The sequence below is a fragment of the Rhizobium sp. Leaf306 genome, from assembly GCF_001423425.1.
Taxonomy (GTDB): domain Bacteria; phylum Pseudomonadota; class Alphaproteobacteria; order Rhizobiales; family Rhizobiaceae; genus Neorhizobium; species Neorhizobium soli.
Genome location: NZ_LMNX01000001.1, coordinates 853,157 through 968,499 on the forward strand (window position 1 = coordinate 853,157; position 115,343 = coordinate 968,499).

The following is a 115,343-nucleotide window of genomic DNA, read 5'->3' on the forward strand; positions in this document are numbered from 1 at the left end:
GCGGAGCCTGACATCGGCTCCACGATCACAGCTGCGATGGTTTCCGCCCCGTGCAGTCCGACGAGACGTTCGAGATCGTCGGCAAGTTCGATGCCATGCGCGGGCAAGCCCTTCGAGAAGGCGTTGCGCTCGATATCGAGCGTGTGACGCATATGGTCTGCCGGGATCTGCGGAAAGACACGGCGATTGTTGACGAGACCGCCGACCGAAATGCCGCCGAAGCCGACGCCGTGATAGCCCTTCTCGCGACCGATGAAACGGGTGCGGGTCCCCTGCCCGATCGACCGCTGATAGGCAATGGCGATCTTGAGCGCGGTATCGACAGATTCGGAACCGGAACCGGTAAAGAAGACACGATCCAGCCTGGCGGAGGCGCCGCCCGGCGCATGCTCCGCCAGTTTCGTGGCGAAATCGAACGCGATGGGATGACCCATCTGGAAGGTCGGGGCAAAATCCATGGTGGTGAGCTGACGTTCGACGGCCTGTGCGATCTTCTTGCGACCATGGCCGGCATTGCAGCACCACAGCCCCGCCGTGCCGTCGAGAACCTTGTTGCCGTCGACATCGGTGTAATACATGCCATCCGCCTGCGCGAGCAGACGCGGCGTCGCCTTGAACTGGCGGTTTGCCGTAAACGGCATCCAGAAATTGTCAAGATTGAGCGCGTTTGTCTTGCTCGCGTGGTCCATGAAAGCCTCCTGTTCGATAGGGTAGATGTCACGGATTTTTTGGTGGCGAACAAGTCTTTTTGTGGTGGGGGTGCATCTCGTGCGGGAAGGGCATCCGAAAGCGGATGTCAATCTGGGTGAAATGCCCCCCCCGCTCAGGGCTATGCGGCCGGATACCGAGGCGTAGATTGTCGCGACGAGGAAAACCGTGTGCTGTCATCTCGATAGCCTCAACCTCGGATCAAACGTTGTCGAATCGATCAGCGTAGAAATAGTCAAAACTGCATCTGCTGGTTGGCTTTACTTCCGTTGACAAGTGCTTACTCAGATCCGACAACATAACTTGGACGGCAGCCACCGGGGGGACTTTTGATGTCTAGGCGCGCGATCTTCGGACTTTCCGCATTGTTGTTTTCGTCTCTCGTTCTGGCGCTGCCTCTGACTGCGGCGGAGCGGCGGATAGAGACCACGGCGGATGGGGACTATTCGGGTTTTGATCTGCGGACCGTCAAGAATGTCAGCCAGGGTCAGTGCGAAACCGCCTGTATCGGCGACAACCAGTGCCGCGCCTTTACCTATAATGTCAAAGGCAAGTGGTGCTTTCTCAAGTCCGACCACGCTCAGCTCAATCCGTTTATAGGCGCGGTCGCCGGCAAGATCGTCGAAGTGGCGGCGGAACCGGATATCGGAGCGGCGCCGCGGCTCTCCTTTCTGACGGAAGAACTGCTTCAGCAGGCCCGCGAGCAGAAGGATGGCCTGACGCTTGGTGACAACCAGCAGGGCCGGGATGTCGAAAGACTGAAGACCGACGCGCAGGCCGAACTTCTGGCAGGCCGCTTCGATAATGCGATCTATAATTACAAAGGCGCCCTGTCGCTGACGCCGGATGATGGCGCACTCTGGATCGAATTTGCCCGCGCCGCCTCCACTGCCAACGGCAACAGCTCTGCAGACGGCGATGCAACGCTTGGCGCCATCAACGGCTATCTTCTGACCCGCACGACGCAGGCAAGAGCCGATGCGCTTGCCGTTCTTGGCGCAGCGCTTGCCAAGCAGCAGAATTACCGCCAGGCGCTTTCCGCCTACAAGCAGAGCCTTGCGCTGGTCAGCGCCCGCACGGTGCAGGCATCCTATAACGACCTTCGCGAGCGCCACGGTTTTCGCGTGACCGGCAACACGGTCGATGCAGACAGCGCCAATCCGCGCGCCTGCGTTCAGTTTTCCGATCCTCTGGTAAAGGCCGGCGTCGACTATGCACCCTTCGTGACGCTGGACGGCAAGGCGCCGAAAGCGATGGAGGCGAAGGACAGCCAGATCTGCGTCGAGGGTCTGACCCACGGCCAGCGTTACAAGCTGTCGCTGCGGCGTGGCCTTCCCTCCTCCGTCGATGAACCGCTGCCAGCACAGGTCGATCTCGACCTCTACGTCAAGGATCGCTCTCCGACAGTGCGGTTTACCGGCGACAGTTTCGTGCTGCCATCCACGGCCCGGCGCGGCATTCCGATCGTTTCGGTTAATACCGAAACGGCCGATCTCAAGCTTTACCGGATCGGTGACCGCAATATTGCGCCGCTTCTGACGGACTCGGAGTTTCTGACCCAGATGAGCGGCTACACCGCCGACCGCATCGAGCAGGAAAACGGCGAACTCGTCTGGCAGGGCAAGATCGATCTCGGCCCGGGTTCCAACCGCGAGCTCAACAAGGATGTCGCGACCAGTTTCCCGGTTGACGAGGCGCTGCCGAACCGCAAGCCCGGCGTCTATGTGCTGACCGCATCGGCCGCCAACGCCATTTCGCAGGAATGGGATAACAAGGCGACGCAGTGGTTCGTCGTTTCCGATATCGGGCTGACGACCTATGCCGGCACGGACGGACTCAGTGTGTTTGCCCGTTCGCTCGGTTCGGCCAAGCCGATTGCCGGCGTCGATCTGCAGCTTCTCGCCAAGAATAACGAAGTGCTCGGTACCGCAAAGACCGATGGCGATGGCCGTGCCACGTTTACGGCCGGCCTGATGCGCGGGACCGCGGCCATGGTGCCGGCGGTGCTGACGGCGCAAAACAGCGGCCAGGACTACGTGTTTCTCGACATGAGCCGCGCCGGCTTCGATCTCTCCGATCGCGGCGTCACCGGCCGGCCGGCACCCGGCGCGATCGATCTTCTGCCCTGGACCGAACGCGGCATATACCGGCCAGGCGAGACGGTGCATGCGAGCGCCCTTGCCCGCAATGTGGATGCGACCGCAATCGACAACCTGCCGCTCACCTTCGTCTTCCTGCGCCCTGATGGCGTCGAGGATCGCCGCATGGTGAAGTCAGGCGCGCTCGGTGGCTACACGCTCGATCTCGCCCTGCAGGACACGTCCATGCGCGGCACCTGGACGATGCAGGTGTTTACCGATCCGAAGGGCTCGGCGATCGGCGAAAAGACGTTTCTGGTCGATGATTTCGTGCCCGATCGCATCGAGTTCGACATGACCAGCGCGGCGAAGGAAATCGTGGTCGGCGAACCGGCTACGGTCGAGATCGACGGACGTTTCCTCTATGGCGCACCGGCAGCGGGACTTGGCCTGGAAGGCGAGATCGCCCTCAAGCCGACCCGCGACAATGCAGCCTTCCCGGGCTACCAGTTCGGCCTTGCAGATGAGGAACAGGCGGAAACCGTCCGCATTCCGCTCGAGGCACTCGACGATACCGATGAAGACGGCAAGGCATCGTTTCCAGCAGATGTCGCGGAGCTTCCCTCGACCACCAAGCTGATCAATGCCGATATCGTCGTGCGCATGAAAGAATCGGGCGGCCGCGCGATCGAGCGGACCCTGTCGCTGCCGGTCAAGGCGGACGGGCCGCGGATCGGCATCAAGCCCGAGTTCTCCGGCGACCTGCCCGAGGGCGCGGTTGGCAGTTTCAACGTCATTCTCGTGGACGAGACCGGAGCAAAGCAGGCCGCGAAAGGCCTGCCGTGGAAGCTGGTCAAGGTCGAGCAGGACTATCAGTGGTATCGTGAGGGCAGTTCCTGGCGCTACGAGCCGATCACCCGCACCAAGCAGGTATCCAATGGCAGCGTTGACGTAACTGCTGACGGCGGCCGGATTTCGGTTCCGGTCGCATGGGGCCGTTACCGCCTGGAAGTCGAGACGGTCGATGCCGGCGGCCCGGCCTCAAGCACCGAGTTCGATGCCGGCTGGTTCGTGACCGCTACGTCGACCGAGACGCCCGACGCGCTGGAGATTGCCCTCGACAAGCCGAGCTACAAGGTCGGCGATACTGCCAAGCTCAAGGTTTCCTCGCGTTATGCCGGCGAACTGATGATCATTGCAGGCTCCGAGCAGCTGACCGCGGTCAAGACGGCAAGCCTTGCGGAGACCGGCGGAGAGATCGAGATCCCCGTCACGGCGGAATGGGGAGCAGGTTCCTATGTGACTGCGACACTCTACCGCCCGGGTGCTGCGCGTGAAAACCGTATGCCGATGCGGGCAATCGGCGTGACCTGGCTGAAGGTCGATCCGGAAGCGCGCGATCTCGCGGTCGCGATCACGGCACCGGATAAAACCCTGCCGCGCCAGCCATTGGATATCTCAGTCGCCGTAACCGGTGCCGGCGCCGACGAAGACGCTTATGTGACGATTGCAGCCGTCGATGTCGGCATCCTCAATCTTACCCGCTATGTGCCACCGGCGCCGGACGACTGGTATTTCGGCCAGCGCCGTCTCGGGCTCGAAATCCGTGACATCTACGGCCGGCTGATCGATGGCTCGCTTGGTGCCACGGGACGGCTGCGAACCGGCGGCGATGGTGGCAGCATCGCGCTGCAGGCGAGCCCGCCGAAGGAAAAGCTGGTCGCTTTCTTCTCGGGCCCGGTGAAGCTGGATGCAGAAGGCAAGGCGAATGTCTCCTTCGACATTCCCCAGTTCAACGGCACGGCGCGCGTCATGGCCGTCGCCTGGTCGAAATCCGGGGTCGGTCACGGGGTGAAAGACGTCATCATCCGCGATCCGATCGTCGTGACCGCCAGCCTGCCGCGCTTTCTTGCGCCGGGAGACGACAGCAACCTCAGACTGGACATTGTCAACACCGACGGACCCGCCGGCACCTATGATCTAGGCATTACGACAAACGACCCGGTTGCGGTCGGCCAGAGCGCGATCAAGCCGGTCGAACTGGCGGCCGGCGGAAAAACGAGTGTGACGCTGCCGCTGGTGGGAATCGGTCCCGGCGACGGCACTGTTTCGATCCGGGTCTCGAATGCTTCCGGCCTGTCGGTCGATCAGGTTCTCAACATCCCGGTTCGCCCGGCGGCCATGCCGGTGACGGAGCGCCGGCTGGTGGATCTGAAGCCCGGCGCAAGCGTAACGGTGGATTCCAACCTTCTTGCCGACAGCGTGCTTCAGGGCGCCTCGGTTAGCGTCAATGTCAGCCGCTCCAACGCGTTCGATATTCCGGCGCTGCTGATGAGCCTCGACCGCTATCCCTATGGCTGCGCCGAGCAGACGACCAGCCGGGCACTTCCGCTTCTCTATCTGAGCCAGATGGCGGTTCAGAACGGGCTTGCCGATGATGCCGAGGTCAAGAAGCGCGTCCAGGATGCGATCTTCCGCGTGCTCTCCTTCCAGGCATCGGCTGGCAGTTTCGGGCTTTGGGGACCTGATGGTGCCGGCACCGATCTCTGGCTGGACGCCTATATCACCGACTTCCTGTCGCGGGCCCGCGAACAGGGTTTCGACGTGCCTGAAAAGCCTCTCGTCCAGGCGCTCGAAAATCTGCAGAACACGCTGGCCTACACGACCAATGTCGCCGACCAGGGCAATCAGATTGCCTATGCGCTCTACGTGCTTGCGCGCAACCGCAAGGCTGCGATCAGCGACCTGCGCTATTACGCCGATACGATGCTCGGCGACTTCCCGACACCGCTTGCCAAGGCGCATATCGCTGCAGCACTTTCGCTCTACGGCGATGCCCAGCGCTCACGCACCATCTTCAACGACGCGCTGCAGATGTCGGAAGATGCGCAGATCAAGAAAGTCAGCCTCAGCCGTTCGGATTACGGCTCCTCGCTGCGAGATGGTGCAGCGGTTCTGGCGCTGGCCGCCGAAAGTCGGCCGGTGCCGCCGATCGTGCCTGCACTTGCCAATGTCGTTGCCAAGGAATGGGTGGCGAAGAAACATACAAGCACGCAGGAACAGACCTGGATGCTGCTGGCGGCCCGGGCCTTGCAGAACGGCGACGAAGACCTGCGTCTCAGCGTCAACGGCGCGGCCCACATCGGGACGCTGATGTCGCAGATGCCAGGCGACGTGCTGCTCGACCATCCGCTGACGGTTCGCAACGACAGCAAGGATAAGCTGTCTGCCGCCATCACCACGGTTGCCGCCCCGGCGCAGCCGTTAGCTGCCGGCGGCGATGGTTTCGAGATCACGCGCACCTATTACACAATGGATGGCGAGGAGGCGAATGTCAGCACGGCGCAGCAGAACACGCGTTATGTCGTCGTTCTCAACGTCACGGAGACAAACGACTGGCCGTCGCGCATTGTCGTGACCGATCTCCTGCCGGCGGGTTTCGAGATCGATAACCCAAGCATCGTCAACAGCGCCAGCCTTGCCAATTTCGACTGGATCGAAGAGGTGCAGGCCGCCCATACGGAGTTCCGCAACGACCGTTTCGTTGCAGCCTTCAACCGCGCAGAAGGTGACAACCGCAAGATCACGCTCGCCTATGTGGTACGCGCCGTGACACCCGGCACCTACGATCATCCGGCGGCGCAGGTAGACGACATGTACCGCCCGCAGCTTTCCGCAAGGACGGCGATGGGCAAGATGGAGGTGGTGGCAGCGCCGTGAGAGACGACAGGCAGGTGGCTGCCGTCCGCCTCACCGGGGTGGCAGCTTGCAGCATGAGATTGCGACCGGGGAGCCTCGAATGACGATCGCCTTGCAGAGTGAAGTCGAGGCAGTCAGCGGCAGGACGACAAGAAGAATGCCATGAGACGCAGATGGACGTATTCGTTGGGTCTTGGTCTTTGCGTCGCGCTCGCGGCGGGGCTGGCGATTGGACTTGACGCTGCAGACCGCGCCTATCCGCCGCCGCTCGACAAGGCGCAAACCGTATCGGCAGAGGTGCTTGACGCGGACGGGCTGCTGCTCCGTGCATTTGCCACATCCGAAAGCCGCTGGCGTCTGAAGACCTCGATCCCGGATGTCGATCCGCGATTCCTGAAAATGCTTGTCGCCTATGAGGACCAGCGGTTTTACCAGCATGGCGGCATTGACCTGAAGGCGATGGGCCGCGCGGCGTTCCAGCTTCTCGTCAACGGGCGGATCGTTTCCGGCGCCTCGACGCTATCCATGCAGGTCGCGCGTCTGATCGAGCCCCGGGAAGCGCGATCCTTTTCGGCAAAGCTTCTGCAGATCGCCCGCGCCATCCAGATCGAACGCCGTCTCGACAAGCAGGAGATCCTCGAGCTCTATCTCACCTACGCACCCTATGGGGGAAATTTGGAAGGCGTGAGGGCTGCAAGCCTTGCCTATTTCGGCAAGGAGCCGGGGCGGCTGACAGTGGCGGAAGCCGCTCTGCTTGTCGCCCTGCCGCAATCGCCGGAAACGCGACGGCCGGACCGGCACCCGCAATCGGCCATGCGGGCCCGTCAAGGCGTTCTCTCAAGGCCGGCCGTGGCGTCGCTGACGGGTGAAGGGGAAGCGGAACGGGCATCCCATGACGGCCTCCCCCGGCGAAGACTGCAACTGCCAGCGCTTGCCGCGCATATGGCGGAAGCCGCAATCCGTAAACAGCCCGGGGTGCCGCGATACCAGAGCACGTTTAAACGCGGCATTCAGCAGAAGCTGGAAGACGTCGCGAGGGAAGCTTCGGCGAAGCTCGAACCGAAAGCATCGCTCGCCATGGTCATGGCGGATGCGATGACGGGCGAAATTGTCGCCCAGGTCGGTTCGGCCGACTATTTCGATGCCAGCCGCGCCGGCTGGATCGACATGACACGGGTGCTGCGGTCGCCGGGGTCGACCCTGAAGCCGTTCATCTACGGACTTGCATTTGAACAGGGGTTGGTGGCGCAAGAAACGATGATCGAGGATCGACCCGCCGATTTCTTCGGCTATCGGCCGAAGAATTTCGACATGAGCTATCAGGGCGATGTCACGGTGCGCCAGGCGTTGCAGCTGTCGCTCAACGTTCCGGCGATCCGACTGCTCGATGCCGTCGGCCCGTCGCGTCTGATGATCCGGTTCAGACGGGCCGCGGTACAACCGGTGCTTCCCCCGAACGAGGCGCCGGGCCTTGCGATCGGGCTTGGCGGGGTCGGCATCACGCTAAAGGATCTGGTTCAGGCCTATGCCGCTCTGGCCAACGGCGGCCAGCCCGTTCGGCTCGGCAACGGCATCGACACTGTCGCGGCGCGTCTGGACAGCGAGCCATTGCTGGAGCCTCAGGCGATCTGGAACGTCACCGACATCCTTTCGGATGTGCTGCCGCCAACCGGAAGCCGCCGCCTCGGCATCGCCTACAAGACCGGCACGAGTTACGGATACCGCGACGCCTGGTCGGTGGGTTATGACGGACGCCATGTCCTGGGTGTCTGGGTCGGGCGGCCGGACAATGGTGCGGTTCCCGGCATCGCCGGCTACCAGACAGCGGCGCCTATCCTGTTCGAGGCATTTGCCCGCTCCGGCGTCGCGATCACGCCGCATCCCTCGCCACCATCAGCCACGTCACGGCTGGCGCAATCCGACCTGCCGATCGGCCAGCGGCGCTTCTCGATGACGGCAAGCGGCCTGATCAGCGCCTCGACCCGCGAAGCCGCGCCGCAGATCGTCTATCCCCCCGAGGGTGCCAAGGTGGATCTCGGCGCCCAAACCGGCGAGATCTCGCCGCTGGTGCTGAAACTGCAGGGCGGCCGCCCGCCGTTCCGCTGGCTGGCCAACGGAAAACCCCTCACCGATCTTTCCCGCCGCCGCACCAACAACTGGTTACCCGAAGGCGCGGGCTTCTCGACACTGACGGTGATCGATTCCGCCGGCCGGGCTGCAACCGTGCGGGTGTTCGTGGAGTGAGGGCAGGTTAGGCCAGGAGTGAACCGGACCGAGATCGGAATGATCAGGCCCGTCAGCTTGTCAGCCGTACACGGCCCACGATCTTGCGAAACAAGACATCCATTGCCTCGCTTATGCCATCGGTCGGACTGACCTCGAAATAGTAGCCTTCCGTGGCGCAAGATTGCATCTGCGTTGGAATTTCCTTCTGAAAGGGTGCGATCCACTTCTTGTAGAAACCGTCTTTGGGCAGAGGCAAATAGGTCGTGTACAGGACTGCGACCTTTATTCCGCGCGCCTTCAGGGCGTTGCAATGACTGGCATTCAACGGCTCCATGCAGCGATCGCCGTTGGATGATGAGAGCTTCTTTGTACAATCGGAACGGTATGCGTCTCCAACGCCGTCCGCGACAAGGAAAACGATTGGCTGTCTATCCGCCGAACTGCTCCCGTCACCGACGGTTTTGATCTTTTGGCCGATCTTGGACAGTATTTCATTGTAGTCGGTCTGCCCGTTCGGCGACGAATGGCTCGGAACGCTCATCAGCTCAATCATCTTCGTGGCCTTTGCCACTGAGGTGAAATTGCTCGTCGGCTCGGAAACGGTGTATAACTGGGCATCGGCAGAGGTTTGTCCGAACGTATAGGCACCGATCTTGAATTGGCCTGAAACGGTCTGAGTCTCCTGCGCCGTTGTCATGAGCGCGGAGACCGCCTCCGCGACAACGTCGATGCGGATGGTCGCGCCAACTTCTTTGGCGAGATAGTAATAGCTGTTTTTGTCGGCGACACCGCTCGTCGAAACGATGTGGCATGCAAAAGCGCAGTTGGCGTCCTTGCCTTTCCCATCCGATCCATTCTTCGTTGCAGCTTCCAGTTTCGCCACGTCGTCGGCAGTCGCGCCGACCCCCATCGATGGCGTGTTGTCCAGCAGCATGTAGAAATCCAGAAAGCTCGGTATCAGGTAGGCTGCGGTCGCTTGCCCCGAAATCGCCATCTCGTCATTGCCGAGGATTCGCGTAAAGGTCGTGGGTAGAGTGGCGGCGTATTTCAGTCTCGATGTGACGACACCGTCGGACTTTACCAGCTCCAGCTTGACGTCGATCAGCAGGCTCGACAAACCTTCCATGTTGTCCCCATATCTGGCCGACAACTGAGATTTGAAGATTTTCTTGGCTTCGGTGTCCGCGATGGCGACAGTACCGTCCTCGGCCATTTTCATGGCTTTTGCGACCGCTGCGGATTTTTCGGAGACAGCAGCAAGTACCGCAGCATCCGCAGCGGCATCGAGATAGGATTTTGCCTCCAGGGCGCGTCCGAAATCGATTGCCAATCCGACACTACCGATCAAAGGAACCATGATAAGGCCGGTGAGCACGCCGAAATTGCCCCGGGTGCAGGAAAAAATAGACCTCAATTTTGCAAGCATAAACCGCAATCTGCCTTTTAGTTTTTATAGCGGCATCATGCTGCATTTCGATCAGAGCATTCGATCAGCTCCCACCGTTTCAAATGTTTGTTACTAAAGTAGCTAATTGAAATTGTTAACGAAACGTGTTTTTGCGGCGCCCGGTCTCGTGGCCAGTGGTGGGGAACGGGAGGCCGCTCACCAAAGAAGTCGGCCGATCCTTGTGGAGTAGCATTTTTGACGAACAGCAGGTGAGTGGTAGAGATGCCCGGATCTGCAAAGACGAGACAAATCGCCTTCAACTGGACTCGATCAACAGAGGCATTTTCTTGATAAAAAATGGTGCCCGGAGGCGGATTTGAACCACCGACACGCGGATTTTCAATCCGCTGCTCTACCAACTGAGCTATCCGGGCATCCGGGCTTTATGCAAGCCGTTCCGGTCCTTGGTTGACCGGCCAGGGTTTGTATCCCCGGGAAGCGAGCGGGGTTATAACATCTTGTTCGGCCATGTCCAGCACCCCGGACGACTTTTTTGAAAGGTTTGTGAAAAACCTGATTTCATGAGCGAAATCAAAGGCCGAACCGGACGAGGATCTAGTCCTCGTAGTTGTCGGCTTTGCTTTCATCGTCGGCCAAGGGGATGGCGTAGCTGCCCTGCAGCCAGCGGGAGAGATCCAGATTGCGGCAACGGTCCGAGCAGAAGGGATAGTGTTCGCGCGCGGAAGGGCGGCTGCATTCGGGACAGGGCCTTGCCTTGCGCAAAGGCTCCACCTTGCCGCCTGTCGTGATGTCCTTGTTTGAAGTTTCAGCCATATCAGGCCTCCTTCTTAAGTCTTCAGCCTTGCGGCCATGCGCCGGCTACGTCAAAACCTTCGCCAGCCAGCAGACCCGTCACTTCATGAAGCGGCAGGCCGACGACGTTGGAATAGGAACCGACGAGTTTCTGCACGAAGGCGCCGGCGATGCCCTGGATCGCGTAAGCCCCGGCTTTTCCCCGCCACTGGCCCGATGCGATATAGTTCTCGATCTCGCGGGTCGACAGTCGCTTGAAGCGCACCTTGGTCTCAACCACCTTCTGGCGGAACTGGCCGCCCGGCGTGACAAGACAGATGCCGGTATAGACCCAGTGGCCGCGGCCCGACAGAAGATGCAGGGCGGCACTGGCGTCCTGCGTATACTCCGTCTTTTCCAGGATGCGGCGTCCAACCGCCACGACCGTATCGGCAGACAAGATATAGCTGTGGCGCCAGGCGGGATCGTTGTTGACGGCGGCGAAGGCGGCTTCCGCCTTTTCCGTCGAAAGACGACGCGCAAGCGAACGCGGATGCTCCACCCGCTTAGGTGTCTCGTCAATATCCATCGGCATCAGCCGGGCCGGTTCGATGCCGACCTGATTGAGAAGATCGAGACGACGCGGCGAGCCTGAGGCCAGGATGAGCTTTTGTTCGATCGCCATGGGGACCCGTCTTTGCCGCGAGAAATTCTTACTTGAAGCGGTAGGTGATGCGACCCTTGGTCAGGTCGTAAGGGGTCATTTCGACAAGAACCTTGTCGCCTGCCAGAACGCGGATACGGTTCTTGCGCATGCGGCCCGCGGTGTGGGCGATGATTTCGTGTTCGTTCTCGAGCTTCACGCGAAAGGTCGCGTTCGGCAACAGTTCGACGACAATGCCCGGGAATTCAAGAACTTCTTCTTTAGCCATGTATTGGTTTTCTTTCTGTGTTGAAGGTCGGGCAGGCCGAAATCTGATCAGCCGCCTCGAAATTTGCGCGGAAACTACACAATCGCGTCCGGTTTGTGAACCTCGCTTGACAGCGATTCTTGAAGACCGTCAATCGCCTGCCGGAGGTGGCCTGCGAATGGGCCTCATCCGTCGGTCAATCAGCTTCCACAGATGCTCTCGCACCTCGCGATAAGCGTCGAGAACCTGCTCGCGCGTGCCGGTCGCAGCCGTCGGATCCATGGTCGGCCAATAGACCACATCGACGGCGTTCGAACGGGTGAGTTCCAGCGCCGCGTGATGGGCCTCCGGCGTCAGCGTCACGATCAAATCGAAGAAATCATCCTCAAGGTCATCCATCGTCCGCGGCTTGTGCTGCCGGTTGCGGTTGAGCGAAAGGCCCACCTCTTCCAGAACGACATCGACGAAGGGATCGTGCTCGCCGGAACGGACACCCGCCGACTGGATGTAGATATCGGGCTGCAGCAGGCTTTTTGCAATGGCCTCCGCCATCGGCGAACGGATGGAGTTGAAACCGCACATGAAGAGGATCGCGGTCGGAATGCCGATCGTCTGCTTCCTTGTCGGTTCGTCATCGGCCGCCATGGTCTTCAGCCGCGCCAGTAGAGCACGCAGACGAGCGTGAACAGCCGTCTTGCGGTATCGAAGTCGATGCGGATCTTGCCGTCGAGACGATCCATCAGGGTTTGCGAGCCCTCGTTGTGAATGCCGCGGCGGCCCATGTCGATCGCCTCGATGCGCGATGGCGTGGAGGTCTTGATCGCCTCGTAATAGCTTTCGCAGATCATGAAGTAATCCTTGATGATCCGCCGGAACGGCGTCAGCGACAGGATGTGGACCGCAACCCCCTCGCCCGCTTCGCCCGTGATGGTGAGCATCAGCTTTGCCTCGACCAGCGAAAGCTTCAACGTGTAGGGGCCGCCTGCATGGCCGACCGGCTCGAAGGCGTTTTCCTCGACAAGGTCGAAGATGGCAACTGCCCGCTCATGTTCGACATCGGGCGTCGAGCGCCCGATCGAGTCGTCGAGGACGACATCCGAGAGCCGGAAGTGCCCTTGTCCCATCCCTAGCCCTCGTCTTGCGGAGGATGGGCGTTCATGCGGATGGCGACCGAACGGGCGTGTGCATCGAGCCCTTCCGAATGGGCGAGCGTGATGGCGGCCGGCGCCAGTTGCCGCAGCTGATCGGGTCCGAGCCTGAGGATCGAGGTGCGCTTGACGAAATCGAGCACACCGAGGCCGGACGAAAAGCGTGCCGAGCGTGCCGTCGGCAGAACGTGGTTGGAGCCGCCGACATAATCGCCGATGACTTCAGGCGTGTGGCGACCGATGAAGATGGCGCCGGCATTGCGGATGCCGGCCATGAGCGCATCCGGATCGGCAACGGCCAATTCCAGATGTTCGGCGGCAATGCGGTTTGCCAGCGGCAACGCGGCTTCGAAATTCTCGACCAGGATCACAGCGCCGAAATCGCGCCAGCTCGCGGCGGCCGTTTCTGCGCGCGACAGTGTCTTCAATTGTCGCTCGACGGCTGCCTCGACCGATTTTCCGAATTCGGCATCGTCGGTGATCAGGATCGACTGGGCACCGGCATCGTGTTCGGCCTGCGCCAGAAGGTCGGCGGCGATCCAGTCGGGGTCGTTGTCCTTGTCGGCCAGGATCAGCACTTCAGATGGGCCGGCGATCATGTCGATGCCGACGATGCCGAAGACCTGGCGCTTGGCGGCCGCCACATAGGCGTTGCCGGGACCGACGATCTTGGCGACCGGCGCAATCGTATCGGTACCATAGGCAAGCGCTGCCACGGCCTGCGCACCGCCGACGCGGTAGATTTCCGTAACGCCCGAGATGCGCGCCGCGGCAAGGACGGCCGGGTTGATGCTGCCGCCACCGGCCGGCACGACCATGACGACGCGCGGCACGCCGGCAACCTTTGCCGGCACCGCATTCATCAGCACGGAGCTTGGATAGGATGCCGTGCCGCCCGGTACGTAGAGACCGACGGCTTCGATCGCTGTCCAGCGGGAGCCGAGGCCGACGCCGATCGCGTCTTCGTAGATATCGTCCTTCGGCATCTGGCGGGCATGATGCTTTTCGATCCGCTCGGCTGCGAACTTCAGCGCGTCGATCACCTTGCGGTCCGTTTCGGCGAAGGCCTTGTCGACCTCCTCATCGGTCACGCGGATGCCGGTCGCTGCAAGATCGATGCCGTCGAAGCGTTTTGAATAGTCGACAAGTGCCGCGTCGCCGCGGGCGCGCACGTCATCGATGATGGCGTGCACGACGGCGTTCACATCCTCGGAGACTTCCCGCTTGGTCGAAAGAAAAGCGGAAAAGCGTGTCTCGAAGTCCGGTGCTGTCTGCTCAAGCCAGAGTGCCAAGCGGATATTCCTTCCCGTTCCATGCCATGATCACAAGGCCGGTCAAGGATGGCGCGGCCTCGTTGCGGTTTCCCATGCGCCGCCGATATCTGCAAGAGCAACTTCGATGCATTCGACATCGAGAGCAATGGTGCCGCCGCCGGAAAGCATCAGTTCCACGGTGCCATCAGGCCCCTCGCCCTTGGCCATGAAGCGCACGGCGAGAAGCGACAGGACAACATCCTTGCGGTTGCGGTCGATACCGGTCGAACGGACTGCTTCCACGCGCTTGAGGACGAGCGCTGCACGGTGCCGCTCGAACCCCTTTTTCTTCTCGCCGGCCTTTTCCCAATCAAACCTGTTGGCAGCCAGCGAGAATATCTTTTCCGACGCCGACCACTGCACGTCGGACAGCTTGAACACCGCATCCTGCATATGGGCAGACACGATCCCCAGATCGTCGGTATCGAGAGCCAGAAGCTTGAGCTCGGTCATGCGCGTCCATTCCGTTCCTGGGCCGCGATGTGGCCCCCGTTGTTTGATGGTCTGGAGATAGGATGGCGCATGGCAAGAAGCAACTATTTCGGGAAGTCGGCAGAGAGCGTCGTGTCCTTCCAGGCAACGATCTCGTCGCGGCGTTCCGATAGCTTGGCGGTGATGCCGGTATAGGCAATTTCGCCGAGCACGAGATGGCGCGGCGGGTTTGACGCTTCAACGACCTTGATCATGGCTTCGCCGGCACGCACGGGATCGCCCGGCTGCTGGCCGCTATAGCCTGCGGTCTGCGACAGGCGGGCGCCTGCGGTATCCTGATACTCCTCGATCTTCACCGGCGTCTGCTTCAGGGACCGGCCAGCCCAATCCGTCCGGAACGGACCCGGTGCCACGCAGGTGACCTTGATGCCGACCGACGCCACTTCGGCGGACAGCGCATCGGAAAAACCTTCGACCGCATGCTTGCTTGCCGCGTAATAACCGGAGCCCGGGAAGCCGATAAAGCCGGCCTGGGAGGTGATGTTGAGAATGTGGCCCTTGCGGCGGGCGCGCATGCCGGGCAGCACCGCCCGCGTCATGGCGAAAAGGCCGAAGACATTGGCATCGAACATGCCGCGGATCTCGTCTTCCTCGCCTTCCTCGATCGAGGCCTGGTAGCCGTAACCGGCATTGTTGACGAGGACGTCGATGCGCCCGAACTTTTCCTCGGCAGCGCTGACAGCAGCTGCGATCTGGCCTTCGTCGGTCACGTCGAGATCAACGGCGAGCGCATTGTCGTGGCCGGCGATGAGATCGGCAAGCCTTGCCTTGTCGCGGGCCGTGACGACGGTCGGAAAGCCCTTTGCAATTGTCAGCCTGGCGAGTTCCAGGCCGAAGCCGGAGGAGCAGCCGGTGATGAACCAGACGTTGGAAGATGCATCAGTCATAAAAATATCTCCGATGGAAAAGCCGGATCATGAAAATGAGGCGGGGCGTGTTGGATGACAATACCTGACATAGGCATGAAAAAAGGGACGGCAAGGTATCCCCCTGGCCGCCCCTCATCCCTCGAAACATGCGGCCTCTTCAGGCCATATTGCTCAGTCGCTGACGCGTTCGACGATGGCGCCGCAGCGTGTCAGCTTTTCTTCAAGACGCTCGAAACCACGATCAAGATGGTAGACGCGGCTGACGATCGTTTCGCCTTCGGCCGCAAGGCCGGCAATGACGAGCGACACCGATGCGCGAAGGTCTGTTGCCATCACTGGCGCACCCTTCAGCTGCGAAACGCCTTCGATCCGCGCCATCTGCCCGGACAGCGAAATTTTCGCGCCGAGACGGGCCAGTTCCTGCACGTGCATGAAGCGGTTTTCGAAGATGGTTTCGGTGACATGCGAAACGCCTGACGACATGGTCATCAGCGCCATGAACTGTGCCTGCAGGTCCGTCGGGAAGCCCGGGAAGGGTTCGGTGACGATATCGACCGGCTGGATCCGGTTGCCGTTCCTGACGACACGCAGACCGCTTTCGGTTTCGGTGATCTCGGCACCGGCAAGGCGCAGCGTATCGAGCGCATTTTCAAGCAGCGAGGCCTGCGTGCCTTCGAGCACCACATCGCCGCCGGTCATGGCAACCGCCATCGCATAGGTGCCGGTCTCGATCCGGTCCGGCAGGACGCGGTGACGGGCGCCAGACAGCGAGGCCACGCCTTCGATGGTGATGGTGCGCGTGCCGGCGCCACTGATCTTGGCGCCCATGGCCGTCAGGCATTTTGCGAGATCGACGACTTCAGGTTCGCGGGCGGCATTGTCGATGACGGTGGTGCCGCGGGCAAGGGTTGCCGCCATCAGCATGACATGCGTGGCGCCGACCGAAACCTTGGGGAAGGTGTAATGTGCGCCGATAAGGCCGCCCTTGGGGGCCGACGCGTTGATATAGCCGGCATCGACCTCGAGGATGGCGCCGAGCGCCTGCAGGCCGTCAAGGAACAGATCGACCGGACGCGTGCCGATGGCGCAACCGCCCGGAAGCGACACGCGGGCCTTGCCTTCACGCGCCAGCAGCGGGCCGATCACCCAGAACGAGGCGCGCATCTTGGAGACCAGCTCGTAAGGAGCGGTCGTATCGACGATGGTGCGGCAGGTGAAATTGATCGTGCGCGAATAGCTCTCGGCCTGGCTTTCGCGGCGGCCGTTGACGGAGACATCAACGCCATGATTGCCGAGGATGCGCAACAGCTGTTCGACATCGGCCAGATGCGGCACGTTTTCGAGCGTCAGCGTATCGCTGGTCAGAAGCGACGCAATCATCAGCGGCAGCGCGGCGTTCTTGGCGCCCGAGATCGGGATCGTGCCGTGAAGCTCGTTGCCGCCGGAAATTCTGATGCGATCCATGGTGTGGTAACTCTTTCTCTCAAGCGGCCGGGTTTGCGTCTCTAGACCAAACCTTGTCCCGCTTCAATCCGTGATGAAAACTGCGGATGAGAGCAAATCGTGCCACAACCCGTTTATGCACTGCAAAGACTATGATGATTCGTCCGTTTTTGCGGCAGAGGGCGAAGACGCCGGCAAACCTTGCGTCTCGTCCGCCTCGCCGGCGCGCCGCGCGCGCGACTGACCTTTCCGCCGCATCAGGTTTTCCCGCAATTTCGCAGCGGCACGCTGCTTGCGATCCAGCTCACGCCGCTCGGCTTCGCTCAACGGTGCGGCCGGCGCCTGGCTATCCAAGGTTTCTGGTTTTTTCGACATGGCTTCTCCTTAAAGAAAAAGCCCGACACACGAAAGCGCCCCGGGCGTTTTCCCGGATGGTTCTCCAAGAAGTTCGATTTTGCTGCTTGCACTTGCCCCGAACCTATGGCAATAGCCCCCTCGCTGACGACACGAACCCGAACGTCCGCAGTTGCTGCTATAGCTCAGGGGTAGAGCACTCCCTTGGTAAGGGAGAGGCCGAGAGTTCAAATCTCTCTAGCAGCACCATTTTTCTTTCCCTGATTGAAATTGTTGAAGGCCATCATTCAGATGGCGTCTCTCCATGTATGTTTCGGAATGCGCGGAATGACGGGAGCCGCTCGTCGGATTGCCGATCTGAATACATACCCTCGTAAGATCGTTGCTATTTGCATGGCTCCATGATCCGGATAACTGCTCCCCTATTTCATAGAGGGCCAGACCTCGCACGGATCTCAATCATTATCTCAATCGAAAATGATGAATAGCGCGGCTTTTGGTTTGTGGAGCTGAGCGTCAAGCCGAGTATTACATTCGCGGACGCGCAGCAAAGAACTAGACGAATCCACTATGAATCCGGCATCTTTTCCACAACCAACGGATTATGAGGGGAAAAACACATAATCCAGTTGTACTCTGCCGAAATGACTCGACAGCAATATCAGTCACATCAATACTGTCAGTGTTCGCTAATACTAGATTCGCGGACGGCGACTGCGGTCTGTCTTGGCGGACAGATGCAGTCGCGCAATGCGTGGCCGCACACGGAAACAATGCTCTGCCGTGCGGATGTCTTAGCGGATTATGAAAATCCAACTGTGCAGTTTGATTCTACATATCCCGACCAACTACGGCAAGGCAGGGCGCAAGGCATAAGGAGAAATATTATGCCCCATAGAAAGCGCTCACCTCGCGTAACGGCGGAGATGGCTGCTCGCATCAAACGTCTTCTTCTTGAGCGAATGATGCAACATGACATCGCAGCTAAGTTCGGAATCAATCCTGGCAGAGTTAGCGAGATTAAAACAGGCAGGCGTTTCGGTAATATCGCCCCAACGGTGGAGTTCTAAAGTGGCTAAAAAGCAGTCATCAACTCCGATTTCCTCGTTAGCCTCGAAGGTGCTTTCCGGCGCCAAGAAAGCTACGCCCACCGATGCGAAGAAACTCGCCGCTTCCGTCCTTTCGCAGGACGAGAAGAGAGGTAAGTAACTCCAGTGTAGCCCGCGGCATTCGCGGGCTACACTGAATCTATCAGCATTCTTATTTCGCGAAGTAAGCCGGATACCGTCATTGCTATTCGTGCAATCCCCTCTCCGCCTAGCTCCGACACCCAACATACGGCATCAGCAGCTTCAACTGCTCGCTCATGACGCCTGGCCTGTCTCGTGGGGGATCAACAGTTTGCTGGTTGGTGTTGCCCCAGACGCCGCCGCCGGCCCAGTAGGTGGCGCCGAGGAAGATGTCGGGGCGGGCCATCATGGCATCGAGAAGGTCGCGCAGTTCCCGTAGAGAGCCTTCGGTTCGGCCGGTGGCGAATTCGCCGATGAAGATGCGTTTTCGATGTTGGGTCGCCCAGTCTGTGGCGCTTTTCAGGATCCGTTTTCCGATGCCTTCGGTGGCGATCGGGTTGGAGCCGCCAAATCCCTTGTCGAGATACTGGTGCATGTCGAAGCCGCAATTGTCGGCGGGATCGAATGCCTGCAACATCACGGTGCCGTTCGAGGTCTTCGTCCAGGAATGGGCGCCCGTCCAGGCGATGCCGGAAAACAGCACGGTTCCCGTTGCGCCACGCCGCCTGATTTCGGCGCATGCGGCGTTCTGGGTGTTAAGGTTGAGAATGGGATCCTGGTCATGCGGCTCGTTCATCAGCCCGTACCAGACAAGGCTGTTCTTTCCGTATCGCTGTGCCAGCTCGCCCCAGAACGCCGCGTAGCTTTCGAGCGTTGCAGCTGACGTGCCGTCTCCGATGACGATCTTATCGCGCCTTCCGTAGTCATGCATATCCAGGAGGACAACCGCACCCTCGCCCACTGCCCGGCCGACCAGACGATCGAGGCCCTCAAGTGCCGCCGGCTCAAGCGGTTTTGCAATATCGGGCTGCAGGCGGTTCCACTTGAAGGGGATCCGAAACACTTTCACGCCCAGCGAGAGGTAATAATTCAGGTTCTCCAGGTGAGGCCACTTCCAACGGCCGCCAATCATCTCGAACTCAGCACCGGCCAGGTTAACCCCGATCAGCGGGCACGTTCCCGTTCGGGCACCTACGGAAGGACCTGACGACACAACCGACGCCGCAAAGGCGCCAGCGCAGAACAACAAAGATCTTCTTGAGCATTCATTCATGTAAGACGCCTGTAATAAAGATTCTATTATAACATTGATGCACTAAAAAATAAACAACTTAGGGATTTTTGTGCAACACCTCTGCGAATTCAAACTACATTATCCATATTGAATTCCATTATACGATTACCCTAGCGATTAGTTTTGTTTATTGAGGAATCAGCAAGAGCATATCCATGCTGTAACCACGATTCGATGTCGTGCTACTCGACATTTCACTGATCAGCAGCGGTGATGGACGGCATGCGCGGGTGTCCGGCGACAGCAGGAGTGGGAATGCGAGTGATATTCGATCTGACGCTTGCCACGCGCAAGCCGGAGATTACCGGTGTCGAACGTTACGGGATCAATCTATTCGAGGCATTCCGGAAAATTTGCCCTGGCAGCACGGCCTATGTCATGTCGACATCGTTTTTTTCGAGCGACGACAACCTGGTCCTCTGCCAGCATCCTTTGATGGCTTGGCTCACTTTACCGTTCAGGCTGGCATCTTCCAGTTACGATGCGGCCGTCTTTCCGAGCATGCCGGCAAGTCCGCTCTCCATATCATCCAGACTGCCCCTCTATCGCATCATTCACGACGACTTCCCCTGGACAAGGGGACAGGAGATGCCGATCAAGGGGCGCCTTCTGTTTCGGGATGTGGAGCGCGCCGTTTCATCCCGATACCGCGCCATCTTTGCGCCAACCGGCTACTCGGCGGCAAAGCTTCGTCCGATCTTTCCCTCCCATGATGTCAGCGAGATCGGCAATGCCCCCGCGCTGCCGTTTGACGGCGAACTGTCCGAGATCGCGGAACTGCGAGGCAAAGTCTTCGTCCTGAGCGTGGGGACGGTGGAGCCCCGAAAGAACTACGAGAAGATCATCGACGTCGCGGCAGCGCTTCAACCGCACAATGTCCTGTCGGTCGTTGTTGGTCGCAGCGGTTGGGGAAATATCGCCACCGATCTTGACCGGGCGAGCAACGACCCAACGAGCAACATCCGATGGATGAAGGACATATCCGACAGCCAGTTGCGGTGGCTTTACGCAAACTGCCGGTCGTTCCTGTCTTTGTCGCATGACGAGGGGTTCAATATGCCGCTCGTCGAGGCAGGGTCGCTGGGCTGCAGCATTGTCGCGTCCGACATCGCCATCCACCGGACTGTTTCTCCGCCATGGGGACGGCTGGTCTCGCCGGGCGCACGCGCTGACGAGATCTCGACTGAGATCATGACGGCTCCGCGAGCGACTGAAAGCGCGTATCTTGCCTACAGAGCCCGGTATTCCTGGGATTTTATCGCGGCAAACCTGCTTTCGAAAATCCAGGCCCAAAGACGCACCGGAGCACGGCCCCATGCCTGAGCACCAGTTGACCATGCTCTGGCATGAAGCCGGAAACTCGCACTACCATGACCGATTTGTCGAGCTTTCGAAGGTCGCCAATCTCACGGTCATGGGGCCAAAAACCTTTCAAGGCACAACGTTCGACCCTGAGAAATTCCACTTTCCGGTGAAGCTGTTTAATTCCGTCTTGTCGTCGCACTGGCTGACATTCATCCCGAGCACCATCGCTTTCTACCGGGAAGCGCGACGGGCGGACATTCTCTACGTTCATGAGGAACCGCACTCGCTTGTCGCGTTCCTAAGCGCCACCCTGCGTCTCGGGCGGCCGATGTACATCGAAAGCTCGGCCATCAATCTCAAGGGAAACCTCTTCGGATGGAATGTCCTCGAGCGGTTCGTCTATAAAACAGCGACCAAAATCATTCCCAAGAACCATGAGGTCGCCGATGTCCTTCACAGACGGGGGGCTCCCCGGAGCAAGATCTCAAGCCCCATCGGTAACGGCGTTTCAAAGTCGTCGTTTTCGATCGTCGATAAGTCGGCGGCACGTTCTGCGCTTGCGCAAAAGTATCCGCAGGTCTCCGATGCATTCAAGAAGGGCGGTCTCGTTCTCGGCTATGCCGGGCGGATCTGGCAGCCGAAAGGGTTAGAGATCCTGGCGCAGCTTGCACAGGAACTCCCGGTCGCGATCCTCGCCTGCGGGCCGGTCGCAGATGATTATCTGGTCGATACACTCGTTGCGGCGGGGGTAACGGTTCTTCCCAGTCTTCAGAAGGATGATCTGCGGACATTTTACAGCGCGCTCGATCTCTTCATTCTGCCGAGCCTCTCGACGAAGAACTGGCGGGAACAGTTCGGCCGTGTCTGCATCGAGGCAATCTATTGCGGGACGCCGGCTGTCGGTTCGCATGTGGGCGGCATTCCGATGGTGATCGGCGCCAGCCAGACCTTCGAGGCAGGCAATATCGAGCAGGCCAAGGCACTGCTGACCAAACTTTCAGACGAGGCGGAGCGGGCGGAAATCCTGCGGTGGCAGACCGCCCATGTCGATGAGAATTTTTCCTGGAAAGCGATTGCAGAGCAAGTTTTAGCCGTCACACACTTAAAGAGATAAATGCAATGACCGAAGACCGACTTGGGTCCAGAGATAAAATATTCGGTTTATCCTTTTACGAATATTCCGACGACGCTCTCGTAGAACAGGCTCTTTCTCCCCTTTCCGAGACGGACGGGGTAAAACTGGTCGTCACTGCGAATACGGATCACGTCTCCAACCTGTACAAAAATGCTGAATTCAGACGTGCTTACGACAGTGCGTGGTCAGTCACGATCGATGGCATGCCCGTCTTTCTCTATGCGAAACTGTGCGGCGCGGCCGTCAAGCAGCGGATACCAGGCGCCGATCTCTTTCCCAAGCTGCTCGATGCCCTGACAGACACGAACCATCGGCCGTTCTTCGTCTGCTCGAGCCAGGCGACGGCGGACGGGCTGGCAGTCCAGATGACGGCACGTGGCTTCCCGGAGGCCGGCTTCGGCTACGCGATACCGCCGTTTGGTTTTGAAAAACAACCCTCTCATACGCGCGACCTGCTGAGCGCGATCCGCGACAACCGCACAACGCATCTGTTCATGGGTATCGGCGCGCCCAAATCCGAAATTTGGGTGAACCAGAACAGATCCGCGCTTGGGCACCTTTACGCCTTCTGCTTCGGCGCGGCTCTCGAATTCACAGCCGGCACCAAGACTCGAGCGCCAAAGGTTTTCCGTCTGGTTGGAATGGAATGGTTCTGGCGAGTGGCCACCGAGCCCCGTCGCTTGTTCAAACGGTACTTCATCAGTTCCTGGGGCTTTTTCTCAGCCGTTGTCGCCGATCTGAACCAATCCAGAATAAGCTCGTAGGTGGCCCGATGTACGATGTGTCCGTGATCATTCCAGTCGTATCGAAAAGCAGTCGTCTGGCGCGCACGCGCGAAGTGGTGCGGCGATTGCAGGAGCAGAGGGCGATCGCGCTTGAAATCATCATCGTGATGCAGGGGTTCGACGAGACCGAAACGATCGGCATCGACGGTGTGAAAACCATATTCTCGCGCGTGTTCAGCTCGTCGCATTCCCGAAATGTCGGCGCCTGTCACGCGACGGCCGATCTCATCTCGTTTCTGGATGACGACACATTTCCGGCCGCGAGCGATTTCTACCGCAGGGTGAAAACCATTCTCGATGTCGGCGCGGTCGATTTCGTCACCTGCAACATCGTCTCGAACGGCAAGCGGCTGGCTGCAAGCCGGATCGAAAGCGATGTCCAAATCAACAGGCAAACCATCATCGGCAACATGTGGGAACCGGGGCTGACGCTTCGCCGCAAGACGTTTTTAAAATTCCAGTTCGATGCCACTTTGGGTATCGGCACCATTCATGGATCGGGAGAGGGCTTCGATCTCGGGGCACGTTTGGTCGACGCCGGCCTGAAGGGCAAGCGGTTGGCCGGTCTGGAAATCGACCATCCGCCTTTGCCGTTGAACTCCGAATTCGATGTCCAGCGCACGTTCTACTACTCGCTTGGCAACGGCAGCTCCCTGGTCGCCAGAGGGTTCCACAAGGCCTATGCAAAGCAACTCTTCAAGCAGGTCGCAAAGACGGTGCTCTATCCATGTCTCAACAGGTGGAGCGAGGCGAAGCTTGCTCTGCTGCGGCTTGCCTGCCTGCTGATCGGGCCGGCGATCCCGCGCGGCGTTCCGAAGATCATTCCAAACCAGTTGGCGAAGGACCTGATCGACGGTGAAATCGACCCGTTCCCTAAGGTGGAACCTCGGATCGACCGGGCCACAGCCTAGACCATTCGCATGACGCGACCGAAATATCACCGATCGGGTTCACATGTCCTATTTGAAACTGGCAATCAAGGGTACGAGCTGGTCGCTTGCGCAGGTGCTCGTCGAGCGGCTGACGCAGACCGTGGTGTTTCTGATTGCGGCAGCCTTGCTCGGACCGCATGAGTTTGGTGTCGCAGCGCTTTCAACCGCGCCGGCCGTGATCATCGCGTCCACCCTGCAGTCCGGAAGCCAGGTGGTGATACAGCGGCGATTGCTCGACGATGACTTCGTCAATTCGGTCTTCGGTCTCTTCCTTCTGCTTGGCCTTTGCGGCTCGGCGCTACTGTTGATAGCGAGCGCCCTTCTCCGCCACCTGGAAACCTTCTCCGGCCTCAATGCCATGGTTGCCGTGACGTCGATCGCTCCCCTTGTCGCAGCGCTGGCGGTCGTGCCGGAAGGGCTGCTTGCGCGCGATTTTGCCTACAAGGTACTGGCGGTCCGAAAGTCGGCCGGGTTGCTTGTTGGTGGGGTTGTCTGCTGCGCGCTTGCGTTTTCGGGGTTCGGCGCCTGGAGCATCGTTGCAGTCGTCGTGATAACGCCGATCGTTGCGGCGATGGTCAGTGTTGTGGCGGCTCGCTGGAAGCCAACGGCCATGCCGACGCTGATCTCGATGCGGTCGACGCTGAATTTCTCGTTCGCCGTAATCGGAATGTCGGCAGTCACGCAGATCAACGTGCGCTCTGCCGATGTGGTGGTCGGTTTGGTCGCGACACCGACAGCGACGGGTGTTTTTCGGCTATCACGCACGGTGCTTGATCTCGCATCAAGCCTGTTTCTCAATCCGATCAACAACATCCTGCTGCCAATCTTTTCGAGGATGGGTGAGGATCGTGACCGGATGATAAGCACGATGTGGCGGTCATGCGCGGTAACAGGCCTTGTTGCCGCGATACCCTTTGTCGCTTCCGCGTTTTCAGCGCCCTATGTCGCATTTATGTTTTTTGGAGACAGGTGGCCACAACTGCCCGAAACGATAACACTGATGCTGGTGGCGCTACCGTTCATTGCGGTTGTCGTGCCAGTGCAAACCTTCCTGGTTGCAACAGGACACCCAAGCTTGGCATTCCTGAACAATGTTTACCAGGCACTTGCTGATGTCGCGATGATTGCAGTCGGAGCATATTTCGGGATTTTTTGGGCAGCAGCGATGTTCAGCCTGAGATTCTCTCTGACAGCGTTGTTTATTCTCCTGGCCGTGCAGAAACGATTCAGTGAGATCAACGCGTTTGATGGGATCAAAACAACATTTCCGGCGCTTGTCGCGATTGCGATCGTATCAACCCTGACCGGGTTTCTATGGCTATGGCAGCTCGATCTCAAACACTTATCAGTCGCTGTATCATTTAGCGTTACGGCCTCTCTGGCATACGCATTGATATGCGCGTTCGTATTTCACGATCGTATCCGGCCAGTTTTTGAGATCTGGAAGGCGCGGCGCGTTCGTGCGCCGACTGCTGCCTGATCTAAAGCCCGGCTGTCTCGCAGGCTGGCCTTCGTCTCGAGGTCCTGGGGAAGGTTGGTGGTCTGATACGGTATCATCGTAACCGTCGGGGCGTCCGACCTGATCGATCAGGACATCGCGCCGGTGGCTGACGAGTGCGACCCTAGTTTACCATTGGTTAGCAACAAAGGTCGGGCGGTCGTCGGATGGCCCGATCTTGACCCAGATCCTAGGGCTGTTCTGCGATTGCATCATGATCCAGGTCAGGTCAGTCTTCTTCCACGGCTTGATTTCAGAGAACCGGTTGTCCAGCACCAGGTCGCCGGCGGATGTCTTTGCAACCAGCACCGCATGTCCCTCTCCGGACCGCGTTCTTGCCACAGCCATTCTCAGCGATCCGGAAGGCCAGCCTAGGGAGATGAGGTGTTTGCGCTTCGTGAGCGCGTAATCTTCGCAATCGCCTGACGCCACATCAATGCTCCACTCGTCGGAGCCGTCGGCATCATTGACGGGACGGACGGTGCGATTGATGCCTGAATTCACCGAAAGCAGTTGCGCCTTGCGATCATCAGTCAGTTCGACGATGCCGTCGCCGCCGGTATCGGCGCACTGCTCCTGATTGCTACGGCAGAATTTCGCAAAAGCGTAAGGTGCAAGCGCAAAACCACTTTCCTGGATGCGCTGCATTGAGCCTCTCACATCCCGCAGAATGCCGGCAGGGCCAGCCGCCATCGTTACCGATGGAACTGCGAAAAACGCCAGAGTCATGACTATCGAATGCAGTTTCATGGCACGTCTCCATGTGGAATGGAGAGAAATTTACCTGCATTCGTTGTATATCACGTTTTGAGAAAGTGTAAGATTTTAATCGTCGTGCAGGTTAAGTTTTTCTGTTTAAGAACTACTGCAAATATAGATTTGCTGATGGTTCAAGGAACTGCTGCCATCAGGGCAATAAAAAAGGCCGGAGCGAATACACGCACCGACCTCCCTGCATTGCTCTCAGCCACTGCGCCAGTACATCCGTGGTCGCCGACGAAAACAATGTTGTAGTCAACATATGGTAGCTCGATCCAGATATTCAACAGGAAATCGGGATCAAAAATAGGGGCAGCGGCTCAATGCGCTGCCCCTCATCACCTCAAAAGGCTAGACGCCCTCAGTAAGGCGAGTTGCACTGTGCGCGAACGCCGGCACGTGGCACGTAGCTGTTATCCGATGCACGGTAGCTACGGTAGCGGTCGGCACACCACTGGACGTGAGCACGGGTACCTGCGCGGGCCGGGCGACTTGTCACGGCACCGCCGATGATTGCGCCAGCGCCGAATGCTGCGAGGGGATACCAGAAACCATCGGAATGGCGGCGATAGCCCGGACGGCGATCACGGTATCCACGGTGGCCCTGGTGCCACCCGCGACGATCACGCATTTCCCGGCGTTCGCGCATGTCACGACGATACTGGACATGTTCGACATCGGATACCTGAGGCGACTTCACCATCGGCAGGGGTGCCGCAGTCGCCGGGACAAGCGAGGTGAGGCCCAGTGCCACCGCAAGCGACGACGCGGTCAGAAACTTCGTAACAATATGCATATTAGTTCTCCGTGTTATGGAGAGACAACACATTGACGCAACAGGGAGTTCCCTCATCACGCGAGAGTGAGGCCCGCGTTACAGGTGTTCCCAACCTTGAGCGATCGCGACAACGGGAACAGCGGCCAATACATCGTTTAAATCTTAAATAAGCATTCTCCGCTATTTCTGATTGTTCAGAGCGTGCGGAGCATCCCATGGGCTTTTACGGCAACCCCTTCGGCTACGAGTATCAGTTCCCAAACAGGCTTACGCCGTCCCTCGACAAGGACGTCGTCAGCGTGGTTGACACCACCGCGGTTGCCGCGCTTACCGTCAATACAAAGTCGCTGTTCCAGCTGAAACTGCAGGACAACTCGATCCGCTTCGAGTTTACCCAGTATGCCTTGTGGACCTCTGGTTACAAGCCGACTTCAAGCGATACCGCCAGCGCTGTGCACTTCAACGGGCCGGTGTTTACCGATATCAACAACAACCTGTCTCCGATCGTCGGCGTCTCGATCAAGAGCAATATTGCCGGCCTCGACAGCCGGGACGTTTCGTTCGACTACAACAAGATTGCGATCGACTTTACCGGCATCAAGGCGGGTCCGACGTCGTACATCACAGTGTCCGTGACCTTCAATGAACCCAAGATCGGGGGTGACGGCAACGACGTGCTGAACGGATCGCGTTACGCAGACATCATGTCCGGCGGCAAGGGCGACGACAAGCTGATGAGCAGCGCCGGCGCCGACAAGATGGACGGTGGTGCCGGAACCGATACCGTTTCCTACGCCAATGGCACAACCGCAGTGGTTGCCAGCCTCGCCGCGCCGGAGGGCAATACGAACAATGCCAAGGGCGATACCTATACGTCGATCGAAAACCTCATCGGGTCGCAATACCGCGATGTGCTGACGGGCGACCAGGGCGCGAACGTCCTTTCCGGCGGCCTTTCGAACGATCGCCTGACAGGCGGCGAAGGCGCGGACAGTTTCGTGTTCGACACGCGACTGAACAAGAAGGGCAATGTGGATACGATCACGGATTTCTCCGTCGCGGATGACACGATCTGGCTCGACACGGATATATTCACAAAGGCCGGCACGGTTGGGGATCTCGCATCGGATGCATTCCATAGCGGCACCGCGGCCAGCGACGCATCCGACCGGATCATCTACGACAAGGCGGCCGGTCGTCTCTACTACGACGCCGATGGAACCGGGAAATACGGGCAGATGCTGTTTGCCATCGTCGACAAGGGCCTCAACATCACCGCAGCAGACTTCGACATCATCGCCTGACCGTATCCGGCACGAGGGTGCTTACGCCGCCTGCTGGACGAAATGGCCCGGCGAGACCTCGAGATAGGTGCGCTTCGGCGCCACGTAATCGAGCGGCCTCACGGGGCTCTTAATCTCTTCGGACAGTGGCGGCGGCGTCTCACCGCGGCGTGAGGGGTCGGGAACCGGCACGGCCGAGATCAGCCGGCGGGTATAGGCGTGCTGCGGATTGTCGAAAATCGCCGCACGCGGCCCGATCTCCACGATCTCTCCAAGGAACATGACAGCGACCCGGTGGCTCATGCGCTCCACGACCGCCATGTCGTGGGAGATGAACAGATAGGCCAGACCGTGCTTTTCCTGAAGCTCGAGCAGCAGGTTGGAGACCTGCGCCTTGACCGTGACGTCGAGGGCCGAGACGGCTTCGTCGGCGACGATGAATTTCGGCTCCAGTGCCAGAGCACGCGCGATCGAGATGCGCTGGCGCTGACCGCCGGAAAACTCATGCGGATGGCGATCGGCCATTGCCGCCGAAAGCCCGACCTGTTCCAGCAGTTCTGAAACCCGCGCCTTTGCCTCGCGCTTGCCCATCATTTTATGCGCAAGGATAGGTTCGGCAATGGCCGAACCGACGGTGATGCGCGGATTGAGCGAGGCAAACGGATCCTGAAAGATCATCTGCGAATTGCGACGCATGGTGCGCAGATCGCGCGTGCCGGCCTTTGTCACATCCTGGCCGTCGATGACGATCGAGCCGGCGGATGGATTGAGCAGACGAATGATTGCGCGTCCGGTCGTCGACTTGCCGCAACCGGATTCACCGACCAGCGACAGTGTTTCACCGGAGCGCAGATCGAAGGATACGTCTTCCACGGCATGGACGCGACCATTGGGCAGGTCGAAACGGACCGCAAGATTCTCGACCTTGAGGATTGGTGCGACGGACTGGGAAACCGGTTTCATTTCGCGGCCGTCGGTCGCCACGCCCGTCGCAGGATCGACTTCGGGAAAACGCTTGGGCGCCAGGCACGCGCCCATCGCGCCGAGGCGCGGGATCGAGGCGAGCAGCGACTTCGTGTAGATCGCCTTCGGGCTTGCAAAGATCTCGGTGGTCGGACCGGTCTCGATCATGTCGCCGCGGAACATCACGACGGTGCGGTCGGCGATCTCGGCCACCACGCCCATGTCGTGGGTGATGAACAGCACACCCATGTTTTCCTCGCGCTGCAACTCGCGCAGCAGGTGGAGGATCTCGGCCTGGATCGTCACATCGAGTGCCGTCGTCGGTTCGTCGGCGATCAGCAGTTTCGGACGGCAGGCAAGCGCCATGGCAATCATCACGCGCTGGCGCATGCCGCCGGAGAACTTGTGCGGATATTCGTGCAGCCGTGCCTTGGCGGCCGGGATGCGCACCCGTTCCATCAGCCGCACGGTTTCGGCCTCAGCTTGGCTCCACGACAGGCCGCGATGCAGGACCAGCGCTTCGGCAATCTGGTTGCCGATGGTGAAGACCGGGTTGAGCGAGGTCATCGGCTCCTGGAAGATCATGCCGATCGATCCACCGCGGACTTTGCGCATTTCGGATTCGCTTGCGGCCAGCAGGTCCTTACCGTCGAGCAGGATTCGGCCCTCTGTGCGTGAGCGTCCGGGCGGCAGGAGCCGCATGGTGGAGAGCGCCGTGACGCTTTTGCCAGACCCGCTTTCGCCAACGATCGCCACCGTCTCGCCGGCATCGACGGACAGGCTGATGCTGCGGATGACGGCCTTCCAGCCTTCCGGCGTCTTGAAGGAGGTCGTCAGGTTTTCGACTGACAGAACCGGCCGGGTCGTTTTCACTGTGTCGGTCATGATTAGCTTTCTTTCGCCAGCCGTGGATCGACGAGATCGCGCAGGCCATCCCCCAACAATTGCAGGGAGAGAACCGAAAACACGATGGCGAGGCCCGGAAACACCATCAGCCACGGAGCGTTGTTCATGTATTCGCGACCTGAAGCGAGCATCGTGCCCCAGGTCGGCATGTCAGTGGAAACACCGACGCCGAGGAAAGAGAGGCTCGCTTCCGCCAGCATCGCCGAGGCGAACACGAAGGTTGCCTGCACGAGAATGGGCGATGCGAGGTTGAGGAGAACGTGGCGGAGCAGGATCTGCCATGTCGGCAGGCCCATGGCGACGGCCGCCTCGATATAGGGCAGTTCGCGCAACACCAGCGTCGAGCCGCGGATGATGCGGGCAAGACGCGGCGCGTAGGTGATGCCGAGCGCCAGGATGACGGTCGTCAGCGACGGACCGAGTGCTGCGACCAGTGCGATCGCGAGCAGGATATCCGGAAACGACATCATCGCATCGAGCAGGCGCGAGATCGGTGCATCGAGCTTGCGGAAGAAGCCGGCGGCAACACCCAGGATGACGCCGAGCACCGTGGAGATGGCGACCACGCCGAGGCTGACCAGCAGCGAAATCCGCCCTGCGAAGATGGCGCGCGAAAAGATGTCGCGGCCGAATTCGTCCGTGCCGAAGAAATTCGCCATCGACGGCGGCTTCAGCTTGTTGACGATCGACAGTTTGTTCGGCGCGTAAGGCGCGACCCAGGGCGCAAGCAATGCTGCCGCGACAACGACCACGAGAATGATGGCGCCGGCAAGCATCGCGCGGTTTCCGAACAGGCGGCGAAGGCTTGACGCGAAGGGCATGGAAACGGAGGCCATGGTGTTCATAGGCGCACCCGCGGATCAACGATGATGTAGAGCATGTCGACGATGAAGTTGATGAGAACGTAGATGGCGGCAACGACGAGCAGCGCACCCTGGATGACCGGATAATCACGCCGCAACACGGCTGACACGACAAGGTTGCCGACGCCGGGAAGACCGAACACGGTTTCCGTCACGACAGCACCCGCGACCAGCATGGCGACCGACAGACCGATGACGGTGATGATCGGGATCAGCGCGTTCTTCAAGGCGTGCTTGAGGATAACGCGGCCTTCGCCCGCTCCCTTGGCGCGCGCCGTGCGCACATAATCGTCGCCGAGCACATCGAGCATTGCGGCGCGGGTGAAGCGGGTGATCAGCGCCGAGTTGACGACGCCGAGTGCCACGGCCGGCAGGACGAGGTGATGCAGCCGCTCGAAAAACGGCGTGCCCGGACCGCCGTAGCCGGAGGCCGGGAACCAGCCCTGCCCGACCGCGAAGATCTGGATCAGCATCAGGCCCAGCCAGAAGCTCGGCACGCTTGCGGCAACCATGGTCAGCGTCACGACGACCTGATCGAAGATCGTGCCGCGCTTGACGGCGGAGAGAATGCCGACGGGAAGCGCGATGGCAACCGCGATCAGGATCGAGAACAGCGTGAGGAAAAAGGTTGGCTCCGCACGCGCGGCAAGTGCAGTCGTGACCGGCTGGTTCAAGAAGATGGACTGACCGAGATCGCCTTTCAGAATGCCCAGCACGAACTGGCCGTACTGGACGAGCATGGGCGCATCGAGGCCCATGCGGGTGCGCAGCTGCGCGATGTCTTCCGGGGTCGCATCCGACCCCAGCATGACAGCGGCAGGATCGCCAGGCGTCACGCGAACGATGATGAAGACCACCGTCACGACGAGGGCGAGCACGATGGCCATGCCCCCCAGCCGTTTCAAAAGTGCCTGTGCGATCCTTGCCATAGCCAGTCCCTAGTTATCCAGCTTACTTCTTCGGGCTCACGTTCCAGAAATGCGGCCAGTAGGTCGGCTCATAACCGGAAACGCCGTTGGCGAGACCCGAAACACCATTGAAGTTGCCGACCTTGTAGAGCGGCGCATCGTCGTAGATGACCGTCTGGATGGCGTCCCAGGCCGTCTTCTTGGCATCATCGGTCGTGGCGTCCATGTAGGCCGCAACGGCCTTGGTCTTCTGGTCGGAGACGTACCAGCCCGGATAGGTGTCGGTGATCGTGTTGATCGTCGTCGGATCGCCCGGGAAGTTGGAGTGGGTGATGAAGATATCCCACTGCTTGGCGTCGGCACGACGGGTCGTCAGCGTTGCCCAGTCGACCACCTGCAGATCGACCTTGAAGCCTGCAGCTTCCAGATAGGCCTTGGCGACTTCGCCGATCTTGTAATGGAATTCATACTGGCGGCTGGTCATCAGGCGCAGCGGCTGGCCATCGTAACCGGCAGCCTTGAGCAGCTTGGCAGCTGCTTCCGGATCGCCTTCGCCGTAACGGGCAACGCCCGCTTCGGTGTGCCAGAAGGAGCCTTCCGGGAAGATCGAGGCATCAACGCTGAAGAAGCGGTCATCGGAGAAAGCGGCGAGCATCATGTCCGACGCGTTGAGCGCTGCCTGAACGGCCTGACGGAGTTCCTTCTTGACCAGAAGGCCTTCCTTCATGTTCATGTTCATTGATGCCCAGCCTGCATTCTTGAAGATGACGGGCTTGGCGTTGCTGCTCTTTTCGACGCGCTCATAGGCGCTGACCGGCAGCGAGTCGGCGAAATCGAACTGGCCGGAGATCAGGCCTTCGACGCGGGTATTAGCGTCTGGAACCGGCACGAAGCGGATTTCCTTGGCGATCGCCTCGCGCTTGCCGGCATAATTGCTCGGCGTGCCCTCGGGCGACTTGTAGCCGTCGAAACGGACGAGCTGGGTATACTGGTCGGGCTTGCGTTCCTTCAGCGAATAAGGACCCGTGCCGACGAATTCGGTCAGCGTATCGGCGATCTTTTCGGATGGCAAGATGACCGACGCCTGCGACAGGGTCGCGAGCAGCGGCGCATAGCGCGACTTCAGCTTGATGACGACGGCATGGTCGCCATCTTCCGCGATGCTTTCGACGACGCCGGCAACCTGCTTGCCCTTGGAATTGATCGTCATCCAGCGCTTCAGCGAGGCGGTGACGTCCTTGGCATCGAAGTCGCTGCCATCGTGAAACTTCACGCCTTCGCGCAGCGGGATCTTGTAGGTAAGACCATCTTCCGAAAGCGTCGGCATGGCAGCGGCCAGAAGCGGCACGGACTTCCACTCGGCGTCGTAGGTGTAGAGCGTTTCGAAAATGTGCTGGTCGATCGTCAGCACGATATCGGTCGGCGTCTGCATCACGTCGAGCGACGGCGGCTCGCCGATCGTCGCAACCGTCAGCACGCCGTCGCCTGCCTGGGCGTTCGCCTTTGTCAGCGCCAGGCTGCTGGTGCCGGCCAAAGCCGCCAGCGTCATGAGAACAAGTGCACTCTTTTTCATTGTCATCCCCTTGTTGTCTTCAGTGGTCAAATCCCGGCCGGCTTTCCTGTCCGGTCGAAAAATTCAGGCATCCAGTCCCAGCGGATCGGCGACGCGCGGCCATATTTCGAGGCTCGCCTTGCGATAGGGCGTCGTTGCGGGATTGGTCGGGTAACAGGTCGGCGCGGCGATATAGACGATCTCAGACGAGACCGGCTGGAAGCCCGCGTGAAAATGGTTGGTCGACTTGACGAGCAGATAGGATTTCGCCGCGAAATCGATGCCCTGATTGGCAAAGATGTCGGGCTGGTAGGTCTGGGTGCGGCTGGTGATCAGCACGATATCGATACGGGTGCCGACCGGGCGCACGACGGCGGTGCTGCCGAGCGTGACGCGGCTGTTGCGAAAGCTCTGCCAGCCCGCATCGAATACGCTTTGCACCGTGACGCGCAGATCAAGCGGTTCACCGCCTTCCGGACCGGATTTTCCACCAATGCGCAGGCTGAGTTCCGCGCCCTCTCCTGCCGCCTGGCAGAAGGTGACGGCAATCGGATCCCAGATGGTCGCAACGGCGAAATCATCCATGCCGCGTTCCATCATCCGGCGCAGGATGAAGGTCGCATCACCCGCCACGCCGCCGCCGGGATTGTCCCAGACATCGGCGATCGTCACCGGCAATCCGGGATGCGAGGCGCGGATCAACACGGCCTTGTCGAGGCCCGCTTCGGTATCGAGCATGGGCATCGCAGTCTGCCGGCGCAGGCTGTAGAGCTCGCGCCCCAGGGAGGCCGCCAGCGCATCGCCCTTGGCCTTGTCGTTGTCCGTCACGACGACGATGCGGGTGCCCATGTCGGGCAGGTCGCCGGCCATGAAGCCATGGATGACCGAGGCCGACAGGATGCCGTCCTTGCCTTCCATTGCCTGCATGCGATCGACGAAGGAGCGCATCGGCTCGCGGCTGGTCGGGAAGATCGTGATCATCCGGCAGTCGAATGTGGAGATGACCGGCTTGATCTTGCCCTTCAAGGCCTGCAGCGCCAGCTCGATCACGTGTTCGCCGCGCTGTTCGAAATCCGTATGGGGGAATTCGAGGAAGGCAGCCATGATATCGAGATTGGCGACACGCAGCGCCGTCAGGTGACTGTGCGGATCGAATTCGGCGGCAACCAGAACATCCGGGCCGACAATCTGCCGGACACGGGCCAGAAAATCGCCTTCGGGATCGTCATAGCCCTGCGCGGCCATTGCACCGTGAAGACCGAGCACGACGCCATCGACGGGAAGCGCTTCCGTCAGTTCGGAGAGGATCAGGTCGCGCAGCGCCTCATAGGTCTGGCGCTGGATCAGGCCGGCGGGCTCTGCCCAGCAGGACGTGCCCTCGATCACGGTAAAACCTTCGGCCCGGCCTCGGCGGCGCAGAATTGGCACGACGGACGAGCACAGCGTCGGCGTATCCGGATGCTCTCCGGGCCCGGCGAAGAACGCCGCCTTGAAGGCGTTCATATCCGTCGGAACGGGAGAAAATGTGTTGGTCTCGGTCGCCAGCGAGGCGGTGAAGATGCGCATATGTCTTATCCGGATAGGTCCAACGGCATCAGGCTCCCGTCATGGTCACCGAGCGCCAGCACCCCTATTGCATGAATTTTGTCGATCGCCGGAGCAGGCATGCCACGCTCCGGAAAACCTCAGTCCCGTTTCTCGTTCAGTTCGCCCATTCACCATTTTGGTGTAATTTATTTTCTTCATAATGCGTCAAACCCGGCTGAAGTCAACGAATTTCCAGAACTCGCACCAATTTGTGTAATTTATTTTCTACAGATCTGAATTCGGGGAAATTTTCACCTTCATGGCATTTCGCGCTGCGAACATGAAAAAGGGCGCCCGAAACAGGCGCCCGATTTTCATTCGCTCGGAGGAAATCGATCCGTCAGCTACCAGACGGTGCCGCGGGCATCGACGTTTTCGACCCGCGTGACGATGCCGTCCCGATGAAACACCATCCGGTCGAACAGGTTAGTGACGACGCAGGTGTGGTTCGGCACGACCTTCACGATCTGACCGATCTCCGCAAACGGCACTGCACAGCCCGAGAGATCGACCACCGCATGTTCTTCCGACAGCGAGACGATCCGCGCGCCCTCGAAGCCGACGAGTGAACCGTAATCCGAAAAGCCGAGCAGATCGGAGGTCAGCGCCTTCGAGCCGCAGTCGAGCACCGCCCGGTCAGGCGCCGGCTTCGAAACGACCGTTGCGAGGATATTCATGGCCAGATCGTCTGGCCTGCAGTGACCGGCGCGCACCATGCTGCGGTCGTTATAGACATAGGTGCCGGCCCGATGTTCGGTGGCGGAGGGCACCAGATGCGCCGAAAAGAGATCCGGCGAACCGCCGCTGGACCGCACCGGGCATTCGATGCCCTTTTCCGACAGAAGCGACATGGTGGTCGCCATGAACTCCTCGACGGCCTCTGCGCCACCGATGGCCGGGTAGGTCATGATGCCACCGAAGCGCAGGCCGGGCGCCGCCGCAATCTTCTCAGCGAGAGCCACCGCCTGTTCCGGCGTCTGCACGCCGCAGCGTTTTGCGCCCGTATCGCATTCGATCAGGACGGTCAGCGGGCGATCGGCATCGAACGTTGCAGACAGGCCCGACACGGTCGTTTCACTATCTGCGACGACGGCAAGCTTTGACAAGCGCGCATTCAGCGCCTTCAGCCGCGCAAGTTTCACCGGTCCGAGGATATTGTAGGTGATCAGGATGTCGTCGAAACCGGCATCGGCGAACACTTCGGCTTCGGTGACCTTCTGGCAATTGAGGCCGACGGCGCCGGCTTCGATCTGCTGGCGGGCGACGGCTGCGATCTTGTGGGTCTTGATATGCGGTCGGAACGCCTTGCCCTGCGCATCGCAGTAACCCTGCACCCGCGCAATATTGGCGGCAAGCCGATCCTCGTCGATCACAGGCATCGGCGTTGCGATCTGATCGAGCGGCGTGCCGGGTTCAGGCCAGGGATAGTTCATGATGTAAACCTCTGTGGGCATGGCTGGTTTCGTTGATGCTTGCCCGCTTTGTGCTATCAGGGCAAGAACTGGTGAAATTCATTTTCACGATCGTGACGTGCTTCGTTTGTGCGACCAGTTTCGAGGAAGATACCTGATGGACCTGTTTCACGCGCTTTCCGATGAAGACGGCAGGCTCTCGAGCCTGGAGACGAAACTGGCGCAGTTCGCGCTCGCCAATGTCGATTTCGTGGTCAATTCGTCGATCAGCGATCTGGCCGAGCGTGCCGGGGTTTCGCCGCCGACCGTGACAAGGTTCTGCCGCCGGCTGGGTTGCCAGGGCTATTCCGATTTCAAGGTGCAGCTGGCCAAGATGGCCTATGTCGGCCTGCGCTATCTGAAACCGGAAGCGCCGACCGCGACGGTGGAAGAGGTGGCCCAGGACATCATCTCGAAAGCCCAGAACGCGCTTTTCGACCTGCACCGGCAGCTCGATCTCGCCGCGATCGAGAAGGCGGCGCAGATGCTGCGCGGCGCCGACTTCATCCAGGCATTCGGTGCCAGCGGCAATTCCGCGATGGTCGTCAACGAGCTGCACAATCGCCTCTTTCGTCTCGGCTGCCGCATCAATGCATCGAACGACCACAACATGAACCTGATGATCTCGGCGGCGACCCAGCCTGGCACGGTCGTGTTCGGATCGTCCTATACCGGCCGCGACATGGGTCTCGTGCAATGCCTCAAGCTGCTGCGTCAACATGGCATTCCCACCATCGTGATGACGCAGCGGGGCTCGCCTGTCGCCGATGCGGCCGACCTGACGATCGCCATCGACATGCAGGAGGGCAAGAACATCTTCCGCCCCACCTCGACCCGCTTTGCCTATCTCGCTGCGATCGACATCCTCGCCAACATGGTCGCCTATGCCGACCGCAACATTGCGCTCAAGGCGCTGCGCAGCATCAAGGAAGAACTGGTGCGCAACCGCGACGGCGACGACCGCCAGCTTCTCGGCGACTGACGGTCGTCATTGACACAATCAGTCGATCGGCTTGTAGGCGATCACGTCCATCTCGACCTTGGCATCGACCATCAGCGGCGACTGGACCGTCGAGCGTGCCGGCGGATGATCGATGAAGTGCTTCTGGAACACGGCGTTAAAGCTGGAGAAGTCACGGGCATCGTCGAGCCAGACGTTGACCTTCACGACGTCGGCGAGCGTGCAGTCCGCAAGCGCCAGCACGTCTTTGATATTGGCAACGACCTGTTCGGTCTGGGCCACGATGCCACCGGTCACCACTTCGCCATCCACCGTCGGCACCTGTCCGGAGACATAAACGAAATCGCCGGCGCGGACCGCCTTGGCAAATGGACGTCGCTGGCCGCCCGCCTGGGCATCCGCAGCAGCGAGACGTTCGATCTTCTTCTGGCTCACGAGGCTCTCCGTAATTTATTTTCACCGATCACGGGTCTAGCACTGCCGAGATGCGGATTTCCAGCACCTCGGGGGAATACGAGAAAATTATTTACGGTAGTTGAAACTGCTCGGATATCAGCGACGCCTTGCCGAAGACGCGCGCGAACCGGTCGGCGCCGTCGTATGGCGCTTCTCCAAGCGCTTCTCGACGACATGTGCCGGCTCCGGCCGGCCAAAGGCAAAACCTTGCAACAGGTCAACGCCAAGACTTGCCAGCACGTCCGCATGGCCGAGCGTTTCGACGCCCTCGGCGACGACTTCCATGTCCAGCGTCCGGGCGATATCGACCAGTGCGGCGACCAGGCGCTGCTGGGGCAGGCCATCCAGCATGGGCAGGATGAGCTGCCGATCAATCTTGACGCGGTCCGGGCGAAGCTTGATCAACCCGAGCAGTGAGGCATGACCCGAACCGAGATCGTCGATCTCGATTTCGATCCCAAGCGACCGGATGGCATCGATATTGGCTCTAATCTCCGGTGTGAGCTCATCGAGGAAGATCGTCTCGACCAGTTCGAAACTCACCTGGCCTGCTGGGATATCGAGACGCTTGAGCTTTTCCTCGAGATCAGGATCGGAGAGGCGGGAGGCCGACATGTTGACGGACACGCGCGGCAGAGCAAATCCCTCGGCTTGCCATCGCCTCAAGTCGGCAAGGACGAGGCGCAGCATGATTTCGTCGATTTCGTCGATCAACCCGTTCGTCACCGCAGTCGGCAAAAATGCGCCGGGCGGCTTCAACTCTTCTCCATGTTTCCACCGCACCAGCGCTTCGAGGCCCTTGATCGCGCGGGTCCGGGCATCGACCTGTACCTGGTAGAACGGCACGAAATTGCCGTTGGTGATGGCGCTGCGCAGCTCGTAGAGGATGTGTTTCTCAGCGATCGATGCGGCTGCCATGGCGGGCGAGAACCATTCGGCGCGGTTGCGTCCGTTTCTCTTGGCCTCATAGAGCGCGAGATCGGAACAGGCGAGCAGTCCGGTGACATCCGACGCCGAGGTTTGCGCCACGCCCATCGAACAGGTGACAACGACATTCTTGCCGTTGAGAAGAACGGGTGATTGTAGCTCGGCGCGGATTTCGGCGACGATCTTCTCCATCGCGTTGAGGCCGCGGTCCATCGAAACGATGGCGAATTCGTCACCCCCCAGCCGCGCCACGATATCTCCCGGGCGGCTTGCCTGCTTCAGGATCGACGCGACATGGGCGATGACCACATCTCCACAGGCGTGGCCATATCGGTCGTTGATTTCCTTAAAGTTATCGACGTCGAGATGGCACAGCGACACGAAGTCCAGCTCACCCCGTTTTGCAAGGCTGGCACATATCGCGTCGAAGCTGCGGCGGTTGAGAAGTCCGGTCAGGTGGTCGTGGTCAGCAGCATAGCGCGCTTCGGCGCGGCTCTGGTCTGCGGCTTCCCGCTCTTCCGCCAGTTGATGGCTTCGCATCACATCGTCGGTGACATCCCATTCCGCGCCGACGAAGCATGGCTCACCATTCCCGTCGATGAAGAACTTTGCGCGTGAGCGAAGGTGGCGAATGGAACCATCCTGGCGGATGATCCTGAACTGCGACGCATAGTCTTCGCGGTTTTCGATTGCCTTTTCGAAGTGCGCATTGGCGGCATCTCGGTCGTCTGGGTGGACGCATTCGAGCCACACCACATCCGTCGGTCCCTTCGGGACACCGTAGAGCTCCTGTAGCTGCTCATCCCACCGGGTCTGGTTCTTGCGCAGATTGTGCTGCCAGATGCCGATGCCGGAAGCCTCCAAAGCAACATTCAACTGGCGCAGGAGGTCGTCCAGTTCGTTGTTCGTCCAGATGCGTTTGTTTTCCATGGCTTGCTCTGCCGACATCAGTGGCGACGACAATAACAGCCATTACTTAGCGAATACTAAAACAATGTGCACGTGTTATTATGAGGGAGCTCTACCCTTTAAACACCGGCGATCCGCGTCAGCGAGATAGCTCAGGCCGTTCGCGACCGCCGAGCAACGCCGATTCGGCGATCAACCGAACATCGGGAACTTGGAACGTATGTTTTCGATGTAATACTGTCCTGGCGACCGGGACCCTGCCAATTGCTGGAACACCTGCACGGGTACCGTCTCGAATTCGCGAATTTGCCCGTTTTTCATGAACAGCCGGAGACGCTCTGCACTTTCATCATAAGCAGCAGCATCGAAGAGAGATGAGTTTAGCTCTGCTTGCATAATCGCACTCCTTGAACGGAGACAATAATGCAGTGCAGCATAAAAATTGCAAGAAAATTTAAGCTTAATTAAGTAATCGAGATGCTCACGCTCTCTTCGTTGCTTTCACATGAAATTCGGAGGAACTAGCAATTTCCGAGCCCTACTTTTGAGGCTGATCCCGATCCACCTCAAAACAATCCAGGCAGCTTGGCGGTCGTCTCATGGTCGCCTGAGGCCTCGAAATCAGAGAGGCGAACGAATTCTGCGCCTCTGTTTTTCAGATCAACCAGTGCACGAGCGACCCCCTCGCCGGCGGCATGAGTCGGCTGGTTGATGTGTGAAATCACCACATCGCCATCCTTGGCAGCAGCAATCCGCTTTTCGGCAGCCGCGGCCCCGAGGAGCGAGCCATCATCGCCGTTCAGCGAATAGCCGGCGATCTTGAAACCCATGGCCCGGATCTCCCGGATGGCCGAGAGATCATATTTTGCCGTCGCGCCGCGAAACCAGTGCGGTCTCGGAAGACCGGCTGCAAGCATGGCGTCGGCTCCTCTCCCCACCTCGCGGCCGACAGCTTCAGGCGAGCCTGCGGACGGTATGCCATAGATCGCGACCGGAATATCGACTGCGGGAATGTGGTTCTCGCCGTGATTTTCCAGCTCGAAGAGATCGCTGTTTTCACGCAGAACAGCGACGGTTTCCGGATTGTGCTTCAGCCACCGTGACGTGACGAAGATCGTTGCGGGAATTCTTTCACGAACCAGCGTGGTCAGAATACGCTCGTCGGCCTTGCCCATGCAGGCATCGAAGGTAAGGGCAACACGGATGTGTTTCGCATTTCCCGCAGGCGCCACCGTCAGACGCGGTTCGACCAGTTTCTGAACCGCCAGAGTGTCTGCCTTCGCCAAAGGCGCAAGACAGCAAAGGAGGATTGCGGCGGTGGACAAGAGGCGCATGGTCAGTTTCCGCAGGATCGGGTTGTTCCAGGATCCCGCTTTTAATCCCCTGCACGCCATTCGACCATGCGCATTCTCACGTATCAGCAATGCGGCCGCATCACTGCATCATGCTTGCGCTCAGAAGCTCGCCGACGCGAGCCGGGTGCGGATCGCACGGATGCTTTCCGGACGGCGATCGCCCAGTTCCCGTTCCCAGCGGATTGCGGTTTCGACGATCAGGTCGAGATCGTCGTGGCGCGGGGTCCATTCAAGAAGGCGCCGGGCGAGCGTCGCATTGGCGACGACGCTTGCTGCATCGCCCGGGCGACGCGGGCCGTAGTTGATGTCGAACCCGCGGGCTCCGGCTTTCTTGACCGCTTCGAGCACTTCCAGCACCGAATAGCCGCGCCCATAACCGCAATTGGCAATCAGCGGTTCGCCGCCACGACGCAGATAGCTCAGTGCCTTCAAGTGCGCTTCGACCAGATCGGTCACATGTATGTAGTCGCGCACACCGGTACCATCGGCTGTCGGATAATCGGTGCCATAGACATCGACGCCGCGGCGCTTGCCGAGAGCCGCCTCGCAGGCAATCTTGATGAGATGCGTCGCACCTTCCGTGGAAAGACCGGTGCGCCCAAGCGGATCAGCACCGGCGACGTTGAAGTAGCGCAGCGCGACGAAGCGGAAATCATGGGCTGCAGCCGCATCGCGCAGCATCAGTTCGGACATCAGCTTGGATTGACCGTAGGGGTTTTTCGGCAGCGTCGGCGCGCTTTCCAGAACCGGCGTATCATCCTTCTGATCGCCGTAGACGGCGGCGGTGGACGAGAAGACAAAATGCTTGATGCCCGCTTCGACGGCGGCTGCCGCCAGGAAGCGGGTCTTGCCGGTATTGTTCTCGTAATAATCCAGCGGATGCGCGACCGATTGTGGCACGACGATCGAGCCTGCGAAATGCAGGATGGCGTCGATGTCATTTTCAGCAAAGATCTGCTTGAGGATGATGGAATCGCCGACATCACCCAGATAGAAGCGCGCCTCGTCCGGAACCGCCCAGCGAAAGCCTGTCGACAGCCGGTCGAGCACGACGACATCCTCGCCAGCGTCGAGCAGCGCCCAGACCATGTGACTTCCGATATACCCTGCACCACCCGTGACCAGAACAGCCATTTTCTCGCCCCTGCTTTTTTCTTTCGCAGAGAGAAACACGGCCGTTCTTCAGCAAACCTTACCACCGGGCGGGGCCGCCGGGTTTAACGCGGAACACGGAAAACACGGCGTTCAGGCGATCGATAAAATTTTACAGACCGCCCTCTTTGCGGTGATGGAGCGGGGTTAGAGGCGCTTGATATAGTCCGCCAACCGACCGGCGGCTTCTTCGACATGGGCCGAATTGCGCAGAAAACAGGCCCGCAGAAACAGTTCGCCACCCTCTCCGAAGGCAGAACCGGGCGCCAGCGCCACGCCGATCTTGTCGACGATGTCCATTGCCGTCAGGCGGCTGTCGGTTACGCCATCCACCTTGAGGAAGGCGTAGATCGCACCATCGGGTTTCAGCGTCTGCACGCGGTTGGTGGCGATCAGCGCATCGCAGAGGATATCGCGACCGGCCACGGCGCGGGCCACGTTCTCGTTGACGAAGGCATCGCCTTCGTTGAGCGCCACCACCGCGCCGCGCTGCATGAACTGGGCGACGCCCGAGTTGGAATACTGGATGAGGTTTTCGATCACCTGCCCCATTTCCGGCGGAGCCACCAGCCAGCCCATGCGCCAGCCGGTCATCGACCAATTCTTGGAGAAGGAATTTGCGAAGATGATCCGATCGCCCTCTTCCATGATGTCGAGGAAGGACGGAGCCCTTGCCGCACCACCGTAGTAGTAACGGGCATAGATCTCGTCGGCGATGATCCAGATCCCATGTTTGCGGGCGAGCGTCAGAATGTCTCGGAGATCATCAAGCGTTGCCGTCCAGCCGGTCGGGTTGGCGGGCGTATTGATAAAAAGGCCACGTGTCTTTGGTGTGATCGCAGCGTCCAGCGTGTCGAGATCGAGAGACCAGCCGCCGCCGGTAAAGGCAAGCGGCAGGCCGATGGCGGAAGCGCCGGAAATCTCGATCGCGGAGATGATGTTCGGCCAGGTCGGCGAGAGGTAGATCAGTTCATCGCCCGGCGAGGCGATCGCCTGCACGGCCATCATGATCGCGTGCATGCCGGAGCCGGTGACATAGAAATGCTCTGACGACAGCGTCTTTGAAAAATGCCGCGTGTAATAGTCTGACAGTGCCTGGCGCAGTTCGGGAATTCCGCGCTGCCAAGTATAGAAGGTCTCACCGCCCAGAAGCGCGCTCGATGCCGCCTGATTGATGAAATCCGGGCTCGGCAGGTCGCCCTCGCCTGCCCATAGCGGGATCAGGTCGCGGCGGCCACCGGCGCGGGCGTGATTGATGATCTCGACAATACCGCTTTCGGGAGTGGAGACGGCCCGCGGGCTGAGACTTGCAATGATCGACATGGTTCCTGAACATTTCCCTATGCTTTCATTCTGTTTAGCGCAGAGAACTCGGAAAATCCCATGACAATCCGTGGATCGGCGATCGTTTTTCTTGATGGATCGCCGATCTGTTGACGCGGTTGGATTACCGGATCGGGTTACCCGTCTTCAGAATATCGCGGATTTCCGACAGCAGCTGGATATCGGCCGGCGGCGGGGCCGGTGTGGCATCCGCAGGCTTCTTTTCTTCCATGGCGCGGAGCTTGTTCACGCCCTTGACCATGAGGAAGATGATGAAGGCGAGGATGAGAAAGTTGATCGCGACCGTGATGAAGCTGCCATAGGCGAAGACGGCGCCCTGCTTGCGGGCTTCTTCCAGCGAGGGCGCTGTGACCGCACTCGACAGCGCCACGAAGTAGTTGGAAAAGTCGAAGCCACCGCCTGTCACGGCACCTACGACCGGCATGACGAGATCGTTGACCAGTGATGTGACGATGCCGGTAAAGGCGCCGCCGATGATGATGCCGACGGCGAGATCGACGACATTGCCCTTGGCGATAAAGGAACGGAATTCGGAAACAACGGACATAGCATTACCCCTGCTGCTCGGGTTGTTGATCCGCCCCAACATAGTGCATCACCACTTGCTGAAAAGGTGAAAAAGACAGAGACTTAAAGATGACCAGGCATTGGACTTTTTGCCAATGCCGCGGCGATTTGCAAACCCTTGCTTTTGACCTAATCTCATCCGCGTCGCGGCATTGCGGGGAGGAGACATGCTTTCGGGCTGGGTGATCATCGTCGCCGCTTTCGCCTATATCCTGCTGCTGTTTGCGGTCGCGAGTTATGGCGACCGGAGAAGTCGCGTCGTGGGCGTGCCGAAGATCGGCCGGCCCGTGGTCTACGCGCTCAGCCTGGCGATCTACTGCACCTCGTGGACCTATTTCGGTGGCGTGGGTCTGGCTTCCCGTCGCGGGATTGAATTCCTCGGCATCTATATCGGCCCGATCCTGATGCTGACGTTGGGCATGCCGCTGATCCGACGCATCGTTGAACTCGCGAAAGCCGAGAAACTGACCTCCGTCGCCGACTTCGTCGCTGCCCGCTATGGCAAGAATTCGACTGTCGCGATGATCGTCGCCATCATCGCGCTGGTGGCCTCCGTGCCTTATATCGCGTTGCAACTCAAAGCCGTGTCGAGTTCGGTCGCCGTGATGGTCAATCCCTCCGACTACGGGATTGGCAGCGGCAACCTGCATTTCATCGATCTGGCCCTGATCGTGACACTGCTGATGGCCGGTTTCGCCATCATGTTCGGCACACGCCATACGGATGCGACGGAGCATCAGGACGGTCTGATCCTGGCAGTGGCGATGGAATCCGTCGTCAAGGTCTTCGCCTTTGCAACCGTTGGGCTGACGGTGCTGTTCGTGCTGTTCGACGGTCCTGCAGACCTGATGGCCAAGGCTGCCGACAACCTCCTGATCACCTCGGCACTGTCCTACGAAACGCCGCTCAGCCGCTGGCTGATTTTGATACTGCTCTCGGCCTTCGCCATCCTGCTTCTGCCTCGGCAGTTCCATGTGACGGTCGTGGAAAACCGCACGGACCGGGAACGCAAGGTCGCTTCGTTTCTGCTGCCGATCTATCTCGTCGCGATCAACCTGTTCGTCCTACCGGTGGCGATTGCCGGACTGGTCACGTTCGGTGGAACCGGCAATGCCGACCTCTACATTCTCACGCTTCCGCTCCACGGCAATCTGCCGGTCGTGACGCTGATCACCTTCATCGGCGGCTTTTCCGCCGCAACCGCGATGGTGATCGTCGAATCCGTCGCACTGTCGATCATGGTGTCGAACGACATCATCATTCCTGTCTTCCTGCGCCGCAAGCTGATGGCGGCACGCTCGGCGCATGGGGGTCGTGCCGATTTCACCCGTGCACTTCTCAATATCCGACGGCTCGCGATCTTCGCCGTGCTGCTTCTCGGCTACGGCTATTACCGCATGGCGGACACCCAGTCGGGTCTTGCCTCGATCGGCCTTCTGGCGTTTGCGGCGATCGCGCAGGTGGCACCCGCGCTGTTCGGCGGGCTGATCTGGCGCCGGGCCAATGCCCGAGGCGCAATCCTTGGCATGTGCCTCGGGTTTGCGGCCTGGGCCTATCTACTGTTCGTGCCGAGCCTCGGCGGACCGGACAATTCCCACATCGCCGCGGCCGTGCTGAATTTCCTGATCCCCGGCACCGGCATATTCTCCGGTCCCGAAACCGATCCGCTCGTCAACGCGACGATCTTCAGTCTGGCGCTCAACATGCTGGCCTTCGTGCTCGGCTCTCTGTCCCGCAATCCACGGCCCGTGGAGCGTTTGCAGGCCGGGATTTTCGTCAAGCGGCATCTGCGCTCGGAGTTTGCGACCCGCGGCTGGAAGACCCGTGTCAGCGTGGGAGACCTCAAGGCGACGATTGCGCGCTATCTCGGCGAGGAGCGCATGCAGCGTTCGTTTTCCCACTATGAGCGCACCGCAGGACGCCGTTTCGAGGACGACCAGCCGGCCGATATGGCGCTGGTGCATTTCTCCGAACAGCTGCTGGGCAGCGCGATCGGTTCTTCCTCGGCACGGCTTGTCTTGTCGCTGATCTTGCAGAAGGCCGAGGATGCAAGCGCCGATACCGCCTTCCTGCTCGATCAGGCGAGCGAAGCCCTGCAGTATAATCAGGACATGCTGCAGACGGCGCTTTCGCAGATGGACCAGGGAATTGCCGTGTTCGACAGTGCCGACCGACTGACGATCTGGAACCGGCGTTTTCGCCATCTTCTCGACCTTCCCGACCAGGTCGGCCAGGTCGGATTTCCGCTCTCAGATATCGTGGCGATGCTTTCGGACCGCGGTGACATTCCTGCAGACGAACAGGCGGATGTGGTCAACCGGTTCAAGACGCTGGATGCGTCGTTCTCGCTTGTCGTTGCAAGCGGCGAGCGGATCATCGAAGTGCGCACCAACCCGATGCCGGATAGCGGCATCGTTGCAACCTTCACCGATATTTCCGACCGTGTTGCGGCGGCAAAGGCGCTGAAACAGGCGAATGAAACGCTCGAACAGCGGGTGACAGAGCGCACCTCAGAGCTAACCCGCGTCAACCATGCACTGGGCCAGGCGCGTGCCGAGGCCGAGGAAGCCAATATCGGCAAGACACGTTTCTTTGCCGCTGCCGGCCACGATATCCTGCAACCGCTCAATGCCGCGCGGCTGTACTCATCCGCACTGGTCGAGCGCATGACGCCTGCCGACCGCAACGGTCCGCTGGTGCGCAACATCGATTCCGCGCTCGAATCGGTTGAGGCGATCCTTGGGGCGGTACTGGATATTTCGCGGCTCGACACCGGCGCAATGAAGCCGCAGCTTGAAACCATCGCCCTCGACGACCTGTTGCGCCGAATCGCGACCGACTATGAGCCGATGGCGCGCGAGAAGAACCTGACCTTCGTGGTGATGCCGACCTCACTCAGGGTTCGCTCCGACGCCAATCTCCTGCGCCGGCTGGTGCAGAATCTGGTGTCCAATGCGATCAAATACACAATCAGCGGCAAGGTTCTGGTCGGCGCGCGGCGGCATGGCGGGCGAGTATCGATCGAAGTGCACGACTCCGGCATCGGCATTCCGGCAGCCCAGTTCGAGACCGTGTTCAAGGAATTCGCAAGGCTCGACGAAGGGGCGAAAACCGCAACCGGTCTCGGCCTCGGTCTTTCCATCGTCGACCGTATTTCGCGCGTGCTCGACCACCCCGTGCAGCTTGCATCGAGGCCCGGTCGCGGAACCATCTTCAGGGTGGATCTGCCGCTCGACGCATCGGTCGCGCGACCGGCGAAAGCCTCCGAGCGGCCTGAACGGCGCAAACGCTCGCAGCCGCTGACCGGGCTGAGGGTTCTGTGCATCGACAACGAGCCGAAGATTCTGGAGGGGATGGCGCTGTTGATTACGGGTTGGGGTTGCACGGTCAGGGAAGCGCAGTCCATCACAGCGCTGGACGAAATCACCCGTTCGGGTGAGCCGGCGCCGGATATCATTATCGCCGATTATCATCTCGATGACGGCGACGGGATCGCGGCGATCCAGTCGCTGCGTGCCGCTTACGAGGCCGATGTTGCGGCCCTGCTCATCACCGCCGATCGGTCCGCGGATGTGCGCAACGAGGCTGAGAAACACGGCATTTCACTGCAGCACAAGCCGGTGCGACCGGCGGCGCTGCGCGCTTACCTCACCCAGATCGCCGGTCTGCGGCGTCTCGCGGCGGAATGACGCAAACTGCTTAAAAAGCTGTTCATCGAATAGTCATCACAGACTGTTTACGGTTGAAATGTCTGAACGTCAGATACAAAGCGAGTGTCGCTCGGAACTCTCCGGCGCGTCGCGACGTTTAGGCGCGTGACTTCCCGGCCCGGAGAGGCCTTACGGACCGAAAGGCACGAGGCCATCGGAACCGGTAGAGACGGAGACCGCGACCGATGAAACGATTCGAGATCATTGACGGGATGCGGGGATATTTCCTTGTATTTATGGTTCTCAACCACCTGATATTTGCCGGTGGCTACTTCCTGGTCAAAATCAACCACAATCAGCTTGCTTTTGTCGAGGATGCGCAGGGCTTCGTGTTCCTGTCCGGCCTGATGATCGGCATGGTCTATGCCCGCAAGATGATGAAAGGCGGATATGCCGCCGGTCGCACTGCGATCTACAGCCGTGCCTTCGAGCTCTATCGCTATGCCATGGGCATCGTGATCGCCGTGCTGGTGGCGCAGATGCTGCTGCCGGGGGCCTATTCGGTCTGGTTCAACTGGCTGGGCTATACCAATTTCGACGATCCGCTGCGTCTCGCTGCGATCGCCACCTTCCTATACCAGCCGACCTTCATGGACATCCTGCCGCAGTATATCGTCTACATGCTGTTTGCACCGATGCTCATCAAGCTGGTGCTTGATGACAAGTGGCACTACGTGGTCGCCGCCTCGATCATGATGTGGATGGCCGGACAGCTGGGTCTGCATCAGATCGCAACGATCCCGATCAATGAGCTGATCATGGGCTCGGACGATCAGGGCATCCGCGTGTCGTTCAACCTGTTCGGCTGGCAGATCGTGTTCTTCTCGGGCCTCGTTCTCGGTGCGTTGACCTCGTCCGGCAAGATCAACTGGGGCAAGATCCTGTCGCCAGACAACACGTTCATCCCCAAGGTGGCGCTGGTGCTGGTGATGTTCTTCCTGCCGCTGCGCCTGATTACCGCCAACGAGCTGATGCCGGCCTACATGATCGGCAAGTTCGCCTCGATGGAAATCCGTGCCGATTTCGGTCCGGTCTATCTCCTGAACTTCGCCGCGATGGGTCTTCTCGTCACCTGGCTGCTCGTTGCCGGTCCGCAGCACAAGGCAAACTGGGTGCGTAACATCGCGTCTGCCGTGACCTGGGTGTTCACCCTGCGGTACCTGCGCCTGCTCGGCCGCCACTCGCTCTACGTCTATGTATGGCACGTCGCGATCGTCTACTTCGTATACTACTTCGATGGTCGTACGCCGGAACTCGGCGAGTGGACGAAGACTGCGATTGCGCTGACCGCCGTCGGCCTTCTCTCGATCCCTGCCCTATGGCGCGAGCGCGACAAGTTGCTCGGCACGGCGGAGTCGGCACCTGCGAAGAACCTGAAGTCGCCAAAGCCGGCGGCCCAGAGCGTTCCGCAGCAGATGGTCATCCGGTAAAGACGACTATCGTTCGCATACAAAAAAGGGCGGCTCCAAGCCGCCCTTTTTCATGGTCGCTTGACGGCGACGTCAGGCCGCCTGGCCGATTTTCGCATAAGGGTCGAACCGACCGTAGAAGGTCTCTCCGTTCGCCGCCATGTCCTTGAGCAGCTGCGTCGGCTTGAAATGGCTGCCATATTGCGCGGCCAGCTTTTCGGCGAGTTCGACAAAGGTCTTCACACCCATGCCGTCGATGTAGGACAGCGTGCCACCCGTATAGGGGGCAAAGCCGAAGCCAAGGATGGAGCCGACATCGGCTTCGCGCGGATCGGTGACGATGCCTTCCTCGACGGTGCGGGCGGCTTCCAGTGCGATCGTCACGAGGAAGCGCTGCTTCAGCACGGAGACGTCGACGTCTCCAACTGGCTTCTGTGGATAGAACTCCTTCAGGCCGGGCCAGAGCGATTTCTTCGCGGGCTTGGCGGGGTAGTCGTAGAAGCCCTTGCCGTTCTTGCGGCCGCGGCGATCGAGCACATCGACCATGTTGTCGATCAGCGCCATGTGTTCCGGCTTGACCGAGTTGGGGCCGAGATCGGCGATCGAGGCCTTCATGATCTTCTGGCTGAGATCGACGGCCACTTCATCGTTAAGAGACAGCGGGCCGACCGGCATGCCGGCCATCTTGGCGGCATTCTCGATCATGGCTGCCGGCACGCCTTCGGCCAGCATGTCATAGGCTTCGTTGATATAGCGGAAGACGCAGCGGTTGACGAAGAAGCCTCTCGTGTCGTTGACGACGATGGGCGTCTTCTTGATCTTGCCGACGAAATCCAGCGCCACGGCAAGTGCCCTGTCGCCCGTCTTTTCGCCCAGGATGACTTCGGTCAGCATCATCTTTTCGACCGGCGAGAAGAAATGCACGCCGACGAACTGGTCCGGACGCTTGGAGTTTTCCGCGAGGCCCGAGATCGGAAGGGTGGAGGTGTTCGACGCGAAGATCGTGGTTTCCGGAATAACCGCTTCGACCGCCTCGATCACGGCCTTCTTGACCTTGCGGTCTTCGAACACCGCCTCGATGACGAGATCGGCATCTGCAAGTGTCGAATAGTCCGGCGTGGCGGTGACGAGCGAGAGGAGCTTTTCGCCCTCCTCCTTCGTCAGGCGACCCTTGGCGACGCTGTCGGATACCAGCTTTTCGGAGACGGCCTTGCCCTTGTCGGCTGCTTCCTGGCTCTGGTCGATCAGCACGACGGGAATGCCGGCGGCAGCGGTCACATAAGCGATCGAGGCACCCATGAAGCCGGCGCCGACCACGCCGACCTTCTTGAATTCGCTTTTTGGAACGCCTGCCGGACGACGGGCGCCCTTGCCCAGTTCCTGCATCGAGATGAACAGCGAGCGGATCATCGAGAAGGCTTCGGTCGTGCCGAGGATCTGCGTGAAATAGCGCTGCTCGACCTTGAGCGCCGTATCGAAGGGCAGTTGAAGACCCTCATAGACGCATTTGAGGATGGCGAGCGCGCCCGGATAGTTGCCTGCCGTCTCACGGCGCAGGATGGCGGGAGCCGCCGGGAAGAGCTGGGCAGCCTGTGGCGTCCAGACCCCGCCGCCGGGTGCCTTGAAGCCCTTTTCGTCCCACGGAGCGACGGGCTTCAAACCATCCTTGATCATCTGCTTTGCAGCGGTCACGAGCTGATCGGGTTCGACGACCTGATGCACGAGACCCATCGCCTTGGCGCGTTGCGGCGTCAGCGTCTGACCGGTCGTCATCATTTGCAGGGCGGACTGGGCATCGGTCAGGCGTGAGACACGCTGCGTGCCGCCGGCGCCTGGAAAGATGCCGACCTTGACTTCAGGCAGCGCGAGCTTGACCGACTTGGAATTGGCGACGACGCGACCGTGGCAGGCCAGCGACAGCTCGAGAGCGCCGCCCATGCAGGTGCCGTTGATGGCCGATACCCAGGGCTTGCCATTGGTTTCGATGGCGCGGAACAGCCAGGTCATTTGCCCTGCAACCTCGAACAGCTTCTGCTTGGCGGTAACCGGGTCCTGTGCGGTCGCTTCCTGCAGCATGGAGAACATGCCGCGGATCATGGTGAGGTCGGCACCGCCGGAAAACGAGGATTTGCCGCTGGTAAAGACGACGCCCTTGATCGCGGCATCCGCGACCGTTGCCTTCAGGATCGCGTCGAGTTCTTCCAACACCTCGGCGGTAAAGACGTTCATCGACTTGCCCGGCATGTCCCAGGTCACGACAGCAATGCCGTCGGCGTCGGTTTCGATGGTGAAGTTGGTGTAGGTCATTGGGTTCCTCCCCTATCAGGCCGACAAATGGCTGCGCTGGGTTTCCAACGTCCTGGTCTTTTCGACCACGACATCGCCGGTGTGCTTCGTCTCGGACGGCTCGAACAAGAGTATCCAGCACTCATCGGCCGCGACCGGATTGTGCTCGACGCCCTTCGGAACGACATGGAAGTCGCCTGCCTTCATATGAACATGCGGCCGGTCCCGATATTCGATCGTGAGTTCGCCCTTCCAGATGAGGAACAGTTCGTCCTCGTCGCGATGCGAATGCCAGGTCAGATGATCCTTGACCTTCGCGACCTTCACGCTCTGTCCGTTGAGATCGGCAATGACGCGTGGAGACCAGTGGTCGTCAACATGCGCAAATTCGTCTTCGATTGTACCCGTATTGAAGCTCACGATCAGACCCTCTCGATGACGGTCGCGGTGCCCATGCCGGCGCCGATGCAGAGCGTGACCAATGCGGTGTTGAGATCGCGGCGTTCCAGTTCGTCGAGGACGGTGCCGAGGATCATCGCGCCGGTGGCACCGAGCGGGTGACCCATGGCAATCGCGCCGCCATTGACGTTGATGATGTCGTGGGAAATGTCGAACGCCTGCATGTAGCGCAGCACGACGGCGGCAAAGGCCTCGTTGAGTTCGAACAGGTCGATATCGGCAATCGTCATGCCGGTGCGGGCCAGCAGCTTTTCGGTGACGTCGACTGGGCCGGTCAGCATCAGCGCCGGGTCGGAGCCGATGTTTGCGAACGCGCGGATACGGGCGCGCGGCTTGATGCCCATGCTTTCGCCGCCGGCCTTGGAGCCGATCAGGACGGCTGCAGCGCCATCGACGATGCCAGACGAATTGCCGGCGTGGTGGACGTAATTGATCTTTTCGATTTCCGGATGTGCCTGGATGCCGACAGCTTCGAAACCGCCCATTTCGCCGGGCATCTGGAACGAGGCATTGAGCGAGGCCAGCGCCTGCATGTCGGTTGTGGGCCGCATATGCTCGTCGCGGTCGAGAATGGTCAGGCCGTTCTGATCCTTGACCGGGATCACCGAGTTCTTGAAGTAGCCGGCATCCCAGGCTTTTCCGGCGCGCTTCTGGCTTTCGACGGCATAGGCATCGACGTCATCGCGGGAGAACCCGTATTTCGTCGCGATCAGATCGGCCGAGACGCCCTGCGGCATGAAGTAGGACGGGAAGTTGACCGAAGGGTCCATGTACCAGGCGCCACCGGACATGCCCATGCCGACGCGCGACATCGATTCGACACCGCCGGCAATGACGATGTCGTCGGATCCGGCTGCGATCTTACCGGCGCCGAAATTGACGGCATCAAGGCCCGATGCGCAGAAACGGGAGATCTGCATGCCGGGTGCCCGGGTCGAATATCCCGCTTCGAAGGCTGCGGCCTTGGGGATGACGGCGCCGCTATCCATGACCGGATCGACGCAACCCATGATGATGTCGTCGACGGTTTCCGTATCGAGCCCGTTGCGATCACGGATGGCTTCGAGGGTCTTTGCCGCGAGACGGACAGCCGGCACTTCGTGCAACGAGCCGTCCTTCTTGCCGCGACCGCGCGGCGTGCGCACGTGATCGTAAATGAAGACTTCGGTCATGGTGTCATCTCCCTTGGTGGCAAATTACATTGCCTTTGTTTCACTGCGGGAGAGAAGACCCCTCCCAAACCCTCCCCACAAGGAGGAGGGCTTATCCCGCCGCGCCGCCGATGTTCAATCGGGACGAGCGGTCGCCACACATTTTCTCCCCCCTTCTAGGGGGAGATGGCCGGCAGGCCAGAGGGGGTAGCCAACGCTTAGAACGCCTCGGCGGCCAGTTCCATCATGGTGTCTGCGCCGGCCTCGATGCGCACCTTGCGCAGCGCGGTTTCCGGCATGATACGCTCCATATAGAACTTCGCCGTGACGAGCTTTGCTTTCAAGTAGTCTTCGCGCGGGTCACCGGCGGCCAATGCGGTCTGCGCGGCCTTTGCCATCTTTGCCCACATGTAACCGAGTGTGACGAGGCCGAACAGGTGCATGTAGTCGGTCGAACCGGCGCCAGCATTGTCGGGCTTGGCCATGGCGTTCTGCATGAACCACATGGTCGAGGCCTGCAGGTCGTTCAGACCCTTCTTGAGGCCCTTGGTGTAGAGAACCATCGCCTCGTCGCCGCGGTTTTCCTCGCAGAAATCACCGATTTCCTTGAACATGGCCATGACGGCGCGGCCGCCGTTAAGCGCCAGCTTGCGGCCAACCAGATCGAGCGCCTGGATGCCGTTGGCGCCTTCGTAGATCATCGCGATGCGGGCATCGCGGACATACTGGCTCATGCCCCATTCTTCGATATAGCCGTGGCCGCCGAAGACCTGCTGGGCAATCACCGCGTGATCAAAGCCCTTGTCGGTCAGCACGCCCTTGAGGATCGGCGTGGCAAGCCCGAGGAGATCGTCGGCGTTCTGGCGTTCCGCTTCGTCCTGCGAGCGATGGGCGATATCGGATTTCAGCGCCGTCCACAAAACGAAGGCGCGGCCGGCCTCGTTGAAGGCCTTGATGGTCATCAGCGAGCGGCGGATATCCGGATGGACGATGATAGGGTCAGCCTTCTTATCCGGCGCTTTCGCGCCCGAAAGCGAACGGCCCTGGATACGCTCGTTGGCATAGGCGACGGCGTTCTGATAGGCGGTTTCCGCGATCGACAGGCCCTGGAGGCCAACACCGAGGCGGGCTTCGTTCATCATCACGAACATGGCCGAGAGACCCTTGTTCTCGGCACCGATCAGATAGCCCGTGGCATCGTCATAGTTCATGACGCAGGTGGAGTTGCCGTGGATGCCCATCTTCTCTTCGAGCGCACCGCAGCTGACGCCGTTGCGGGCTCCGAGCGAACCGTCATCGCCCACCATGAACTTCGGCACGATGAACAGCGAGATGCCCTTGGTGCCTTCAGGCGCGCCCTCGATCCGCGCGAGAACCAGATGCACGATATTGTCGGTCATCGAGTGTTCACCGGCGGAGATAAAGATCTTCTGACCGGAGATTTTGTAGGAGCCATCATCCTGCGGCACCGCCTTGGTGCGCAGCAGACCGAGATCCGTGCCGCAATGGGGCTCGGTGAGGTTCATGGTGCCCGACCAACTACCGCCGACCATGTTGGGCAGATAGGTGGCCTTCTGCTCGTCCGTGCCGTGGACTAGGATGGCGGCGATCGCCCCTTGCGTCAGGCCGGGATACATCATCAGCGACATGTTGGCCGACGACATGTATTCGCCGACGGCGGCATGCAGTGTGTAGGGCAGGCCCTGGCCGCCGAACTCTTCCGGTACGGCCAGGCCGATCCAGCCGCCCTGGACATACTGGTCATAGGCCTGCTTGAAGCCGTTGGGCACCAAAACAGTGCCGTCGTCGTTGCGGGTGCAGCCTTCCCGGTCGCCGGAAAGGTTGATCGGGAACAGGGCCTCTTCGGCCACTTTCGCCGCCTCGCCGATGATCGCCTCGATCATGTCGGGCGTCGCATCGGCAAAACCCTGCAGGTTGCCGTAACGCTCCAAGCCGAGCACATCATTCAGAACGAAAAGTGTATCGTTTACCGGTGCCTTATAGACGGGCATCGTTATCCATCCTCCAGATTAGCCTGACGCTTCCTCCCGGGCATTGCAGCCCGTCGTCTCCTGCACTTACTTAATTGACGTTCGCGTAAACGTCAAACAGTTGGAGGCTCATATCGCGAGCCGATTTTGACCCGGCGTTAGCATCACCTAATAGGTGCTTTCGCCTGCATTGCCGAGGAAGTCGCGCCCGCCGCGCTGCATCACAGTGATAGCATCGTCGAAACCCGTGTCATCCGGGCAAACATGCGGAATCGTGGCAAAAAGGTTAAGATCTTAACGAACATTAACGATTTATTTACTACGTTTCTGGAAATAGTGGGGGCTACGGGAGGTCAGTCAAATCCATCCAACGAATGAGTCGTTCTTTCATAAGGCAAGCCTTGCGTAAGAAATGTCTAATATGGATGTGATTCACCGGTGCCAATAGGCGGCGGATGAGGCTGAAACCGAGCGTCGGCAGGTAAAACGCGGAAGCGAGCGAGCACATGAACGGATCACGATCGAATCCCAACCGCCCGGGCGAACGCTCCTCTCTTGACGCCCTAAACCGTACGATCGAGGGCCTGGAGGCCCGAATCGAGGATCTGATGTCGGGCGCCGGGCGCGAACGCCGCCAGCCCGCTTCCGACCCGCGCCTCGAAAAACCGGCGTCCGTGCAGCCCCCGCAGATGCAGAGGCCAGCGGCGCCTCGCTTTGCCGACCCGCTGGCGGAAATCCGCGAGCGCCAGCGCATGCTGGGATCGGCCCGCGAGCGCATGGCAAGCGCACAGCAGTCGCATGCGGCCGAACCGGTCCGCCAACCCGTCCAATCACCACTCCGCGAAAAGATCACGCCGCCGGAAGCCTATCGTCCCAGCCAGGAGCGCCGTCCCGCCGCACCGGTTGCGGCAACTGCCACCGAAGTTTCTGCGAGCCGCTTCGAGCGGGCTGTCGCCAGCCGCGATATGCAAATGCGGGAAACCCGCCAGCAGGCGACCGATGGCGCCTCCATGCGCGAAATCGCCGAAGCGCTGGTCGGCTTGCGTCACGAACTGAAGCAGGACATCGCCGAAGGCGTCGCCCGCGAGATGGGCGCACTGCAAACCGAAATCCGCTCGATCCGCTCGATCGCCGAAGATCATCGCGGCACCGAAGACCTGCGCGGCGATTTCTCCCGTCTTGCCGACAGCATTAGTCAGCTGGGCTACAGCAATTCTCCCGATGCGGAGGCCCTGCGTGCCGAGTTCGAGGAACTGCGCAATGTCATGGCCCAGGTCATGGATGGCGTGGCGCGCGAAGATTCCGTGCAGCGCATGGAAAGCCGCTGGCAGGGGCTGGAAGAGCGAATCCACGGGCTTGAGCCAGAGCTTCTGCGCGACGAGGTTTCGCAGCTCGCCTACCGGATCGACGACATCAAGACCCAGCTTGGCGGCATGAACGACAGCCCCGCGCTGCGCGCGCTGGAGCAGAAGCTGATTGCAATCGCGACCGCGATGGAGCAACTCGGCAGCCGCATGCAGCCATCCGACGAACTGCTTGCCGAGCAGTTCACCATTCTCGACGAGCGTCTCGACGAAATCACTCGCGCCGTTGCCGCCGGCAGCCGTGCTTCGGCTGCAGCCACGCTCGACCAGGCTTTCATGCAGAAGCTCGACGGCCGGATCGTCGCTATCGCAGAGCAGGTCGATCAGATCAGCCAGGCTGCTGCCGATCCGAGCGAGATGCTGTCCGGACGGATCGAAGCGCTGACCGCGCGGATCGAGGAACTCTCCGACGAGCAGGCCGCCATGCGGCTGGAAGAGCGGCTCGACCAGCTTTCGGTCATGCTGACGCAGGCGCAGAAGCCCGCGTATCAGACCGAGCTTTCCGACCACCTCGCCGATATCTCGCGCAAGATCGATGGTCTTGATCACAACTCGATCAACGACATGCTGGGCGAGCGGCTGGATGATCTCGCCCGTCGTATCGACGAGATCGAATATCGCCCGGCGCCTGCCACCGACGAGCGGGCCTTCGACCGGTTGGAAACCCGGCTGACCGACATCGCCATGCGACTGGACGAAGCAGCCAGCGCACCGCGCGGCGACGAAAACGCCCTGCGTAGCCTGGAAGACCAGATTGCGCATCTTTCGAGCCTGATCAGCGAGCCGCAGACATCTTCGGTCACTGCGCTACCTGATGGTTTCGAGCATCGGTTCTCGGCAATCGAAAGCTACATGTCGACCAACGACGAGTACATTCTGGAAGCCGCACGGCAGGCCGCAGAAGCCGTCGTCGAAGCCTATTCGCGCAATACCGGGGCCGGCGGCATGCCCGTCGCGTCCGGCGACATGGCAGCCCTTTCGGCCCTCGCCGACGATCTTCGCCACCTTGAAGAACTGACCCGCGGCACGGAAACGCGCAGCCATCAGACGTTCGAAGCCTTGCACGGAACGCTGGTGCAGATCGCCAATCGTCTGGACACGCTGGAAGACAGCATTTCCACGGCCCGTTTCGAGCCCGCCTATCGCGATGCGCCGGCCAGTCGCGAAGCCCAGACCGACCAGCCGCTTCGCCATCCCAAGATGCCGGCCGCAGCGCAACTGTCCGTTCCAGCGATGGAATTTGCCGGCGCCGAGGACCGCAATGTTGCTTTGGCAGATGCGCGCGTCGAAAACGAGGAGGTCGTCGTGCCCCCTGCAGCCGCGCCGGAAGAGCCGGCCAAGCCCGGTCTGCTGGCCGGCCTCTCGAAGCGTTTCAAGTCGGGCACCCGCGATGCAGGCGAAAAGCCGGGCCGCACCGTCATAGAGCCAACGCCTTCGATCGATCCAGCCGACATTCTCCCAGCCGGCCGCGAAAACGACCTGCTGGAGCCGGGCTCGGGCGCTCCCGACGTCAAGAAGATCCTCGAGCGCGTGCGTGCCAGCCAGGCCGCCGGCGATTTCAGTGGCGAGAAACCCGGAACGGCCGACAAATCGGACCGCGCTGACTATATCGCCGCGGCCCGTCGTGCAGCCAAGGCCGCAGCACAGGAGACGGATCCCTCTCAGGTCAACGCAGTCAAGAGCGTTCGCTCAGCCACCAAGTCGCAGACCACGTCGGTTGCCGGCACGCCGTCCGAAAAGACCGGCATGTTTGCCAAGTTTTCGCAGCATCGCCGCCCCATCCTGATGGCCGTCGGCGCCGTGCTGCTGGTGATGATGTCGATGCAGGTGGTCAAGAACGTGACCGGAAGCAGCGACAGCGCGCCCGAACAGGCTGCCCTCGAAGCCCCGGCTCCGGTCTCCGTGCCGGAAGAGACTGCGCAGGCTCCGAGCGCACCAGTCGAAGCTCCCGCTCCTGTCGACACCGCTCAGGCCCCGGCCGAAAGCCCTGCAGCCAGCGATGGTGACGGACAGGATGTGGCAGCGACGCCGCCTCCGGTCGCGCCCGACGCCGCGACAAACCACCTGATCGATCCGGTTCCCGCAGCCGGAGACCTCGCTTCAATGCGTCCGGCCGCCGAAGCTGCTCCGGCACCTTCAGAAGACGCCGGCTTCACGGCACAAGCGCCGGCTGCCGCGGAAATCGAGGCACCGGCTCCGATCGTCGTGCCTGTCGGCCTGGAGCCGAAATCGCTTGCCGACGCCGCATCGTCGGGCGATGCCAACGCGCTGTTCGAGATTGCCACCCGCTTTACCGAGGGACGTGGCGTCAAGACCGATCTCGCAGAGGCGGCAACCTGGTACAAGCTTGCCGCCGACCGTGGTCTTGCGCCTGCCCAGTACCGCATGGCGAACATGTTCGAAAAGGGAACGGGCGTCGAGCGCAACCTCGGTGAAGCCGTTCGCTACTATCAGCTGGCCGCCGAAGCCGGCAATGCCAGCGCCATGCACAACCTCGCCGTTCTCTACGCGTCCGGTGCCACGGGCCAGCCTGACTACACCCAGGCCGTCAAGTGGTTCACCCAGGCCGCCGACCACGGTGTGGCCGACAGCCAGTTCAACCTTGCCATCCTGTTTGCCCGCGGCAACGGCGTGAAGCAGGATCTGGAAGAGAGCTACAAGTGGTTTGCCGTTGCGGCAAAGGCAGGCGACAACGACGCCGCCCAGAAGCGCGACGAAGTGGCCAACGCCATGCGCGAGGAACAGCTGGAAAGCGCCCGCGCCAAGGTCGACCTTTGGAAGGTGATGACACCCGAGCCGCGGGCAAATGCCGTTGTTGTTCCGGATGAATGGGCTGCCGGCAAGCGTCTTACCACCGCATCTGTTGACATGGAAAAGGCCGTCCGCAACATCCAGGCGATCCTCAACAAGAACGGCTTTGAAGCCGGACGGCCGGACGGCAAGCTTGGTGCCAAGACGGTAAGCGCAATCAAGTCGTTCCAGTCCTCGATCGGCCAGGAGCCTTCCGGCCGCATCAACGACGCACTGGTTCGGGAATTGCTGGCACGCAACAAGTAGCCAGCAACCCGTAAGACGACCAATCCGGTCGGGCTGGGGACTATCGGCCACGCCCATTGGAAAACGCTGAAGCTGCTGTTTTCCCCGCGGATTCACGAATTGACACCCCGGCAGGCCAAGCGCATGACGGGGTGTCCTTCATGCGCGGTTCATCGCGTCTGTGAAAGGGTTCCCCAAAGCCAGAGCGACGGCCATCTTGAATGCGTGCCGCCTGCAACGGCGTTGTCTTTTTCGACGTGTCGAGGTTCAGCCGTGACTGTCTACCTGCCGATTGCAGAGCTTTCGGTGAACATCTTCATCATCCTTGGCATGGGTGCAGCTGTCGGGTTTCTGTCCGGCATGTTCGGCGTCGGCGGTGGCTTCCTGATCACGCCGCTTCTGATTTTCTACAACATTCCGCCCGTCGTTGCCGTCGCAACCGGCGCCAACCAGGTCGTTGCCTCCTCGATCTCGGGCGCGATCACCCATTTCCGGCGCGGGTCGCTGGATATGAAACTGGGCACGGTGCTGCTGGCCGGGGGCCTTGTCGGCGCGACGGTCGGTGTGTGGATCTTTTCCTGGCTACGGCGCATCGGCCAGCTCGACCTGTTCATCTCGCTTCTCTATGTCGTGCTTTTGTCGACGATCGGCGCGCTGATGCTGCAGGAGAGCCTCAGAGCCATGCGGCGGGCAAAGAACAACCAGCAGCTTCCGCTGAAACGCCCGGGCCAGCACAACTGGGTGCACCGCCTGCCCTTCAAGATGCGTTTCAAGAAGTCGAAAATCTATCTCTCGGCCATTCCGATCCTGGTGCTCGGTTTCGTGATCGGCGTCCTCACCTCCATCATGGGTGTCGGCGGCGGCTTCATCATGGTGCCGGCGATGATCTATCTCCTGCGCATTCCAACCAATGTCGTGGTCGGCACCTCTCTGTTCCAGATCATCTTCACCACCGCCTATACGACGATGGTTCAGGCGGCGACGAACTACTCCGTCGATATCGTGCTTGCGACGATCCTGATGATTGCCGGCGTGATCGGCGCCCAGTACGGCGTGCGCGTCGGCCAGAAGCTGCGCGGCGAACAGCTGCGCGCGCTTTTGGCGCTGCTGGTTCTGGCCGTCGGCATCCGTCTTGCGATCGGCCTGATCGCAACGCCGAGTGACGTCTATTCGGTGGCCGTCGGAGGACTGTCCTACTGATGCGCAGGCTGATCCTCTCCCTCCTTCTTCTTCTCTCATTCGGATTGTCGCTGGCAACGCAGGTCGCGGCCCAGACGCCGTTCGACACGGCCTCGCCGATCAAGGAAGGGCTGGAGATCGGAGCATCGTCGAGCGAGATTGCCATCACCTCGGATTTCCGCGGCGCCGACCTCACCATCTTCGGTGCCATTACCAATCCGGACGAGCTGCTGCTCGCGATCGGTCAGTACGATATCGTCGTGACGCTTGAAGGTCCGCGCGACTATGCCACGGTGCGGCGCAAGGAACGCGTGCTCGGGATCTGGATGAACACCCAGGCGATGACGTTCGAACAGGTGCCGGAGAGCTATTCGATCGCCAGCACACGCCAGCTGAACGACCTCGATCACCAGGCGCCGTCCTTCAACAATATCGGGGTCGGCATCGAACACCTGCCTCTCAACCCCACCGGCTACATTCCGAATTCCGGTCTGATCAGCGATTTCCGCGAGGCCTATCGCCGGCAGAAGCTCAACAGCGGGCTTTACCAGCGCGACACGAGCGGCGTGCGCTTCGTCTCGTCCAGCCTGTTCCGAGCCTCCTTGCGGCTTCCAGCCAACGTGCCCGATGGCGTGCACATGGTCCACGCCTATCTGTTCAAGAGCGGCGACCTGATCTTTCAGCGGGAGATGCCGTTGCGCGTGGTCAAGACCGGCCTGGAGCAGGCGATCACCGATGCAGCCCACGAGCGTCCGATCGCCTACGGTCTGTTCTGCGTGTTGATCGCTGTCGTGACCGGATGGGGCGCGAGCATCATCTTCCGCAAGGACTGATCGTCTAACAAATTCGCCGGAACGGTTTCCAATCCTCTCCTCACGCCCTAGTTAGGGCGCAACATACAGTTCCAATGCAAAGCGTCAGCATGTTCCGCCGGATCGCCGCACGCCTTTTGGCTTCCCTGTCCCTCCTCCGTCCGCTGCTTCGGCCGTCCGAACTGCGCGCAGTCATCAGGCGCAGCGAATTCGGCCTGATCCTGATCGCAGGCGTTGTCGGGGTTCTCGCCGGCCTCGCGGTCGCTGCGATGAGTTTTATCTCGCACGCGCTGCATGTCCTGATCTTCAAGATCGGCAGCACCGAGCGCTTAAGCTCGGCAGCGTTTCTCGAGCCGACGACGGTGCTTTTGGCGCCGGTTGCCGGCGGTGTCGTGATGGGCCTGCTGTACCTGATCCTGCGCAAGTGGCGTAAAAAGCCGATGGTCGACCCGATTGAGGCCAATGCGCTGCATGGCGGTCGCCTGTCACTGACCGACAGCATCATCGTCGCGGTGCAGAACCTGATCTCCAACGGCTTCGGCACCTCGATCGGGCTTGAGGCCGGCTATACGCAGCTGTCCTCCGGCATTGCGTCGAAGATCGGGTCATTGGTGCAGTTGCGGCGAACGGATCTGCGCGTGCTGGTTGGCTGCGGTGCTGCCGGTGCCATCGCATCCGCCTTCAACGCACCGCTGACCGGCGCCTTCTACGCGTTCGAGCTGATCATCGGCACCTACACGATCGTGAGCCTCGCGCCCGTCGTCGTTGCGGCGCTTGCGGCAACCTTCGTCACCCGGCTTTTCGTCGGCGATGCCTTCATGATCGATATCGGCAAGATCGGCACCGTCGTGCCCGCCGATTACCTGCCGGCGGTGGTGCTGGGCATCGTCTGTGCCGGCGGCGGCATCCTGCTCATGCAGGGCGTGACCAAGGTCGAGGAACTGGCGCGCGCCAGTTCCATCTCGTCCGCCTTCCGGCCGGCGATCGGAGGACTTGCGGTGGGCCTGCTGGCGCTGATCGATACGCAGGTGCTTTCGGCCGGTCACGGCGCGCTGCATGCGAGCCTCAACCAGAATATGGCGATTGGCGCGGTGCTGGGCCTGCTTCTGCTGAAATCCGTCGCTTCGGCCATTACCATCGGCGCCGGTTTCCGTGGCGGCTTATTCTTTGCCTCGCTGTTTCTCGGTGCGCTGATCGGCAAGCTGTTTGCCTATTCGACACCCTACATCTTCGCCAATGCGACGCTGACGCCAGTCATCTATGCCGTGGTCGGAATGAGCGCGATGGCCGTTGCCGTGATCGGCGGACCGTTGACCATGACCTTCCTGGCGCTCGAAGTGACCGGTGACTTTCCGATCACGGCGCTGGCGCTTGCCGCGGTCATCACCTCTTCCGTCGTGGTGCGCACCACATTCGGCTACTCGTTTGCGACATGGCGTTTTCACCTGCGTGGTGAAAGCATCCGCAGCGCCCATGACGTCGGGTGGATCCGCAACCTTACCGTCGACAAGCTGATGCGCGCCGACGTGAAGACGGCACCGGCATCCATGACGCTCGAGGATTTTCGCAAGGAGTTTCCGCTTGGATCAACCCAGCGCGTGATCATGGTCGGCGAAGACGAAAAATATATCGGCATGGTGCTGACGCCGGAAATCTATTCGGCGGCGACCGAAGGCGGCGAGGAAAAGCCGCAGCTTGCCGATTTCATCCGCTTCAAGAACGACGTTCTCCTGCGCAGCATGAATGCCAAGCAGGCAGCGGCGATGTTCGACAAGACGGAGACGGAAGCGCTGGCCGTGGTCAACAACCAGATCGAGCGCAAGGTGATCGGCCAGCTTTCGGAAAGTCATACGCTGCGGCGCTACACGGAAGAGCTGGACCGCAGGCGCCGGGAGATCTCGGGCGAGATCTAGGCGGCACGCATCGTTTGAGTCGGCGGGGCGGAACCGCTGTGGTCCGCCCCGCCGGTGGCATTACATAGCAGGCAGAACCGCGATGTCACGTACATCAGTCTCGACGCCGGAGATTGTACCGACTTCGGTCGCAGCGCCCGTTTCCAGGTTGACCGTGTAGAGCATCTTTCCGGCTGCGAGATAGGCGGTGTTCTTGCCGCCGTCTTCACCCTGAATATCGAAGGCGTAGGTCGCAGGCTTGTCCTTGAGACCGAGCTTGCCGATTGCCTTCAGGGTACCGTCGTTCGGCTTGGTCTGCTGGATCAGCGCGCCGATCGTGGCATCGATGTTGTACATCGCGGTCTTCTCGGGCTTGCCGATCGAATTGGTATAGGCCGCGGCGACGATGTTCGGGGCCTCGCCCTTGTGCATGTCCCCCTCTTCGAAGGCGAGCGTCCCATCGACCGTGACGGCGCCCGTATCCGGATGGACGCGGTGGTTGGTGGTGCCGGTCATGAACCGCAGGCGGTCCGCCATCGGGTTGAAATCGACCACGACCGGAGCGTCCGACATGGTCAGCATCTTGTCCATCTTGGCGACTTCGGTGGCGGCACCGGTTTCGAGATTGATCGAGACGATCGCGTGTTCCGGCGTGACGCCGATCACGGTCTTGTTGCCCGGGCGGAAATCAATGCCAACCAGCTTGGTGACGCCGGTGACTTCCATCGTCTTGGTGACTTCAGGCTTTGCCGTGTCGAACATTACCAGCGTCTTGTCGCCGGTAAGACCGAGGACCGGGGCGGCGGAGGCGTCAACTGCGCCCGTGACGGCTGAAGCTGCGAGGATCGAGGATGCGATCAGAGCGTGGCGAAGGGTCTTCATGGTGTCTGTTCTCCCGTTGAAACCTTTGACGAGAGCATGTCGGCGCATGGCCTTTCCGATGCTCTCAGAAGGGAGACACACGGGAGGATACGTTTGGATGCAGCAGACGAAAATATTTTTTCGCTGCATCCATTTTCCGGGTTGGCGTGTCCTTAAGTTCGAAGGCGACTTTGCAGCCGGTAAACCTTTCGAGACTGGACGAGCCCATGCCCGCCGTGGCAACAGCACAGAGACAATATTCGCGTTCCTGCGAACGCGCATGGGGAGAGAGCGGCTTGGCCCTGGTGACCGACCAAACACACGATCTCGAGATGGCCCTTGCCGCCTGCGCTGCGGGCGACCGTCAGGGCTTGCGCCGCATCTTCGACGACGAGGCCGGCCGGCTGGTGGCTGTTGCGCAGCGGATCGTGCGGCGGCGGGAACTGGCGGAAGAAGTGGTGCAGGAAGCCTTCATCCGCATCTGGACCCATGCGCATCAATATTCCCCCGACCGCGGATCGGCGCGCGGCTGGATCTACGCGATCGTGCGCAACCGCGCACTCAATCTGTTGCGCGACGGCAAGCGTGAGGATCTGGTCGGCGAAGATAGGCTCGAGACGCTGCAGGACGGCGAGCAACTGGACCAGATCATGGCCTCCTTCCACAGGCTCGACCGCAACAGCCGCCTGCACGAGTGCCTCGGCTCGCTCGACGAGATCAAGCGACGCGGCATCCTGATGGCCTATGTCGGCGGATACACGCATGGCGAAATCGCCGGACGTCTCAAGCTTCCGCTTGGAACGGCAAAATCGTGGATCCGGCGCGGACTTTCCTCGTTGCGGGAGTGCATGGCATGAGGATCGAGGAAAGAGACTTTCCGGCCATCGCCGATGACTATGTTCTGGGTCTTCTCGATGCGGCTGAGGCTGCCGAGGTCGAAGCCGCCATCGAGCGCGACGGCGGCCTTGCCGAAGCAGTCGCCAGGGCACGCGAGCGGTTCCTGCCGCTCGACACCAGCGTCGAGCCGGCTCCGGTATCCTCGGCGCTGTGGGACGCGATCTCTTCCCGTCTGCCGGAGCAACCGGGCGCCGCTGCCCCGTCTCTCGCGTCGGTTTCGCCGAGACTGCCTCTCGCCGGCAACGACAACAGCCGCTCCGGCTGGCGGGCAACCGCGATCTCCGCGATCGCGGCTTCGCTGATCCTTGCCGGTGGTCTGGTCTGGAGCGTCACCCGGGTGAACGAGCCGCTGGTGGTGGCCGTGCTCCTCAACGAGGCCGGCGAAATCCAGGCCGTGGTCGAGGATTTTGGCAACGACACGGCAAGTGTCAGACTGCTCAGCGACTTTACGGTGCCGCAAGACAAGACGATGCAGGTCTGGACGCTGCCCTCGCGTGACATGGGGCCGATGTCGCTCGGTCTTTTGGAAGGCGCGCATTCCGCAACGCTGCACGGCCCTGCGCTGCCGAGACCCCAGGATACCCAGCTCTACGAGATCACCCTCGAACAAGCCGGCGGCTCCCCGACCGGCCGCCCGACCGGCCCGATCCTCGCCAAGGGGTTCGCAAAACTGCCACGCTAGAGGCGCGGAACCGCCTTGGCCTTTCGGCCAATTGCGCACCAAAAACCGGGCTGTATTCTCCCTTCGGCGAAGGGAGAATGGGATGACGCTGACGCAGGACACACCACGTCCGACAGGTGAACCGATGACGATCACCTGCCAGGACGGGGTGGTGCTCGGCGGTCACATCTGGCCAGCATCGGGGCCGCCGCTTGCCAGTGTCGTCATCAACCCGGCAACCGGCGTCCTTGCCCGCTACTATCACTATTATGCAGAGTTTCTAACGAGGCACGGCTTCGATGTGCTGACCTACGATTATCGCGGCATCGGACTGTCGCGACCGGCGAGCCTTCAGGGCTGCGGCTATCGCTGGCGGGACTGGGGCGAGCAGGATTTCGACGCAGCGCTTCGGTTCATGCACGACAGGCGGCCGGATCAACCGCTGCAGGTGGTTGGCCACAGTATCGGCGGCTATCTGCCCGGCCTATCTCCGAACGGGGCACGGATCGACCGGATGCTGACGGTGGGCGCGCAATACGCCTACTGGCGCGATTATGCGCCGGGGCACCGCGCCCGGCTGTTTTTCAAGTGGCATGTCGTGATGCCGGTGCTCACCGCTGCATTCGGCTATTTCCCGGGCAAGCGGCTCGGCTGGCTCGAAGACCTGCCGGCGGGCGTTGCCAACGAGTGGAGCTTTCGTGGGGCCCGGATGGAGATGACCCATCCGGTCGGCGAGCGCGACGAGGTTCTGCGCCGGTTTGCGGCGGTCACGGCACCCATCCTGGCCATTGCCGTTGCGGACGACGACATCGGCAGCGTGGCAGCTATTCGCCGAAGCCTTGCCTATTATACCGGCGCCGAACGGACGGAGGTTCTGCTGGAGCCCGCGGTCTACGGGCACTCACGGATCGGGCATTTCGGCCTGTTCCACGCGCGCCACAGGGAGGAGTTCTGGACCGACACACTGCGGTGGCTGAAGGAGGGGGTTGATCCCTGGAGCGATCAGCCCAGCAAATTGCCGTAGCGGACGGAATAGATGCGGTCGCGGCCGAGGAGGTGGGCGACCAGGGTTTCGCGGTCGAATATGCCGTGCATCGCCTTGTGATTGAGGTCGAGGCCGCCGGCGAGAACACCGAAGGCGGGCATGAGGAGGCGGTGGCCGTCACTGGCAAAGCACGGACGGCGGACGGATTTTTCGCGGCGGCGGACCGTGGCGGACGGGTGGAGATGGCCTGCGACCTCACCCTTGACGCCGTTCGGGCCGGCAGCGAGGCTCGGTTCATGGCGGAAGACGAGGTCGCCATAGATGAGTTCGTCGGTGCAGGTGCCCGGCAGGTCGATCGTTCCGTCCGGATCGTGGTTGCCGTTGATCCAGATCCAGTCGCGGCCGCGCGCCATGTCTGCGATCATCGTGCGCAGGTTTGCCGGCAGGTATTCCGAGCCGCGGCGATCATGGAAATTGTCGCCGAGCGACACGACCACTTTCGGATCGTAGCGGGCAATGACGGCGGCGAGGATGTTGAGAGTGGCGATCGTATCGTAGGGCGGCAGCATCATGCCGCGCCTTGCAAAGGCAGCGCCTTTTTCCAGATGCAGGTCGGACACGACGAGCATGCCGGTTGCCGGCAGATAGAGGCCGCCGAGCGGATCGCAGACAGCCGCGACGCCATGGACAACGATCTCTTCCGCGCCGGTAGCGGCCGGGGTCATCGTGCTGGATTGAGCGGCGAGGCGCAGGCGGTGCAGCAATGTCTTTCGGTCTTTCCTGTCTTGCGGTGCAAAGCCTTTTATCCCCGCGCCGGGCCTTTGTCCGGGCTAGCGTCGCGAATAAAGCCTTACCCCATCGCCTCGGAGATCAATTCGTCTGCGGCCTCGGCCAACACCACGTCCTGCGCTTCGCCCGGCACCGTTTCCCGGCCGATTTCCAGCATGATCGGTACCGCCAGCGGCGAAACGCGATCGAGGGCTCGGTGGGTGATATGCCCTTTGATTCGTGCCAGCATATCTCCTAGCCGGCCAATATCCAAAAGCCCGGTTGCCGCATCGCGGCGTGTCGCTTCCAAAAGAACGTGATCGGGCTCGTGGCTGCGCAGCACGTCATAGATCAGATCGGTCGAGACCGTGACCTGCCGGCCGGTCTTTTCCTTGCCCGGATGACGCCGCTCGATCAATCCGGAAATCACGGCGCAATTGCGGAAGGTCCGTTTCAGAAGATAGCTTTCCGCAAGCCAGGTTTCGAGATCGTCGCCCAGCATGTCCTCGTCGAACAGATCAGAAAGGCTGAGGCTGCCGTCCGCGATCATCGCACCCATGTCGCTGAGGCCATAGACTGCCAGCGAATAATCGGTGGCGACGAAGCCGAGCGGTCTTGCGCCTGCGCGCTCCAGCCGGCGCGTGAGAAGCATGCCGAGCGTCTGGTGGGCGAGCCGCCCTTCGAAGCAGTAGGCGATCATGAAGAAGCGTTTGCCGCGCGGAAACGTCTCGATCAGCAACTCGTCGCGGCGCGGCAGGATGGAGCGCTCCTTCTGGATCGCCAGCCAGTCGCGTACCTGATCCGGCAAGACCTTCCAGCGTTCCGGATCCGCCAGCATGGCGCGCACCTGATCGGCAAGATAGGTGGTGAGCGGGAATTTTGCGCCCGCATAGGTCGGGATCATGGGATCGGTGGAATAGGTGTTCGACACCAGACATTCGTTTTCGCGGATGGTTTCAAACCGCAGCACCTTGCCGGCAAATAGAAACGTATCGCCGGGCACGAGCTGTTCCAGGAACTGCTCCTCCACCTTGCCGAGCGTCATGCCGCCGCGGCCGACCGCGCCCTTGGCATTGCGCTTGACGAGGCGGACACTGAGCTCGGTCGCCTCGACGATGGTGCCGAGGTTGAGGCGGTATTGCTGCGCCACCTGCGGATTGGATACCCGCCAGCGGCCCTCCTCCGTCTTGCGGATCTTGGCGTAACGCTCATAGGCGCGCAGGGCATAGCCGCCGGTCGCGACGAAATCGACGATCCGTTCGAACATTTCCCAGGAAAGGCCGGCATAGGGAGAGGCCGAGATGATCTCGTCATAGAGCTCGAGCGGATTGAACGGCTCGGCGCAGGCCATGCCGAGGACATGCTGGGCGAGAACATCGAGCGCACCCTCGCCGACCGGCGGCGTATCCTGCGCGCCCAGGTAATTGGCATCGAGCGCCGCCTGGCATTCCATCACCTCGAACCGGTTGCCGGGCACGAGGATCGCCTTCGAGGGTTCGTCCATGCGGTGATTGGCGCGGCCGATGCGCTGGGCGAGACGCGAGGCACCCTTGGGCGCGCCGATATGGAGGACGAGATCGATATCGCCCCAGTCGATGCCCATGTCGAGCGTCGAGGTGGCAACGACGGCCCGCAGCTTGTTTTCGGACATCGCCGCTTCCACCTTGCGGCGCTGGCCGGCATCGAGCGAACCGTGGTGAAGCGCGATCGGAAGATTGTCGTCGTTGATGGTCCATAGGGCCTGGAACAGGAATTCCGCCTGGAAGCGGGTGTTGACGAAAATCAGCGTCGTCGCATGGCGCCTGATCTCGCGGTAGACGTCCGGAATGGCATAGGCCGAGACATGGCCGCCCCAGGGGATGCGGTTTTCGGTGTCGAGAATGGTGATGTCGGGTGCGGCACCCCCCGTTACATGGACGAGGCCCGCGGGTGGGGCCGGGTTTTCGCCCTGCGGCACCAGCCAGCGCTGGAGATCCATCGGATCGGCCACGGTTGCCGACAGCCCGATCGTCTGCATGGTCGGGGCATGGCGGCGCAGGCGCCCGAGGGCGAGCGACAGGAGATGGCCGCGCTTGGAGGTGACCAGTGAATGCAGCTCGTCGAGGACGACGTATTTCAGGTCCTTGAAGAAACGCTCCGCTTCCTTGTTGGCGAGCAGCAGCGACACCTGTTCGGGCGTGGTCAGCAGAATATCGGGCGGATTGAGCTTCTGGCGCTGGCGCTTCGACTGTGGTGTGTCGCCGGTGCGGTTCTCGACGGTGACGGCAAGCCCCATTTCGGTGACGGGCTTCATCAGGTTTCGCTCAATATCGACCGTCAGGGCCTTGAGCGGCGAGATGTAGAGCGTGTGGATACCGGTAAAGGCCGAGCCGGGTGGGATCTTGCCACGCATGACCAGATCGGTCAGCGACGGCATGAAGCCCGCAAGCGTCTTGCCGGCACCGGTCGGGGCGATCAGCAGCATGTTTTCGCCGGCCTGGGCGCGGGCGAGAAGTTCCAGCTGGTGGGCGCGCGGAGACCAGCCCTTTTCCGCGAACCATTTGAGGAACGGGCGGGGCAGAGCGACAGCATCAGAGCCGGGCGTTGGGTTTTCGACGAGATCCACGTCGTTAAGGTAAGACGAACCTGGCGAAAATGAAGAGCATTACCGAACGATATATCTATCGGTGCGGTGGTTGATCGCAAGCGTCAGGTTCAGCGTCACCGCGGCGATGACCGAGCAGAGGATGACGAAGGGGCTGGCAACGAGGAAGGACAGGACCAGCACGACGCAATCAAGCCCGAGCTGGACGAAGCCGGCCCGCCAGCCGAGACGGTCCTGCAGGTAGAGCGCGAGGATCCCGAAACCGCCGAGCGAGGCGCGATGGCGAAACAGGATCAGCATGCCGCATCCGATCAGGAGACCGCCGAACAGGGCGGCAATGACCGGATCGATGGCGCTGATGGTAATCACCTTCGGCAGGACGCCCGTGAGCACCGACGTGACCGCGACGGCGGAGAAGGTCTTGACCGTGAAGACCGGACCGAGCCGTCTGTAGGCAAGCCAGTAGAAGGGCAGGTTGAGCAGGAAGAATGCGGCACCAAAACTGATATCGACGGAGTAGCGCAGCAGGAAGCCGATACCTGCCGTGCCGCCGATCAGAAGGTTTGCGGCCTGCAGCAGCACGACGCCCAGCGCTGCCAGCATGGAACCGGCAAGGATCGCCTGCACATCTTCGATGAGCGAGTGTTTTTCCGAGCTGGACGCCCAAAGGCCGACGGGGCTCTTTTTGTCTGCGACGCTAGTCTTGTCGATCGCCTTTCCCATCAGCGCACCGCAATATAGCGGTCGGAGCGATGGTTGACGGTCAAGAGCAGGTTGAGCACGACAGCACTCAGCAGCGACCAGACCACGGTCATCGGGCTGACGACGAAAAAGGCAGCGGCCATGACGCAGAGATCGAAACCCAGCTGGACGAGCCCTGCCGGGATCTTGAACCGGTCCTGGATGTAGATCGCGAGAATGCCGATGCCGCCAAGCGAGGCGCGGTGCCGGTAAAGGCCCAGAAGGCCGAAGCCGATCAGGATGCCGCCGAGCAGCGCTGCCCAGAACGGATCGAGATACTGGATCACCAGAAAGCGTTTCTCCAGCTCGGCAATGACGGAAACGCCGGCAATGGCGATAAAGGTCTTGACCGAAAAGCCGAGGCCGAGGCGCTTGAAGGACAGGTAGTAGAACGGCAGATTGACGACGAAGAACAGGACGCCGAAGGGAATGTCGAACGCATAATGCAGCAGGAAGGCGACGCCGGCCGTGCCGCTGGTGAGGAGCCCGACCTGGTTCAGCAGGTAAAGACCTAGGGCTGCGACCATGGCGCTGATGAACAGGCCCTGCGCATCTTCCAGCATCGTATGGCGTGCCGGATCAAGGCTGTAGAAACCCATACGGCGCCTTGCTGCAACCTGTTCGTCGGCCACGCTATTCCCCTAGATTTTTGGCGATTGTGCACCGCGATAGCAGCTTCATCAAGCGACATCGCTGCGCCCGCCGACGGCCTTTCGAAATAACAACAAAGTGAAGGCTTACCCGGTCTTTCGCGACAGAAACAGTATGCCGTGGATGGGTTTGCCGGCATCCATGCGAATGGTCGTCCGCTCGACGGCGATGAGAACGAAGCCGTAATACGCGAGCAGGCCGCCGATATAGACTTCCGAATGGGCGTAACGGAGCGAATCCTTGAGCACAAACGTCTCATCCTCGCCCGCATCTTCCACCGAGAAGGCGAACAGGCCGGATGGTGCCAGGAGCTCGGTCACCAGCGGAAAGACGGTTTCGAGCGAGCCGAGATACATCAGCACATCGGCTGCCGAGACGAGGTCGGCGCGGTGGGGCGGAAGCGTGTCGAACAGGCCGGACTGTGCTGCCTCAAGGCTGAGGTCCGATTGCCCTAGGTGATCGTAGAGGTGTTTTTCCGCAGCCTTGGCCAGCATGTTGGCAGACAGGTCGAACCCTTCTAGGCGCCCTGCCTTTTCGCGGATCTCGGCGCCGAACAGGCCGGTGCCGCAGCCGAGATCGACCACGGTCGCAAACGGCCCATGGGGCGCAACCAGCGTGCCAAGCTTTTGCGGGACCGAGTAGTTGAGCTTTTCCACCAGTGACGTATCGAACCTGTCGGCATAGTCGTCGAACAGGCCCTCCACATAGCGGCTGGGCGGCTGGTCCGGGACATCGCCGGCGCCGATCAGCGCGAGCCGCAGGCTGGCGCCGAAGATATCGTCCGGCTGCAGCTCGAGCGCGCGGCGATAGGCGTCGGCAGCACTGGCGAGTGCCGCCTTGTCGCGGTATTCGCCGAGCCTGAACCATCCGGCGGCCCATGCGGGGACGAGCTCAAGTGCCTGCTCCATCAGTTCCGCCGCTGCGGAGAAATCCTGTCCCTCGGCCAGCATGCGGGCATAATCCGCACGGCGGTCGGCAATGACGTCACCGGAAGAGAACTGGATCGCGCTCATGGCGTGACGGCTTTCACTGGAGTTACGGCGGGCATTACGGCGACGGTGGAGTTGCGTCATCTCGCCATTCCCCTCGCCCCTCCTGTCACCCGGGCCACAAAAAAACTCAAGTTGTATTTGAGAGGCTAGTGAAGAGTGCCTATGTGACAGGTTGCGGGACTGTTCCCGCAAGGCTATGGCAATCCCAAACCAATTTTCCAACGGTGGAGACGATCGACGATGGCGGATGGCGTGAACAGGTTCCTCGGCGATTCGATCGGCCGCACGATCATCAAGCTGATCGTCGTCTGCCTGATCGTAGGCTTCGTGCTGGCGTTCTTCGGCTTCACGCCGGACAATATCGTCGACACCATCCGCTATTATTTCCTCGACCTCTGGTACAACGGTTTCCAGGCACTGGGACGCGTCGGAGACTATCTCCTTCTCGGCGCGATCATCGTGGTGCCTGTCTTCATCGTGCTGCGGCTTCTGAGCATTCGCCGCTGAATGTCGATGGTGTCTCTCCCCTCCCGTCGCACCTTTCTGGCGCTCGCCGGCACCGGCCTTCTCCTTGCCGGCTGCTCCACCACAGCAGTCCTGACACCGACGCCGGGTTCTGTCGACGAGACGGAAGCGGCGCTTCCGCTCGTCAACAAGCTGCGCCAGGCAACGGGCCTTTCGTCTCTTGGCCTCGACAAGCAGGCACGACTGGCAGCAGGGCGGCAGGCCGTCCGAATGGCGAAGGCCAAGGAAATGAAGCACCTGATCGGCTTCGGGGACGATTTCGGCGACCGGATGCGAAAGAGCGAGGTGGCGCTGCCAGCGGCGGAAAACATTGCGGCTGGCCAGCATGATGTCGGCGACGCGGTCCAGGCCTGGATCGACTCGCCGAAACACTTGCGCAACATGCTGGGCAGCTACAAGAGCCTCGGCGTTGCCGCCGCCCGCGCAAGCGACGGACGGCTGTACTGGGCGATGGTGCTTTCCAACTGATCGAAGCCGGCGGCTAGAGGCTTTTGGCCGCCCATTGGTCGAGATGCGTGTCGCGCAGATCGCGGATCGAGGTGACCTTTTCCTGGTCAAGCAGAGACGACAAGCCGCGGACGATTGCGGATGGCAGGCCCGGCCCTTCATAGACCATGCAGGAATAGACCTGAACGAGATCGGCTCCGGCGCGGATCTTTTCGAGCGCTTGCGCCGCACTTCCCACACCGCCGACGCCGATGATCGGCAGATCCTTGCCGACCCGCTGGCGCATCTTGGCAAGCACGGTCGTGGAGCGTGAAAACAGCGGCGCGCCGGAAAGGCCGCCCGCTTCTTTCGCCTGGGTCTGGTTGCGCAGACCGTCACGCGCCAGTGTCGTGTTGGAGACGATCAGACCATCCAGAGCATGGGACGTCGCTTCTGCCGCGACGTCGTCCATTCCCTCTTCGGTCAGATCCGGCGCGATTTTCAGGAAGATCGGCACGGAACGGCCATGGCGGGTCGCCTCTTCGTCACGCACGGACAGGATTGCCTCGAGCAGTGCCTTCAGACTGTCGCGCGCCTGCAGGTCGCGCAGGCCGGGCGTGTTGGGCGACGAGATATTGGCTGTGAAATAGGTGGCAAGGCCGTAGAATTTGCGGATACCGGCGACGTAATCGGCGATACGGTCCTGCGCATCCTTGTTGGCACCGATATTGACGCCCACGATGCCGCTTGCGCCTCTACGGGCCGAAAGTCGCTGGAACGCCGCCTCGTGGCCCTCGTTGTTGAAGCCGAGCCGGTTGATGATGCCGCGATCCTCGACCAGCCGGAAAATGCGCGGCTTGTCGTTGCCGGCCTGCGGCTTCGGCGTGACGGTTCCGATTTCGGTGAAGCCGAAGCCGAGCTTCAGGACCGCATCCGGCACTTCGGCATTCTTGTCATAGCCGGCGGCAAGCCCGATCGGGTTTTCGAAGCGGATGCCGGCGATCGTCTGGGCGAGCCGCGGATCGGCCTTGAGGCTGCAGGCCGGCACGACACCGCTTTTCAGCGCCGCGACCGACAGGCCGTGAGCTTTTTCCGGATCGAAGACGAACAGACTGCGCGACGCCAGCGCCGAAAACGGCCGCATCACTGTTCCGATCATGGCATTTTCTCCGGAAAGGCATGCTGGCCGTCAACGCCGATCAAAAGCGGCATTTCCCACAGCACGGCTGAAAACGGCAGGAAGCCATATAGGTGGGGGAAAAGATCGCCGCCGCGCGAGGGTTCGAATTTCAGGGCATCGCCCAGAACCAGCGTGTTGACGGCGACCAGCATCAGGCCCGTCAGGCCGGCGAAATGCCGCTTGGCCGTTTCGCGCGCCTGGGACCCGGTGGAGAAATGGATGTAGCCGTCGCGCAGGTCGATTTCCGCACCTTCGAAGCGACCAGTCTCCTTGGCCTTGCGCCAAAGTGAATCGGGTACGATCTTGTAGACGATATCGGGCATCACGAACTCCCATAGTCCGGCTCTGATCTATGATCGGCACCGTTTGCCGCAAAGGGCGTTGATTGTCCATGGTGCAATGAGGAGGAAGGATCATGAAAAGGATCACTGCGACACGAGTCTTTGTAACCGTTGCGCTCTCGACGCAGGTGCTTTCGCTGCCGGCTCAAGCGCAAGACGACCGGCGGTTCCAGCTGGAGCGGACCGAACAGGGGATCGTTCGGCTGGATACGCAAACCGGCGCGATGTCGCTGTGCAACGACACCGACGGAGAACTGGTCTGCCGCATGGCACCGGACGAGCGGGCCGCCTATGAAAAGGAACTGGATCTGCTCGAAAAACGCGTAACCGCGCTGGAACAGCGTCTTGCCGATCGCCCCAAGACCTTTCCTGATGACGATGCTGTCGACCGGTCGCTCTCGATCATCGAGCGGTTCATGCGCGGCGTCATGTCGATGGTACGGGAATTTGGCGGCGAGCCGCAACCGGACGGGACCTGAGTCATGCTATTTTGCAGACTTGTGTCGCGCCACACTCGGCGCTACACATTAGGTATTACAGGGAAAGCACGACTATGCCTTTGGGAGGGGGCGTGGACATGCAGACACTCAACATCATCATCGCCGACGACCATCCGCTTTTCCGCGGTGCGCTGAAACAGGCGATACAAGGCGTTGCCGACGAAATTGTCATCATCGAAGCGGGCGACTTCGATGCGGCGAGAACAGCGGCGCAAGACAATCCCGAAACCGATCTCATGCTGCTCGACCTTGCCATGCCGGGCGTGAGCGGATTTGCGGGCCTGACGTCGCTCAGGTCGGCCTTTCCGGCGCTACCGGTGATCATCGTTTCAGCCACGGACGATCGCAGCACGATCAGGCGGGCGCTCGATCTGGGCGCTTCCGGCTTCATTTCCAAATCCTGCGGGCTGGACGATATCAGGGCCGGAATACAGGCCGTGCTGGAAGGCGATATCTGGGTGCCGAAAGGCGAGACATCGCAGAGCGAGGAAGACGCCGCAAGATCAGACATTCTCGACCGTCTGCGGACGCTGACGCCCCAGCAGCACCGGGTTCTGTCGATGCTTGGCGAAGGCCTGCTCAACAAGCAGATCGCCTACGAGCTGGGCGTCTCTGAGGCGACCATCAAGGCGCATGTCTCGGCTATTCTTTTGAAGCTGAACGTCGATAGTCGCACCCAGGCCGTCATCAAGCTCGGCCGGCTCAACATGGCCATGGTGGCGTAGGATAGCAGCAAAGGATTTTATTCCTTTTCTGCTTTACGAAATCCCCCTGCTGGGCTAAATTCTGCGACGAGCAAGCGGAGATCGCTCATCTCCGGGCGGCGGCCTTGAGGGCCGGTATCCTTGACGCTTGCATCCAACGGGACTGATCGGCAATGGCAGGCGGAAGGCGGCAACGGCTGTTTCGTCTTGTGCCGGGGGCAGGGACGACGATGCTGTCACATGAGACGATATGGATCGCGATCGACACGCTGGCTGAGCGTCATCAGCTGTCGCCGTCCGGGCTTGCCCGACGCGCAGGACTGGATCCGACCTCGTTCAACAAGTCGAAACGGCTTGGCCCCGACGGACGGCTGCGATGGCCCTCGACGGAATCGATTGCCAAAGTTCTGGAAGCGACCGGCGCAACGGTCGATCAGTTCATGAGCTATCTGCCGCATGCGATGGGCAGGTCGCAACTTCCCGACGGCAATTTTCCATCCCAGAACGGCACGATCCCGCTGCTCGGCTTTGCCCAGGCCGGCTCCGGCGGCTTTTTCGACGATGGCGGTTTTCCTGCCGGACAGGGCTGGGATGTGGTGGAATTTCCCGTCGATCCCGCCCGAAAAGCCGGTGTCTACGCGCTCGAGGTCCAGGGCGATTCCATGATGCCGCTCTATCGGGACGGCGACGTGCTGATTGTCGAGCCCGGTGCACAGGTTCGGCGCGGCGACCGCGTGGTGTTGAAAACCCGAGAGGGCGAGGTGATGGCGAAAGTTCTGGCGCGCCAGAGCGCGCGCCTGATCGAGCTTCTGTCGCTCAACCCCGAACACGCGAACCGTTCCTTCGACACGGCCGATGTGGAATGGATGGCGCGGATCATCTGGGCGAGCCAGTAAGCCGCGTTGCATTCAGCGTCTCTTGAGAAAAAATTCCTCTGTCTCAATAGAGGCCGTTCGGGAAATAGCGCAGGTAGAGTTCCTGCAGGCGGCCGTTGCGCGACAATTCGGCCAGCGCCTGATCAAAGGCGGCGGCAAGGGTCGGATCGTTTCTGCGGACCATGATGGTCAGGCCCTCGCCTAGAAATTTCTGCGACAGGTAGGGGCCGTCGAACAGGCTGCAGCAGGTCTCCGATGCCTCGCTTGCGACCCAGAAAGGCATGCGAAGGCCATCAGCAAAGACTGCATCCACTTGTCTCTCCTTCAGCGCTGCCAGCATTTCCTCGTAACTGTCGAACGGCTTTTGCGTGAGCTTCGGGAAGAACGCTCTTAGCATCGCCTCATGCGCCGTTCCCTTGACGACACCGACCGGACGATCGCTGAGGTCCGATACCGTGGTCGCAGCCGGTGTCGCCGCGTTGTTGCGGGCAAACCTTGCCGGGATACCGAGATAGGGCCTGGAAAAAAGAAAGCGCTGCCGCAGCGACGGAGTTGCAGCGACCGCTGCCATCACGGCCTCCCCGCCCCCGTCTTCCAGGGTCTTTTCGAGATCCGCGAAGGGCATGGCCTGAATCTGGCACTTTGCCTCGATCTTCAGGACCGTGCAAATCTCGCGGGCGAGATCGATGTTGAAGCCTGACAGCCGGCCAGATTGATCTGCGAAATTGAAAGGGGGGAAATCGACAGTCGTCAGGATGCGCACGCGCAGGATTGTCGACAGATCCTGGCGCTCCACGCGTTCTCGTGCGTCAAACATCAGCGGAAGCTGGGTCGCCGGGGTAGAAGGCGGAGCGGTGGAGGCCGCAAGTGCCTGCGTTGCGGACAGAAGTCCGTATATCACCACCACCAAGAGCTGCATAAACTTGAAAACACCACTGCTTTTTAGGGATGTAATCAGGTATCGCATCTTTATGATCCGTGTGGGGCAATAGGGGTTCGTCTGCGGACGGTGTAGCAGCAACATGCGCTCAGAGGAACATGCTTCGCAGCCGACCTATCACGACGAAACGGGGGCGCCGCCGACCGACGAGATCGAGTCCGGGCAATTGCTCGACTTTCGTCCCGGCATCCAGGTCGAGCTGACAGCGCTTGCGGCCCTCGGTTTCTCGAAACCGTTGATCGCCAAGCTGGCTGGCCTCTCCAGGCAAAACGGGACGACGGTCGAGGCCGAGCTTCTGGCAAGCGGCGACGTGAGGGAAGACGCCTATTACGGTGCCATCGCCCGTCTGCTGCGACTTCCCTTCGTCTCGTCGCTCGATCCCGCGCTTGTCGTTATCCTGCCCTCGACCGACGCCCAGCTGACACGCCCGACCATGGTGAGGATCGCCCATCGCAACAAGGCGCAGGAAATCGCCATCGTGCCGGAGGCGGCGCGACTTTCGCAGATTGCGGCAACGCTTGCGACCCTGCCGCTTGTGGGCCGCGATCTCGTCATCACCACGCCGAGCGCCATTCGCGAATCCGTCTGGAAAGCCGATGCAGCGCGCCGCATCCGCGAGACCACGAATACCCTGTTCGAGCAGAGACCCCTGCTGTCGGCCCGCGTTGTGCTCGCAGGCCACCAGGGCTTTTACGGTGGGTCGTTTCTGACGACCCTTGCCTGTCTCCTGCTGATTGCACCGATCGATACGCTGCTTGCGCTGCATATCGTCCTGTCACTCACCTATTTTTCGACGCTCTGTCTGCGACTTTCGGCGATGATCCGGCAAACTTTGGTGGCGCCTGAACGCGTGCCAATCGCTCCACCGTTCGGGCCGCTGCCGCGCTACACTGTTCTGGTCGCACTCTACCGCGAAGAGGACATGGCCGAGCAGTTGGTCGCAAGCCTCAAGCGGCTGGACTGGCCCGCATCTCTGCTCGACATCAAGTTCGTATGCGAAATCGACGACCGGCAGACGATCGAAGCCTTGAAGGCGCTTGAGCCTGGCCCCCAGTTCGAGATCGTCGAAGTACCGGCCTATGGTCCGCGGACGAAGCCAAAGGCTCTCACCTATGCGCTGAAAGGTGCGCGCGGCGAATTCACGGCAATCTACGACGCCGAGGACAGGCCGCACCCGCTACAACTCCGCGAGGCGTACCGGCGGTTTCGCGCGGCACCATCCGAACTCGCCTGCCTGCAGGCACCACTGATCATCACCAACGCCCGGGAAAGCTGGTTGAGCGCGTTGTTTTCGCTCGAATATGCAGCGCTGTTTCGCGGCCTTTTGCCGATGCTCGGGAGAATGAACATGCCGCTTCCACTCGGCGGCACGTCCAACCATTTCCGCACCAGCGCGCTGATCGCAGCCGGCGGATGGGATCCGTACAACGTGACGGAAGACGCCGATCTTGGCATGCGGCTCTACCGGCTCGGCTTTACCGCCGACGTGATGCGGCACCAGACTCTGGAGGACGCGCCCTTATCGATCAAGGTGTGGACGTCGCAGAGAAGCCGCTGGTTCAAGGGCTGGCTGCAAACCTGGCTGGTGCTGATGCGCGACCCGGCGCGGCTGATCGGCGAAATCGGCATCAAGCCTTTCTGCGTGATCCAATTGCTGGTGGGCGGCATGCTTTTGTCATCGCTGCTGCATCCGCTGATCCTCGTCTTTCTCGGCGTCGGCTTCTCAGCAATGCTGCGGGCGCCGATCGACACGCTGCCGGTCGAGGTCGTCGGCCTGTTCGCGATCGACTTCACCAACATTCTCGGCAGCTATCTCATCTTCCTCGGCCTCGGCATCGGATCGATGACCAACCACGAAAAGCGCCTCGTCGGCCGTCGCTGGGTTGCGGTGCCGCTCTACTGGATGATGACATCCTTCGCCGCCTGGAAGGCGCTGTGGGAACTCAGGACAAAGCCGTTCCACTGGAGCAAGACACCCCACATGCCGCGACGGAAGGAGAGCTGATCGGGAGGGGGATTGGAGCGGGTGAAGGGAATCAAAACAATCCATCTTCATATTGATTCCAAAGATTTTTCTAGGAATTAATGTATATCATACCGTTGTTAATACCGCATTTATATTTTAATTACTGGGAGGCTGCTGCCGGTAGAGGCCTGTGTAACCTGCTTTTTTTACACTCGAATTCACCGCAGCGTGGTCTAAATCTACTTCTCTTGAGAGGGTGAGGATTGGTGCATGAAGCGGGTGAGCAGGGCAAAGGGCGTCGTATCAGTAGACACCGCAGCGATCGAGGCTCTAGCCGAGCGCTTCTACGCTCAGCCTCTCGTGGCACGCCCTGATGGCGAAAAAATGTTCCCTGAGATGTGTTGTACGAAGTTCAATGCGGAAGCAGTTCTACGCTTGCTGCTTGATCCTGCACCCTCGTTCTACGGCCACAAGGAAGCTGCGTTTGCTGCACTTTTAAGCTGGACCATTGCACCTGAAGATGACGGAATACGTCTGGAGTTCATTGCACTTGCTGTCAAGCGTCTCTTGGCCAAGGCTGAGGATCAGGCGTTCGCCCTTGACTTGAGCTCTCCTCTGCATGCGGACCTCGCCGCGCGCTATCTTATCGCAGGCCCTCAGTTCATTGAACAGATTTATGCTGCGATAAGTGGCATGGCTCTTCTTGCGGAGCATGGCTCTCCAGCTATCACTGAAATCGTTTTTGAAGTTGATCGCGTGCCAATTGGGACGCTTAACAAGATGATGACCTACTCTCACTATTTGGCTGATGATCAGGCAAGGGGGCAGCCTAGCGTCAATCGCGCTATCGAGATGGTAGGGAGAATAGGGGAACACGGCATTTCGTCACGGTCGGCAATCTATGGGCAGTGGGCGAAAAGCAAAGACAACATCGCACTGCTCTATTCGGCAGCCTCGATTAAGATTGGCGGAAACACACTTCTAGACTCGCTTATTTCAGGCCAGATCAATCTTTCCAAGTATCAGAGGTATCTACAGACGTGGATTGCCCGCGCGCGGTACGTCTGCGAGCATATCCTTCGTCGGATGCCAGACGAACAACTCTACTTGAACAATGTCAAGCCTCTAATGCTGGTCGACCCACACGCTTTCCCACATAGGGATTTTAGTACCAAGGAACTTCAAGCACTGGCTAGTTAAACCTCTGTAATCATTTCACATTCTTGTGTCCAAGAAAGATTGGAGATCTCCAAACACTGCTGCAGAATATAGCTCGGTCCGGCATTGTGCCACCTTGATCTCGTTCTCAACACACAAGGAGTGAACGAGATGTCAGAGCAAAAAAGCCACCCCAGTCCAATCTCAACTTTCGCTTCGGGGGGCTTTCTCCGGCTCGATCGAATCATTGCACCTCACGGCCCTCTGCCGATCAGCAAGTCTTCTTGGTGGAGCAAGGTCCGATCGGGCGAGTTCCCGCAGCCTGTAAAGCTGGGCCCAAGAACGACTGCGTGGCGAGCCCAGGATATCATCGCATTAATCCAGCACTTCGAAGCAGCGGCCACTCAAAAGAACGCCGTGTAAAGTAGTAGCAGGCGTCAGCCAGCGCCGGAGCTTCCTTCGGCCGCTCTATTGAAATCACCCTTCTTCCAGTTCTGCCGCAAGAGGACCCCTCCTCCGGTAGCGAACCTGTGCCTTAAGGAGACACACGTGCGAATTCTATCACCTACGATAAGTCAGCATATGGAGACCGAAACCGTCGCTATGAAACGGGCAGTTCTTCGGCGCCTGCCCAAATCCGAATTCAGCGTCTTGGCCACTGTATACAAACAGCCGCGCCGGGCGGAGGCGCTAGCTGAGAGAGCTTACAGCCTGCATACCGACTGGGATTCTCTTGACGATGGCCGTCGCAGTGCTGCCTGCCTTTTCGAATGGGGACGGCTTCAAATCTTTACTGCAGTGGAGGTTCTGCCTCGCCTGGAGGCGTCATTCGTCGAATTCTTCCACGTCACACTCGCCGACAAGCGTTGGCGCGTCCCGCCTAAAGCGGCTTCTGTGGATGCTTTCCACCGGCCTCGTCGCAAAGTAAGAGCTGCGATCCAGTATCTTCGCGATAACGATCTCGAGCCGATCTACGTTGTCGCCTATGAGATCTCTGGCGACCGCAACCTCACAGGCGATTACTCCTTTGAACCCCATGCCCACATCCTAATCGGGGGCGTGCGCAAAGCAGTCCTGAAAGCAGCTTTTCGGGTACGCTTGCCGCGCAGCATGCGCGGTCGCGACAAGCCGGTCAAAATCAAGCCGGTCCCACCATCGCAACTCGGGAACGTCCTCGGCTACCTGACGAAGGTGAAGCCTCAAGATCGGGTAGAATTCCGTCGAAGTGACGGGCGGTTGGATCGCAAATCCAACCGAATGCCGCCGCAAGCGGAGGCTCAGTGGCTTCGTTGCTTAGCTTTGGTCCCCATGACCCAGCTCGTCCAGTTCGGCGGCTTCGCCGATTCTCTTTCAACACGATTTTCGCATCGCGAAATGGCAACCTTGATCGGAGCACTCTGATGAAAAACGGCAAGAAGACATCTGTGGGCACCACAAAGGGCAGCGTTGCGAAGGGGGATAGTGCAACTGCAGCTAAGCCACTTCCCCTGCCCCCGCACATGCGTGGCAAGCTTGTCGAGAAACAGGGCCTAGGCCCTGTTTCTGCCAAGTCACGTGACGCAGGGCAAGCAGGGGCAACCACTGTGACACCTGCTGCAAAAACGGGCCTAGGCCCGCAAATCGCGAAGAAGTCACCTCCAAGCGTGCGCGATGTGCCGAGCCGTGCATCGGTATCGGATCTGAAGGTCAAGCTTCTGAATGGCGATGATGGCGCGATCTACTATCAATTTGTTGCCGATGGCCAGCACGTAATCCTGCCGGCGCCCGAGGTGATAGGCTCGCTGCCGAGGGTGTATGCGGAACTGACAAAGATCCGAGTATTGGCAAGTTCTGCGTCGGACAAGCAGGAGATCAAGGAGAAAATCGATACCCCTGACACAGATACAACGGTTGTTGCGACGAGGTATGGCTATGAAGATGCTCCTCGACCGGCGTATTTCGTATACGGCGACGGCTCGGTGCTACGGGCAAGTACGCAAACCCAGATTGTTCCCCGAGTAGTTAGTCGCTCTTCGTCTGGAAGAGCGGGAATTCTGAAGTCTTATGAGGCGGGCCTATCGGCAGTTCTTCGCGATCAAGCCGTACCCCTGACCGTGTTCTTCTTCGGACTGTCGCAGATCATTAAGCCCTTCGCCCGAGCTGCGGGTTTCAACGCTGAAAACATAGTGTTGGAGCTCGTGGGGGAGAGCACTAAGTTCAAGTCTGCGCTTACCTGTGGCTTGGCTGCCTCTGCTTGGGGCAGTGCCGATCCTCGCGACGGATACTCGCTGACATGGAACATCACCAAGCAGAAGATCGAAGAGCTGTTCACGAACTACGATCACCAGTTGTTGATCCTTGATGAGGTGACGCTTGCAGGTGAAAATCCCAAGGAACGAGGCGAAGCTGTGGGCAAGGTCGTTCACAGGCTGTCTTCAGGCGTTGGGCGCGGCGTAACGGGCAAGACCGCTACCGGGCATTCGCTAAACATGCTGTCTACATCAAATGAGCCGTTACGGTCGATCTTGCCAGCATCACAAGATGTTCATGCGGCGCTCGGGGTAAGGCTTATCTCGTTCGAAGTGCCATCTCGTGAGACTTTCTATTTTGACAGGATTCCAGAAGGATTCGCATCAGTGGGCGAGGCCATGGACGCAGCATTTGGGGTCGTTCAGCAGCACCACGGGTTGTTGGCTAGACACCTCATCCAGCGAGTTCTGGTGCAGGTGAATGATCGCTATGAGCACTTCCTTGGTCATATATCGAAAGCCGTGCGGAAGTTCATGAAGCGCATAGGTCTCGGCAATGCAGACATGGCAACCTTGCCCTATCGGCGGGCGCAGCCTTTTGCCCTTACCTATGCCACGGCGGTCATAGCCTTCAAAACTGGCACTTTGAAAAAGAAGCTATGGGGTGGCATCTTAAAGACTATTTTGCGGGCGTGGAACGAGCACGCCAGCGCCGGGGCTGGAGATGACGGCGACGCTCGGTTCAACTCTTACATGAACGACTCCTCGAATCTGTTCGTTGACGGGAGAGGCAAAGAGAAGCCGGTGATCAGAAACACGGTCTTTGCAGGAATGGCCGGCATCTTCTATTTGTCCAAGGACAAGGAACTCTTGCTCGCGGTGCCAACTGCAGCTGCGAGCAAGCTTGGCTATCCCAAGGCTGTCCTGAAGCAGCTGAAGAAGGACGGGATTCTTAAGGCTGGCACTAAAACACTTCAACGCAAGCTCTTTTTGCGCCGGGTTGGTAAGGCCGAATCGCGCGATACGTTCTACGTTTTTAAGATAGCAGGCATCTCCTCGCAGGTACGCTTTTGGGAGGGCGAGTAAGCGCAGGCGTGGCAAGACCTTGATTTTAAAGGTTATTCCTGTATACTATTCGAAGGCGACGCCCCAAAACCCCCACCAGTGCGGGCGCTAACCTAACGGCTGTCAACCCAATGAAGAGCGCCCTTGTGGCGCTCTTTTTAGTTCAGGAGCTACCAATGCCGACCCCTTCAAGTCACGACTACACTCCGCAGCGCAAGGTCAGCCTGCCACCGCTTTCGATCCTCGGCGCAACGCCCACGGCTCAACCGGCCCTACCCACCACCGCACCGCATGCCGTGATGCCTGCTGTGATTATGCTTGGCTTAGATGATCAGGGACGTCCCCATGCCTCATGGTTCGAGGAGGAGCAGACCGACGCCGCAGCGGTGGCCGCCGACCTCATGGGCATGGCGCTGATCGATGTCAGCGTAGGGGAGGAGGTTGCCGCCGTCGCGTCGCGTCTGCCCAAGGGCAAGCTGTTCGACAGCGGCAAGGCGTTCGTGCCGTTCGTCAAGCGCTCGACTTATGATCAGCTTGCGGCACACCTAGACGAAGAGTACGCAGCTAGCGCTGCCGCCCGCGTTGAAGCTGCTAAGGCTGCTGCGGCGGAGAACTATGCCAAGGCCAGCAAGGGCGAGGCTCCCCCTCGTCAGCCTGAAGACTGGTCGAAGCTCATGGTTGGTGACCTTGTTCTGGCCGCCGACGATCCCGCTGACGGCTGGTTTGACGCTGAGGTGCTTGAGCTCCTGGCGGACGACCGCCTGCGCCTGCGCTGGCGCGATTACCAGGACCTGACCGACTTCACCCGTCGAATTGTCGAGATCGCGCTGCTGCACCCGAAGTTCCCGGCGCGGTGAGCCCGACATGCTGACGATGAGTATCTTACCGATGACCAGCACCTACGGGAGAGTAACATCTATGGCTCCGACGCCTGGTGAACGGCAACGCTGTATTCAGCATCTGAACGATCGACTCAGAACGCACCTCACCGGTGGTAGGGTGGTGATGACGGTGGGGGTACAAGCACTTGGTGACGATCAGCGTGATGTGCTCATTTGCGCCGTCCAGGGCTTCAGCGACTTCACCTCAGCTAACGACCCTTACGGCGAGCATGACTTCGGGCGGGTGGTGGTCAACGGGCAGGGCTACTTCTTCAAGATCGACGCCTACGGCCTAGACTACCGCTACCAGTCACCTGATCCGGCTGACGAGGCCGTCACGGCTCGCGTGATGACGATCATGCGGGAGGATGAGTATTGATTTCCCCCGCTGCCAGCCAAGATACAACTACAGCCGCGCTAACACCGCGGCTTCTTTTTTACGAGCTTTTCGGCTTTCTCCCCGCCCGCATGGGCGAGGGGCGTGGCTCGTCAGTGCCTGCTTCTCGAAAGAACGCACCAACCTCAACCCCAAGCGCCGTCGACAACGCCTCCACTACGGAGATTGTGACGTTCTCCTTGCCCCGCTCAATGCGTCCGACATATGATCGGTCAATCGCAGCGTCGAGCGCAAGCTTCTCCTGCGACAGGCCGCGTTCAACACGCAGCTTGCGGAGATTCCAGCCGAGAAGTTCGCGTGCATCCATAGTCGCGCAACAGGCCACACCAGCCCATCGACAATCGACGGACTCACAGTCCCATATTACACTACGACTGTTACATTGCCCGAACTAGCTGTCGGCGACCGGCCACCACCTCAACTCACAAGGACATCTTTCATGACCGCCTACCTCGATGCGATGCGCAGATATGCTGCCTTTTCTGGTCGCTCCACCCGTTCGCAGTTTTGGCTGTACCACCTCACGCTTCTCGCCTTGGCCTTGACGGGGTTCATCATTGACATCGCGATTGCTGGCCCGGCTGGCCCCGAGCCAAGGGTGTCTGCAGTGCTTGTTATTGCCCACTACATCCCGTCGCTAGCGATCATCATCCGGCGCCTGCATGACAGCAACAGGAGCGGCTGGCTGGTGCTGTTGTGCCTGATCCCCCTCATCGGCACAATCGCCTTCATCGCCTTCGGCTGCACGGCTTCAACACTCGGGACAAATCGCTTTGGTCCCGCTACCGACAAAGGCTCCCCATCGGCCACACGAGCTCGGGACGGCGGATCGGTTGATGGACCGGCGCCATCAGCCGTCGAGCGCTTGGAAAAGGCTGCAGCCCTTCATGCAGGGGGTGCAATCACTGACACCGAGTTTGCCAAGGTGAAAGCCGCCATAATTGAAGATCGAGCATGACATCGTCGTTCATCACCCACAACACTAGCGCCGCAGGTCACGAGATGAAGATACAAATCAGAAGTACAGGGGCATTGGCCGTAGCGTTCTGTGCAGGGGCATTGATATTCTCTTCAAGGAGCAACGCCCGAGGCGACACCGCGCCAACTGCATTAGGGCGGCAGGGCGCGCAGTCTCTTCGATCATTTAATACCAGCAAGGCTAGCGACAGAGCAGCACCTGCAATCTTAGCGGGCGACTTTGTTGAGGCACCGGCATCAGCCATCGGAAATCTTGAAAAAGGCGTATTTGACGGTGGGCGGGTATGGGATGTTGTTCGTTTCGATCTAAACTTGTCTGACGAACCTCCAGTTAAAGCGTGCGCCCGCAGACATGTCGACGAGGCAGGTCGCGAAACATACTGGTTTTTCGGCAAGACTGCCGATGCACGCAGTGTGCAGGGGATTATTCTTCGCAAACAGTCTTGGGATTTCAGTACAACCAAGGAGGAGGTAACAGACGTTTCGATAAGCCTATTGGGCAAAATCCCGATGCGGGTTTCTGGTTCGGACGCGTTGGCCTATTGGTTCGCATTCGGGGTCAAATCGAACGAACTCGTCAACCGCACCTTCGGCGGAGTAGATGCTCCGTTGGATTTCATGCAGAAGACCATTGCCGAGTTTCAGGGGTATTCGCCCTATTGGTTTGCGACAGGCATCCGGTTCAAGTTTGCAGGAAACGAGCCGGAATGGGTTGTGTCGGCAGAGCCGAAAGGGTTTCATGCGCGATTGATGGTGCAAGGCTTTGATCAGTGCGTCGCAAGTCTGTCGGCGTTGATTAGCTCCGATACACAAAAGCACGAAGGCCCCACTTCTCCATTCAAATAGATGACTGACGTTTCAACGGTGCATTTTCACTTACAGGGACCTTCAATCGCACAACCTATGACATGAAGAGTCGTTAAGTCCGGCATCTACCAGCGCGTTTCAAGCTCCCCTAAATTGTTGATCGGCCGATGCGCTTTGCGCTTGTACGTAAACCGGCCTCCTCATGTCGTTTCGGAACCCTCCCGCTCCAGAAGTCCCGCGATGTACTGCTCCATCGCCTCCAACCACACTTCCTCGTGGGCAGGCAGCAGATCGGTGAGACGCGGTGTCTTGTCATTCGCCGTTCGTAGAGCACACTCCCTCCCCACCTTCATCCGGCCGATCTTGCCACCAATCGCCGTTGCGAGGGTTTGGGTGTAAACCTCCGCTTCGGGAAGTCTCTCCCACCAAGACGATGGTCCTGTATCGAGGAAACCGTCTTTTCGAACCGTGGCCAGGTTAAGGGGTCTTCCGCCAGCCCCCTCGTGCTTCAGGTTCAGTCCCGCTTGCCTATCAACATAGATGCCGATGCGGTCCGCTTTCTCCAGGAAGCGACGCAGGAGGTCTGGAGCTGTCGGGTCCCTCTGAGCCAGAAGGTCATAGAACTCGTCCTCGCCAATGCTGACGGCACGACGCGGGGAGCCCATTGCTTGTGCAGGAGATGCGCGAGCCTGTTCGATCCGAATAGAGTCATTGTCCAGCCGCACGACGCCGCGCTCGATCAGCACTGTCTTTGCTAAAACCGAGGGAACGACGATACGAACGGTGGCGTCCGGCGCTTCGAACACGCCCAGTTCAACAAGGGCGAATGTGAAGCGCTGGCCAGCATGGCTCTGTAACAGTTCCGCCAGTGGCGCGATATCATCACGGATACCGTCGCCTACCACAGCGATCACGGCGCGACCGCGAGCCAGGTTACGCGATACGGCTTCTACAAACTCTGCTTCGCCGACCGAGGGGTCGTGCTCCTGCACAAGTTCGTAGATGGAAGCGTGAGGTTTTTGTTCGGCCTGTCGCGCCTTCAATGCATTCACTTCAAATGTCTCGTAGTCCATCCGAAAGATCGCCCCGGCATATTCCATAGCTTGGGCAATTACCTCGCGTCGTGCTTGCGGGTTGCGCCAGAGCTTCGCCTCAATCAGCACGAGACCACCAGTGTTGGTGACAAAGACATTGTCCAATGCTCCGCTGCGTCCGGCGCCGAACATAAGCGGGAATTCACGACACAACGGGATCAAGTCTCCAAACCCGGTTTCGATCTGCTCAATAGGGAAAATCGACGGCTCGCGGTGAAGTAGTGATTGTAGCCAGCTCTCATCGTATCCGCTCGCTGCCGTAGAACCGAGGTCGACGCGACGCAGCGGCTGAGCTTCGCCGCTTTCATTAAGCCAGATAGGGCGCCCATCCCGTCGTCTAATTTCTGTCATTGGACCTCCTGTAGCACCGTGGACGACCCCCCGGTATGGCAGCATCAGACACTCTCAACCGATCAACACGTCAGCCCTCTCTAAAACTTGGAGCTCTCGCATCTCCTGCTCTATTGGACACACCTAATAGATGATGGCCTTGTTCAGTCAGAGCCTTTGACTTGCCGAATAACAACCCTCGTTTCATCAAGCCACCGCCTCAGTGGGAGCTCGAACTTCGTGGATGCTGTAACGTCAATCAGACTCAAAAAGACATGATGGGGCGCGAAGAGGTAGCTTTGATTTTTTCCCTTATGCATTCGGTGGCCAACCTCGTCCGCGAAACCTTCAATGACGAGGCTGATCCCGATAAGGATCTCTCCAACGACTTCACGATTTTTTGTCGAAGGAGATCGTCTTCGCGTGCTGTGCCAGAGTTTGGAAATGGCTTCTTCAGTATTACTTTCAATTCCCTGCAACTTTTGCTCCGAAGCAGAAGGAACTGGTATGCTTCCAATCTTTCCAGCGAGATAATCGGCAGCGACGGCCCGGATTAGCGCCTGGCAGTCACTTCCCTCATAAGGTGCTTCTCGCGGCGATGGAAACAGTGTTGAGCTCGCCATCTCAAGGGAGGCAGAAAAAAGCTGATCCACGCTCGGCGGCACGAGGGGAGATAAGGACGCTTCAAGTAATTCCGCTCCATGAATATTATAAAGTTCCGCCCGCATGTCGCCGAATGCAAAAATGTAAGCCTTAGCAACTGCAACGCTCTCTTGCGCAAGTTGCTTCAGCCTCGATTTCTGCGCTGTCCGGATAGTATCGAGTGCCGACCAAAGGACGCCATGCGACTTATTTCTAAGCCTTGCCCGCCTTGAATACCCGTCAACTAGACTGTCACGTTGCTTGGAACCCAACACGTAAATACAGAAGAGCATGTCTGGCGTTGGGGAGCCTTGAAGATGCCGATTGAACACTTCCTCGGCAGCTCGCTTTGCCAAGTGGATGCGGCTGCCCGCGTTTGAAAACACGGTCCACACAACTGAAATTGCGGCAAGCTCCTCTCGCGCCCCAAGATAAACTGCTCGCTTTATTAAGCGGCTGACAATGTCCAGATAAACTCCCTCGGGGATTATAAGGTAATCTAATGCGGAACCGATGAACTCTAGCAGAGCTAATTCTTGCGAAGCAGGAAAGGCAGTCTCTGCAGATAGGGCCGAACTGATAACTTCCGCTGCTTGACGAGCCTTGCCTCCGTCTCGGAAGATCGCCATGTGGAGGGCTAGATGGGAAATAACGACCCACTCATTCTTCAAGACATGAGGAAGAAGTTCATTTTTCAGAAGATCTGAAACACTGTGGCTTTCTGAGATCAGATGCCTAGCAAAAAAGTATTCTAGAAATGTTCGATGTGTAAATTTAAAAACTCCGCTTCCAACCTCACTCATAACCCATGCTCGCCCGGTCAAAAACTCTACGAGCGATTTAGCAGATCTATTCGCACTAGCTTTATCAATATACCAATTCTCGAAGTGCTTCCGAAGTTCTTTTGTTAGCCACTCCCGTGTTACGCCTTCTTCATTTGAAGCGTCCCCGAAGGTTCGGTGCGCGACGTATCCGAACACGTCGAGCAATTCCATGTCGTCCCTTGGTACGTTTTGAACAATGATGTCACGTTTTCCATCCCATTTCTCGAACATCAACGTCGCACATTCTTTATAAACTTCTGGACGATTGCTGGGCACGTCTCCTCTGTAAACGAATATCTGCACCATCAAGCCAAGCATGAGGGGGTTTTGACGAAGGTCGCCTCCGATGCGCGTGCTTTGTCGCAAGAAGTCAAGGGCCTTAGCATCCGCTTCTTTTTTGGGACTTCCGCTAACCGCTCTAATGGATTTCGCTGCATACTTCGAAATCTCGTCCGGTGAAAATCGTGCAAGACCATATGCTGCGAAATCCTCAGACAGCGGGGCATCGCGATAACCGACTAGTCGAGACGTAACGAGGATTGAACAAGCGGCGTAAATCTCAGAGAACTGCTCTATAAGCGATACAATATTGCGCCGCTTGCCTAACTCTAGGACTTCATCCAAGCCGTCGAATATAAGAATGGCTTCACCAGTAGAGAGTGCATTCTGTAAGAAGCGCCTAGCGAAGTCGTGATCGTTATCGAGAGGCAACGTCGCCTCATCGATTAGATAATCAAAAAACGTGTATGAAGGGTCAGCAGTGTTTTTGGCTTCAAAGCTCCTTAGTATTACACGCAGCGGAAGCTTCAAGTCGCTAGGGTCAAAGTCACGTCGCCCTGGGTTCGAAGCCTCGAGAGCAATGAGGTGCGACAAATCATTACATAGCATTTGAGTAAGGGTAGACTTGCCACCTCCTGGGTCGCCCAGTATCACGGCGCGGCCGAACTGTCGGCGGAAATTGAGATACGTGATTGTCGTTCCATTCTCGGCAATTTTGGCCGAGGCTATTTCGCCCTCACTTAGTGGCGTCAGCCTCGAAGGGATTGCTAGAGATTTAAGCCTGAGCCGTTTCGCTCCCTGTAGCGACTCCACTGCCGTGTATCGATTCGCGGCTTCAATAGCTCGCGAGAGCTTGATTCGCCCATCTTGCACTTCTTCTAAAGTTATCCTCCCGGCAGTATTTTGCTGATTGAGTGAACGGGTTAGATTTTCAACCTGCAAGATAATCTGCCGGTGCTGGGCTCGGATTATGTCGAGCAAAGGCCGGTCAGAAACATTATTTATTCGCTCTCCGCACGCGACTACTAGGGCGCTGAAAAATTGAGCGGCTGTGAAAGGCATTTCGTCGAACCGTGCATAGAATTCCTCGAACGGAGGCAGAAGTTGCTCGTTGGGAGAACCGCACAAAACTGAATTTGCGATGGCTTGAGGTATGGCTGTTCGTCGGAGCTCCTGAATAAATGTAGCGACGTTCTTATCGAGTGCACCGTGAGAGTTGGCAATAATTCGCGTGAGATCCGCTAGGGCGTCGTCGAGTTTTTTTTCCTGTGGTCCCTCAGGAAGTGCCCCCTCATTAATTGCTCGATTTATTCGGTCGCGTCGCTTAATTTCAGTAGTCAACATACTGAGCGGCCTTCTGACCGCCTCGAAGACCAGACTGGAGGCAACTCCTGTGACAATCTCACTAACTACCACAACCAAACTCCCTTTTAGATAAGCAAGGATAGGTCGCCGGGTATCGATTCTACAACTCTTAATCTGAGGGGTGCGAGTTTGAGGCTTCGCTACTTGCTACTCGACGGGATCGGGCTCTCAACCCGGATAGGCAATTAGCTGTCAACCACCAAATTGCTTTCTACGCCCGCCCACCGGTGGACGAAGGAGGCTTCACCAGTGGTAGCGCGGCTGCTGCGCACAGCAAAGTCAGTACGATTATTGAGGTACACCTTATGCGAAGCGTTAGGTCGCGCATCAGGTCGCACTTCGATAATCCGTATTGACAACATAAATCGAAGCTATATTGTCGAAGCTACCCAAAGCGAAGCAAGGCCCCCCTGATGTATATACGCGCCTATTTGCGCGCCTCCACTAAGGAGCAAGACGCAGGTCGAGCTAGGGCGGACCTAAGTCGGTTCGTTGATGAGCGCGGCTTGCGGATTGCTGCATCTTACACGGAAAACGAAAGTGGTGCGTCTCTGCAACGCCCTGAGCTCTTTCGTCTGCTCGATGATTGCCACCCCGGCGACGTACTGCTGGTCGAGCAGGTTGATCGTCTCAGCCGACTTAATGCAACCGACTGGGAAAAGCTCAAGGCTGCGATAAGCGCAAAGCGCGTTCGTGTGGTTGCCCTAGATCTTCCGACATCCCATCAGTTGATCCAGACAAGCGGAGATGAATTTGCCACCCGCATGCTAGACGCCATCAACGGCATGATGCTCGACATGCTGGCCGCCATTGCTCGCAAGGACTACGAGGACCGGCGCAGACGACAGACACAAGGGATTGAGAAAGCCAAAGCTGCGGGAACTTACCGGGGCCGCCCTGAGAACAAAGAAAGGAACGCTGCCCTCGTAAGCATGCTTAAGAAAGGCCAGACGTGGACTAGTATCGTAGCCGCTACCGGTGCCTCAACATCGACGCTCTCAAGGCTGGCAAAGAAGATTAAAGAGGCAAAGGGCTGAATATGAACTGTCGGCATGACCACCACTAGTGGTTCCGCTAAATGGCGGCTGTCGGCCGATACCGTTGAAAACGTTGGCGTTGTCGGCGCTCTAACGACATGATTCATGACAAGATGTCAGGCAGCCCCGTTGCAGCTCTTTTACGACCCCTGCCTTGATGATTTTGTCCCTGCCGACCAACTGCTGTGCGTGATCGACCAACATCTCGAACTCGACAGCGTGCGGGCACAGTTAAAGCCTTCTATAGCACCATAGTTATCCCTCGATTGATCCCGAGCTGATGATGCGGATGCCGATCATCGGCTAACCGTTCCTTCTTGCTGATGATGTTTTCGCTTGCATTTTTCTGCCAGACAGTCAGGCAATAGCGCTTGCCAAACCATACCGCGATAGGGTCAAGTCCGCCAAAGACTTTACGGGGGACGTTGCGGGTGAACCAGCAGGCACTATCATCGCTCATCTGGTCGGTTGCTGACCTGCTACGGGGAGATTTCAAGCAGGCGGACTATGGCAAGATCATCCTGCCCTTCACCGTTCTGCGACGCCTCGATTGTGTGCTGGAGCCGACCAAACAGGCCGTACTGGACGAGTTCTCGGCGCGCGACGGCAATGGCATCAACGTCGAGCCGTTCCTGCTGCGCAAAGCCGGGCAGACCTTCTACAACACTGCCAAGCTAGATCTGCCCACGCTGATCGGTGACCAGGACAACATCGCCCAGAACCTCTACACCTACATCCAGGCCTTCTCCCTGGAGGTCAGGGACATCTTCGAGAGGTTCGACTTCGCCGCCCAGGTGGACCGGCTGGCCAAGGCTGGGCTGCTCTACCAGGTGACCGAGAAGTTCGCTCGCGTCGATCTTCACCCCAAGAAGGTGGACAACCATCAGATGGGGCTCGTCTTCGAGGAGCTCATCCGCAAGTTCGCTGAACTGAGCAATGAGACGGCCGGTGAGCATTTCACCCCACGCGAGGTGATCAGCCTCATGGTCAACCTGCTGTTTGTGGAAGACGACAATGTCCTGACCAAACCCGGTGTGGTGCGCTCAATCTATGACCCCACGGCGGGCACGGGCGGCATGCTGTCGGTCGCTGGTGAGTACCTCATCGAGCACAACGACCAGGCCCGGCTGGTGATGCACGGGCAGGAACTGAACCCCGAAAGCTACGCCATCTGCAAGGCTGACATGCTGATCAAGGGACAGGACGTGTCCAACATCACCTTCGGCAACACGCTGTCGGACGATGGGCACGCGGAGAGCAAGTTCGACTACATGCTGTCCAACCCGCCCTTCGGTGTGGAGTGGAAAAAGGTCGAAAAGGAAGTCCGTCGCGAAGCCGAGCAGCAGGGCTACAACGGACGGTTCGGACCGGGGCTTCCCAGGGTGTCCGATGGCTCGCTGCTGTTCCTCATGCACCTCCTCTCGAAGATGCGGCCGGCCAAGGATGGCGGCAGCCGCTTTGGCATCGTGCTAAATGGCTCGCCGTTGTTCACGGGCGGAGCCGGCAGTGGGGAGAGCGAGATCAGGCGCCACGTGCTGGAGAACGACCTGGTGGAGGCGATCATCGCCCTGCCCACCGACATGTTCTACAATACCGGCATCTCCACGTATGTCTGGGTGCTGACCAACCGCAAGCCGGCCCACCGCATGGGCAAGGTGCAGCTCATCGACGCCTCCAAGTTCTGGCAGAAGATGCGCAAAAGCCTCGGCTCCAAGCGCAAGGAGATGGGGCCGCAGGACATCGTAACCATCACCAGGCTGTTCGGGGACTTCGCTGAGGCCCAGGTCGCGACCGTGCTGGATGCTGCTGGCAAGGAGCTCGACCGTGTCGTTGTCCGCGATGGAGAACAAGCGGCGGCGGCCCCCGAGGGTGGCAAGGTCAAACTCGCGCCGCTCTCGGTCATTTTCCCCAACGAAGCCTTTGGCTACCGAACCATCACCGTCGAGCGACCCTTGCGGGACGAGAATGGCAAGGCGGTCTTGTTTGAACGTGGGAAGGGCAAGGGTAAGCCACAGGCCGACAGCGCTTTGAGGAATACCGAGAACGTGCCGCTGTTGGAGGACGTGGAGACCTACTTCAAGCGTGAGGTGCTGCCCCATGCTTCTGATGCCTGGATTGATCACGAGAAGACCAGGGTGGGGTACGAAATCCCCTTCAACCGGCACTTCTACGTATTCGAACCGCCGCGAGTTCTTGAAGAGATAGACAGGGACCTCAAGAATGTGACGGACCGCATACTGACGATGATCAAGGCGCTGACTGCATGAGCCTTAAGCCATACAAGACCTACAGTGCATCGAACATCGATTGGCTGGGTAGCATCCCCTCTCACTGGGAGGTGAAGCGCTTGAAGCATATGGGCGACGCGATCATCGGACTCACTTACAGCCCTGACGATGTGGTGGATGAGGGACAGGGAACACTCGTCCTCAGATCGTCGAACATTCAAAATCGGCGGCTGTCCTGGGATGATAATGTTTACGTCACAGGGCAAATCCCCCCTGCACTCAAGACTCGTACAGGCGACATTCTAATCTGCTCCAGAAATGGCAGCCGGGCGCTAATTGGCAAAAATGTAGTGATCGACGAAGCCACCGCCGGCGCGTCTTTCGGCGCGTTCATGACTGTTTTTCGGAGCAGCAAGAACCACTACCTTCGACACGTGTTCAACTCCTACCTATTTGAGTCTCAGTCCAGCTCGTTTCTCAGCTCGACAATCAACCAGCTTACGAGCAGCAATCTTTTGTCAATGGCGGTCCCACTACCTCCCATCGCGGAGCAGGAGGCCATCGGCGATTTTCTTGACTGTGAGACGGGCAAGATCGACGCCTTGGTCGAACAGCAGCGGCGACTAGTCGACCTGCTGGCGGAAAAGCGCCAAGCCGTGATCTCCCACACGGTCACCAAGGGCCTCGACCCGAGTGTCAAGATAAAGTCCTCGGGGGTCGAGTGGCTGGGGGATGTGCCGGAGCATTGGGACGTGAAGCGGCTAGGCCAGCTTGCTTCTGAGCTGCAGACAGGTCCGTTTGGCAGTCAACTTCATTCCCACGATTACGTTGAGGGGTGCACCCCGGTTATCAATCCATCAAACCTCCAGGGAGGCAAGATTGTACCCGACTGGTCCAACACTGTCGAGGAAGCACTCGCTGATCAACTTGGCCACCACCGGCTGAGACAGGGAGACATCATTTTCGGTCGTCGCGGTGAGATGGGGCGGTGCGCCCTGGTTATGAACGATGCGGAGGGGTGGCTGTGTGGCACAGGCAGCCTTAGGGTAACGCTCCGCGAAACGCTGATGGCTCAGTTCGTCACCATGTTTTTGCAAACGCAAGCGGTCGCGTCATATCTGCAGCTCGTCTCGGTCGGCTCCACCATGGACAACTTGAATACCTCCATCCTCGCGCGGGTCCCCATCCCGTGCCCACCAGTCGAAGAAGCGCTTAGCATAGTGGCGTGGCTCAATTCTGAACTGGAGCGGCTTGATAGCCTTGCAATAGAGGCGGAGGCAGCATTGCTCCTCCTTCGAGAACGTCGCATTGCTCTCATCTCTGCTGCCGTCACCGGCAAGATCGATGTGCGCAAAGTTTGGACTAGCCAGGAGGACGTTGCATGACCGGCAGACCAGAAGGGCGCTCCCTGGAGCTCTACTTCATCGATGGGCGCCCCGACGGCATGTTGACCGCAGAGGTCTTCAACTGGACTGGCCACATCCTCATGGCACCTCGCACCCAGATTAGTGCCGCATTGACCAGGAAGGAAGCCCGCCATACCGGCGTCTACCTCTTGATGGGTGAGCGCGATGGACAGCCCGTGGCTTATCTGGGTGAGGGCGACGACATCAGCCACCGCATCAAGAACCATGACATCAACAAGGACTGGTGGACGAGCGTCGTCCTTGTCACATCAGCCGCCAACAACCTCCATAAGGCTCATGTCCAGTACCTAGAAGCCCGCTTGATCGAAGTCGCAAGATCAGTCGGTCGCGTGGTGCTGGATAATGCGACCACACCGGCACGTCCTACGCTCTCGGAGGCCGCCCAGTCGAACATGGAGACGTTCCTGGACAACCTCTTCATGGTGTTGCCAGCGCTTCGCATCGATATGTTTCTGGCCAGCACACGCCCGGAAACGGCTGCGGCGGCACCAGTTCCCGCTGTGTCACCGGTCTTTGAACTCGCCAACAAGCGCCATGGGCTGTCTGCAAAGGCCCGGCTTGTCGAGGGGGACTTCATCGTGGATGCAGGGTCCCTGGCGCGTGCCCAGTGGTCAGGACAAGGCAGCGAAGACAGTGGCTATGCGCAACTGCATGCCGAGCTGCTGCGGATGGGCGTATTGGTGCCGCAGGGTGACCATGCAGTGTTCAGCAAGTCCTACGCCTTCAAGAGCACCAGCGGCGCTGCGGCGGTGGTCAATGGCAGGCCTGCCAACGGCACCCTGGAATGGCGCGTGGTCGGCAGCGGGCAGACATACAAGGCCTGGGAGGCCGAGCAACTGGGGGCGCCATCGTGAGCCTGCACAAGGAAGTCAGCTTCGAGACCGAGGTCTGTGACCATCTGGCAGCCCAAGGCTGGCTATATTCCAAGGACGACGCCACTGGCTACGACCGTGCCCGCGCCCTCTACCCCGCCGATCTGGTTGCCTGGGTCCAGGCCACCCAGCCACAGGCTTGGGCAACCCTCGACAAGAACCATGGGACCGCCGCCGAGGTGATACTGCTGGACCGGGTGCGCAAACAGCTCGATGAGCGCGGTACGCTGGAAGTGCTGCGCCATGGCGTCGAGCTAATCGGTCTGCGGGCGCCGCTGAGCCTTGCCCAGTTCAAGCCAGCACTGGGCATGAACGGCGATATACTGGCCCGCTATGCTGCCAACCGCCTCCGCGTGGTGCGCCAGGTTCGCTACTCGCCGGCTAACGAGAACAGCATCGACCTGGTCTTGTTCCTCAATGGTCTGCCGATGGCCACTGTCGAGCTCAAGACAGACTTCACCCAGTCCGTTCACGACGCCGTGGACCAGTATAGGCATCACCGGAACCCAAGCCCTAAGGGGCAGGTTCCAGAGCCGCTGCTGGCCTTCCCTGGTGGCGCGCTGGTGCACTTCGCTGCGAGCAACGCCGAGGTGATGATGGCGACCAAGCTCATCGGTCCGCTCACCACCTTCCTGCCCTTCAACAAGGGCAATGCCGGGGGCAAGGGCAACCCGCCCAACCCCAGTGGTCACCCCACGGCCTATCTCTGGGAAGAGGTGTGGCAGCGCGACAGTTGGCTGGAAATCCTCGGGCGTTACACCGTTGGTGTCCGCGATGCCAAGAAGGCCCTCAGCGGCTACATGTTCCCGCGCTACCACCAGCTCGATGCCACCCGCAAGCTGCGGGCAGCGGTACTCGCCGAAGGCGCTGGGGGCAAATACCTCATCCAGCATTCGGCAGGTTCGGGCAAGACCAACTCCATCGCCTGGTCTGCCCACTTCCTCGCTGATCTGCATGACGACCAGGACCGCAAGGTGTTCGACAGCGTGCTGGTGGTGTCCGACCGCAACGTCATCGACAGCCAGCTGCAGGAAGCCATCTTCAGCTTCGAGAGAAATGCTGGTGTCGTTGCCACCATAAAGAGCGATGCGGGCGCCAAGAGCGGGCAGCTTGCGCAGGCCCTGGCTGACGGCAAGAAGATCGTGGTCTGCACCATCCAGACCTTTCCTTTCGCCCTGAAGGAGGTCCAAGAGCTCACCGCAACCCAGGGCAAGCGGTTCGCGGTCATTGCGGACGAGGCGCATTCCAGCCAGACCGGCGCGACCGCAGCCCAGCTCAAGGCCGTGCTTTCACCTGAGGAATTGGCGACCCTCGGGGATGGGGGTGAGGTCGGTACCGAGGACATCATGGCTGCCCAGATGGCGGCTCGTGCTGCCGAGACCGGGGTGACCTACGTCGCGTTCACCGCAACGCCCAAGGGCAAGACGCTGGAGCTGTTCGGGCGGCGACCTGACCCAAAGCAGCCCGCAAGCGCCACAAACCTGCCAACGGCCTTCCATGTCTATTCCATGCGGCAGGCCATCGAGGAGGGCTTCATCCTCGACGTGCTGCAGAACTACACGCCCTACGGCCTGGCCTTCAAGCTGGCCAATGATGGCGTGGAGCTGGACGACACTGAGGTCGAGCGTTCCGAGGCGGTCAAGACGCTGATGCGCTGGGTCCGGCTGCATCCCTACAACATCGCCCAGAAGGTCCAGATCGTCGTTGAGCACTACCGCGCCAACGTCCAGCCGCTGCTCGACGGTAGGGCCAAGGCTATGGTTGTGGTCGGCAGCCGTGTCGAGGCCGTCCGCTGGCAACTGGCCATCCAGAAGTACATCAACGAGCAGGGCTACAAGCTCGGGACGCTGGTGGCATTCTCAGGCGAAGTCATCGACCCGGACAGCGGGGAAGAGCCGTTCACCGAGGCCAGCAAGCAACTAAACCCAGACCTGAAGGGGCGGGACATCCGCGAGGCTTTCAAGCTACCAGACTACCACATCCTGCTTGTGGCTAATAAGTTCCAGACTGGGTTCGACCAGCCCCTGCTGTGTGGCATGTACGTGGACAAGCGCCTCGCTGGCATCCAGGCCGTCCAGACCCTTTCCCGGCTCAACCGGGCGCATCCCGGCAAGGACACCACCTTCGTGCTCGACTTCGTCAACAGTGGCGAAGACATCCTTGCGGCCTTCAAGACCTATCATGAGACCGCTGAGCTGGAGAATGTCACCGACCCGCATCTCGTCTTCAACCTCAGGTCCAAGCTCGACGCCCTGGGCTACTACGACGATCATGAGGTCAACCGCGTAGTGACCGCCGAGCTTAACCCGAATGCCAAGCAGAGCGAGCTGGTGGCTGCCATCATGCCCGTGGCAGACCGCCTGCTACGCAGCTACAGGGATGCCCAGAAGCGCCTTGCCGATGCCAAGGCACGCGAAGACAAGAAGGCTGCCAAGGACGCTCAGGACGAGCTCGACGCCCTCCTGTTGTTCCGCAACGACATGGGCGCCTATGTCCGGCTCTACACCTTCCTGTCCCAGATTTTCGACTACGGCAACACGGACATCGAGGCTCGATCGATCTTCTTCCGTCGGCTCATCCCGCTGTTGGAGTTCGGCCGTCAGCGCGAGGCCGTGGACACTTCTAAGATCGTCCTGACCCACCACAAGCTCTCCAGCCTGGGCAAGACGTCGCTGGTCATGGGGGGCATGGGCGAGAAGCTGCAGGCCATCTATGAGGCGGGCTCAGGCAGCGTCCAGGAGAAGGAAAAGGCGCTGCTGGCTGAGATCATCGCCAAAGTTAACGACCTCTTCCAGGGCACCACCGACGACGATCAGCTCATCTACGTCAACAACGTCCTCAAAGGGAAGCTGCTGCAGTCCGACACCCTGGCGCAGCAGGCGGCGAACAACACCAAGCAGCAGTTCTCAAACTCCCCCGACCTCGCCAAAGCCATCGTTGATGCCGTGATCGACGCCATGGACGCCCATCAGGCCATGAGCCAGCAGGCGCTGGGCTCGAAGCGGGTGCAGGAGGGGCTCAGGGATGTGCTGCTGGGGCCCGGGCAGCTCTATGAGGCGCTTCGCGCTCGACCTCAGCATAGCACCGAGTCCGGAGCTTAGGCCTGGCTGGCTCCCAAATGGCTTAGCTTCAGCCTATTGTACCTTAGCCTGCCTAACCAATCCGCGATCGGCGAGATAGTTGATTTCAACAGCACCTTTCAGACCCACAGACCATCCTGACGCTTCGATCGGCGCGAGACGCTGAAGATTTAGACGCCGCAAACTGGTGTTGCTATATGGTTGCTCGTTCTCAACGTGCGGAGGCGCAGCCAGCCTTTTGCACTCTAGGTAAGCGCACTCCTTCCGCGCTCCTGATCAAGCTTATCTGCCCACCATTGCATCATCAAAACTCGCTCATCCCAGTAACTCGCACGATTGTAAACTCTACGCACTTTTGAGCTATCAAGGTGTGCAAGCTGGGTTTCGATAGCATCAGGCTTGAACTGCCCTGACTCATTAAGGATGCTACTGGCAGACGAGCGAAAGCCATGCGCGGTGTGTTCATCACTGCCGATCCCCATGCGCCTCAACGCCGAATTCATCGAGTTCTCAGAGAGGAGCTTTTTGCCAGACATCATCGATGGAAACACATAGCGGTTATCGCCGAACAGCTCCTTCATCTCATCAAGGACTGCGGCCGCTTGCTGAGACAACGGCACGTGATGCTCACGGCGCATCTTGGCCTTCGTTGCCGGGATAGTCCAAGTCGCGTTTTTTAGATCGAGCTCAATCCATTCCATGGATCGGGTCTCGCCGGGGCGTGCAAAGCAAAGCGCTTGGATCTTTAAGGCGCCAACGAGAGAGGGCCACCCTTCATACCCGTAGATGGCACGCATGATACCGCCCATTTCCGAGAGCGTCGTCATTGCAGGATGGCTTGTCGGCACGTGGCGTTGTAGGGCACCGCGTAGTGCCGACGTCGGATCCGCCTCGGCCCGCGCTGTCGCTATGGCGTAACGGAAGACACGCCCAATGGTGGAGCGGGTCGCCAATGCACTTTCAACCCTTCCACTTTTTTCGATACTCGATAGGACTGCCAAAACATCCTTGGCTGTGATCTGGGTGATGGGATAAGGGGCCAGCTTCGCCGCAAGAACTGTTAGCATCCAAGTATTTTTGGCGATGGTCGGCTCAGCTCGCCTGTCCCGCCGCAGCTTCTCGATAAACTCATTAGCGATCAGGCCAAAGGTGTTTCCCGCTGCAGCCTTCGCTTCCAGATGCTGCCGTTTCTTCGCCAACGATGGATCGAGCCCCTCCGCCAGCTTGCGCTTGGCTTCATCTCGCTGGCTGCGCGCGTCAGCCAAGGTCAACGTCGGGTAGCTGCCTATCGTGAGCGTTTTGCGCTTGCCGAAAAAGTTATAATCCAGCCGCCACGACTTCCCACCGGCAGCTGAGATGTAGAGATAGAGGCCATTGGCGTCCGCGAGCTTGCGCGGCTTGTCGCCTACTTTTGCGTTGCGAATCTGAATATCGGTCAACGGCATTACGGTATCGACTTCCTGTAAGGTCGGCTGATACCGTGATTTTTACCGCGAAAAATGCTGGCTGTCACTGCACGTCTTTGCACGTCACTACGCGCGCGCGAGGCCGAGCCCCATGATTTTCAGGCGCTTTAGCCGCCTTAATGAACACTGCTGGACATCTCGGGAACGATGACTGGAGCGGGTGAAGGGAATCGAACCCTCGTATTCAGCTTGGGAAGCTGCTGCTCTACCATTGAGCTACACCCGCGTCGGGGGAAGGTTTCCAACAATGGGCCTTGTCTGTCAAGGTCGCCGGGGTGGAAGCGTCCGGGGATGTCCTAGCTGCGGAAATGCTTGGAGAGTTTGAGGCCCTGCGCCTGATAGTTCGAGCCGAGGCCGGAGCCGTAGAGGCCCTGGGGTTCTTCCAGCATGTGTTCGTAGACGAGGCGACCGACGATCTGGCCGTCTTCGAGGATGAACGGGACCTCGTGGCTGCGCACCTCTAGGACTGCGCGGCTGCCGCGGCCGCCGGCGGCCTCGTGGCCGAAGCCGGGGTCGAAGAAGCCGGCGTAATGGACGCGGAATTCGCCGACCAGCGGGTCGAACGGTGTCATTTCGGCCGCGTAGAGCGGTGGCACATGGACGGCCTCGCGCGAGACGAGGATGTAGAATTCATCCGGATCCAGAATCAGTTCGTTGCGGCCGCGGCTGTGGATCGGCTCCCAGAAATCGAACAGATCATGCTGGGCCTTCTTGTCGACATCGACGACGGCCGTGTGGTGCTTGCCGCGGTAGCCGATCAGGCCATCGTTGTCGCCGGCAAGGTCGATCGATAGCGCTATGCCGCCGCCGGAAATGTTCGGCTGCGCGGCGGCGACCAGCGTTTCGGCTCCATGCAGCGCCAACAGCTCCGGCTCCTGCAGAAGGGCGTTGCCGACGCGGAAGCGGATCTGCGACAGGCGCGAGCCTTGGCGCACGACGATCGGAAATGTGCGCGGGGAAATTTCGAGATAGAGCGGACCGCGATAGCCTGAAGGGATCTTGTCGAACTCCTGGGCGCGATCGGTGATGACGCGGGTAAAGATATCGAGGCGGCCGGTGGAGCTTTTCGGATTGGCCGAAGCCGACATCTCGGCCGGCAGATCGAGGCTTTCCATCAGCGGCACGATATAGACGCAGCCGGTTTCGAGGACGGCGCTTTCGGAGAGATCGATGACGTGCAGGCTGAGGCGCTCGAGCTTGTCGGACACGAGGCTCATCGGCCCCGGCATGAACGAGGCGCGCACGCGAAACGCCTTCTGCCCCAAGCGCAGATCAAGGCTCGCCGGCTGGATCTGGTCCTGATCAAGCGCCCTCTCGGACTTCAGCCGTCCTTGTTCGAAGAGCGCCGCAATTGCGCGGTCCGCCAGAATTCCCGTTTCGCGAGCCATCATGTCTCTTTCAGATTTTGGGGGCGACAAAACCAAATGCGGACCATTGACGCAAGCGGAAGCGAGGCGTAAGGCAGCTTTATCCCGTGGTGATTTGGCCGGTCGGCTTGCAGCCACGTTAAACAAGTGGCTAAAAAGACCGGGTTGAAAACCGGTCTGCGATTGCGGCCGGTTTTTTTGTATCACGAAGGTGATGAACACATGAGCAAATCCCCGAACAAGAACTGGCGCCCGGCCACCACGCTCGTCCATGGCGGCACGCTGCGCTCGCAATACGGCGAGATGTCTGAAGCCATCTACCTGACGCAGGGCTTCGCCTACGACAGTTCAGAAGCCGCCGAGGCCCGTTTCAAGGGCGAGGCCGACGGCTATATCTATGCCCGCTACGGCAGTCCCACCAACGACATGTTCGAAAAGCGCATGTGTGCGCTGGAAGGTGCAGAAGAAGCCCGTGCCACCGCCTCCGGCATGGCCGCCATCACGGCAGCGCTCATGTGCCAGCTTCGCGCCGGCGACCATATCGTTGCCGCGCGGGCACTTTTCGGTTCCTGCCGCTGGGTTGTCGAAACGCTCGCCCCGCGCTACGGCATCGAATGCACGCTGGTCGACGGTCGCGACCTTGCCAACTGGGAAGCGGCGATCAAGCCCAACACCAAGGTGTTTTTCCTGGAAAGCCCGACAAACCCGACGCTGGAAGTGATTGACATTGCCGGCGTTGCCAAGCTTGCCAATCAGGTCGGCGCCCGTCTGGTGGTCGACAACGTGTTCGCAACGCCGCTCTTCCAGCGGCCGCTGGAACTCGGCGCCCATGTGGTCGTCTATTCCGCCACCAAGCATATCGACGGCCAGGGCCGCAGCCTTGCCGGCGTCATCCTTTCGGACCGCGAATGGGTTCTGGAGCACCTGCAGGACTATTATCGCCATACCGGTCCGGCGATGTCACCGTTTACCGCATGGACACTGATCAAGGGCCTGGAAACGCTGCCGATCCGTGTTGCCCAGCAGACGTCGAATGCGGCAAAGATCGCCGATTTCCTGGCCGAGCAGTCCAAGGTCGCGAAAGTGATCTATCCCGGTCGCAAGGATCATCCGCAGGCCGATATCATCGCCAAGCAGATGACGGGCGGATCGACGCTGGTCTGTTTCGAGCTGAAGGGCGGCAAGGAAGCGGCCTTCAAGCTGCAGAATGCCATGGAGGTGGTCACCATCTCCAACAATCTCGGCGACACCCGCTCCATCATCACGCATCCGGCAACGACGACGCACAAAAACCTCAGCGACGAAGCCCGTACGGAACTAGGAATTTCGCCCGGCACCGTGCGCTTTTCGGCCGGCATCGAGGATGCGTACGACCTGCTGGAAGATTTCGCGCAGGCGCTGAAGCAGATCTGATCGGCTTTACGCCGAACGATGGGTAGACCCGGAACGCTCCGGGTTTACCATATCAGTTATCCCTATCATCAAGAACGCGACATTGCCTCAGATGCAAGCCGCGAGAATTCTTGACCTTTCTCCCCCACTGTACGATATCGGCACGATGAGCAATCTTGAGGTGCCAATGTACCGCGCCCGCACCAGAGACATAGACGTCGCCGTCGAGCCCTATTATCTCGAGGAGCAGTCGAGCCCCGAGGACAGTCGTTATGTCTGGGGATACCGGATCGTCATCGAGAACAAGTCCTCGATCAGCGTCACGCTCGTGCACCGCTACTGGAACATCACGGACGAAAACGGGATCGTCGACGAGGTCGACGGACCAGGCGTCGTTGGCGACCAGCCGCGACTGGAGCCGGGCGACAGCTACGAATATTCGTCCGGGTGCCCGCTCGACACGCCATCCGGCGTCATGTTCGGCACCTACGATATGAAGACGGACGAAGGCGAGACTTTCAAAGTCGACATTCCCGCCTTCTCGCTGGATTCACCAGGCGTCGTGCGCGTTCTGAACTGACCCGCAAAGCGGATCAGGCGCTTTCGAATTCCTCCGTCACGAACTTGTAGGTGGTCGAGCAGAACTCGCAGGTTACCGCGATTTCTCCATCTTCCACACTCGCGTGGATTTCTTCCGCAGAGAACCCGCCCAGAACGCCCTTGATCTTGTCGCGCGAGCAGCTGCAGCGGTCGAACACCGTCTGCGGATCATAGACCCGCACGCCGCGCTCGTGGAACAGCCGGAACAGCAGCCGTTCGATCGCCACCTGCGGATCGGTCAGCTCGTCCGTATCGATGGTGCCGACCAGCGTGCTCGCCTCTAACCAGGCATCGTCCTCGACTTCGACGGCATCGCGTTCGTCACCGTCGCCGCCATGCAGGTCGGGCTGGCGCATGCGCTCAGGCGCCTGCGGAAGGAACTGGGCGACAAGTCCGCCAGCGCGCCAGTTGTGGCGCGGGTTGCCGTCCTCGTCGCGGTCGATGAGTTCGGCGACGGCGAGGCGAACCCGGGTCGGGATCTGTTCGGACTGGCGGAAGTAGACGCCGGCCATTTCTTCAAGCGACGAGCCGTCCATCGGAACGATGCCCTGATAGGGCTGCATGCCGCGGCCCTGATCGATCGTCAGCGCAAGAAAGCCATGGCCGAGCAGTTCGGCAGGCGAGATCTTGCCGTTCTCGACGGCTTCGGCCAGTGCATCCTCGTCGTAGCGGGCATAGGCGCGCAGTGCATCCGGCGTGGAGAAATCGGCAACAAGCAGGTCGACCGGGCCGTCACCCTTGGTCTGCATGGTGAACTTGCCTTCGAATTTCAGCGAAGTGCCCAGCAGTGCAGTGAGCACGACGGCTTCCGCCAGCAGCCGCGCGACCGGTGCCGGATAATCGTGCCGTCCGAGGATCGCGTTGAGGAGTGGCCCGAGCTGGACTGCACGGCCACGCACATCAAGACCATCCACCTGGAAGGGCACGACGCGGTCGTCGCCGGCAAAATCGAGTTCGTTCAGTTCAACAGTCGCTTCCGCCATGAGTTAACTCCTTCGCGCCGGCGCTCTCAGTTCCTCGAACGCTTTTACACAAGCGCCAGCCGCAGCGGAACCGCCGGCCGGGGATTTGAGAACGTTGACGATATCGTGTTGAAGCGCCGCACTCGTTCGGCGGCGCGCTTTGAAAGCCGTCAGATGGTGGCGGCTCTCATCGAATTCAAGTCGGAAGCGCTTTCGATCCTCAGACGATGCCGAAGCACCAGGCAAGGATCGACTTCTGCGCGTGAAGACGGTTTTCCGCCTCGTCGAACACCACCGACTGCGGTCCGTCGATGACCTCGTCGGTGACTTCCTCGCCGCGATGCGCCGGCAGGCAGTGCATGAAGAGCGCGTCCTTGTTTGCCTGATCCATCAGCGCCTTGTTGACCTGATAGGGCTGGAAGATGTTGTGGCCACGCGCCTTGTGCTCCTGGTTCATCGACACCCACGTATCGGTGACGACGACATCAGCGCCGGTGACCGCCCGTTCGGCGTCGTGGCAGAGCATGATCTCGCCGCCATTGTTGCGGGCCCAGTTGAGGAACTTGTCATGCGGCTCGGAGCCCATTGGCACGGCCATGTTCATCTTGTAGCCGAACCGCGCCGAGCCTTCGACGAGCGAGTGCAGCACGTTGTTGCCGTCACCCGTCCAGGCGATGGTCTTGCCTTTGACAGGACCGCGATGCTCCTCGAAGGTCATCAGGTCGGCCATGATCTGGCAGGGATGGGTATCGTCGGTCAGCGCGTTGATAACAGGCACGGTGGCGTGCTCGGCCATTTCCCGCATGCGGTTGTGATCGGTGGTGCGGATCATGATCGCATCGACATAGCGCGACAGGACACGTGCCGTATCGCCGATCGTCTCGGCGCGGCCGAGCTGCATTTCCGTGCCGGACAGGAAGAGCGTTTCGCCGCCGAGCTGGCGCATGCCGACATCGAAAGAGACGCGGGTGCGGGTGGACGGCTTTTCGAAAATCATCGCCAACATCTTGCCGGCGAGCGGCTGGTCGCCCTTGCCGGCCTTGAAGGCCTGCTTGCGGCTCTTCGCGTCGTCGAGAATGGTGCGGAGATCCTCCGGCGAAACCGCCGAAAGATCCAGGAAATGCTTTGGTGATGCCATGCTATCGTCCCCTCTCGAGGGGAACCGTCACCGGCACCCCTCATCGCGCTCAGGCTGTTTTCTTGAGTTCTGCCTCGGTCAGCTTTTCGGCTGCCCGTTCGATCCGTGCGAGCCCCTCGCGGGCTTCCTCGGCCGTGATCGTCAACGGCGGCAGAAGGCGCACGACGTTATCGCCAGCAGGTACTGACAGCATTTTCTCATCGCGCATTGCAACGACCAGATCGCCAGCAGGCACCCTTGCCTTGATGCCGAGCATCAGGCCTTCGCCTCTGATATCTTCGATCACGTCAGGGAAACGGTCCTTCAGGCTTGCCAGTCCCTGGCGGAACACGAGCGCGACATCGCGGACGTTTTCAAGGAAGCCATCGGCGAGCACGACGTCGAGCACTGCGTTGCCGCAGGCCATGCCGAGCGGATTGCCGCCATAGGTCGTGCCGTGAATGCCGGGCTTCATGCCGGAAGCAGCCTCTGCGGTCGCAAGGCAGGCGCCGAACGGGAAGCCGCCGCCGATGCCCTTGGCAACAGCCATGATATCAGGCGTGATGCCTGTCAGTTCGTGGGCGAAGAACCGGCCGGTGCGGCCAACCCCGCTCTGCACTTCGTCGAGGATCAGCAGCAGACCCCGGTCGTCGCAGATGCGACGCAGCTCGCGCAGGAATTCCTTGTCCACGACGCGCACGCCGCCCTCGCCCTGGATCGGCTCGATCAGCAGCGCGCCGGTGTTATCGTTTATCGCAGCGTTGAGGGCGTCGAGATCACCGAACGGCACCTGATCGAACCCTGGCGCCTTCGGGCCGAAGCCTTCCATATATTTTTCCTGACCACCGGCGGCAATCGTCGCGATGGTCCGGCCGTGGAAGGCACCTTCGAAGGTGATGATGTGGAATTTCTCCGGATGACCCTTGGAGAAATGATAGCGACGCGCCGTCTTGATGGCGGTCTCAAGCGCTTCAGCGCCGGAATTGGTAAAGAACACCTTGTCCGCGAAGGTGGCATCCACCAGACGGCGGGCCAGACGCTCCTGCTCCGGGATCTCATAGAGGTTGGAAAGGTGCCAGACCTTCTCGGCCTGCGACTTCAGCGCGTTCACCAGATGCGGATTGGAATGACCGCAGGAGGTGACGGCAACGCCTGCCCCGAAATCCAGATATCGCTCGCCACCTTCCGTCACAAGCCATACGCCCTCGCCTCGATCAAAGCGCAAAGGTGCCCGGGCAAACGTGTCGTAAAGTGCGGCTTCAGCCATGGCGACATCACTCCTCTGGGTAGGTTCCGACCCCCCTCTCCAGACCTCTCCGGAGACCGGGAATGCGGCCTGAAAAATCAAAAATGCCGCCCACCGGGCGGCGCGGGCACTATCATGGCTAAGTGCCTCCATGTCAACAAAACTTGGTGTTTTATAGGGCTTTCGGGGCATATGCCGCGATGCAACCTGATGCTGTATTGCGGCATTTCGGTCTGTGACAAAAATGACTCTTGAGGGCAGCAAGTTGGGGAAAACCGCGAAATCGATTCGCGGCGATTCGAGCGACTCTTGCCACGGAGTCAGCCACACACTAGGTTAATCCTCAATTACTAGAACGCATGCGGCGGAACTAGTCACCTCGAAGCATAGATTGCGTGGGTGCGGCGGATTTATTTCGCCGCAGAGGTGAACGGATTCTGTCTGCCAGCAACGTTCAAAGGCGGAGAACGGCATGAACTGGACTGATGAGCGCGTCGAGCGACTTAAAAAACTATGGTCGGAAGGTCTCAGCGCCAGCCAGATTGCAGCCCAACTTGGAGGCGTAAGCCGCAATGCCGTGATCGGCAAAGTGCACCGTCTCAACCTTCCGGGTCGCGCCAAAGCAGGCGGTTCGGCGTCGGCCAATCGCCCGGCATCTAAGCGCCCAGCGCCCGCAGCTCCGCGCGCGCCGAGCTTTGCCGGACGCGACACAGCCCGTCCCGCAGCACGGACGGTGGGTGCAAACGCCCTCAAGGAAGATCAGGACGTCAACGTCGCCGAGCCGGTGAAATACACCGCTTCCGGCAGCGTCGTCGTGCCGATCTCGCGTCGTCTGTCGCTGACGGATCTCACCGAGCGCACATGCAAGTGGCCGGTTGGCGATCCGCTGACGGACGACTTCCATTTCTGCGGTTGCGATGCGCAGGATGCGTCGCCCTATTGCAAATATCACGCGAAGCTTGCCTACCAGCCGGTACACGAGCGCCGTCGTCCGGCTGCCCGCGCGTCCTAAGCCAGGCGGCTGCGGAAACAAGATCGAAGGCGGGCTCTGGCCCGCCTTTTGCGTCTTCGGCATGGCTGACTTGCGCTGAAAAAACTTGCCTCGCACTCCCTGGGCTCCTATTTCGGCCTCGAGAGAGGACGACCTCCCCCTGAATGGGCATAACGCCGGGACGACCCGGCATGAACCTCACCTAAAGGGGAAGATCATGCGCTCGATAAGAGACCGTATTCGCCACGCCATCAGCTTTGAAATCATCGGGCTTCTGATGATGGTGCCGCTCGGCGCTTTCGTCTTCGACATGCCGGCCGAACATATGGGCATTGTCGGCGTCGTGTCTGCGACGGTCGCGACCGGCTGGAACTACCTCTACAATCTGGGTTTCGACCGCTTTCTGCAGGCGCGACGGGGTACGACGCTAAAGACGCCTGCCTTGCGCATTGCTCATGCGGTGCTGTTCGAAATCGGTCTGCTGGTCGTGCTGATGCCGTTTATCGCGTGGTATCTGCAGATTACCCTTCTCCATGCGCTGACAATGGATATCGCGATCGCGCTGTTCTACGTGGTCTATGCCTATCTCTTCAATCTTGGCTACGACAAGTTGTTCCCGCTGCCGGAATGGAAGACCCAGGAAGCCGCCTGACCATCAGAGTTTCGGACGGTGCAATACGCCAGTCCGATGGAAGCCTGAATTTGTCAGCAAACCCGATCTCTCCGGCGCGCGTGATCCGCAGAGCCCGGGTTTCCTCTCGGCGGCTGATCCAGCCGACGCCAAGAGCGCGGTCCAGCAGCGCCGCACCCATTTGTCCCGCCAGATGCGGCCGTCGCTCGCTCCAATCGAGGCATGTCCGGCAGAGCGGGCGTTTCGAACGGGTCAGCTGGTCGAGATCGATCCCGAAATCACAAAAGAAACGCCGGCCTTCATCGGTGATCAGGCCGGCTCCATCGCCGAGCAGCAGATAGCCGTTGCCGGTCAGGGAGTCGGCGAGCGCGATGGCGAGACGGCCGGCCATGTGGTCGTAACAGGTGCGGACTAGCCGTAACGCTTCATCTTTCGGGCCCACAGGGTGATGGCGCTTCGGTCCGTCTGCGGCGACTGCCATCAACGCGTGGATCGCGTGCGCGACTTCCGGAGAGGCAAGTCGGTAATAGCGGTGCCTGCCCTGCTTTTCGACTGCGATCAGATGCGCCTGGGCCAGTTTGCCGAGATGGCCGCTGGTGGTCTGCGCGGTGACACCTGCGTGGCTTGCCAGTTCGCCCGCCGTCAGGGCCTGGCCGCCCATCAGCGCGGACAGCATGTTGGCGCGTGCAGCATCGCCGATCAGGCTTGCAACTTCCGCAATCGTATTTCCTGAAACCATATTGGACATGATCCAGTTCTAGCACCGGAAAACTTTGCCGTCAGCGGTCAACGGTTCGGCCGTCGCCGAAGCATTTCTTTTCCTCTCTCCGCTAAGAGGGGCGGAGATTGCATGGATGGGGATAGGAACTGGAATGGCGGACACCAAAACAAGCATGGCAACGGATCTGTTGCTGCTCCTCACGCTCGCGACGCTTTGGGGCGCGTCCTACACGCTGATCAAGGTCGGTGTGGAGACGATCTCGCCCATCACCTTTATCGCCGTCAGGACGCTGGTCGCCGGTCTCATTCTCGTTGCGGCACTGCACCTGCGCGGCTTGAAACTGCCGAGGGACCGGCAGACCTGGACGCTCTTCACGGTTCAGGCCTGCCTGAACAGCGCTGTCCCCTTCACCCTGATTGCCTGGGCCGAACAGACGACCGATGCGGGCCTTGCCACCATTTTGAGTTCAACGACGCCGATCTTCGCGTTTCTGCTGACGGCCCTGATCACGCGCCATGAAAGCGTCTCTGCGGCCAAGCTGTTCGGAGTTGCGGCAGGCATTGTCGGCATATGCCTGATCGTCGGCATGGAGGCGCTTGCCGGCTCGGGCGAGAACCTCTGGGCGCAACTCGCCATCGTGGCGGCGACGATCTGCTATGCGGCGGCTGCCATCTTCGGCAAGAATTTTAAGGGATTGGACCCGATGATGCCCGCCGCGGGATCGCTGATCGCAGGGGCGGCCATCCTCATTCCTGTCAGCCTTGTGGTCGACCGGCCCTGGACGCTGACACCGAGCACCGATTCCATGCTCGCCCTATTGGCGCTGGCGGTATTTTCGACGGCGCTCGCCTTCGTCATCTATTTCCGGCTAGTGCAGACGCTCGGCTCCGTCGGCACGACGGCGCAGGCCTATCTCCGGGTGCCGATCGGCGTTGGCATCGGTGTCGTGTTTCTCGGCGAAACGCTTGCTTCGACAGCATGGCTCGGCCTGGCCTGCGTCGTGGCCGGTGTCATTGCCATGACGCTGCCGGCTAGGAGACGCGGTGCTCAGGCTTCCATCGAGTAGCCGGCACCGCGGACCGTGCGGATGACATCCTGCATGTTGGAAAAGTTGAGCGCCTTCCGGAGGCGCCCTACATGCACGTCGACGGTACGCTCGTCGACATAGATGTCATGGCCCCAGACGCCGTCGAGCAGCTGCGAGCGCGAAAAGACGCGGCTGGGTGAGGCCATCAGGAATTCCAGAAGTCTAAACTCTGTCGGCCCGAGGCGAACTTCGCGGCTCTTGCGGTGAACGCGATGGGTTTCGCGATCGAGTTCGATATCGCCGCATTTGAGGACGCTCGAAAGGACCTCTGGTCGGGCACGGCGCAGCATCGCCTTGACGCGGGCCATCAGTTCCGGCGTCGAGAAAGGCTTGACCACATAGTCGTCTGCGCCGGTGGCAAGCCCACGAACGCGCTCGCTTTCTTCGCCGCGCGCCGTCAGCATGATGATTGGCAGGCGTTCCGTCTCCGGCCGCATACGCAGGCGACGGCAGAGTTCGATGCCTGAAACGCCCGGCAGCATCCAGTCGAGAATGAGAAGATCCGGAACGCGCTCCTGAAGCCTGATTTCCGCTTCGTCACCGCGAAGCACGGTATCGACCTCGTAACCCTCGGCCTCCAGGTTATACCGAAGGAGGACGCTGAGGGCCTCTTCGTCTTCCACGACTGCGATCTTCGGCTGCATTCCGACTTGCTCCGTCACTCGTCCCGAACTGCACTGGGATCCGCCAGATCCGCTCGCGCTGCTTCAGGTCATTGGTTTTGGCAGTTATCGTCCCGAAACCGGCGGGCGATTTCGGGAGAGCTGCATCATGTCCCGGCGGAGCCGAGCATGTTGGACGTATCGTCCTTCGGACGTTCGCCCTCCGGCTGTGCGCCGGTCGCGATGTAGTAGATGGTCTCGGCGATATTCGTCGCGTGGTCGCCGATGCGCTCGATGTTCTTGGCGCAGAACAGGAGATGGGTGCACGTGGTGATGTTGCGCGGATCCTCCATCATGTAGGTGAGGAGTTCGCGGAACAGCGAGGTGTACATCGCGTCGATTTCTTCGTCGCGCTGGCGGATGATCTCGGCTTTTTCCGCAGAGCGGTTAGCGAAGACATCAAGAACGTCCTTGAGCTGCACCAGCGCCAGTTCGGAAAGATGCTCCAGACCACGGGCGAGCTTGCGCGGGACGCCTGTTCCCTGCACGGCGAGCACGCGCTTGGCGGTGTTCTTACCAAGGTCGCCGACGCGTTCCAGGTCAGCTGCAATGCGCAGCGTGCCGATGATCTCGCGAAGGTCGGCCGCCATCGGCTGACGCTTGGCGATGGTGACGATCGCCTTGTCCTGGATATCGCGCTCGGCATGGTCGAGAATGACGTCGTCCGAGATGACCTTCTGGGCCAGTGCGGAGTCGGAGTTCACGAGCGCACGCACGGCATCTCCGCACATCTGCTCCGCCAGGCCGCCCATTTCGGAGATCCGGCGGTTCAGGTATTTCAGTTCCTCGTCATAGGCCGAGAGAATATGGGTCGAAACCATGTGTCTGATCCTTGATGTCTGCAGTTGCGGCTGACGGGCTCTGCGCCCGCATCAGCCGAAGCGGCCCATGATGTAATCCTGGGTGCGCTGGTCATCCGGATTGGTGAACATCTTGTCGGTATCGTTTTCCTCGACCAGGTGGCCGAGATGGAACATCGCCGTGCGCTGCGAAACGCGGGCCGCCTGCTGCATCGAGTGGGTGACGATCACGATCGTGTAGTTGGCGCGCAGTTCGTGGATCAGTTCCTCGACCTTGGCCGTGGCGATGGGGTCGAGTGCCGAGCACGGCTCGTCCATCAGAATGACTTCAGGCGAAACGGCGATCGCACGGGCGATGCAAAGGCGCTGCTGCTGACCGCCGGAAAGGCCGGTACCGCCTTCATGCAGGCGATCCTTGACTTCTGCCCAGAGGCCGGCGCGCTGCAGGCTTGCCTCGACGATCGCGTCCATTTCCGTTTTGCCACGGGCAAGGCCGTGGATCCGGGGACCGTAGGCAATGTTCTCGTAGATCGACTTCGGGAACGGGTTCGGCTTCTGGAACACCATGCCGACCCGGGCACGCAGCTCCACGACGTCGATTTCCTTGTCGTAGATATCGTCGCCGTCGAGCGTGATCTTGCCGGTGACGCGGCAACCCTCGATCGTGTCGTTCATGCGGTTCATCGTGCGCAGGAAGGTGGACTTGCCGCAGCCAGACGGACCGATCAAAGCAGTGACGGTATTTTGGCGGACATTCAGGTTCACGTCATAAAGGGCGCGCTTGTCACCGTAATAAACGGAGACATCCTTGCCGATCATCTTATATGCAACGTCGTTCATTTTCTTGTCCAGCGCCTTCTCAACTGCAGCTTCTGACATCATGTTCATTGCTTCCCCCTTCCTCTACCAACGCCGTTCGAAGCGGCGTCGCAAGAGAATTGCGCCAACATTCATCAAGATCAGGAACAGGAGCAGGATCATGATCGCTCCCGAGGTTCGTTCAACGAAGGCGCGTTCCGCCTCGTTGGCCCACATGTAGATCTGTACCGGCAGTGCCGTCGATGGATCCATCGGCGTGGTCGGATAGTTCGCCACGAAGGCGACCATGCCGATCAAGAGGAGCGGCGCGGTTTCGCCGAGGGCGTGCGCGAGGCCGATGATCGTACCGGTCAGGATACCGGGCATGGCAAGCGGCAGGACATGGTGGAAAATCGTCTGCATCTTCGAGGCACCGAGCCCGAGCGCTGCAGCACGGATCGACGGTGGTACTGCTTTCAGTGCCGCGCGGGTGGCGATGATAATGGTCGGCAGCGTCATCAGCGTCAGCACCAGGCCGCCGACGAGCGAGGCCGAGCGCGGCAGGCCCATGAAGTTGATGAAGACCGCGAGACCCAACAGACCGTAGACGATCGACGGGACCGCTGCGAGATTGTTGATGTTGACCTCGATCAGGTCCGTGAACCGGTTCTTCGGGGCAAACTCTTCAAGATAGATCGAGGCTGCGACGCCGATCGGCAGGGACAGGACGAGCACGATCAGCATCATATAGAAGGAGCCGATCAG

The 115,343-nt window shown here is 60.0% G+C and carries 96 protein-coding genes, 3 tRNA genes and 1 riboswitch (2 of these 100 running past the window's edge); of the genes, 43 read left to right on the forward strand and 56 right to left on the reverse strand.

Annotated elements, in window-relative coordinates; genetic code table 11:
* Positions 1 to 689, reverse strand: the 5' portion of a protein-coding gene (locus tag ASG19_RS04000) for an aspartate aminotransferase family protein (protein WP_062453850.1). Its footprint begins 646 nt before the window's first position; only the first 689 of its 1,335 coding nucleotides appear in the window; the start codon lies at positions 687 to 689; its stop codon lies beyond the left edge, outside the window.
* Between the two features lie 351 nt (positions 690 to 1,040).
* On the opposite strand from ASG19_RS04000, the gene ASG19_RS04005 reads away from it, so the two are divergent.
* Positions 1,041 to 6,506, forward strand: coding sequence for an alpha-2-macroglobulin family protein (locus tag ASG19_RS04005; protein ID WP_062453851.1), 5,466 nt, complete (start codon positions 1,041 to 1,043; stop codon positions 6,504 to 6,506).
* 141 nt (positions 6,507 to 6,647) lie between these two features.
* Positions 6,648 to 8,729 carry a penicillin-binding protein 1C gene (pbpC, locus tag ASG19_RS04010; protein ID WP_062453852.1) on the forward strand — a complete coding sequence of 694 codons (2,082 nt, stop codon included), beginning with the start codon at positions 6,648 to 6,650 and terminating at the stop codon, positions 8,727 to 8,729.
* Positions 8,730 to 8,781: 52 nt separating this feature from the next.
* On the opposite strand, the gene ASG19_RS04015 is transcribed toward pbpC, so the two are convergent.
* The 12 genes from ASG19_RS04015 to ASG19_RS04070 form a co-directional block, all read right to left on the reverse strand.
* The gene (locus tag ASG19_RS04015) at positions 8,782 to 10,137 is read right to left on the reverse strand and encodes a pilus assembly protein TadG-related protein (protein WP_062453853.1); all 1,356 of its coding nucleotides are present in this window, start codon (positions 10,135 to 10,137) and stop codon (positions 8,782 to 8,784) included.
* Between the two features lie 319 nt (positions 10,138 to 10,456).
* Positions 10,457 to 10,532, reverse strand: a tRNA-Phe gene (locus tag ASG19_RS04020).
* Positions 10,533 to 10,713: 181 nt separating this feature from the next.
* Complete coding sequence (yacG, locus tag ASG19_RS04025) at positions 10,714 to 10,932, reverse strand: DNA gyrase inhibitor YacG (RefSeq protein ID WP_062453854.1); 219 nt, start codon at positions 10,930 to 10,932, stop codon at positions 10,714 to 10,716.
* Between the two features lie 22 nt (positions 10,933 to 10,954).
* Entirely contained in the window at positions 10,955 to 11,575 is a 621-nt protein-coding gene (locus ASG19_RS04030; RefSeq protein ID WP_062453855.1) for a Maf-like protein, read from the reverse strand.
* Positions 11,576 to 11,603: 28 nt separating this feature from the next.
* Positions 11,604 to 11,822, reverse strand: coding sequence for a translation initiation factor IF-1 (infA, locus tag ASG19_RS04035; protein ID WP_062453856.1), 219 nt, complete (start codon positions 11,820 to 11,822; stop codon positions 11,604 to 11,606).
* A gap of 129 nt (positions 11,823 to 11,951) precedes the next feature.
* Complete coding sequence (locus tag ASG19_RS04040; protein WP_062454876.1) at positions 11,952 to 12,383, reverse strand: low molecular weight phosphatase family protein; 432 nt, start codon at positions 12,381 to 12,383, stop codon at positions 11,952 to 11,954.
* A 68-nt stretch (positions 12,384 to 12,451) separates the two neighbouring features.
* On the reverse strand, positions 12,452 to 12,925 hold the full coding sequence (locus ASG19_RS04045) for a UPF0262 family protein (RefSeq protein WP_062453857.1): 474 nt from the start codon (positions 12,923 to 12,925) through the stop codon (positions 12,452 to 12,454).
* 2 nt (positions 12,926 to 12,927) lie between these two features.
* Positions 12,928 to 14,241 (reverse strand): histidinol dehydrogenase, encoded by a 1,314-nt coding sequence (gene hisD / locus ASG19_RS04050; protein ID WP_062453858.1) that lies wholly within the window; start codon positions 14,239 to 14,241, stop codon positions 12,928 to 12,930.
* A 42-nt stretch (positions 14,242 to 14,283) separates the two neighbouring features.
* Positions 14,284 to 14,715: a DUF2948 family protein gene (locus ASG19_RS04055; RefSeq protein WP_062453859.1), complete on the reverse strand. Its 432-nt coding sequence runs from the start codon at positions 14,713 to 14,715 to the stop codon at positions 14,284 to 14,286.
* Positions 14,716 to 14,798: 83 nt separating this feature from the next.
* Positions 14,799 to 15,641: an oxidoreductase gene (locus ASG19_RS04060; protein ID WP_062453860.1), complete on the reverse strand. Its 843-nt coding sequence runs from the start codon at positions 15,639 to 15,641 to the stop codon at positions 14,799 to 14,801.
* A 153-nt stretch (positions 15,642 to 15,794) separates the two neighbouring features.
* Positions 15,795 to 17,087, reverse strand: a complete 1,293-nt coding sequence (murA, locus tag ASG19_RS04065) for a UDP-N-acetylglucosamine 1-carboxyvinyltransferase (RefSeq protein WP_062453861.1) — start codon at positions 17,085 to 17,087, stop codon at positions 15,795 to 15,797.
* Between the two features lie 129 nt (positions 17,088 to 17,216).
* The gene (locus ASG19_RS04070; RefSeq protein ID WP_062579050.1) at positions 17,217 to 17,441 is read right to left on the reverse strand and encodes a hypothetical protein; all 225 of its coding nucleotides are present in this window, start codon (positions 17,439 to 17,441) and stop codon (positions 17,217 to 17,219) included.
* Between the two features lie 153 nt (positions 17,442 to 17,594).
* Between ASG19_RS04070 and ASG19_RS04075 the strand changes: the two genes are divergently transcribed.
* Positions 17,595 to 17,669 (forward strand) — tRNA-Thr (locus ASG19_RS04075).
* A 1,068-nt stretch (positions 17,670 to 18,737) separates the two neighbouring features.
* Here ASG19_RS04075 and ASG19_RS04085 read toward each other — a convergent pair.
* Positions 18,738 to 19,622, reverse strand: a complete 885-nt coding sequence (locus ASG19_RS04085; RefSeq protein ID WP_062453863.1) for a glycoside hydrolase family 5 protein — start codon at positions 19,620 to 19,622, stop codon at positions 18,738 to 18,740.
* A gap of 417 nt (positions 19,623 to 20,039) precedes the next feature.
* On the opposite strand from ASG19_RS04085, the gene ASG19_RS04090 reads away from it, so the two are divergent.
* From ASG19_RS04090 to ASG19_RS04110, 5 genes are read left to right on the forward strand one after another with little or no spacing between them, the layout of a single operon-like run.
* Positions 20,040 to 21,107, forward strand: coding sequence for a glycosyltransferase (locus ASG19_RS04090; RefSeq protein ID WP_062453864.1), 1,068 nt, complete (start codon positions 20,040 to 20,042; stop codon positions 21,105 to 21,107).
* Positions 21,100 to 22,203: a glycosyltransferase family 4 protein gene (locus ASG19_RS04095; protein WP_062453865.1), complete on the forward strand. Its 1,104-nt coding sequence runs from the start codon at positions 21,100 to 21,102 to the stop codon at positions 22,201 to 22,203. The genes ASG19_RS04090 and ASG19_RS04095 overlap by 8 nt, the downstream gene beginning before the upstream one ends.
* 5 nt (positions 22,204 to 22,208) lie before the next feature.
* Positions 22,209 to 22,988 carry a WecB/TagA/CpsF family glycosyltransferase gene (locus tag ASG19_RS04100; RefSeq protein ID WP_062453866.1) on the forward strand — a complete coding sequence of 260 codons (780 nt, stop codon included), beginning with the start codon at positions 22,209 to 22,211 and terminating at the stop codon, positions 22,986 to 22,988.
* A gap of 8 nt (positions 22,989 to 22,996) precedes the next feature.
* Complete coding sequence (locus tag ASG19_RS04105) at positions 22,997 to 23,920, forward strand: glycosyltransferase (protein WP_062453867.1); 924 nt, start codon at positions 22,997 to 22,999, stop codon at positions 23,918 to 23,920.
* A 43-nt stretch (positions 23,921 to 23,963) separates the two neighbouring features.
* Positions 23,964 to 25,421, forward strand: coding sequence for an oligosaccharide flippase family protein (locus ASG19_RS04110; protein WP_062453868.1), 1,458 nt, complete (start codon positions 23,964 to 23,966; stop codon positions 25,419 to 25,421).
* 147 nt (positions 25,422 to 25,568) lie between these two features.
* Here ASG19_RS04110 and ASG19_RS04115 read toward each other — a convergent pair whose 3' ends face one another.
* A complete protein-coding gene (locus ASG19_RS04115; protein WP_062454880.1) occupies positions 25,569 to 26,087 on the reverse strand; it encodes a transglutaminase-like cysteine peptidase in 519 nt (172 codons plus the stop codon).
* Between the two features lie 472 nt (positions 26,088 to 26,559).
* Positions 26,560 to 26,994, reverse strand: a complete 435-nt coding sequence (locus ASG19_RS04120) for a BA14K family protein (RefSeq protein WP_062453869.1) — start codon at positions 26,992 to 26,994, stop codon at positions 26,560 to 26,562.
* Positions 26,995 to 27,191: 197 nt separating this feature from the next.
* Between ASG19_RS04120 and ASG19_RS04125 the strand changes: the two genes are divergently transcribed.
* A complete protein-coding gene (locus ASG19_RS04125; RefSeq protein WP_062453870.1) occupies positions 27,192 to 28,280 on the forward strand; it encodes a calcium-binding protein in 1,089 nt (362 codons plus the stop codon).
* Between the two features lie 21 nt (positions 28,281 to 28,301).
* On the opposite strand, the gene ASG19_RS04130 is transcribed toward ASG19_RS04125, so the two are convergent.
* From ASG19_RS04130 to ASG19_RS04155, 6 genes are all read right to left on the reverse strand, one after another.
* The gene (locus ASG19_RS04130; protein ID WP_062453871.1) at positions 28,302 to 30,107 is read right to left on the reverse strand and encodes an ABC transporter ATP-binding protein; all 1,806 of its coding nucleotides are present in this window, start codon (positions 30,105 to 30,107) and stop codon (positions 28,302 to 28,304) included.
* A gap of 2 nt (positions 30,108 to 30,109) precedes the next feature.
* Positions 30,110 to 30,973 (reverse strand): ABC transporter permease, encoded by an 864-nt coding sequence (locus ASG19_RS04135; protein WP_062453872.1) that lies wholly within the window; start codon positions 30,971 to 30,973, stop codon positions 30,110 to 30,112.
* Entirely contained in the window at positions 30,970 to 31,911 is a 942-nt protein-coding gene (locus ASG19_RS04140; protein ID WP_062454882.1) for an ABC transporter permease, read from the reverse strand. The genes ASG19_RS04135 and ASG19_RS04140 overlap by 4 nt, the downstream gene beginning before the upstream one ends.
* 31 nt (positions 31,912 to 31,942) lie before the next feature.
* Positions 31,943 to 33,472 carry an ABC transporter substrate-binding protein gene (locus tag ASG19_RS04145; protein ID WP_082476241.1) on the reverse strand — a complete coding sequence of 510 codons (1,530 nt, stop codon included), beginning with the start codon at positions 33,470 to 33,472 and terminating at the stop codon, positions 31,943 to 31,945.
* A gap of 63 nt (positions 33,473 to 33,535) precedes the next feature.
* A complete protein-coding gene (locus ASG19_RS04150) occupies positions 33,536 to 35,017 on the reverse strand; it encodes a M81 family metallopeptidase (RefSeq protein ID WP_062453873.1) in 1,482 nt (493 codons plus the stop codon).
* A gap of 365 nt (positions 35,018 to 35,382) precedes the next feature.
* Positions 35,383 to 36,471 carry a D-TA family PLP-dependent enzyme gene (locus ASG19_RS04155; protein WP_062454887.1) on the reverse strand — a complete coding sequence of 363 codons (1,089 nt, stop codon included), beginning with the start codon at positions 36,469 to 36,471 and terminating at the stop codon, positions 35,383 to 35,385.
* Between the two features lie 136 nt (positions 36,472 to 36,607).
* Here ASG19_RS04155 and ASG19_RS04160 point away from each other — a divergent pair, with 136 nt between their 5' ends.
* On the forward strand, positions 36,608 to 37,471 hold the full coding sequence (locus ASG19_RS04160; RefSeq protein WP_062453874.1) for a MurR/RpiR family transcriptional regulator: 864 nt from the start codon (positions 36,608 to 36,610) through the stop codon (positions 37,469 to 37,471).
* Between the two features lie 18 nt (positions 37,472 to 37,489).
* On the opposite strand, the gene ASG19_RS04165 is transcribed toward ASG19_RS04160, so the two are convergent.
* The 7 genes from ASG19_RS04165 to mscL all read right to left on the reverse strand — a co-directional run bounded on the left by ASG19_RS04165 (position 37,490) and on the right by mscL (position 44,140).
* Complete coding sequence (locus tag ASG19_RS04165) at positions 37,490 to 37,885, reverse strand: RidA family protein (protein WP_082476182.1); 396 nt, start codon at positions 37,883 to 37,885, stop codon at positions 37,490 to 37,492.
* A 117-nt stretch (positions 37,886 to 38,002) separates the two neighbouring features.
* The gene (locus ASG19_RS04170) at positions 38,003 to 39,763 is read right to left on the reverse strand and encodes a GGDEF domain-containing phosphodiesterase (protein WP_162237961.1); all 1,761 of its coding nucleotides are present in this window, start codon (positions 39,761 to 39,763) and stop codon (positions 38,003 to 38,005) included.
* A 171-nt stretch (positions 39,764 to 39,934) separates the two neighbouring features.
* Positions 39,935 to 40,138, reverse strand: coding sequence for a KTSC domain-containing protein (locus ASG19_RS04175; RefSeq protein WP_062453876.1), 204 nt, complete (start codon positions 40,136 to 40,138; stop codon positions 39,935 to 39,937).
* A 170-nt stretch (positions 40,139 to 40,308) separates the two neighbouring features.
* A complete protein-coding gene (locus ASG19_RS04180) occupies positions 40,309 to 41,076 on the reverse strand; it encodes a polysaccharide deacetylase family protein (RefSeq protein ID WP_062453877.1) in 768 nt (255 codons plus the stop codon).
* A gap of 120 nt (positions 41,077 to 41,196) precedes the next feature.
* A complete protein-coding gene (gene galE, locus ASG19_RS04185) occupies positions 41,197 to 42,231 on the reverse strand; it encodes a UDP-glucose 4-epimerase GalE (protein WP_062453878.1) in 1,035 nt (344 codons plus the stop codon).
* Positions 42,232 to 42,396: 165 nt separating this feature from the next.
* Positions 42,397 to 43,572, reverse strand: coding sequence for a pyridoxal phosphate-dependent aminotransferase (locus ASG19_RS04190; protein ID WP_062453879.1), 1,176 nt, complete (start codon positions 43,570 to 43,572; stop codon positions 42,397 to 42,399).
* A 124-nt stretch (positions 43,573 to 43,696) separates the two neighbouring features.
* A complete protein-coding gene (mscL, locus tag ASG19_RS04195; protein WP_062453880.1) occupies positions 43,697 to 44,140 on the reverse strand; it encodes a large conductance mechanosensitive channel protein MscL in 444 nt (147 codons plus the stop codon).
* Positions 44,141 to 44,327: 187 nt separating this feature from the next.
* Between mscL and ASG19_RS04200 the strand changes: the two genes are divergently transcribed.
* Entirely contained in the window at positions 44,328 to 47,849 is a 3,522-nt protein-coding gene (locus tag ASG19_RS04200) for a PAS domain-containing hybrid sensor histidine kinase/response regulator (RefSeq protein WP_062453881.1), read from the forward strand.
* A gap of 206 nt (positions 47,850 to 48,055) precedes the next feature.
* Positions 48,056 to 49,300 (forward strand): OpgC domain-containing protein, encoded by a 1,245-nt coding sequence (opgC, locus tag ASG19_RS04205; RefSeq protein ID WP_062453882.1) that lies wholly within the window; start codon positions 48,056 to 48,058, stop codon positions 49,298 to 49,300.
* Positions 49,301 to 49,372: 72 nt separating this feature from the next.
* Here the strand turns inward: opgC and ASG19_RS04210 are convergent, their stop codons facing one another.
* From ASG19_RS04210 to ASG19_RS04225, 4 genes are all read right to left on the reverse strand, one after another.
* Positions 49,373 to 51,586 (reverse strand): 3-hydroxyacyl-CoA dehydrogenase NAD-binding domain-containing protein, encoded by a 2,214-nt coding sequence (locus ASG19_RS04210; RefSeq protein ID WP_062453883.1) that lies wholly within the window; start codon positions 51,584 to 51,586, stop codon positions 49,373 to 49,375.
* A gap of 15 nt (positions 51,587 to 51,601) precedes the next feature.
* Complete coding sequence (locus tag ASG19_RS04215) at positions 51,602 to 51,985, reverse strand: cupin domain-containing protein (RefSeq protein WP_062453884.1); 384 nt, start codon at positions 51,983 to 51,985, stop codon at positions 51,602 to 51,604.
* A gap of 2 nt (positions 51,986 to 51,987) precedes the next feature.
* Complete coding sequence (locus ASG19_RS04220; RefSeq protein WP_062453885.1) at positions 51,988 to 53,196, reverse strand: acetyl-CoA C-acetyltransferase; 1,209 nt, start codon at positions 53,194 to 53,196, stop codon at positions 51,988 to 51,990.
* Between the two features lie 197 nt (positions 53,197 to 53,393).
* Positions 53,394 to 55,187 (reverse strand): acyl-CoA dehydrogenase C-terminal domain-containing protein, encoded by a 1,794-nt coding sequence (locus tag ASG19_RS04225; RefSeq protein WP_062453886.1) that lies wholly within the window; start codon positions 55,185 to 55,187, stop codon positions 53,394 to 53,396.
* A 485-nt stretch (positions 55,188 to 55,672) separates the two neighbouring features.
* Here ASG19_RS04225 and ASG19_RS04230 point away from each other — a divergent pair, with 485 nt between their 5' ends.
* The 4 genes from ASG19_RS04230 (at position 55,673) to ASG19_RS04245 (ending at position 63,470) form a co-directional block, all read left to right on the forward strand.
* A complete protein-coding gene (locus tag ASG19_RS04230; protein WP_062453887.1) occupies positions 55,673 to 59,587 on the forward strand; it encodes a peptidoglycan-binding protein in 3,915 nt (1,304 codons plus the stop codon).
* 252 nt (positions 59,588 to 59,839) lie between these two features.
* Positions 59,840 to 60,766, forward strand: a complete 927-nt coding sequence (locus tag ASG19_RS04235) for a sulfite exporter TauE/SafE family protein (protein ID WP_062453888.1) — start codon at positions 59,840 to 59,842, stop codon at positions 60,764 to 60,766.
* Entirely contained in the window at positions 60,766 to 61,578 is an 813-nt protein-coding gene (locus tag ASG19_RS04240; protein ID WP_062453889.1) for a TIGR02186 family protein, read from the forward strand. Before ASG19_RS04235 ends, ASG19_RS04240 begins: the two co-directional genes overlap by 1 nt.
* Before the next feature lie 74 nt (positions 61,579 to 61,652).
* Complete coding sequence (locus tag ASG19_RS04245; protein WP_244476076.1) at positions 61,653 to 63,470, forward strand: chloride channel protein; 1,818 nt, start codon at positions 61,653 to 61,655, stop codon at positions 63,468 to 63,470.
* A gap of 60 nt (positions 63,471 to 63,530) precedes the next feature.
* On the opposite strand, the gene ASG19_RS04250 is transcribed toward ASG19_RS04245, so the two are convergent.
* A complete protein-coding gene (locus ASG19_RS04250; protein ID WP_062453890.1) occupies positions 63,531 to 64,331 on the reverse strand; it encodes a DUF4394 domain-containing protein in 801 nt (266 codons plus the stop codon).
* A 311-nt stretch (positions 64,332 to 64,642) separates the two neighbouring features.
* Between ASG19_RS04250 and ASG19_RS04255 the strand changes: the two genes are divergently transcribed.
* From ASG19_RS04255 to ASG19_RS04265, 3 genes are all read left to right on the forward strand, one after another.
* Positions 64,643 to 65,167 carry a sigma-70 family RNA polymerase sigma factor gene (locus ASG19_RS04255; RefSeq protein ID WP_062454893.1) on the forward strand — a complete coding sequence of 175 codons (525 nt, stop codon included), beginning with the start codon at positions 64,643 to 64,645 and terminating at the stop codon, positions 65,165 to 65,167.
* Entirely contained in the window at positions 65,164 to 65,889 is a 726-nt protein-coding gene (locus ASG19_RS04260; RefSeq protein ID WP_062453891.1) for an anti-sigma factor, read from the forward strand. Before ASG19_RS04255 ends, ASG19_RS04260 begins: the two co-directional genes overlap by 4 nt.
* Positions 65,890 to 65,971: 82 nt before the next feature.
* Positions 65,972 to 66,892 carry an alpha/beta fold hydrolase gene (locus ASG19_RS04265; protein ID WP_062453892.1) on the forward strand — a complete coding sequence of 307 codons (921 nt, stop codon included), beginning with the start codon at positions 65,972 to 65,974 and terminating at the stop codon, positions 66,890 to 66,892.
* On the opposite strand, the gene pdeM is transcribed toward ASG19_RS04265, so the two are convergent.
* The 5 genes from pdeM to ASG19_RS04290 all read right to left on the reverse strand — a co-directional run bounded on the left by pdeM (position 66,871) and on the right by ASG19_RS04290 (position 72,610).
* Complete coding sequence (pdeM, locus tag ASG19_RS04270; protein ID WP_082476243.1) at positions 66,871 to 67,578, reverse strand: ligase-associated DNA damage response endonuclease PdeM; 708 nt, start codon at positions 67,576 to 67,578, stop codon at positions 66,871 to 66,873. The genes ASG19_RS04265 and pdeM overlap by 22 nt on opposite strands.
* Positions 67,579 to 67,703: 125 nt before the next feature.
* Positions 67,704 to 70,226, reverse strand: coding sequence for a ligase-associated DNA damage response DEXH box helicase (locus ASG19_RS04275; RefSeq protein WP_062453894.1), 2,523 nt, complete (start codon positions 70,224 to 70,226; stop codon positions 67,704 to 67,706).
* A gap of 39 nt (positions 70,227 to 70,265) precedes the next feature.
* Positions 70,266 to 70,928 (reverse strand): YitT family protein, encoded by a 663-nt coding sequence (locus ASG19_RS04280; protein WP_062453895.1) that lies wholly within the window; start codon positions 70,926 to 70,928, stop codon positions 70,266 to 70,268.
* Positions 70,928 to 71,545: a YitT family protein gene (locus ASG19_RS04285; RefSeq protein ID WP_062453896.1), complete on the reverse strand. Its 618-nt coding sequence runs from the start codon at positions 71,543 to 71,545 to the stop codon at positions 70,928 to 70,930. Before ASG19_RS04285 ends, ASG19_RS04280 begins: the two co-directional genes overlap by 1 nt.
* A 138-nt stretch (positions 71,546 to 71,683) precedes the next feature.
* Entirely contained in the window at positions 71,684 to 72,610 is a 927-nt protein-coding gene (locus ASG19_RS04290) for a methyltransferase (protein WP_062453897.1), read from the reverse strand.
* Between the two features lie 219 nt (positions 72,611 to 72,829).
* On the opposite strand from ASG19_RS04290, the gene ASG19_RS04295 reads away from it, so the two are divergent.
* Complete coding sequence (locus tag ASG19_RS04295) at positions 72,830 to 73,096, forward strand: DUF6460 domain-containing protein (protein WP_062453898.1); 267 nt, start codon at positions 72,830 to 72,832, stop codon at positions 73,094 to 73,096.
* On the forward strand, positions 73,097 to 73,582 hold the full coding sequence (locus ASG19_RS04300; protein WP_062453899.1) for a CAP domain-containing protein: 486 nt from the start codon (positions 73,097 to 73,099) through the stop codon (positions 73,580 to 73,582).
* Positions 73,583 to 73,595: 13 nt separating this feature from the next.
* Here ASG19_RS04300 and ASG19_RS04305 read toward each other — a convergent pair whose 3' ends face one another.
* Complete coding sequence (locus tag ASG19_RS04305) at positions 73,596 to 74,699, reverse strand: quinone-dependent dihydroorotate dehydrogenase (protein WP_062453900.1); 1,104 nt, start codon at positions 74,697 to 74,699, stop codon at positions 73,596 to 73,598.
* The gene (locus ASG19_RS04310; protein WP_062453901.1) at positions 74,696 to 75,043 is read right to left on the reverse strand and encodes a DUF952 domain-containing protein; all 348 of its coding nucleotides are present in this window, start codon (positions 75,041 to 75,043) and stop codon (positions 74,696 to 74,698) included. Before ASG19_RS04310 ends, ASG19_RS04305 begins: the two co-directional genes overlap by 4 nt.
* A gap of 92 nt (positions 75,044 to 75,135) precedes the next feature.
* Between ASG19_RS04310 and ASG19_RS04315 the strand changes: the two genes are divergently transcribed.
* The 3 genes from ASG19_RS04315 (at position 75,136) to ASG19_RS04325 (ending at position 77,161) form a co-directional block, all read left to right on the forward strand.
* Positions 75,136 to 75,540, forward strand: a complete 405-nt coding sequence (locus ASG19_RS04315; protein WP_062453902.1) for a hypothetical protein — start codon at positions 75,136 to 75,138, stop codon at positions 75,538 to 75,540.
* A gap of 98 nt (positions 75,541 to 75,638) precedes the next feature.
* On the forward strand, positions 75,639 to 76,286 hold the full coding sequence (locus ASG19_RS04320) for a response regulator transcription factor (RefSeq protein WP_062453903.1): 648 nt from the start codon (positions 75,639 to 75,641) through the stop codon (positions 76,284 to 76,286).
* A gap of 209 nt (positions 76,287 to 76,495) precedes the next feature.
* Positions 76,496 to 77,161 (forward strand): helix-turn-helix transcriptional regulator, encoded by a 666-nt coding sequence (locus ASG19_RS04325; protein WP_062453904.1) that lies wholly within the window; start codon positions 76,496 to 76,498, stop codon positions 77,159 to 77,161.
* 43 nt (positions 77,162 to 77,204) lie between these two features.
* On the opposite strand, the gene ASG19_RS04330 is transcribed toward ASG19_RS04325, so the two are convergent.
* Positions 77,205 to 77,957 (reverse strand): transporter substrate-binding domain-containing protein, encoded by a 753-nt coding sequence (locus ASG19_RS04330; RefSeq protein ID WP_244476111.1) that lies wholly within the window; start codon positions 77,955 to 77,957, stop codon positions 77,205 to 77,207.
* Positions 77,958 to 78,162: 205 nt separating this feature from the next.
* On the opposite strand from ASG19_RS04330, the gene ASG19_RS04335 reads away from it, so the two are divergent.
* From ASG19_RS04335 to ASG19_RS04360, 7 genes are all read left to right on the forward strand, one after another.
* Complete coding sequence (locus ASG19_RS04335; protein ID WP_082476184.1) at positions 78,163 to 80,085, forward strand: glycosyltransferase family 2 protein; 1,923 nt, start codon at positions 78,163 to 78,165, stop codon at positions 80,083 to 80,085.
* A gap of 231 nt (positions 80,086 to 80,316) precedes the next feature.
* A complete protein-coding gene (locus ASG19_RS04340; protein ID WP_062453906.1) occupies positions 80,317 to 81,246 on the forward strand; it encodes a hypothetical protein in 930 nt (309 codons plus the stop codon).
* A gap of 129 nt (positions 81,247 to 81,375) precedes the next feature.
* Positions 81,376 to 81,627 (forward strand): AlpA family phage regulatory protein, encoded by a 252-nt coding sequence (locus ASG19_RS23390; RefSeq protein ID WP_082476185.1) that lies wholly within the window; start codon positions 81,376 to 81,378, stop codon positions 81,625 to 81,627.
* Between the two features lie 159 nt (positions 81,628 to 81,786).
* Positions 81,787 to 82,605, forward strand: coding sequence for a hypothetical protein (locus tag ASG19_RS04345; protein ID WP_062453907.1), 819 nt, complete (start codon positions 81,787 to 81,789; stop codon positions 82,603 to 82,605).
* On the forward strand, positions 82,605 to 84,518 hold the full coding sequence (locus tag ASG19_RS04350) for a DUF927 domain-containing protein (protein ID WP_062453908.1): 1,914 nt from the start codon (positions 82,605 to 82,607) through the stop codon (positions 84,516 to 84,518). Before ASG19_RS04345 ends, ASG19_RS04350 begins: the two co-directional genes overlap by 1 nt.
* Positions 84,519 to 84,673: 155 nt before the next feature.
* Complete coding sequence (locus ASG19_RS04355; protein WP_062453909.1) at positions 84,674 to 85,354, forward strand: hypothetical protein; 681 nt, start codon at positions 84,674 to 84,676, stop codon at positions 85,352 to 85,354.
* Positions 85,355 to 85,508: 154 nt separating this feature from the next.
* Positions 85,509 to 85,757, forward strand: a complete 249-nt coding sequence (locus ASG19_RS04360) for a DUF3768 domain-containing protein (RefSeq protein ID WP_244476077.1) — start codon at positions 85,509 to 85,511, stop codon at positions 85,755 to 85,757.
* Between the two features lie 58 nt (positions 85,758 to 85,815).
* On the opposite strand, the gene ASG19_RS04365 is transcribed toward ASG19_RS04360, so the two are convergent.
* Positions 85,816 to 86,082, reverse strand: a complete 267-nt coding sequence (locus ASG19_RS04365) for a helix-turn-helix transcriptional regulator (protein WP_062453910.1) — start codon at positions 86,080 to 86,082, stop codon at positions 85,816 to 85,818.
* A 132-nt stretch (positions 86,083 to 86,214) separates the two neighbouring features.
* Here ASG19_RS04365 and ASG19_RS04370 point away from each other — a divergent pair, with 132 nt between their 5' ends.
* Together ASG19_RS04370 and ASG19_RS04375 are read left to right on the forward strand one after the other, a co-directional pair.
* Entirely contained in the window at positions 86,215 to 86,733 is a 519-nt protein-coding gene (locus ASG19_RS04370; RefSeq protein WP_062453911.1) for a DUF805 domain-containing protein, read from the forward strand.
* Positions 86,730 to 87,599 carry a hypothetical protein gene (locus tag ASG19_RS04375; RefSeq protein WP_062453912.1) on the forward strand — a complete coding sequence of 290 codons (870 nt, stop codon included), beginning with the start codon at positions 86,730 to 86,732 and terminating at the stop codon, positions 87,597 to 87,599. The genes ASG19_RS04370 and ASG19_RS04375 overlap by 4 nt, the downstream gene beginning before the upstream one ends.
* Positions 87,600 to 87,760: 161 nt before the next feature.
* On the opposite strand, the gene ASG19_RS04380 is transcribed toward ASG19_RS04375, so the two are convergent.
* Both ASG19_RS04380 and ASG19_RS04385 read right to left on the reverse strand, forming a co-directional pair.
* Positions 87,761 to 89,005: a hypothetical protein gene (locus ASG19_RS04380; protein ID WP_062453913.1), complete on the reverse strand. Its 1,245-nt coding sequence runs from the start codon at positions 89,003 to 89,005 to the stop codon at positions 87,761 to 87,763.
* Positions 89,006 to 89,148: 143 nt separating this feature from the next.
* Positions 89,149 to 92,073 (reverse strand): hypothetical protein, encoded by a 2,925-nt coding sequence (locus tag ASG19_RS04385; RefSeq protein ID WP_062453914.1) that lies wholly within the window; start codon positions 92,071 to 92,073, stop codon positions 89,149 to 89,151.
* A gap of 434 nt (positions 92,074 to 92,507) precedes the next feature.
* Between ASG19_RS04385 and ASG19_RS04390 the strand changes: the two genes are divergently transcribed.
* From ASG19_RS04390 to ASG19_RS04410, 5 genes are all read left to right on the forward strand, one after another.
* Positions 92,508 to 93,131 (forward strand): recombinase family protein, encoded by a 624-nt coding sequence (locus ASG19_RS04390; protein ID WP_062453915.1) that lies wholly within the window; start codon positions 92,508 to 92,510, stop codon positions 93,129 to 93,131.
* A gap of 431 nt (positions 93,132 to 93,562) precedes the next feature.
* Positions 93,563 to 95,398: a class I SAM-dependent DNA methyltransferase gene (locus ASG19_RS04395; RefSeq protein WP_062453916.1), complete on the forward strand. Its 1,836-nt coding sequence runs from the start codon at positions 93,563 to 93,565 to the stop codon at positions 95,396 to 95,398.
* On the forward strand, positions 95,395 to 96,744 hold the full coding sequence (locus ASG19_RS04400; protein WP_062453917.1) for a restriction endonuclease subunit S: 1,350 nt from the start codon (positions 95,395 to 95,397) through the stop codon (positions 96,742 to 96,744). The genes ASG19_RS04395 and ASG19_RS04400 overlap by 4 nt, the downstream gene beginning before the upstream one ends.
* The gene (locus tag ASG19_RS04405; protein ID WP_062453918.1) at positions 96,741 to 97,640 is read left to right on the forward strand and encodes a GIY-YIG nuclease family protein; all 900 of its coding nucleotides are present in this window, start codon (positions 96,741 to 96,743) and stop codon (positions 97,638 to 97,640) included. Before ASG19_RS04400 ends, ASG19_RS04405 begins: the two co-directional genes overlap by 4 nt.
* Entirely contained in the window at positions 97,637 to 100,759 is a 3,123-nt protein-coding gene (locus ASG19_RS04410; RefSeq protein ID WP_062453919.1) for a type I restriction endonuclease, read from the forward strand. Before ASG19_RS04405 ends, ASG19_RS04410 begins: the two co-directional genes overlap by 4 nt.
* Positions 100,760 to 100,983: 224 nt before the next feature.
* Here the strand turns inward: ASG19_RS04410 and ASG19_RS04415 are convergent, their stop codons facing one another.
* The 3 genes from ASG19_RS04415 to ASG19_RS04425 all read right to left on the reverse strand — a co-directional run bounded on the left by ASG19_RS04415 (position 100,984) and on the right by ASG19_RS04425 (position 103,595).
* A complete protein-coding gene (locus ASG19_RS04415) occupies positions 100,984 to 102,183 on the reverse strand; it encodes an integrase arm-type DNA-binding domain-containing protein (RefSeq protein WP_062453920.1) in 1,200 nt (399 codons plus the stop codon).
* Positions 102,184 to 102,356: 173 nt separating this feature from the next.
* Positions 102,357 to 102,430: transfer RNA gene (locus tag ASG19_RS04420), tRNA-Gly, on the reverse strand.
* 70 nt (positions 102,431 to 102,500) lie between these two features.
* Positions 102,501 to 103,595 carry a 2'-deoxycytidine 5'-triphosphate deaminase gene (locus ASG19_RS04425; RefSeq protein WP_062453921.1) on the reverse strand — a complete coding sequence of 365 codons (1,095 nt, stop codon included), beginning with the start codon at positions 103,593 to 103,595 and terminating at the stop codon, positions 102,501 to 102,503.
* A 73-nt stretch (positions 103,596 to 103,668) separates the two neighbouring features.
* Positions 103,669 to 103,747, forward strand: a riboswitch (SAM riboswitch).
* A gap of 46 nt (positions 103,748 to 103,793) precedes the next feature.
* Between ASG19_RS04425 and ASG19_RS04430 the strand changes: the two genes are divergently transcribed.
* A complete protein-coding gene (locus tag ASG19_RS04430; protein WP_062453922.1) occupies positions 103,794 to 104,984 on the forward strand; it encodes an O-succinylhomoserine sulfhydrylase in 1,191 nt (396 codons plus the stop codon).
* Between the two features lie 166 nt (positions 104,985 to 105,150).
* Positions 105,151 to 105,543 (forward strand): Co2+/Mg2+ efflux protein ApaG, encoded by a 393-nt coding sequence (apaG, locus tag ASG19_RS04435; RefSeq protein ID WP_062453923.1) that lies wholly within the window; start codon positions 105,151 to 105,153, stop codon positions 105,541 to 105,543.
* A 13-nt stretch (positions 105,544 to 105,556) separates the two neighbouring features.
* Here apaG and ASG19_RS04440 read toward each other — a convergent pair whose 3' ends face one another.
* The 3 genes from ASG19_RS04440 to ASG19_RS04450 all read right to left on the reverse strand — a co-directional run bounded on the left by ASG19_RS04440 (position 105,557) and on the right by ASG19_RS04450 (position 108,909).
* Positions 105,557 to 106,546: an Hsp33 family molecular chaperone gene (locus ASG19_RS04440; RefSeq protein WP_062453924.1), complete on the reverse strand. Its 990-nt coding sequence runs from the start codon at positions 106,544 to 106,546 to the stop codon at positions 105,557 to 105,559.
* Between the two features lie 199 nt (positions 106,547 to 106,745).
* Positions 106,746 to 107,663, reverse strand: a complete 918-nt coding sequence (argF, locus tag ASG19_RS04445) for an ornithine carbamoyltransferase (RefSeq protein ID WP_062453925.1) — start codon at positions 107,661 to 107,663, stop codon at positions 106,746 to 106,748.
* A 49-nt stretch (positions 107,664 to 107,712) separates the two neighbouring features.
* On the reverse strand, positions 107,713 to 108,909 hold the full coding sequence (locus ASG19_RS04450) for an aspartate aminotransferase family protein (protein ID WP_062453926.1): 1,197 nt from the start codon (positions 108,907 to 108,909) through the stop codon (positions 107,713 to 107,715).
* Between the two features lie 451 nt (positions 108,910 to 109,360).
* On the opposite strand from ASG19_RS04450, the gene ASG19_RS04455 reads away from it, so the two are divergent.
* Entirely contained in the window at positions 109,361 to 109,900 is a 540-nt protein-coding gene (locus ASG19_RS04455; protein WP_062453927.1) for a GcrA family cell cycle regulator, read from the forward strand.
* A 196-nt stretch (positions 109,901 to 110,096) separates the two neighbouring features.
* The gene (locus ASG19_RS04460) at positions 110,097 to 110,531 is read left to right on the forward strand and encodes a PACE efflux transporter (RefSeq protein WP_062453928.1); all 435 of its coding nucleotides are present in this window, start codon (positions 110,097 to 110,099) and stop codon (positions 110,529 to 110,531) included.
* On the opposite strand, the gene ASG19_RS04465 is transcribed toward ASG19_RS04460, so the two are convergent.
* Positions 110,470 to 111,258 (reverse strand): helix-turn-helix transcriptional regulator, encoded by a 789-nt coding sequence (locus ASG19_RS04465; RefSeq protein WP_082476187.1) that lies wholly within the window; start codon positions 111,256 to 111,258, stop codon positions 110,470 to 110,472. The genes ASG19_RS04460 and ASG19_RS04465 overlap by 62 nt on opposite strands.
* Before the next feature lie 124 nt (positions 111,259 to 111,382).
* Here ASG19_RS04465 and ASG19_RS04470 point away from each other — a divergent pair, with 124 nt between their 5' ends.
* Complete coding sequence (locus ASG19_RS04470) at positions 111,383 to 112,297, forward strand: EamA family transporter (RefSeq protein ID WP_062453929.1); 915 nt, start codon at positions 111,383 to 111,385, stop codon at positions 112,295 to 112,297.
* Here ASG19_RS04470 and phoB read toward each other — a convergent pair.
* The 4 genes from phoB to pstA all read right to left on the reverse strand — a co-directional run.
* Complete coding sequence (phoB, locus tag ASG19_RS04475) at positions 112,279 to 112,962, reverse strand: phosphate regulon transcriptional regulator PhoB (RefSeq protein ID WP_062453930.1); 684 nt, start codon at positions 112,960 to 112,962, stop codon at positions 112,279 to 112,281. The two genes, ASG19_RS04470 and phoB, sit on opposite strands and share 19 nt — an antisense overlap.
* 125 nt (positions 112,963 to 113,087) lie before the next feature.
* Positions 113,088 to 113,801, reverse strand: a complete 714-nt coding sequence (gene phoU / locus ASG19_RS04480; protein ID WP_062453931.1) for a phosphate signaling complex protein PhoU — start codon at positions 113,799 to 113,801, stop codon at positions 113,088 to 113,090.
* 51 nt (positions 113,802 to 113,852) lie between these two features.
* Positions 113,853 to 114,668 carry a phosphate ABC transporter ATP-binding protein PstB gene (gene pstB / locus ASG19_RS04485; protein WP_062453932.1) on the reverse strand — a complete coding sequence of 272 codons (816 nt, stop codon included), beginning with the start codon at positions 114,666 to 114,668 and terminating at the stop codon, positions 113,853 to 113,855.
* 15 nt (positions 114,669 to 114,683) lie between these two features.
* Positions 114,684 to 115,343: the 3' portion of a phosphate ABC transporter permease PstA gene (pstA, locus tag ASG19_RS04490; RefSeq protein ID WP_062453933.1), read on the reverse strand. 657 nt of this gene lie beyond the right edge of the window; 660 of the gene's 1,317 nt are visible here — the last part of the coding sequence; its start codon lies beyond the right edge, outside the window; its stop codon occupies positions 114,684 to 114,686.

Excerpts from the sequence above, each read along its gene's own strand:
- ASG19_RS04415 (WP_062453920.1), bottom strand. The coding sequence starts at position 102,183 with ATGCCGTTGACCGATATTCAGATTCGCAACGCAAAAGTAGGCGACAAG.
- mscL (WP_062453880.1), bottom strand. The coding sequence starts at position 44,140 with ATGTCCGTTGTTTCCGAATTCCGTTCCTTTATCGCCAAGGGCAATGTC.
- ASG19_RS04400 (WP_062453917.1), top strand. The coding sequence starts at position 95,395 with ATGAGCCTTAAGCCATACAAGACCTACAGTGCATCGAACATCGATTGG.
- ASG19_RS04425 (WP_062453921.1), bottom strand. The coding sequence starts at position 103,595 with ATGATGGCTCGCGAAACGGGAATTCTGGCGGACCGCGCAATTGCGGCG.
- ASG19_RS04285 (WP_062453896.1), bottom strand. The coding sequence starts at position 71,545 with ATGGGTTTCTACAGCCTTGATCCGGCACGCCATACGATGCTGGAAGAT.
- ASG19_RS04070 (WP_062579050.1), bottom strand. The coding sequence starts at position 17,441 with ATGTCGAAAAAACCAGAAACCTTGGATAGCCAGGCGCCGGCCGCACCG.
- ASG19_RS04175 (WP_062453876.1), bottom strand. The coding sequence starts at position 40,138 with ATGCAAGCAGAGCTAAACTCATCTCTCTTCGATGCTGCTGCTTATGAT.
- yacG (WP_062453854.1), bottom strand. The coding sequence starts at position 10,932 with ATGGCTGAAACTTCAAACAAGGACATCACGACAGGCGGCAAGGTGGAG.
- opgC (WP_062453882.1), top strand. The coding sequence starts at position 48,056 with ATGAAACGATTCGAGATCATTGACGGGATGCGGGGATATTTCCTTGTA.
- pstB (WP_062453932.1), bottom strand. The coding sequence starts at position 114,668 with ATGAACATGATGTCAGAAGCTGCAGTTGAGAAGGCGCTGGACAAGAAA.
- ASG19_RS04345 (WP_062453907.1), top strand. The coding sequence starts at position 81,787 with ATGGAGACCGAAACCGTCGCTATGAAACGGGCAGTTCTTCGGCGCCTG.
- ASG19_RS04390 (WP_062453915.1), top strand. The coding sequence starts at position 92,508 with ATGTATATACGCGCCTATTTGCGCGCCTCCACTAAGGAGCAAGACGCA.
- ASG19_RS04125 (WP_062453870.1), top strand. The coding sequence starts at position 27,192 with ATGGGCTTTTACGGCAACCCCTTCGGCTACGAGTATCAGTTCCCAAAC.
- ASG19_RS04430 (WP_062453922.1), top strand. The coding sequence starts at position 103,794 with ATGAGCAAATCCCCGAACAAGAACTGGCGCCCGGCCACCACGCTCGTC.
- ASG19_RS04280 (WP_062453895.1), bottom strand. The coding sequence starts at position 70,928 with ATGGGAAAGGCGATCGACAAGACTAGCGTCGCAGACAAAAAGAGCCCC.
- ASG19_RS04130 (WP_062453871.1), bottom strand. The coding sequence starts at position 30,107 with ATGACCGACACAGTGAAAACGACCCGGCCGGTTCTGTCAGTCGAAAAC.
- ASG19_RS04465 (WP_082476187.1), bottom strand. The coding sequence starts at position 111,258 with ATGTCCAATATGGTTTCAGGAAATACGATTGCGGAAGTTGCAAGCCTG.
- ASG19_RS04160 (WP_062453874.1), top strand. The coding sequence starts at position 36,608 with ATGGACCTGTTTCACGCGCTTTCCGATGAAGACGGCAGGCTCTCGAGC.
- argF (WP_062453925.1), bottom strand. The coding sequence starts at position 107,663 with ATGGCATCACCAAAGCATTTCCTGGATCTTTCGGCGGTTTCGCCGGAG.
- ASG19_RS04250 (WP_062453890.1), bottom strand. The coding sequence starts at position 64,331 with ATGAAGACCCTTCGCCACGCTCTGATCGCATCCTCGATCCTCGCAGCT.
- ASG19_RS04255 (WP_062454893.1), top strand. The coding sequence starts at position 64,643 with ATGGCCCTTGCCGCCTGCGCTGCGGGCGACCGTCAGGGCTTGCGCCGC.
- ASG19_RS04340 (WP_062453906.1), top strand. The coding sequence starts at position 80,317 with ATGAAGCGGGTGAGCAGGGCAAAGGGCGTCGTATCAGTAGACACCGCA.
- ASG19_RS04365 (WP_062453910.1), bottom strand. The coding sequence starts at position 86,082 with ATGGATGCACGCGAACTTCTCGGCTGGAATCTCCGCAAGCTGCGTGTT.
- ASG19_RS04005 (WP_062453851.1), top strand. The coding sequence starts at position 1,041 with ATGTCTAGGCGCGCGATCTTCGGACTTTCCGCATTGTTGTTTTCGTCT.
- ASG19_RS04290 (WP_062453897.1), bottom strand. The coding sequence starts at position 72,610 with ATGAGCGCGATCCAGTTCTCTTCCGGTGACGTCATTGCCGACCGCCGT.
- ASG19_RS04380 (WP_062453913.1), bottom strand. The coding sequence starts at position 89,005 with ATGACAGAAATTAGACGACGGGATGGGCGCCCTATCTGGCTTAATGAA.
- ASG19_RS04055 (WP_062453859.1), bottom strand. The coding sequence starts at position 14,715 with ATGACCGAGCTCAAGCTTCTGGCTCTCGATACCGACGATCTGGGGATC.
- ASG19_RS04355 (WP_062453909.1), top strand. The coding sequence starts at position 84,674 with ATGCCGACCCCTTCAAGTCACGACTACACTCCGCAGCGCAAGGTCAGC.
- ASG19_RS04375 (WP_062453912.1), top strand. The coding sequence starts at position 86,730 with ATGACATCGTCGTTCATCACCCACAACACTAGCGCCGCAGGTCACGAG.
- ASG19_RS04325 (WP_062453904.1), top strand. The coding sequence starts at position 76,496 with ATGCTGTCACATGAGACGATATGGATCGCGATCGACACGCTGGCTGAG.
- ASG19_RS04300 (WP_062453899.1), top strand. The coding sequence starts at position 73,097 with ATGTCGATGGTGTCTCTCCCCTCCCGTCGCACCTTTCTGGCGCTCGCC.
- ASG19_RS23390 (WP_082476185.1), top strand. The coding sequence starts at position 81,376 with ATGTCAGAGCAAAAAAGCCACCCCAGTCCAATCTCAACTTTCGCTTCG.
- ASG19_RS04090 (WP_062453864.1), top strand. The coding sequence starts at position 20,040 with ATGCGAGTGATATTCGATCTGACGCTTGCCACGCGCAAGCCGGAGATT.
- ASG19_RS04245 (WP_244476076.1), top strand. The coding sequence starts at position 61,653 with ATGCAAAGCGTCAGCATGTTCCGCCGGATCGCCGCACGCCTTTTGGCT.
- ASG19_RS04460 (WP_062453928.1), top strand. The coding sequence starts at position 110,097 with ATGCGCTCGATAAGAGACCGTATTCGCCACGCCATCAGCTTTGAAATC.
- ASG19_RS04045 (WP_062453857.1), bottom strand. The coding sequence starts at position 12,925 with ATGGGACAAGGGCACTTCCGGCTCTCGGATGTCGTCCTCGACGACTCG.
- ASG19_RS04240 (WP_062453889.1), top strand. The coding sequence starts at position 60,766 with ATGCGCAGGCTGATCCTCTCCCTCCTTCTTCTTCTCTCATTCGGATTG.
- ASG19_RS04200 (WP_062453881.1), top strand. The coding sequence starts at position 44,328 with ATGCTTTCGGGCTGGGTGATCATCGTCGCCGCTTTCGCCTATATCCTG.
- ASG19_RS04170 (WP_162237961.1), bottom strand. The coding sequence starts at position 39,763 with ATGGAAAACAAACGCATCTGGACGAACAACGAACTGGACGACCTCCTG.
- ASG19_RS04455 (WP_062453927.1), top strand. The coding sequence starts at position 109,361 with ATGAACTGGACTGATGAGCGCGTCGAGCGACTTAAAAAACTATGGTCG.
- ASG19_RS04330 (WP_244476111.1), bottom strand. The coding sequence starts at position 77,957 with ATGTTTGACGCACGAGAACGCGTGGAGCGCCAGGATCTGTCGACAATC.
- murA (WP_062453861.1), bottom strand. The coding sequence starts at position 17,087 with ATGGATCGCATCAGAATTTCCGGCGGCAACGAGCTTCACGGCACGATC.
- ASG19_RS04450 (WP_062453926.1), bottom strand. The coding sequence starts at position 108,909 with ATGGCTGAAGCCGCACTTTACGACACGTTTGCCCGGGCACCTTTGCGC.
- ASG19_RS04370 (WP_062453911.1), top strand. The coding sequence starts at position 86,215 with ATGACCGCCTACCTCGATGCGATGCGCAGATATGCTGCCTTTTCTGGT.
- ASG19_RS04220 (WP_062453885.1), bottom strand. The coding sequence starts at position 53,196 with ATGACCGAAGTCTTCATTTACGATCACGTGCGCACGCCGCGCGGTCGC.
- pbpC (WP_062453852.1), top strand. The coding sequence starts at position 6,648 with ATGAGACGCAGATGGACGTATTCGTTGGGTCTTGGTCTTTGCGTCGCG.
- ASG19_RS04190 (WP_062453879.1), bottom strand. The coding sequence starts at position 43,572 with ATGTCGATCATTGCAAGTCTCAGCCCGCGGGCCGTCTCCACTCCCGAA.
- ASG19_RS04385 (WP_062453914.1), bottom strand. The coding sequence starts at position 92,073 with ATGTTGACTACTGAAATTAAGCGACGCGACCGAATAAATCGAGCAATT.
- ASG19_RS04320 (WP_062453903.1), top strand. The coding sequence starts at position 75,639 with ATGCAGACACTCAACATCATCATCGCCGACGACCATCCGCTTTTCCGC.
- ASG19_RS04225 (WP_062453886.1), bottom strand. The coding sequence starts at position 55,187 with ATGCCCGTCTATAAGGCACCGGTAAACGATACACTTTTCGTTCTGAAT.
- ASG19_RS04105 (WP_062453867.1), top strand. The coding sequence starts at position 22,997 with ATGTACGATGTGTCCGTGATCATTCCAGTCGTATCGAAAAGCAGTCGT.
- ASG19_RS04230 (WP_062453887.1), top strand. The coding sequence starts at position 55,673 with ATGAACGGATCACGATCGAATCCCAACCGCCCGGGCGAACGCTCCTCT.
- ASG19_RS04265 (WP_062453892.1), top strand. The coding sequence starts at position 65,972 with ATGACGCTGACGCAGGACACACCACGTCCGACAGGTGAACCGATGACG.
- ASG19_RS04310 (WP_062453901.1), bottom strand. The coding sequence starts at position 75,043 with ATGCCCGATATCGTCTACAAGATCGTACCCGATTCACTTTGGCGCAAG.
- ASG19_RS04040 (WP_062454876.1), bottom strand. The coding sequence starts at position 12,383 with ATGTGCGGTTTCAACTCCATCCGTTCGCCGATGGCGGAGGCCATTGCA.
- ASG19_RS04155 (WP_062454887.1), bottom strand. The coding sequence starts at position 36,471 with ATGAACTATCCCTGGCCTGAACCCGGCACGCCGCTCGATCAGATCGCA.
- ASG19_RS04440 (WP_062453924.1), bottom strand. The coding sequence starts at position 106,546 with ATGGCGGAAGCGACTGTTGAACTGAACGAACTCGATTTTGCCGGCGAC.
- ASG19_RS04295 (WP_062453898.1), top strand. The coding sequence starts at position 72,830 with ATGGCGGATGGCGTGAACAGGTTCCTCGGCGATTCGATCGGCCGCACG.
- ASG19_RS04135 (WP_062453872.1), bottom strand. The coding sequence starts at position 30,973 with ATGAACACCATGGCCTCCGTTTCCATGCCCTTCGCGTCAAGCCTTCGC.
- pdeM (WP_082476243.1), bottom strand. The coding sequence starts at position 67,578 with ATGACCCCGGCCGCTACCGGCGCGGAAGAGATCGTTGTCCATGGCGTC.
- ASG19_RS04150 (WP_062453873.1), bottom strand. The coding sequence starts at position 35,017 with ATGCGCATCTTCACCGCCTCGCTGGCGACCGAGACCAACACATTTTCT.
- ASG19_RS04470 (WP_062453929.1), top strand. The coding sequence starts at position 111,383 with ATGGCGGACACCAAAACAAGCATGGCAACGGATCTGTTGCTGCTCCTC.
- galE (WP_062453878.1), bottom strand. The coding sequence starts at position 42,231 with ATGGCTGTTCTGGTCACGGGTGGTGCAGGGTATATCGGAAGTCACATG.
- ASG19_RS04305 (WP_062453900.1), bottom strand. The coding sequence starts at position 74,699 with ATGATCGGAACAGTGATGCGGCCGTTTTCGGCGCTGGCGTCGCGCAGT.
- ASG19_RS04260 (WP_062453891.1), top strand. The coding sequence starts at position 65,164 with ATGAGGATCGAGGAAAGAGACTTTCCGGCCATCGCCGATGACTATGTT.
- phoU (WP_062453931.1), bottom strand. The coding sequence starts at position 113,801 with ATGGTTTCGACCCATATTCTCTCGGCCTATGACGAGGAACTGAAATAC.
- ASG19_RS04350 (WP_062453908.1), top strand. The coding sequence starts at position 82,605 with ATGAAAAACGGCAAGAAGACATCTGTGGGCACCACAAAGGGCAGCGTT.
- ASG19_RS04060 (WP_062453860.1), bottom strand. The coding sequence starts at position 15,641 with ATGACTGATGCATCTTCCAACGTCTGGTTCATCACCGGCTGCTCCTCC.
- phoB (WP_062453930.1), bottom strand. The coding sequence starts at position 112,962 with ATGCAGCCGAAGATCGCAGTCGTGGAAGACGAAGAGGCCCTCAGCGTC.
- ASG19_RS04405 (WP_062453918.1), top strand. The coding sequence starts at position 96,741 with ATGACCGGCAGACCAGAAGGGCGCTCCCTGGAGCTCTACTTCATCGAT.
- apaG (WP_062453923.1), top strand. The coding sequence starts at position 105,151 with ATGTACCGCGCCCGCACCAGAGACATAGACGTCGCCGTCGAGCCCTAT.
- ASG19_RS04315 (WP_062453902.1), top strand. The coding sequence starts at position 75,136 with ATGAAAAGGATCACTGCGACACGAGTCTTTGTAACCGTTGCGCTCTCG.
- ASG19_RS04210 (WP_062453883.1), bottom strand. The coding sequence starts at position 51,586 with ATGACCTACACCAACTTCACCATCGAAACCGACGCCGACGGCATTGCT.
- ASG19_RS04145 (WP_082476241.1), bottom strand. The coding sequence starts at position 33,472 with ATGAAAAAGAGTGCACTTGTTCTCATGACGCTGGCGGCTTTGGCCGGC.
- ASG19_RS04115 (WP_062454880.1), bottom strand. The coding sequence starts at position 26,087 with ATGCAGCGCATCCAGGAAAGTGGTTTTGCGCTTGCACCTTACGCTTTT.
- ASG19_RS04085 (WP_062453863.1), bottom strand. The coding sequence starts at position 19,622 with ATGATTGGCGGCCGTTGGAAGTGGCCTCACCTGGAGAACCTGAATTAT.
- ASG19_RS04100 (WP_062453866.1), top strand. The coding sequence starts at position 22,209 with ATGACCGAAGACCGACTTGGGTCCAGAGATAAAATATTCGGTTTATCC.
- ASG19_RS04015 (WP_062453853.1), bottom strand. The coding sequence starts at position 10,137 with ATGCTTGCAAAATTGAGGTCTATTTTTTCCTGCACCCGGGGCAATTTC.
- ASG19_RS04095 (WP_062453865.1), top strand. The coding sequence starts at position 21,100 with ATGCCTGAGCACCAGTTGACCATGCTCTGGCATGAAGCCGGAAACTCG.
- ASG19_RS04110 (WP_062453868.1), top strand. The coding sequence starts at position 23,964 with ATGTCCTATTTGAAACTGGCAATCAAGGGTACGAGCTGGTCGCTTGCG.
- ASG19_RS04335 (WP_082476184.1), top strand. The coding sequence starts at position 78,163 with ATGCGCTCAGAGGAACATGCTTCGCAGCCGACCTATCACGACGAAACG.
- ASG19_RS04180 (WP_062453877.1), bottom strand. The coding sequence starts at position 41,076 with ATGCGCCTCTTGTCCACCGCCGCAATCCTCCTTTGCTGTCTTGCGCCT.
- ASG19_RS04030 (WP_062453855.1), bottom strand. The coding sequence starts at position 11,575 with ATGGCGATCGAACAAAAGCTCATCCTGGCCTCAGGCTCGCCGCGTCGT.
- ASG19_RS04120 (WP_062453869.1), bottom strand. The coding sequence starts at position 26,994 with ATGCATATTGTTACGAAGTTTCTGACCGCGTCGTCGCTTGCGGTGGCA.
- infA (WP_062453856.1), bottom strand. The coding sequence starts at position 11,822 with ATGGCTAAAGAAGAAGTTCTTGAATTCCCGGGCATTGTCGTCGAACTG.